General features: G+C 69.6%; 103 protein-coding genes and 6 pseudogenes (1 of these 109 running past the window's edge). 52 read left to right on the top strand and 57 right to left on the bottom strand.

The window, feature by feature from the left end; translation table 11 throughout:
• On the bottom strand, positions 1–648 hold the 5' portion of the coding sequence (gene hypB / locus ABT009_RS33165) for a hydrogenase nickel incorporation protein HypB (RefSeq protein ID WP_351303435.1). It extends 117 nt beyond the left edge of the window; only the first 648 of its 765 coding nucleotides appear in the window; the start codon lies at positions 646–648; the stop codon falls past the left edge of the window.
• A gap of 18 nt (positions 649–666) precedes the next feature.
• A complete protein-coding gene (gene hypA / locus ABT009_RS33160; RefSeq protein ID WP_351303433.1) occupies positions 667–1044 on the bottom strand; it encodes a hydrogenase maturation nickel metallochaperone HypA in 378 nt (125 codons plus the stop codon).
• Between the two features lie 228 nt (positions 1045–1272).
• On the opposite strand from hypA, the gene ABT009_RS33155 reads away from it, so the two are divergent.
• Together ABT009_RS33155 and ABT009_RS33150 are read left to right on the top strand one after the other, a co-directional pair.
• Positions 1273–2946 (top strand): hydrogenase maturation protein, encoded by a 1674-nt coding sequence (locus ABT009_RS33155; RefSeq protein ID WP_351303430.1) that lies wholly within the window; start codon positions 1273–1275, stop codon positions 2944–2946.
• A 181-nt stretch (positions 2947–3127) separates the two neighbouring features.
• The gene (locus ABT009_RS33150; protein ID WP_351303427.1) at positions 3128–3259 is read left to right on the top strand and encodes a DUF6893 family small protein; all 132 of its coding nucleotides are present in this window, start codon (positions 3128–3130) and stop codon (positions 3257–3259) included.
• Positions 3260–3467: 208 nt separating this feature from the next.
• On the opposite strand, the gene ABT009_RS33145 is transcribed toward ABT009_RS33150, so the two are convergent.
• Positions 3468–4148, bottom strand: coding sequence for a lamin tail domain-containing protein (locus ABT009_RS33145; protein ID WP_351303424.1), 681 nt, complete (start codon positions 4146–4148; stop codon positions 3468–3470).
• A 443-nt stretch (positions 4149–4591) separates the two neighbouring features.
• Here ABT009_RS33145 and ABT009_RS33140 point away from each other — a divergent pair.
• A pseudogene (locus tag ABT009_RS33140) lies at positions 4592–5963 on the top strand (FAD-dependent oxidoreductase).
• A gap of 84 nt (positions 5964–6047) precedes the next feature.
• Here ABT009_RS33140 and ABT009_RS33135 read toward each other — a convergent pair.
• Positions 6048–6470: a PPOX class F420-dependent oxidoreductase gene (locus tag ABT009_RS33135; protein WP_351303422.1), complete on the bottom strand. Its 423-nt coding sequence runs from the start codon at positions 6468–6470 to the stop codon at positions 6048–6050.
• A 190-nt stretch (positions 6471–6660) separates the two neighbouring features.
• Entirely contained in the window at positions 6661–7320 is a 660-nt protein-coding gene (locus tag ABT009_RS33130; protein ID WP_351303420.1) for a class I SAM-dependent methyltransferase, read from the bottom strand.
• A gap of 86 nt (positions 7321–7406) precedes the next feature.
• Here ABT009_RS33130 and ABT009_RS33125 point away from each other — a divergent pair, with 86 nt between their 5' ends.
• The gene (locus ABT009_RS33125) at positions 7407–8189 is read left to right on the top strand and encodes a phosphotransferase enzyme family protein (RefSeq protein WP_351303417.1); all 783 of its coding nucleotides are present in this window, start codon (positions 7407–7409) and stop codon (positions 8187–8189) included.
• A 109-nt stretch (positions 8190–8298) separates the two neighbouring features.
• Here the strand turns inward: ABT009_RS33125 and ABT009_RS33120 are convergent, their stop codons facing one another.
• A complete protein-coding gene (locus ABT009_RS33120) occupies positions 8299–9288 on the bottom strand; it encodes an extracellular catalytic domain type 1 short-chain-length polyhydroxyalkanoate depolymerase (protein WP_351303414.1) in 990 nt (329 codons plus the stop codon).
• Between the two features lie 205 nt (positions 9289–9493).
• Here ABT009_RS33120 and ABT009_RS33115 point away from each other — a divergent pair.
• Positions 9494–10491, top strand: a pseudogene (locus tag ABT009_RS33115) (TauD/TfdA dioxygenase family protein).
• Positions 10492–10567: 76 nt separating this feature from the next.
• Here ABT009_RS33115 and ABT009_RS33110 read toward each other — a convergent pair.
• Positions 10568–11650, bottom strand: coding sequence for an alpha/beta fold hydrolase (locus tag ABT009_RS33110; RefSeq protein ID WP_351303411.1), 1083 nt, complete (start codon positions 11648–11650; stop codon positions 10568–10570).
• A gap of 106 nt (positions 11651–11756) precedes the next feature.
• Between ABT009_RS33110 and ABT009_RS33105 the strand changes: the two genes are divergently transcribed.
• Positions 11757–12515, top strand: a complete 759-nt coding sequence (locus ABT009_RS33105; protein WP_351303408.1) for a TetR/AcrR family transcriptional regulator — start codon at positions 11757–11759, stop codon at positions 12513–12515.
• 73 nt (positions 12516–12588) lie between these two features.
• Positions 12589–13347 (top strand): 2-phosphosulfolactate phosphatase, encoded by a 759-nt coding sequence (locus ABT009_RS33100; protein ID WP_351303405.1) that lies wholly within the window; start codon positions 12589–12591, stop codon positions 13345–13347.
• A gap of 203 nt (positions 13348–13550) precedes the next feature.
• On the opposite strand, the gene ABT009_RS33095 is transcribed toward ABT009_RS33100, so the two are convergent.
• The gene (locus ABT009_RS33095) at positions 13551–13985 is read right to left on the bottom strand and encodes an Lrp/AsnC family transcriptional regulator (RefSeq protein WP_351303526.1); all 435 of its coding nucleotides are present in this window, start codon (positions 13983–13985) and stop codon (positions 13551–13553) included.
• 97 nt (positions 13986–14082) lie between these two features.
• Between ABT009_RS33095 and ABT009_RS33090 the strand changes: the two genes are divergently transcribed.
• Both ABT009_RS33090 and nadE read left to right on the top strand, forming a co-directional pair.
• Positions 14083–15024, top strand: coding sequence for an SMP-30/gluconolactonase/LRE family protein (locus ABT009_RS33090; RefSeq protein WP_351303402.1), 942 nt, complete (start codon positions 14083–14085; stop codon positions 15022–15024).
• 55 nt (positions 15025–15079) lie between these two features.
• Positions 15080–15910 (top strand): NAD(+) synthase, encoded by an 831-nt coding sequence (gene nadE, locus ABT009_RS33085; protein ID WP_351303399.1) that lies wholly within the window; start codon positions 15080–15082, stop codon positions 15908–15910.
• 48 nt (positions 15911–15958) lie between these two features.
• On the opposite strand, the gene ABT009_RS33080 is transcribed toward nadE, so the two are convergent.
• Positions 15959–16306 (bottom strand): SCO4225 family membrane protein, encoded by a 348-nt coding sequence (locus tag ABT009_RS33080; protein ID WP_351303396.1) that lies wholly within the window; start codon positions 16304–16306, stop codon positions 15959–15961.
• 181 nt (positions 16307–16487) lie between these two features.
• Here ABT009_RS33080 and ABT009_RS33075 point away from each other — a divergent pair, with 181 nt between their 5' ends.
• Positions 16488–17267, top strand: a complete 780-nt coding sequence (locus ABT009_RS33075) for a hypothetical protein (protein WP_351303393.1) — start codon at positions 16488–16490, stop codon at positions 17265–17267.
• A 342-nt stretch (positions 17268–17609) separates the two neighbouring features.
• Here ABT009_RS33075 and ABT009_RS33070 read toward each other — a convergent pair whose 3' ends face one another.
• The 3 genes from ABT009_RS33070 to ABT009_RS33060 form a co-directional block, all read right to left on the bottom strand.
• On the bottom strand, positions 17610–18443 hold the full coding sequence (locus tag ABT009_RS33070) for a PaaX family transcriptional regulator (protein WP_502990015.1): 834 nt from the start codon (positions 18441–18443) through the stop codon (positions 17610–17612).
• 70 nt (positions 18444–18513) lie between these two features.
• Positions 18514–19914 (bottom strand): alpha/beta hydrolase family protein, encoded by a 1401-nt coding sequence (locus ABT009_RS33065; RefSeq protein ID WP_351303389.1) that lies wholly within the window; start codon positions 19912–19914, stop codon positions 18514–18516.
• Complete coding sequence (locus ABT009_RS33060; protein WP_351303386.1) at positions 19911–21263, bottom strand: MFS transporter; 1353 nt, start codon at positions 21261–21263, stop codon at positions 19911–19913. Before ABT009_RS33060 ends, ABT009_RS33065 begins: the two co-directional genes overlap by 4 nt.
• Before the next feature lie 77 nt (positions 21264–21340).
• Here ABT009_RS33060 and ABT009_RS33055 point away from each other — a divergent pair, with 77 nt between their 5' ends.
• Complete coding sequence (locus tag ABT009_RS33055) at positions 21341–22048, top strand: SDR family oxidoreductase (RefSeq protein ID WP_502990012.1); 708 nt, start codon at positions 21341–21343, stop codon at positions 22046–22048.
• Between the two features lie 276 nt (positions 22049–22324).
• The gene (locus ABT009_RS33050; RefSeq protein WP_351303381.1) at positions 22325–23776 is read left to right on the top strand and encodes a hypothetical protein; all 1452 of its coding nucleotides are present in this window, start codon (positions 22325–22327) and stop codon (positions 23774–23776) included.
• Positions 23777–23903: 127 nt separating this feature from the next.
• Here ABT009_RS33050 and ABT009_RS33045 read toward each other — a convergent pair whose 3' ends face one another.
• The 6 genes from ABT009_RS33045 to ABT009_RS33020 form a co-directional block, all read right to left on the bottom strand.
• Complete coding sequence (locus ABT009_RS33045; RefSeq protein WP_351303523.1) at positions 23904–24596, bottom strand: 2-phosphosulfolactate phosphatase; 693 nt, start codon at positions 24594–24596, stop codon at positions 23904–23906.
• A 49-nt stretch (positions 24597–24645) separates the two neighbouring features.
• Positions 24646–25161 (bottom strand): GNAT family N-acetyltransferase, encoded by a 516-nt coding sequence (locus tag ABT009_RS33040; RefSeq protein ID WP_351303378.1) that lies wholly within the window; start codon positions 25159–25161, stop codon positions 24646–24648.
• 27 nt (positions 25162–25188) lie between these two features.
• Positions 25189–26169, bottom strand: a complete 981-nt coding sequence (locus tag ABT009_RS33035; protein WP_351303520.1) for a phosphotransferase family protein — start codon at positions 26167–26169, stop codon at positions 25189–25191.
• Positions 26170–26303: 134 nt separating this feature from the next.
• Entirely contained in the window at positions 26304–26846 is a 543-nt protein-coding gene (locus ABT009_RS33030; RefSeq protein ID WP_351303375.1) for a hypothetical protein, read from the bottom strand.
• A 68-nt stretch (positions 26847–26914) separates the two neighbouring features.
• On the bottom strand, positions 26915–28894 hold the full coding sequence (locus ABT009_RS33025) for a primary-amine oxidase (protein WP_351303372.1): 1980 nt from the start codon (positions 28892–28894) through the stop codon (positions 26915–26917).
• Between the two features lie 69 nt (positions 28895–28963).
• A complete protein-coding gene (locus ABT009_RS33020; RefSeq protein ID WP_351303369.1) occupies positions 28964–30415 on the bottom strand; it encodes an APC family permease in 1452 nt (483 codons plus the stop codon).
• Between the two features lie 259 nt (positions 30416–30674).
• On the opposite strand from ABT009_RS33020, the gene ABT009_RS33015 reads away from it, so the two are divergent.
• Together ABT009_RS33015 and ABT009_RS33010 are read left to right on the top strand one after the other, a co-directional pair.
• Positions 30675–32276: an APC family permease gene (locus ABT009_RS33015; RefSeq protein ID WP_351303366.1), complete on the top strand. Its 1602-nt coding sequence runs from the start codon at positions 30675–30677 to the stop codon at positions 32274–32276.
• Positions 32273–33034, top strand: coding sequence for an IclR family transcriptional regulator (locus ABT009_RS33010; RefSeq protein WP_351303365.1), 762 nt, complete (start codon positions 32273–32275; stop codon positions 33032–33034). Before ABT009_RS33015 ends, ABT009_RS33010 begins: the two co-directional genes overlap by 4 nt.
• A gap of 40 nt (positions 33035–33074) precedes the next feature.
• Here the strand turns inward: ABT009_RS33010 and ABT009_RS33005 are convergent, their stop codons facing one another.
• The 7 genes from ABT009_RS33005 to ABT009_RS32975 all read right to left on the bottom strand — a co-directional run bounded on the left by ABT009_RS33005 (position 33075) and on the right by ABT009_RS32975 (position 38899).
• A complete protein-coding gene (locus ABT009_RS33005; RefSeq protein WP_351303364.1) occupies positions 33075–33482 on the bottom strand; it encodes a DUF6281 family protein in 408 nt (135 codons plus the stop codon).
• Positions 33483–33580: 98 nt separating this feature from the next.
• Complete coding sequence (locus ABT009_RS33000) at positions 33581–34255, bottom strand: HAD family hydrolase (RefSeq protein WP_351303363.1); 675 nt, start codon at positions 34253–34255, stop codon at positions 33581–33583.
• A gap of 40 nt (positions 34256–34295) precedes the next feature.
• Positions 34296–35333 (bottom strand): hypothetical protein, encoded by a 1038-nt coding sequence (locus ABT009_RS32995; protein ID WP_351303360.1) that lies wholly within the window; start codon positions 35331–35333, stop codon positions 34296–34298.
• Positions 35334–35464: 131 nt separating this feature from the next.
• On the bottom strand, positions 35465–36079 hold the full coding sequence (locus tag ABT009_RS32990; RefSeq protein WP_351303357.1) for an FMN reductase: 615 nt from the start codon (positions 36077–36079) through the stop codon (positions 35465–35467).
• Positions 36076–37173 carry an LLM class flavin-dependent oxidoreductase gene (locus ABT009_RS32985; protein ID WP_351303355.1) on the bottom strand — a complete coding sequence of 366 codons (1098 nt, stop codon included), beginning with the start codon at positions 37171–37173 and terminating at the stop codon, positions 36076–36078. The genes ABT009_RS32990 and ABT009_RS32985 overlap by 4 nt, the downstream gene beginning before the upstream one ends.
• A gap of 175 nt (positions 37174–37348) precedes the next feature.
• Positions 37349–38218, bottom strand: coding sequence for a LysR family transcriptional regulator (locus tag ABT009_RS32980; RefSeq protein WP_351303352.1), 870 nt, complete (start codon positions 38216–38218; stop codon positions 37349–37351).
• Between the two features lie 102 nt (positions 38219–38320).
• A complete protein-coding gene (locus ABT009_RS32975) occupies positions 38321–38899 on the bottom strand; it encodes a Dps family protein (protein ID WP_351303349.1) in 579 nt (192 codons plus the stop codon).
• A gap of 240 nt (positions 38900–39139) precedes the next feature.
• Between ABT009_RS32975 and ABT009_RS32970 the strand changes: the two genes are divergently transcribed.
• Both ABT009_RS32970 and ABT009_RS32965 read left to right on the top strand, forming a co-directional pair.
• Positions 39140–40507, top strand: coding sequence for a dihydrolipoyl dehydrogenase family protein (locus ABT009_RS32970; RefSeq protein ID WP_351303347.1), 1368 nt, complete (start codon positions 39140–39142; stop codon positions 40505–40507).
• 50 nt (positions 40508–40557) lie between these two features.
• Complete coding sequence (locus tag ABT009_RS32965; RefSeq protein WP_351303344.1) at positions 40558–41685, top strand: low temperature requirement protein A; 1128 nt, start codon at positions 40558–40560, stop codon at positions 41683–41685.
• A gap of 114 nt (positions 41686–41799) precedes the next feature.
• Here ABT009_RS32965 and ABT009_RS32960 read toward each other — a convergent pair whose 3' ends face one another.
• A complete protein-coding gene (locus ABT009_RS32960; protein ID WP_351303341.1) occupies positions 41800–42522 on the bottom strand; it encodes an alpha/beta fold hydrolase in 723 nt (240 codons plus the stop codon).
• 42 nt (positions 42523–42564) lie between these two features.
• Positions 42565–43536 carry an alpha/beta hydrolase gene (locus ABT009_RS32955; protein WP_351303338.1) on the bottom strand — a complete coding sequence of 324 codons (972 nt, stop codon included), beginning with the start codon at positions 43534–43536 and terminating at the stop codon, positions 42565–42567.
• Between the two features lie 444 nt (positions 43537–43980).
• Here ABT009_RS32955 and ABT009_RS32950 point away from each other — a divergent pair, with 444 nt between their 5' ends.
• The 4 genes from ABT009_RS32950 to ABT009_RS32935 all read left to right on the top strand — a co-directional run bounded on the left by ABT009_RS32950 (position 43981) and on the right by ABT009_RS32935 (position 47943).
• Complete coding sequence (locus tag ABT009_RS32950; protein ID WP_351303518.1) at positions 43981–45858, top strand: amidohydrolase; 1878 nt, start codon at positions 43981–43983, stop codon at positions 45856–45858.
• A 131-nt stretch (positions 45859–45989) separates the two neighbouring features.
• Positions 45990–46652, top strand: coding sequence for a hydrolase (locus ABT009_RS32945; RefSeq protein WP_351303515.1), 663 nt, complete (start codon positions 45990–45992; stop codon positions 46650–46652).
• Positions 46653–46700: 48 nt separating this feature from the next.
• Positions 46701–47225 carry a DoxX family protein gene (locus tag ABT009_RS32940; protein WP_351303335.1) on the top strand — a complete coding sequence of 175 codons (525 nt, stop codon included), beginning with the start codon at positions 46701–46703 and terminating at the stop codon, positions 47223–47225.
• Positions 47206–47943, top strand: coding sequence for a YoaK family protein (locus ABT009_RS32935; protein WP_351303332.1), 738 nt, complete (start codon positions 47206–47208; stop codon positions 47941–47943). The genes ABT009_RS32940 and ABT009_RS32935 overlap by 20 nt, the downstream gene beginning before the upstream one ends.
• A gap of 15 nt (positions 47944–47958) precedes the next feature.
• Here ABT009_RS32935 and ABT009_RS32930 read toward each other — a convergent pair whose 3' ends face one another.
• The 4 genes from ABT009_RS32930 to ABT009_RS32915 form a co-directional block, all read right to left on the bottom strand.
• Positions 47959–49014 (bottom strand): helix-turn-helix domain-containing protein, encoded by a 1056-nt coding sequence (locus ABT009_RS32930; protein WP_351303329.1) that lies wholly within the window; start codon positions 49012–49014, stop codon positions 47959–47961.
• A complete protein-coding gene (locus ABT009_RS32925) occupies positions 48993–50051 on the bottom strand; it encodes a helix-turn-helix domain-containing protein (RefSeq protein ID WP_351303326.1) in 1059 nt (352 codons plus the stop codon). The genes ABT009_RS32930 and ABT009_RS32925 overlap by 22 nt, the downstream gene beginning before the upstream one ends.
• Before the next feature lie 99 nt (positions 50052–50150).
• On the bottom strand, positions 50151–51137 hold the full coding sequence (locus ABT009_RS32920) for an alpha/beta hydrolase (protein ID WP_351303323.1): 987 nt from the start codon (positions 51135–51137) through the stop codon (positions 50151–50153).
• A 115-nt stretch (positions 51138–51252) separates the two neighbouring features.
• Positions 51253–54051 (bottom strand): helix-turn-helix transcriptional regulator, encoded by a 2799-nt coding sequence (locus tag ABT009_RS32915; RefSeq protein ID WP_351303320.1) that lies wholly within the window; start codon positions 54049–54051, stop codon positions 51253–51255.
• 314 nt (positions 54052–54365) lie between these two features.
• Here ABT009_RS32915 and ABT009_RS32910 point away from each other — a divergent pair, with 314 nt between their 5' ends.
• Positions 54366–57140, top strand: a complete 2775-nt coding sequence (locus tag ABT009_RS32910; RefSeq protein WP_351303317.1) for a helix-turn-helix transcriptional regulator — start codon at positions 54366–54368, stop codon at positions 57138–57140.
• A gap of 63 nt (positions 57141–57203) precedes the next feature.
• On the opposite strand, the gene ABT009_RS32905 is transcribed toward ABT009_RS32910, so the two are convergent.
• Both ABT009_RS32905 and ABT009_RS32900 read right to left on the bottom strand, forming a co-directional pair.
• Positions 57204–58367: an MFS transporter gene (locus ABT009_RS32905; RefSeq protein WP_502990014.1), complete on the bottom strand. Its 1164-nt coding sequence runs from the start codon at positions 58365–58367 to the stop codon at positions 57204–57206.
• 323 nt (positions 58368–58690) lie between these two features.
• The gene (locus ABT009_RS32900) at positions 58691–59179 is read right to left on the bottom strand and encodes a carboxymuconolactone decarboxylase family protein (protein WP_351303311.1); all 489 of its coding nucleotides are present in this window, start codon (positions 59177–59179) and stop codon (positions 58691–58693) included.
• A 126-nt stretch (positions 59180–59305) separates the two neighbouring features.
• Between ABT009_RS32900 and ABT009_RS32895 the strand changes: the two genes are divergently transcribed.
• The 4 genes from ABT009_RS32895 to ABT009_RS32880 all read left to right on the top strand — a co-directional run bounded on the left by ABT009_RS32895 (position 59306) and on the right by ABT009_RS32880 (position 62319).
• Positions 59306–60286, top strand: coding sequence for a pirin family protein (locus tag ABT009_RS32895; RefSeq protein ID WP_351303308.1), 981 nt, complete (start codon positions 59306–59308; stop codon positions 60284–60286).
• Between the two features lie 10 nt (positions 60287–60296).
• Positions 60297–60638: a GNAT family N-acetyltransferase gene (locus ABT009_RS32890; RefSeq protein ID WP_351303305.1), complete on the top strand. Its 342-nt coding sequence runs from the start codon at positions 60297–60299 to the stop codon at positions 60636–60638.
• Between the two features lie 110 nt (positions 60639–60748).
• Positions 60749–61900, top strand: coding sequence for a winged helix DNA-binding domain-containing protein (locus ABT009_RS32885; RefSeq protein WP_351303302.1), 1152 nt, complete (start codon positions 60749–60751; stop codon positions 61898–61900).
• Positions 61901–62115: 215 nt separating this feature from the next.
• The gene (locus tag ABT009_RS32880; RefSeq protein WP_351303299.1) at positions 62116–62319 is read left to right on the top strand and encodes a cold-shock protein; all 204 of its coding nucleotides are present in this window, start codon (positions 62116–62118) and stop codon (positions 62317–62319) included.
• A 532-nt stretch (positions 62320–62851) separates the two neighbouring features.
• On the opposite strand, the gene ABT009_RS32875 is transcribed toward ABT009_RS32880, so the two are convergent.
• Together ABT009_RS32875 and ABT009_RS32870 are read right to left on the bottom strand one after the other, a co-directional pair.
• Positions 62852–63877 carry an alcohol dehydrogenase gene (locus ABT009_RS32875; RefSeq protein WP_351303296.1) on the bottom strand — a complete coding sequence of 342 codons (1026 nt, stop codon included), beginning with the start codon at positions 63875–63877 and terminating at the stop codon, positions 62852–62854.
• A gap of 160 nt (positions 63878–64037) precedes the next feature.
• The gene (locus ABT009_RS32870) at positions 64038–64643 is read right to left on the bottom strand and encodes a GOLPH3/VPS74 family protein (protein WP_351303512.1); all 606 of its coding nucleotides are present in this window, start codon (positions 64641–64643) and stop codon (positions 64038–64040) included.
• A gap of 216 nt (positions 64644–64859) precedes the next feature.
• On the opposite strand from ABT009_RS32870, the gene ABT009_RS32865 reads away from it, so the two are divergent.
• A complete protein-coding gene (locus tag ABT009_RS32865; protein WP_351303294.1) occupies positions 64860–65225 on the top strand; it encodes a hypothetical protein in 366 nt (121 codons plus the stop codon).
• 253 nt (positions 65226–65478) lie between these two features.
• Here the strand turns inward: ABT009_RS32865 and ABT009_RS32860 are convergent, their stop codons facing one another.
• Positions 65479–65760: a hypothetical protein gene (locus ABT009_RS32860; protein WP_351303291.1), complete on the bottom strand. Its 282-nt coding sequence runs from the start codon at positions 65758–65760 to the stop codon at positions 65479–65481.
• A gap of 620 nt (positions 65761–66380) precedes the next feature.
• Here ABT009_RS32860 and ABT009_RS32855 point away from each other — a divergent pair.
• The 3 genes from ABT009_RS32855 (at position 66381) to ABT009_RS32845 (ending at position 70552) form a co-directional block, all read left to right on the top strand.
• Entirely contained in the window at positions 66381–67409 is a 1029-nt protein-coding gene (locus ABT009_RS32855) for a LacI family DNA-binding transcriptional regulator (RefSeq protein ID WP_351303288.1), read from the top strand.
• 564 nt (positions 67410–67973) lie between these two features.
• A complete protein-coding gene (locus ABT009_RS32850; protein WP_351303285.1) occupies positions 67974–69752 on the top strand; it encodes a histidinol-phosphate aminotransferase family protein in 1779 nt (592 codons plus the stop codon).
• Complete coding sequence (locus ABT009_RS32845; RefSeq protein ID WP_351303283.1) at positions 69749–70552, top strand: phosphatidate cytidylyltransferase; 804 nt, start codon at positions 69749–69751, stop codon at positions 70550–70552. Before ABT009_RS32850 ends, ABT009_RS32845 begins: the two co-directional genes overlap by 4 nt.
• Positions 70553–70603: 51 nt before the next feature.
• On the opposite strand, the gene ABT009_RS32840 is transcribed toward ABT009_RS32845, so the two are convergent.
• A complete protein-coding gene (locus tag ABT009_RS32840) occupies positions 70604–71032 on the bottom strand; it encodes a transposase family protein (protein ID WP_351303280.1) in 429 nt (142 codons plus the stop codon).
• Positions 71033–71427: 395 nt separating this feature from the next.
• Between ABT009_RS32840 and ABT009_RS32835 the strand changes: the two genes are divergently transcribed.
• Positions 71428–72669 carry an MFS transporter gene (locus ABT009_RS32835; RefSeq protein ID WP_351303277.1) on the top strand — a complete coding sequence of 414 codons (1242 nt, stop codon included), beginning with the start codon at positions 71428–71430 and terminating at the stop codon, positions 72667–72669.
• A gap of 552 nt (positions 72670–73221) precedes the next feature.
• Here the strand turns inward: ABT009_RS32835 and ABT009_RS32830 are convergent.
• Positions 73222–73650: a PIG-L deacetylase family protein gene (locus ABT009_RS32830; RefSeq protein WP_502990011.1), complete on the bottom strand. Its 429-nt coding sequence runs from the start codon at positions 73648–73650 to the stop codon at positions 73222–73224.
• Positions 73651–73836: 186 nt separating this feature from the next.
• Positions 73837–74817, bottom strand: a complete 981-nt coding sequence (locus ABT009_RS32825) for a phosphotransferase enzyme family protein (RefSeq protein WP_351303274.1) — start codon at positions 74815–74817, stop codon at positions 73837–73839.
• Between the two features lie 72 nt (positions 74818–74889).
• Here ABT009_RS32825 and ABT009_RS32820 point away from each other — a divergent pair.
• Positions 74890–75161 (top strand): annotated as a pseudogene (locus ABT009_RS32820) (cysteine hydrolase family protein); the annotation flags it as partial.
• A 58-nt stretch (positions 75162–75219) separates the two neighbouring features.
• On the opposite strand, the gene ABT009_RS32815 reads toward ABT009_RS32820, so the two are convergent.
• The 3 genes from ABT009_RS32815 to ABT009_RS32805 all read right to left on the bottom strand — a co-directional run bounded on the left by ABT009_RS32815 (position 75220) and on the right by ABT009_RS32805 (position 78105).
• Entirely contained in the window at positions 75220–75789 is a 570-nt protein-coding gene (locus ABT009_RS32815) for a hypothetical protein (RefSeq protein ID WP_351303271.1), read from the bottom strand.
• A 155-nt stretch (positions 75790–75944) separates the two neighbouring features.
• Positions 75945–77027 (bottom strand): phosphotransferase, encoded by a 1083-nt coding sequence (locus ABT009_RS32810; RefSeq protein ID WP_351303268.1) that lies wholly within the window; start codon positions 77025–77027, stop codon positions 75945–75947.
• A gap of 184 nt (positions 77028–77211) precedes the next feature.
• On the bottom strand, positions 77212–78105 hold the full coding sequence (locus ABT009_RS32805) for a PhzF family phenazine biosynthesis isomerase (protein WP_351303265.1): 894 nt from the start codon (positions 78103–78105) through the stop codon (positions 77212–77214).
• An 84-nt stretch (positions 78106–78189) separates the two neighbouring features.
• Between ABT009_RS32805 and ABT009_RS32800 the strand changes: the two genes are divergently transcribed.
• On the top strand, positions 78190–79077 hold the full coding sequence (locus ABT009_RS32800; RefSeq protein WP_351303263.1) for a LysR family transcriptional regulator: 888 nt from the start codon (positions 78190–78192) through the stop codon (positions 79075–79077).
• Between the two features lie 199 nt (positions 79078–79276).
• On the opposite strand, the gene ABT009_RS32795 is transcribed toward ABT009_RS32800, so the two are convergent.
• Both ABT009_RS32795 and ABT009_RS32790 read right to left on the bottom strand, forming a co-directional pair.
• Positions 79277–79738 carry a MarR family winged helix-turn-helix transcriptional regulator gene (locus tag ABT009_RS32795; RefSeq protein ID WP_351303260.1) on the bottom strand — a complete coding sequence of 154 codons (462 nt, stop codon included), beginning with the start codon at positions 79736–79738 and terminating at the stop codon, positions 79277–79279.
• A gap of 67 nt (positions 79739–79805) precedes the next feature.
• Positions 79806–80159 (bottom strand): annotated as a pseudogene (locus ABT009_RS32790) (transposase); the annotation flags it as partial.
• 481 nt (positions 80160–80640) lie between these two features.
• On the opposite strand from ABT009_RS32790, the pseudogene ABT009_RS32785 reads away from it, so the two are divergent.
• The 3 genes and pseudogenes from ABT009_RS32785 to ABT009_RS32775 all read left to right on the top strand — a co-directional run.
• A pseudogene (locus ABT009_RS32785) lies at positions 80641–81363 on the top strand (IS110 family transposase); the annotation flags it as partial.
• Positions 81364–81427: 64 nt separating this feature from the next.
• Positions 81428–82366, top strand: coding sequence for an RNA polymerase subunit sigma-70 (locus tag ABT009_RS32780; RefSeq protein ID WP_351303257.1), 939 nt, complete (start codon positions 81428–81430; stop codon positions 82364–82366).
• A 56-nt stretch (positions 82367–82422) separates the two neighbouring features.
• Positions 82423–82980 (top strand): dihydrofolate reductase family protein, encoded by a 558-nt coding sequence (locus tag ABT009_RS32775; protein ID WP_351303254.1) that lies wholly within the window; start codon positions 82423–82425, stop codon positions 82978–82980.
• 83 nt (positions 82981–83063) lie between these two features.
• Here ABT009_RS32775 and ABT009_RS32770 read toward each other — a convergent pair whose 3' ends face one another.
• Positions 83064–83297: a hypothetical protein gene (locus ABT009_RS32770; protein ID WP_351303251.1), complete on the bottom strand. Its 234-nt coding sequence runs from the start codon at positions 83295–83297 to the stop codon at positions 83064–83066.
• A 470-nt stretch (positions 83298–83767) separates the two neighbouring features.
• Between ABT009_RS32770 and ABT009_RS32765 the strand changes: the two genes are divergently transcribed.
• The 3 genes from ABT009_RS32765 (at position 83768) to ABT009_RS32755 (ending at position 86355) form a co-directional block, all read left to right on the top strand.
• Positions 83768–84967, top strand: a complete 1200-nt coding sequence (locus tag ABT009_RS32765) for an NAD(P)/FAD-dependent oxidoreductase (RefSeq protein ID WP_351303509.1) — start codon at positions 83768–83770, stop codon at positions 84965–84967.
• Positions 84968–85217: 250 nt separating this feature from the next.
• A complete protein-coding gene (locus tag ABT009_RS32760; protein ID WP_351303248.1) occupies positions 85218–86114 on the top strand; it encodes an RNA polymerase sigma-70 factor in 897 nt (298 codons plus the stop codon).
• Entirely contained in the window at positions 86083–86355 is a 273-nt protein-coding gene (locus ABT009_RS32755; RefSeq protein WP_351303245.1) for a transposase family protein, read from the top strand. The genes ABT009_RS32760 and ABT009_RS32755 overlap by 32 nt, the downstream gene beginning before the upstream one ends.
• Positions 86356–86497: 142 nt before the next feature.
• Here the strand turns inward: ABT009_RS32755 and ABT009_RS32750 are convergent, their stop codons facing one another.
• Both ABT009_RS32750 and ABT009_RS32745 read right to left on the bottom strand, forming a co-directional pair.
• Positions 86498–87646: a Glu/Leu/Phe/Val family dehydrogenase gene (locus tag ABT009_RS32750; protein WP_351303242.1), complete on the bottom strand. Its 1149-nt coding sequence runs from the start codon at positions 87644–87646 to the stop codon at positions 86498–86500.
• Positions 87647–87719: 73 nt separating this feature from the next.
• Complete coding sequence (locus ABT009_RS32745) at positions 87720–90626, bottom strand: FAD-binding and (Fe-S)-binding domain-containing protein (protein ID WP_351303239.1); 2907 nt, start codon at positions 90624–90626, stop codon at positions 87720–87722.
• Positions 90627–90746: 120 nt separating this feature from the next.
• Between ABT009_RS32745 and ABT009_RS32740 the strand changes: the two genes are divergently transcribed.
• Positions 90747–91700 carry a LysR family transcriptional regulator gene (locus ABT009_RS32740; protein WP_351303236.1) on the top strand — a complete coding sequence of 318 codons (954 nt, stop codon included), beginning with the start codon at positions 90747–90749 and terminating at the stop codon, positions 91698–91700.
• A gap of 71 nt (positions 91701–91771) precedes the next feature.
• Here the strand turns inward: ABT009_RS32740 and ABT009_RS32735 are convergent, their stop codons facing one another.
• Both ABT009_RS32735 and ABT009_RS32730 read right to left on the bottom strand, forming a co-directional pair.
• Positions 91772–93181, bottom strand: a complete 1410-nt coding sequence (locus tag ABT009_RS32735; protein ID WP_351303507.1) for an amino acid permease — start codon at positions 93179–93181, stop codon at positions 91772–91774.
• 275 nt (positions 93182–93456) lie between these two features.
• Complete coding sequence (locus ABT009_RS32730; RefSeq protein WP_351303233.1) at positions 93457–94368, bottom strand: LysR family transcriptional regulator; 912 nt, start codon at positions 94366–94368, stop codon at positions 93457–93459.
• A gap of 174 nt (positions 94369–94542) precedes the next feature.
• Here ABT009_RS32730 and ABT009_RS32725 point away from each other — a divergent pair, with 174 nt between their 5' ends.
• Genes ABT009_RS32725 through amaB form a run of 3 tightly spaced genes read left to right on the top strand, consistent with a single transcriptional unit; the run spans position 94543 to position 98752 of the window.
• Positions 94543–95718, top strand: coding sequence for an NAD(P)/FAD-dependent oxidoreductase (locus tag ABT009_RS32725; protein WP_351303231.1), 1176 nt, complete (start codon positions 94543–94545; stop codon positions 95716–95718).
• Between the two features lie 28 nt (positions 95719–95746).
• Positions 95747–97177, top strand: a complete 1431-nt coding sequence (gene hglS / locus ABT009_RS32720) for a 2-oxoadipate dioxygenase/decarboxylase (protein ID WP_351303229.1) — start codon at positions 95747–95749, stop codon at positions 97175–97177.
• Positions 97178–97222: 45 nt separating this feature from the next.
• Positions 97223–98752, top strand: coding sequence for an L-piperidine-6-carboxylate dehydrogenase (gene amaB / locus ABT009_RS32715; protein ID WP_351303226.1), 1530 nt, complete (start codon positions 97223–97225; stop codon positions 98750–98752).
• Positions 98753–99418: 666 nt separating this feature from the next.
• On the opposite strand, the gene ABT009_RS32710 is transcribed toward amaB, so the two are convergent.
• Positions 99419–100468, bottom strand: a complete 1050-nt coding sequence (locus ABT009_RS32710) for a LacI family DNA-binding transcriptional regulator (RefSeq protein WP_351303223.1) — start codon at positions 100466–100468, stop codon at positions 99419–99421.
• 1019 nt (positions 100469–101487) lie between these two features.
• Here ABT009_RS32710 and ABT009_RS32705 point away from each other — a divergent pair.
• From ABT009_RS32705 to ABT009_RS32685, 5 genes are all read left to right on the top strand, one after another.
• On the top strand, positions 101488–101874 hold the full coding sequence (locus ABT009_RS32705; RefSeq protein WP_351303220.1) for an ATP-binding cassette domain-containing protein: 387 nt from the start codon (positions 101488–101490) through the stop codon (positions 101872–101874).
• Entirely contained in the window at positions 101793–102197 is a 405-nt protein-coding gene (locus ABT009_RS32700) for a hypothetical protein (protein ID WP_351303217.1), read from the top strand. Before ABT009_RS32705 ends, ABT009_RS32700 begins: the two co-directional genes overlap by 82 nt.
• Before the next feature lie 9 nt (positions 102198–102206).
• On the top strand, positions 102207–104282 hold the full coding sequence (locus ABT009_RS32695) for a beta-galactosidase (RefSeq protein WP_351303214.1): 2076 nt from the start codon (positions 102207–102209) through the stop codon (positions 104280–104282).
• A gap of 162 nt (positions 104283–104444) precedes the next feature.
• Positions 104445–106382: a hypothetical protein gene (locus ABT009_RS32690; RefSeq protein ID WP_351303211.1), complete on the top strand. Its 1938-nt coding sequence runs from the start codon at positions 104445–104447 to the stop codon at positions 106380–106382.
• A 297-nt stretch (positions 106383–106679) separates the two neighbouring features.
• A complete protein-coding gene (locus ABT009_RS32685; protein WP_351303208.1) occupies positions 106680–106919 on the top strand; it encodes a hypothetical protein in 240 nt (79 codons plus the stop codon).
• A gap of 132 nt (positions 106920–107051) precedes the next feature.
• On the opposite strand, the gene ABT009_RS32680 is transcribed toward ABT009_RS32685, so the two are convergent.
• Entirely contained in the window at positions 107052–107837 is a 786-nt protein-coding gene (locus ABT009_RS32680) for an AraC family transcriptional regulator (protein WP_351303206.1), read from the bottom strand.
• Positions 107838–107910: 73 nt separating this feature from the next.
• On the opposite strand from ABT009_RS32680, the gene ABT009_RS32675 reads away from it, so the two are divergent.
• The 3 genes from ABT009_RS32675 (at position 107911) to ABT009_RS32665 (ending at position 109489) form a co-directional block, all read left to right on the top strand.
• Positions 107911–108729, top strand: coding sequence for a phytanoyl-CoA dioxygenase family protein (locus ABT009_RS32675; protein WP_351303203.1), 819 nt, complete (start codon positions 107911–107913; stop codon positions 108727–108729).
• Complete coding sequence (locus tag ABT009_RS32670) at positions 108726–108983, top strand: hypothetical protein (RefSeq protein ID WP_351303200.1); 258 nt, start codon at positions 108726–108728, stop codon at positions 108981–108983. The genes ABT009_RS32675 and ABT009_RS32670 overlap by 4 nt, the downstream gene beginning before the upstream one ends.
• A gap of 362 nt (positions 108984–109345) precedes the next feature.
• Complete coding sequence (locus tag ABT009_RS32665) at positions 109346–109489, top strand: hypothetical protein (RefSeq protein ID WP_351303197.1); 144 nt, start codon at positions 109346–109348, stop codon at positions 109487–109489.
• A gap of 82 nt (positions 109490–109571) precedes the next feature.
• Here ABT009_RS32665 and ABT009_RS32660 read toward each other — a convergent pair whose 3' ends face one another.
• Positions 109572–110105, bottom strand: a complete 534-nt coding sequence (locus ABT009_RS32660; RefSeq protein WP_351303194.1) for a DUF4188 domain-containing protein — start codon at positions 110103–110105, stop codon at positions 109572–109574.
• Between the two features lie 90 nt (positions 110106–110195).
• Between ABT009_RS32660 and ABT009_RS32655 the strand changes: the two genes are divergently transcribed.
• The gene (locus tag ABT009_RS32655; RefSeq protein WP_351303191.1) at positions 110196–110840 is read left to right on the top strand and encodes a MerR family transcriptional regulator; all 645 of its coding nucleotides are present in this window, start codon (positions 110196–110198) and stop codon (positions 110838–110840) included.
• A 100-nt stretch (positions 110841–110940) separates the two neighbouring features.
• Here the strand turns inward: ABT009_RS32655 and ABT009_RS32650 are convergent, their stop codons facing one another.
• The 5 genes and pseudogenes from ABT009_RS32650 to ABT009_RS32630 form a co-directional block, all read right to left on the bottom strand.
• A complete protein-coding gene (locus ABT009_RS32650; protein WP_351303189.1) occupies positions 110941–111084 on the bottom strand; it encodes a hypothetical protein in 144 nt (47 codons plus the stop codon).
• Between the two features lie 18 nt (positions 111085–111102).
• Positions 111103–111432 carry a hypothetical protein gene (locus ABT009_RS32645; RefSeq protein ID WP_351303535.1) on the bottom strand — a complete coding sequence of 110 codons (330 nt, stop codon included), beginning with the start codon at positions 111430–111432 and terminating at the stop codon, positions 111103–111105.
• A gap of 19 nt (positions 111433–111451) precedes the next feature.
• Positions 111452–111919, bottom strand: a pseudogene (locus ABT009_RS32640) (enoyl-CoA hydratase/isomerase family protein); the annotation flags it as partial.
• A gap of 191 nt (positions 111920–112110) precedes the next feature.
• Positions 112111–112722 carry a flavin reductase family protein gene (locus tag ABT009_RS32635; protein WP_351303186.1) on the bottom strand — a complete coding sequence of 204 codons (612 nt, stop codon included), beginning with the start codon at positions 112720–112722 and terminating at the stop codon, positions 112111–112113.
• 113 nt (positions 112723–112835) lie between these two features.
• Positions 112836–113816, bottom strand: coding sequence for an ArsR family transcriptional regulator (locus tag ABT009_RS32630; RefSeq protein WP_351303183.1), 981 nt, complete (start codon positions 113814–113816; stop codon positions 112836–112838).
• A 56-nt stretch (positions 113817–113872) separates the two neighbouring features.
• Here ABT009_RS32630 and ABT009_RS32625 point away from each other — a divergent pair, with 56 nt between their 5' ends.
• On the top strand, positions 113873–115207 hold the full coding sequence (locus ABT009_RS32625) for an MFS transporter (protein WP_351303180.1): 1335 nt from the start codon (positions 113873–113875) through the stop codon (positions 115205–115207).
• Positions 115208–115343 lie beyond the last annotated feature (136 nt).

The raw sequence follows: 115343 nt of genomic DNA, 5'->3' as shown, positions 1-115343 counted from the left end.
GCAGACTGCGAGCACCCGATCCAGAAGTGACGCCACGCCCTGGCCACTGCGGGCGGAGGTGCGCAACACCTCGACACCGGGATTGACCTGCTCCACATGCGCGGTGAAGGCCGGGTCGTCGAATCCGACCGCTTCCGCGATGTCCGTCTTGGTGAGGACCACCAGGTTCGCCAGGCCGAACGCCGTGGGGTACTTGAGCGGCTTGTCCTCGCCCTCCGTCACCGACATCAGCACGACCCGGAGTGATTCGCCGAGATCGTAGGAGGCCGGGCAGACCAGATTGCCGACGTTCTCCACGAACAGCACCCGGGTGCCGTCCGGCAGCCAACCCTCCAGGTGGCCGCGCACCTGGCCCGCCTCCAGGTGGCACAACCCGCCGGTGAGCACCTGTTTCACCGGAGCCCCCGACGTGGCCAGCCGCTGCGCGTCGTTCTCGGTGGCGAGATCGGCGGTGATCGCGGCGACGGGGATGCCGCGCTCGACGGCCCGGCGCAGCACGAGCCCGAGGAGGGCTGTCTTGCCGCTGCCCGGGCTGGAGAGCAGATTGACGGCGGAGACTCCCCGGGCGCCCAGGTCGGCGCGCAGTTCCGCCGCCAGCCCGTCGTTCTTCGCCAGAACGGCCTGCCGCACATTGACGATTCGGCACATAGCGGGCTCGCTTTCCTGTCACGCTTCCCTGAGGGCCGCACACACACGGGACTGCGAGAGCTGCACGTCGGCCAGTTCCAGCTCGCGTCCCGTGAGCAGTTCCACCGCGGCTCGCGCGCACGTCGGGCACTGCATCAGGGGAGGGGAACCCACGGTGAACTCCGACTCACAGCCGCCGCAGCGAGCGACGGCGCGCACCTCGTCGATCAGCAGTTCGGCCCCGGACAGTACGGTGCCGTCCGCGACGAGCTCGAACGAGAACCGCAGCGCATCCGGCACCACGCCCGCCAGTTCGCCGACACGCAACCGCACCGACTCCACCGAGGCGGCCCCGTGCTCCAGGGCGACGGCCTCGGCGGCCTCGACGACGGCAGCCGCCAGCGACAGTTCGTGCATGGCTCGCCACGCTAGGCATCCGCCGGGTACGCCCCTGGGACGTGACCACGCGAGGGACCCGATTTCCCTCGGGCGGCGCAAGCACCGGAGGACACCGGCGCGCCACGGTCCTCGCACTCCGCCCCTCGTAGAGCATCACAGACCGTTCAGCAACCAGGTGGGGCGCCAGCACGCCGGCGCAGTGGCCGCGTCGGCGAACGACCAACAGGCACCGGCTCAGGAGGCGTGATGCACATCCTGCTCATTGCGAGCGCGTTCAACAGTCTGACGCAGCGGGTCTTCGCCGAACTGACGGACCGCCGGTACAGGCTCGCGGTGGAGCCGGTGCGCGACGACGCATCCGTACGGGAGGCCGTACGACGACATCATCCGGAACTGGTCATCGCCCCCATGCTGACCACCGCGATTCCCGAAGACGTGTGGTCCGCTTACACATGCCTGATCGTGCACCCGGGACCGCCCGGCGACCGAGGTCCGTCCTCTCTGGACTGGGCACTCCAGGAAGGCCATCGGCGATGGGGCGTGACGGTGCTGCAGGCCGAGGCCGAAATGGACGGGGGCCCCGTCTGGGCCTCCGTGCCCTTCCCGGTTCCGCAGGTCGGCAAGAGCGACCTGTACCGCGGGGAGGCCGCCGACGCCGCCGTCGAAGCGGTCCTTCTCGCCGTGGACCGCTTCGCCTCGCGCACCTTCGCCCCATGGACGCAGAGCGCGGACGTCCGCCTCGAGCACGGCGCACGTCCGTACCTGCGCCAGGACCTCCGGCGCATCGACTGGTCGTCGGACTCGACCGAAACCGTGCTGCGCAAACTGCGCGCGGCCGATTCACAGCCGGGAGTCCTGGACACGTTCCTGGGCGGCGAGTGGTACCTCCACGGCGGATATCCCGAGGACCGGCTGCGCGGCCGGCCCGGTGACGTCCTCGCCACCCGCGACGGTGCGATCTGCCGCGCCACCGTCGACGGCGCGGTGTGGATCCCGCAGGTACGCCCGAAGCGTCGGCCGGGAGGCCCGAAGACGTTCAAGCTCCCGGCCGTCCACGCGCTGGGCGACCGGCAGACACACATCCCTGAGCTGCCGTTTCCCCTCTGGCCGCCCGCCCGGCACCGCACCTGGGCCGAGATCCGTTACGACGAGGACGGGACCGTCGGGTTTCTGCGCTTCACCTTTCCCGGCGGCGCGATGAGCACGGACCAGTGCCGACGGCTGCTGGCGGCGTACCGTTTCGCCTGCTCCCGCCCGACGGACCTGCTCGTACTCGGCGGCACCAGAGATTTTTTCTCCAACGGCATCCATCTCGGCGTGATCGAGGCCGCCGCCGACCCCGCAGCGGAGTCGTGGGCGAACATCCAGGCCATGGACGACCTGGTGGAGGCCATCCTGACGACCACCGACCGGCTGGTCGTCTCCGCTCTCGGCGGCAACGCCGCGGCCGGTGGGCTGATGCTGGCGCTGGCGGCGGACGAGGTGTGGTGCAGAGCGGGTAGCGTCCTCAATCCGCACTACCGGCTCATGGGGCTGTACGGATCCGAGTACTGGACCTACACCCTGCCGCGCCGGGTCGGCGCGGCGGAGGCGGAGCGGCTGACCGGAGAGGCACTGCCGGTGAGCGCGGCATGTGCCCAGCGGATTGGACTCGTCGACCACGTGCTCAGCTGTGGCCCGGAGGACTTCGGCGACGAGGTCGCCCGGAGGGCCGCGCGGCTCGCCTCATCGGCGCGCCTGCACGCGCGCGTGGGGGAGAAGAAGGCGACACGGGGCCGCGACGAGGCCGCGAAGCCCCTTCGCGCCTACCGGGAAGAAGAATTGGCGCGGATGTGGCGGACGTTCTTCAGTCCCGAAGCGTCGTACCACGCGCTGAGGACGGCTTTCGTGCGGAAGGAACGGGTCGGGGGCACGCCATGATCGGGGCCCTGACGGGTCCCGAACGGAACGTCCTGTTTTGCAGCCCGTCGTCACCCGTGTCAGCCTGCACTGAAGGTATACATCGCGCGTTCCCACGGGTCCTGGCGGGCAACCGGGCCGGGGCGTGCCCACGGGCGTCCCCGCTGTTCCGCCGGCGTTCGAGAGACGAGGTGAGTCCGAGATGAGGAACGGCATTTTCATTCCGGCGACTGTGGTGCGTATCGCTGCGGGAGTCGTGGCCGCGGCGGTGGTGGCCCTCGTCGTCGCGGAGGCACCCGAGGCCTGGCGGTACATCAAGATGGAGACGATGTAGCGGCCGCCCGGATCGCCGCCGACTCCATTCGGGGCGGCGCAGACCGGCCTCCTGCCGGTCGGTGCGACGTCGGCCCGCGCCGACCGTGGCGTATGCATGCGGCCTCCAGGACCACGACAGGTCCTGGAGGCCGATGTCACGCACAGCCCGCATGTGCCCGGGGCTTTCCCGTGGGCGCGGGCCCTACGTCTCTGTGCCCCGCCGCGGGTCAGCGGCGGCGGCCCCACGACTCGATGTCGACGAGACGCCCTGCGTTGTCGTACAGGGCCGCGGTGTCGGAGCGGTTGTCCCACACGTAGTTACGGCGGTCCTGGTAGACGTCGAAGCGGGTGTCACGGCCGATGCCGGTGTGGACGCGGACGGTGGAGCCTGCCGCCAGGCGCAGGTAGCCGAAGCGGTAGCGGTAACCGTCCTCGTTGCGCAGCGTCCAGCCGTAGAGGTCGACGCTCCGGCGAGAGGTGTTGGCGATCTCGATCCACTCGCCGTTCAGCGACCAGTTGGATCCGTCGTCGAAGCCCGGGCTGTCGGCCCGGACGTCTCTGATCACGACCGCGGAGTACGGCGTGCGGCCGGGGCGGCCGTTCGAGGGGAACGGGTCCCGGTGGTCACGGCCGTTCGAGGGGAACGGGTCGCGGTGGTCACGGCCGTTCGAGGGGAACGGGTCGCGGTGGTCACGGCCGTTCGAGGGGAACGGGTCGCGGTGGTCACGACCGTCGGAGGGGAACGGGTCCCGGTGGTCACGGCCGCGGTTGTCGTCGGACGAGTGCGGCGCGCGGTCGTGACGGCCCGTGTCGTCGTCGGCGGCGGCGGAGACCGTGGCGGCGCCGACCAGGCAGCCGGCGGCGAGCGCGGCGGCCGTGAACCGGCGGGCGATGACAGAAGCAGACAAGTGATGCTCCCTCAGGTCGTGCAGGCCGGACCCGTTCGTGAGTCGGCCGTGCGGTTTGGCGTCTCGACCCCCGTGGGTCGATGACCATCACTGTGGAGCCGCGCCCCTGCTGAACACCGGAATGACGTTTCATGTTTCTAAAAGCGGACATTTCCGTAACCGTCTGTTTCATAGGGCACGTAGGTGCTGCCGCGTGGCCTTGACAATCACTGATCGCTACACCGACCGGTGCGGGGACGACAGCAAGGCCTTACCGGCGGCGACATGCACACATCCAGGCGCACGGCGCACGCCTTCCCGCGCCGGTCCCGGCCCTGTAACAGCGGCGCCAGGCCGGCGTTCGTACGCATGCTCAACAGGGCGGCAGGTGCTCGAGACCGGTGGGAGTGCGGAGACGGCCGGACGGTAGGCTCACCCCGCAACACGACGCGAAGGGAAGTTCGGTGGCGCGGGTTGCGGTGATCGGCGGGGGCATCAGCGGGCTGGGAACGGCGCTCATGCTCGGCCGGCGGGGCCACACGGTCACGGTGTTCGAGCAGGACTCGCGGCAGGCCGGGGAGCGCCTGGACCAGGACTTCTTCGACTGGCGCCGTCCCCGGGTCCCGCAGGCGATCCAGCCCCACTCGCTGCTTGCGCCCGTCCGCACCGTGTTGCGCACCGAGACCCCCGATGTATACGCGGACCTGCTGGCCCGGGGCGCCTGCGAGTACCACGAGTTCGACTGGTTCGACGAGCATCCGCCGCACCGAGTCGGCTGAGGACCTGGTGACCGTGCGCACCCGCCGCATCGTGCTGGAAGCCGCCCTGACGGCGGCAGCGCGGCGGGAGACCGCGGTCGAGGTGCGGCGGAACTGCCGGGTGCGCGGCCTCACCATCCAGGACGGGCACACTGCCCGGGTCACCGGCGTACAGGCGGGCGCGGACACGTACCGGGCGGACCTCGTCGTCGACGCGTCCGGCCGTCGCTCACCGGTGCCCGCCTGGCTGAGCGCGTCCGGCTGCCGCCCGCCCGTGATCGACAGCCACCGCACCGGGATCGCCTACCTGTGCCGCTGGTACCGCCTGCGCGCCGACGGCCCGCGCCACCCCGGCCAGGTGAAGACCGGCTCGGCCGCACCGTTCGCACTTGCCGGCGTCTTCCCTTCCGACAACGACACCTTCGCGGTGCACCTCGTGCTGTCCACCGGTGATCCGACCCGCGCCGCACTCATCGAACCCTCTGTGTTCGAGACTGCCGCCCGCCGCTTCCCCGCCCCCGCCGCCTGGCTCGACCTGGACCCCGAACCGCGGTCCGCCGTCTTGGCGATGGCAGGCCTGGACAACCGCTGGACCGCCCTCGCCGACGATGACGGACCCATTGTGACCGGCCTGGTCAACGTCGGAGACAGCATCATTCACACCAACCCCACCATGGGCCAGGGCGTGGCGCTCGGTCTGCGCGCCGCCCAGCACCTCGCCACCCACGCCGACCAGATCGCCGCGGACCCCACCGGCTACCACGCCTGGACCGCACAAGCCCTTCGCCCATGGTTCGACATACAGGTGACGGCTGACCGTACCAACGAGCAACGCCTTTCCGACGGCTCACCGCCCACAGACCGGCGGGCCGCCGCCCTGGCCGCCTGCGCCTTCGACGATCCCGTCGTCATGCGGGCCCGAGCACAGGTACGCCACCTCGTGCGCCCGGCCCACGACGCCTACGCCACCGACGAGGTGCACCGACACGTCACCGCCTGGCTGGCTGCCCACCCGGACTTCACGCCCCGACACGACGGCCCGACCCGGGACCAGTGGGAAGCGCTCATACCCAGCTGAGCGCCTGCCTGGCGTCGCACACTCCGGCGCTGAAGTGCCGGCAAGCGACGGCTGAGTTGACCGCGATCGCGCCGCGGACGCCGATCAGACGGCGGCTTGGCCGCTGTCCTTCATGGCGCCCCATCCGTGCCACCGGTCGATCTCGATCCACGCGCTGACGCGACCGCGGACGCGGTCCGGGTAGGGCTTGCCGGTGTACTGCCGGGCCAGGCGGTCGATGTCGGTCAGCTCCTTGTCGTCGTACATCTCGGCGACGTGACCGATCAGGCTGACGTGCGTGTACCAGTCGTCCTTGTCGAGGACGGTCAGGGTCACACGCGGGTCATTGCGCAGATGCGTCAAGCGCCGGCGCCCCTCGTCCATGTTGACCAGCACGCGCCCCTCGTCCCACAGGTACCAGGTGGGCGTGGAGACGGGCGCCCCGTCCGAGCGCAGCGTGGCGATCACGCAGGGGTTGGGGCGGCGCAGCATGGCGACCGCCTCGGACGGCAGCGGCGGCTTGGACACTCGTACTCCTCGCGGTGGACGGCGGGCGCGGCGTGCTGCCGCCCCCGGCGGGGACGGCGCCCACGCTACGGCCGACCTGCCGGAGGACGGAATCCGCGGCCGAGCGGTGAGGGCACGTTCCACCAGATGGAGGTATGAGGGCCTGCCAGGCCGCCAGACCGGGCGGCAACGGGTGCGTGCCTGCGCGTACCTACGACCGTTCGGGCTTGCGAGCCAGAAAGGTAGCGATCGTTCTCTTCATCCCCTCCTCCGGCTCCTGAACCAGTCGTGCGGTGATGGCGAGTCCGGCTTGGCGCAGCAATTCGGCGATCCGGTCTGCAGGCAGCAGGTACGACTCGTACGACACGGGATGGCCGCCATACGCCTGTGAGGGCCGCAGCCGCTCGCCGTCTCCCACATAGCCGGCCAGCATCAGGCAGCCGCCGGGCGCGAGCGTCCGCTGGAACTCGGCGTACACGACGGGCAGCAACTCCGGCGGTGTGTGGTGAGTGGAGTAGTAGGCCAGGATGCCGCCGAGTGTGTCGTCCCCGATCTCCAGCGCGGTGATCGACCCCACGGTGAAGCTCAGGCCCGGATGGGCCTGCCGGGCCAGCTCGATCATCTTCGGGGACAGGTCGACACCGAACGCGGACAACCCCAACTCGGCCAGGTGCGCGGTCACCAGACCGGGTCCGCACCCCAGGTCCGCCACCGGCCCACGGTCGGACGCCAGCACGACCTCGGCGAACGCGCCCAGCATCGCGCGTGACAACGGATCAAGCTCCGCCGGGGTCTTGACCCGTTTCAGGTAGTCGACAGCGACGGTGTCGTAGGACTCACGGACCGCAGCGAGGTAGGAGAGCTCAGTCATCCGCGCGACTCTAGCGGAGGCCAACAGGCGGCGGCCTCGGACTAATTGGGGTGATCACCAGGGGCCCGGTAGGCCATCCTGGCCCGATGCAGCACATTGAAGAGCAGCCGCTGTCCGGAGGAAACGTCAGCGACGGCGTCGTCCGCGTCGGGGATACCGTCCGACGCCCGGCAGGACCATGGACTCCAGCCGTGCACGCACTGCTCACGCATCTCCACGAGGCGGGCTTCCGCGCGGCCCCTCGCCCCCTCGGCATCGACGATCAGGGGCGGGAGGTACTGACCTTCATGCCGGGCGACGTGGTCTGGCCCGACCGATTCGCCCTGCTGGAGCCCGCACACGGGCTGGCTCGCGTCGCACGTCTGATCAGGGACTTCCACGATGCCGTGCAGGACTTCACGCCACCGCCCGACGCCCGCTGGCAGGTGCTCGTCCCCGCCGAGAGGGCCGACATCATCGCCCATCAGGACCTGGCCCCGTGGAACCTCGTGGCCGGCGGCGAGGACGAGTGGGCCTTCATCGACTGGGACACGGCCGCGCCTGGTACCCGCCTGTGGGATGTCGCCTATGCCATGCACGGCTTCATCCCGCTGTCCGCGCATCCACACTGGCAGCGCACCGATGCAGGCGACCGCCTGCGGATCTTCGCCGACGCCTACGGGCTCGACGAGGCCGAACGGCGTGACCTGGTGCCCCTGCTGGGCCGCCGTACGCGCGCCATGTACGACTTCCTGCGAGACCAGGCCGCCCAAGGCAACCAGCCCTGGGCGACCCATTGGGCGGAGGGCCACGGCGACGCCTGGCGAAGCGACGCCGAATATACCGAGCAGCGCGAAGATCAGTGGCTGCGTGCTCTGCTCGCCGCCTGAGCCTGGTCGTCACTCGTCATCCGGAGTCGTTCGAGCCTCGGCGCGTGCGCGCGGCCTCGCGACCGGGGTACGCGCGGCCTCACGACCAGGTGCGCGCGTGCCGCGTGCCTCAGCTGAGGCTCCACGTGTGGCCCAGCCAGTAGGCCGCGCACATGTTGACATCGAGGATGTACGCGCCTGCGGTGCCGCACTGCTGTGAACCGCTGCCCGGATCGACGGGCTGTCCGTGGCCCATGCCGGTGATGCTGTACGTCTCCACGACAGCCTTGCCGGCCGGGTCCCGGAAGACCTGGTGCGGGTAGCCCGCTACGGTGTCACTGAGGTCCGCGGTCTGGTCCGCTCCCTGCACATTGGTCCACTGCTTCATCAGATCCGTCATGTTGACCGGTTTCACCGTGTAGTCGGCCGTCCCCTGGAAGACCGTCAGAGTGGGCCAGGGGCCGGTGTACCCCGGCCGCGCGGCCCGTACCCGATCGCCCCACTGCTGGGCGGTCTGCGTCGCGCCGACATACATGCACACGTACGGGGATCCGGCGGCCTGCGCGCATCCGTACGGCAGTCCGGCGACGACGCCGCCCGCGGTGAACTTCTCCGGGTACGTCGCCATCATCACGGCCGTCATGCCTCCGCCCGCGGAGAGGCCGGTGACGTAGACACGGGAGGCGTCGCCCGAGACGTCGGAGAGCTGCCGGTCGACCATCTGCGCGATCGAGGCGGCTTCCCCCTGACCGCGCTGCATGTCGCCGCTCTGGAACCAGTTGAAGCAGGACGACGCGTTGTTGGCGCTCTGCTGCTGCGGCAGGACGACCGAGAAGCCCCAGCGGTCGGCGAGCTCGGTCCAGCCGCTCCCGGTGCCGTATCCGGCGGCGTTCTGCGTGCAGCCGTGCAGGGCGACGACGACGGGCCGGCCGGCGGGCAGCCCGTCGGGGACATAGCGGAACATCTTCAGCGCACCGGGGTTGGTGCCGAAGCCGGTTACCTCCGCGACGGACGCGGCGGAGGCATGCGGCGCAGGGAGGAAGAGGACGCAGAGGAGGGCGGCCAGCACGGCCACCAGTCCTCCGCGGGAACGGGGTGTTGCGGCTCTGGTGGGGGTCATGCCGCGGGACTGTAGGAGCTGGACCGGGGCGCCGACATGGACCCGGACACCACAACGCGCCTCGCCGGCCTGTGGTTCACGCGATGTCTGCCGTCGGGTCGACACGCGGCACGCGGCACGCGGAGGCGAGGCGCTGTCGCGGTGTCCGGCGAAGGCTGTCAGGCTCTCTCAGGAGCAGGCGGCAGGCAACGAGATCGGAGCGCGCATGACGACGGACGGGGGTACGGCGAGCGAGGCGTCACCGGCCGCCACGGGGGAGACGACGCGGGTGGCCGGGGTCGAGGTGAAGCCGGTCGCGGGCCATATCGGAGCGGAGATCACGGAGTCGACCTGGCGGATCATCTGGATGAGGCGGTCGTCGCGGTGATCCGGGCGGCGGTGCTGCGCTGGAAGGTCGTCTTCTTTCGCGGACAGCGTCTGGATCACACCGCGCATGTGGCGTTCGCGCGCCGGTTCGGTGAACCCGTCGTCCTCGGGAAGCGCGGCAGTGCGTCGCCGCCGGACGTTCCCGAGGTCGAGACGACGGCCGACCGGCTGGAGCTGGGCGGGCGTTACGGCATGGAGCACTCCGAGTGGCTGCAGCGGCGCCGCCACATCCCGCTGCGCGGTTGGCACTGCGACCACGGAGCCCGTATCGACCCGCCGGCCGCCACGATCCTGCGTGCCGAGACCGTCCCCCCGTACGGTGGTGACACGACCTGGTCGAATCTGGCGGCCGCGTATGAGGGGCTGTCCAGGCCGGTACGCGAGTTCGTGGACGGCCTGCGGGCCGAACACCGGCTGGGCGTCGGGTATCAGGCGCGGCCGGGTGACGATGCCTATGTGCGTCATCTGCTCGACCATCAGGTGGCGTCGGTGCATCCGCTGGTGCGGGTGCACCCGGAGACGGGCGAGCGGGTGCTGTTCGTCAACGGCTACTACCTGGAGCAGATCCAGGACGTCTCGCGTGCGGAGAGCCGGCTGCTGCTCGAGATGCTGCTGGAGCAGGCGACCCGGCCCGAGTACACGGTTCGCTTCCGTTGGGAGCCGGGCAGTGTGGCCTTCTGGGACAACCGGTCCACCATGCACTTGGCCCCCGGCGACACCGCCCACCTGGATCATCCGCGGGTGATGCACCGGGTGATGCTGGCCGGGGACGTGCCGGTCGGGGTCGACGGGAAGCCTTCGGAGGCGATCGTCGGCAGTGAGCCGCAGCGCTGGTGACGAGCAGCGTCTGACGCCGCCGAGCCGTGTGTGCTGCGGCTTCCTCAGCGTGGCCCGGCTCGGAGACCTCGCGTCTCTACCGGGTGATCGGCTCGCCGGTGATCACCGGGCGGACCTTGGCGAGCATCAGGTCGAGGAACTGGTCGGGGTGCCGGAAGGACGCGAAGTGGCTGGCGCCTTCGATGAGCGCGAAATCCTTGGCCGGGGCGGTCGCAGCGTCGAAGAAGGACCTGGCCGGCTCGGGCGGGGTGAGTACGTCGCTGTCGCCCTGGAAGACGAAGAACGGGATCTGGAACGCGGTGCCTTCGGCCCACTCGTCGATGGTCATGGCCTCAGGTCCGATCTGCTCCGAGAAGTTCATGCCCTTCAGGTAGTGTCGCAGTTCGCGAAGCGTGTGCAGGGGTGAGAACCACAGCGAGCGGATCACCACGGCCTTCATGGTGTCGTAGGTGAGCGGGTCGGAGGTGACGGCGAGCTTGTTGAACTCCGACCACTGGTGCGTGCTCCAGGCCGAGGCGTCGCGGCCCATCGCGGTGACGGCGGCGAGCTCCTTGCGCCTGCCCGCCTTCTGGAGGCGGGCAACCAGGGCGTCGTAGGCCGAGCGGTCGCGTCCGCCCGCGATGATGTTCTGGTCGGTGCCGACGTACGCGGAGTACAGCTCGGGGTGGCTGCGGGCCAGACGGAGGCCGAGCACGGTGCCGAGGGAGTTGGCCACCAGCAGGACCTTGTCGACGCCGAGCCGGGCGCGGACGTGCTCGGTCACTTCGACGGCATCCCGGTGGAGTCGTTCGAGGGTCATCTCGCCCTGCCCGGCCGGGCCGCCGTGGCCGAAGGTCTTGCCGGCGCCGCGCATGTCCCAGCGCAAGATGGTGAAGTGCCGCTCCCAGGCGCGGGTGCGCGGGGCGAAGACCAGGTTGGATGCGCCGGGGCCGCCGTGGATCTCCAGGATCACCGGGTTGCTGAGGTCGTCCCCGCGGACCGAGATCCACTGGTCGATGCCGCCGATGCGGACGAGGCCGGACTCGTCGATGCCTCCCGTCGTCGTGATGCGCAGCTGCTTGGTGTGGGCCGCCCGCTTGAGCTGCCGGTAGCCCAGCAGGCCGGCGGCTGGGCCGGCGAGGAGGGTCGTGGCTGTGGCGGTGACGATAGTGCCGATCATGGAATCCCCCTAAACTGTTTACGCCATAAGCGGTATCGCTTACGGTATATACAGTTGGGGTGGGCGTCAACAGGCCCTCGCAGACCGCTGCCGATAGGGGACCGACATGGCCAAGGACGCCAAGGCCAACAAGGCCAAGGAGAAGACACGCGATCTGCGGGGAACCCTCGCGCTGTTGTGGGGCGAACAGGACCAGCCGACCCGCGGCCCCAAGCCCAGCCTCACCCCTCACCGCATCGCCTCGGCCGCCGTGGCCCTCGCAGACGCCGAGGGACTGGACGCCGTCTCGATGAACAAGGTCGCCGCCGAGTTCGGCGTCTCGGCGATGGCGCTGTACCGCTACGTGCCCGGCAAATCCGAACTCGTCGACCTCATGGTCGAGTCCGTCCTCGCCGAAGCCCCCGACCTGTCCTCTGCAGGAAGCGATTGGCGGGACCAAGTACGGGAATGGGCCCACCAGTGCTGGAAGGTCTATCAGGCCCACCCCTGGGGTCTGGCGGCCACCGCGATGCGCCGCCAGGTCATGGGCCCCAACCAGCTCGCCTGGCTGGACGCGGCACTCGCAGCCCTGGAACCGACCGGCCTGACGGCGGCCCAGCGGCACCAGGTCTTCCTCCTCGTCGTCGGGCTGGTACGCAACCTCGCCCAGCAGCTGCTCGACTTCGACGAGGACCACAGTCGGGAGTGGAACCGCCTCACCGACGAACTGCTCGACCGGCACGCCGACCGCTTCCCCGCGCTGACCCGTGCCATCGCCGACGGCGCCTTCGCCCCCGCCGCGATCGACCCGCTCGAGTTCGGCCTCGACCGGATCCTCGACGGCGTCCAGGCGCTGATCGCCCGTACCGACGGGGTCTCGTCCTGAAGTGACCGGCTCGGTTGACGCAGGCAGGTGGTCGCCGGCTCGGCTTCATCAGCTGCTGGGATGATCGTTGGCCATGGGCGACAACTGGTTTCTGCAAGCAGGACATGGGACGCGTTTTGAATGGGGTCCCGTCGGCGCGGAACGCCTCGCACCAGAAGTCGCGTGCCTGGTGGTCGTCGATGTGCTCTCGTTCACCACCGCGGTGACGGTCGCGGCCGAGTCCGGGATACGGGTCTTCCCGTACCGCTGGCGTGATGAGACCGCTGCGGCGTTCGCCGACCGGATGGACGCCGTCTTGGCCGTGGGGCGCCGAAAGGCCACCCCGGTATCACCGTGGTCGCTGTCTCCGGCCGCTTTGCGACGCGCTCCCTTCACTCCACGGCTCGTACTGCCGTCGCCCAATGGATCAGCCATAGCAGCGGTGGCCCGTGGGTCCGTCGTGGTCGCGGCCTCGTTGCGGAACGGAACCGCCGTCGGCCGGTGGCTCGCCAATAACGGATATGGGACCGCGGAGCACCCTGTCGGGGTGATCGCCGCGGGGGAGCGTTGGCCCGACGGCAGCCTGCGCCCCGCGCTTGAGGACCTGCTCGGTGCGGGAGCGGTGATCACCTCGCTGCGGGAGCACGGGGCCGGCACTCTCTCCCCGGAGGCCGCCATGGCGGCCGGGGCCTTTGCCGGGACTCCCGATGTGAGTGCGGCGGTCACGGCCAGTTCCTCTGGTCGGGAACTTGCTGAGGGAGGTTTTGCCGAGGATGTTGCCGTCGCGACTGAGATGGACGCCTGCACGGTGGTTCCCGTACTCACCGGCGGAGCCTTCGCAGCCGCTGGATGACGTATGAGCAAGGGGAGGCAACCGGCCGCAACCTGCAGCCAGCAGCATGCGGTCCAGCCGCCCGCGCGCGATGAACGCACCACACCTCGTCGCCTTGGTCTGTGCCGGAGCCCGCTTCGAATGCGGCATACGCCTGAAGCGTCACGAGCCGGCCGCGTAATGAGCCTGCGGGACCACGGGTGCCGTTTCCGCCCGGCCGGGTGCTACGGAGTAACAGGGCGCTCGAAGAAGGTCTCGAGCACAACGGTGGCCTGAGTGCCGCTGACTCCTTCGATTGCGTAGATACGGCGCAGTACGTCCTGGAGTTGCTCCGTCGTCGAGGTCCTGACCTTGACCAGGACCGAAGCGCTGCCGGCGATGACGTGGGCTTCCTGGATCTCCGGAATGGCCGCGAACTGGTCACCGGAGTCACCGACCCACTTCGTCGAGTCCACCATGACGAAGGCGAGCACACCCCGTCCGATCGCTTCGGGATCGACATCGATGGCTGTCCGGCGGATGACGCCTCGCTCACGTAGCTTGCGCACCCGTTCATGTGTTGCCCCTGCGGACAGTCCAACGGCCTGCCCCAGCACCGCATACGGCTTCAAAGCGTCCTGCTGGAGGAGGACAAGCAACTGTCGATCGACGTCGTCCAACGGATCTCCTTCGGAGAAGAGCTTGATCTGTCGAATCTCATTCTGCATAGTTTGGGTTTGTTGGCTCAACATTCGGTTCGATGGTGAGGGTGGCAACATGCTCGGCGAGCGACCGCAGTTGTACGAGATCCTCGATGAGCGGTTCCGCACGGGCAGGTGCAACGCGGGCGACTCGAAGCTGGAGACCCTTTTTGAGGGCTGCCGCTGGGCCGAGGGTCCCGTCTACGTCCCCGCTGGGCGGTACCTGGTGTGGAGCGACATCCCCAACGACCGCTTGCTCCGCTGGGACGAGACCACCGGGACGGTCGGCGTCTTCCGCTCACCCGCCGGTCACCCCAACGGCAACACCCTGGACAGCGAGGGCCGCCTGATCACCTGTGAGCAGGGCAACCGCCGCGTCACCCGCACCGAACACGACGGCTCGATCACCGTGATCGCCGACCGCTTCCAGGGCAAGCGGTTCAACAGCCCGAACGACGCCGCCGTGAAGTCCGACGGCTCGATCTGGTTCTCCGACCCCGACTTCGGGATCACCAGCGACTACGAGGGCCACCGTGCCGAGAGCGAGATCGGCGCCTGCAACGTCTATCGCGTAGATCCCAGCAGCGGCGAAGTGCGGCTGGTCGCCGACGGCTTCCGCGGCCCCAACGGCCTCGTCTTCTCCCTCGACGAGCGCCGGCTGTACGTCTCGGACAGCCGGGCCAACCACATCCGCGTCTTCACCGTCCACGAGAACGGCACCCTCACCGGCGGCGAGATCTTCACCGAGTGCGCGATCGGCAACTTCGACAACATCCGCTTCGACGACGACGGCCGGCTCTGGGCCGCCGCCATGGACGGCGGCGTGCACTGCTACGACCCGGACGGCACACTCCTCGGCCGCCTCCTGGTCCCCGACGTCGTCGCCAACATCCGCTTCGGCGGCGCCAAACGAAACCGCATGTTCATCGCTGCCGACACCACGCTCTACTCCGTCGTCATGTCTGTCACCGGCACCCCACCGCTGCCGACCGCCCGCCAGAACCAAGCCTGCCCGTAAATCACGAGAACAAGATCGACACCCGAGGCCCAGACAGCCCGACCGAGGAGCAACCGTGACCGACCTGGCGTCCATATCCCTGCAGCAGGAGATCGCCCGGGATCTCCAGGTGAGCGCGTCCTTCGACGTACGGCAGGAGATCGAGCGCCGGGTGGCCTTCCTCGCCGACCAGCTGACCTCCACGGGCCTGCGCTCGTTGGTGCTGGGCATCAGCGGCGGTGTGGACTCCATGACCGCGGGCCGGCTGTGCCAGCTCGCGGTCGAGCGCGTCCGTGCCGCCGGGAGTGAATCGACGTTCTTCGCGATGCGGCTACCGTACGGCGCCCAGGCTGACGAGAAGGACGCGCAGCTGGCGCTGGAGTTCATCCGGCCCGACCAGATCCTGACCGTCGATGTGAAGCCCGCCAGCGACGCCGCGCTGGAGGCGGTGCTGGCCGGCGGCACGGTCTTCCGCGACGCGCACCACCAGGACTTCGTGCACGGCAACATCAAGGCCCGGCAGCGCATGATCGCTCAGTACGCGGTAGCGGGCGCGAACGATGGCCTGGTTGTGGGCACCGACCACGCTGCCGAGGCGGTCTCCGGCTTCTTCACCAAGTTCGGCGACGGCACGGCCGATGTGGTTCCGCTCACCGGCCTCACCAAGCGGCGTGTACGGACCATGGCGCAGGCTCTGGGTGCGCCGTCCGCGCTGATTCAGAAGACCCCGACCGCAGACCTGGAGACACTGAACCCGGGCAGGCCCGACGAGGAGGCGCTCGGCGTCACCTACGACGACATCGACGACCTGCTGGAAGGCAAGCCGGTCGATGAGGCCGCCTTCGTGGCTGTCGTCCGCCGCTACCGGCTCACGGAACACAAGCGACAGCTGCCGATCGCCCCCTGAACGCGGCGTCGTCGTGGGTCTGCATCGAAGATCGCGCGCCGGAGCGGTTCAGCCGCCGTAAGGACGGGTGGGCCGTCGGCGCCAGCCGCGAAGGGCCTTCAGGCACACCCCGAGGGCCAGGGACTGGACCAGGGCGGAAATGATGATCCCGCCGATGAAGAACCACGCAGGCGCTTCCGTGCCCCACACCGCCTCGCCGATCGGTAGGACGAAGAAGAAGGCGGGGCAGGTGAAGAGCGCCGGCCACACCCAGATCAACGAGTCGCCCCCGTTCTCCGACCACAGCGGTTCGGTCGCGGAGATCCCGACGGCGGCGCCGACCAGTCCGAGGTAGACCGCCGAGGCGGGGTTGCCGAACATCAGGCGTACGAGGGTGCGTGTCGGGCGACCATTCATCGGTTCTCCCCTTGGGGCGTCGTGTGTCCCCATCGTCGGGCGGAACCATGGCAGTGTCGTGAGTACCCGTACTCAGCTCAGCCCGGCCGGCCGCGGCGCCCTGCTCGAGACGCCATCAAATGACCAGCCACCGTGTAACAAAGGCTCCGTCGGACACTGATCACGGGGCTAGGCTGGTCGAGTGGCGGGGGACGCGGGCTTCGACATCCTGTTGGCGCGGTTGTCAGATCGCAGGAAGCTGGGCATCGCGGCCCTGGCCGGGCTGGCCGAAGTCGCCGAGTCGGAGCTGCAGATGGTGCTTCGCGGCGGGGTGCCGAGCCCGTCGTTACTCCGGCAGCTTGCGCCCGCACTGCGTCTGCATGCGGCAGACCTCTTTGCGATCGCGGGGGGCGCGGTACCCGACGATCTTGCCCCCGTAGACACGGCGGCCGGAAAATGTGTTCCCCGCCTCGTACGGCATGCCATGCTCCTGCCGACGCAAAAGCGGAGCGACTTGCGCCGGCTCGTGGCGTCGCTGCCGCAGGCGGAGCGTGCGCAGCCTCCTCCCAGGCCGCCGGTACATGAGCAGTACCCGGCGGGCCCCGGCGCCCTGCTGCTGCGCATGCTCAGGAATCGGAACCTTGGCTGGACAGGCATAGCTCAGACATTCCTACTCGTCACTGGGCGGTATTGGTCCGCTTCCACATACGGGATGGTGGGCCACGGCCGCACACCGTTGACGCCTGAGCTCCTGGTCGACTTCTCCACCGTGCTGGGTATCCCCGCCAACGACTTGGTCGCTCTGACCGGCGTCGCACTTTCCGGCGGGCCCCCGGCGCCGGAGCCGGTAGCGGCGGGCGTGGCCGAGCTGATCTGGGACGTACGACGCCTGACCGCTCATCAACTCCGGCGCGCCAGCGCCGTCGCGGAATCCATGTGGCAGCAGTTGCCGGACAGACAGAGCGATGGACCCGCTTCGTGACCCATCACGACAAGGCGGATCCTTCCCCAGAGCGACACCGGGCAGTATCGAGCGTCTCTGAATGGCTTAGCGATCCCATGGGTTACACAGGACCAGAGCGTGTAAAACCGCCCCATGTCGCCAATCGTCTTCGTGCCCTGGTGCCGATGGGCAAAGCCGTCGGCCCGCGTGACACGTCCCTCCGGACGCTGGCCGGTCAGGCCGGTAAGACCTGGCCGGGGAGGGTGCCCGACGTCGCCTGGGCGCCGGGCGTGCGCGTCACACCCTGCCACAGCATCACTACGGTTGGCTAATCCAACTGGTGAGCCTGTGCCGGCCAGGCATCCGACGATGTATCCAGCCTTACCGCAGCCGGGCGGTCTCCAGCAGTTCGCGGGCCATTCGCTGTGCGGGCTTCGCGGTCTGTTCGGCGACGCGCCGGAAGGTCTCTTGGGCGGGGCGGGCCGGCCAGTCGGGGGGAAGGTGCCGGGCGGGGAGCCGGGGGTCGGTGCGGATGGTCCCGAGCCATTCGCTGACCAGGCGTAGGCGCGTCCCGATCGGGTCGTCTCCGGATCCCGCGCCCAGGTGGGCGGTCCAGCGCTTGTCGAAGGTGACGTAGCGGGCGGCGATGCTCTCCAGGTCCCAGGTGTCGCGGATCATCAGCTCGATGTCGGTGGCCTCGTCCGCCTGGGCGTGGAAGATCTTGACGTGGGCGGACAGTCCGAGTTCGGATGCGACGGCGGCGACGTCGATATTTCCGGGGGCGATCCACAGTCCGCTGTACAGCGCGCCGAATCCGGACCAGGCGAGCCGCGAGCGCAGGTCGTGGCGCTGGCGCTTCCAGGAGTCGGGGAGGGAGAAGCCCAGCAGCGTCCAGGAGCCGTCCCAGTCGTCGTTGACGGCACCCTGCTGCCAGATACGGGTGCGGCCGTCCTGTAGGACGCGCGTCGCCTGCGGGGTCAGGCCGAAGTACATCCTGCGGCCCTCCCGTTGGCGCCGCAGCAGGCCCCGGTTGACCATGCGGGTCAGCGTGGAGCGTACGGCCTGTTCACCCACCCCGACGCGGCCGAGCACGTCGATGATGCTGCCCGAGTAGACGCACAGGTCGCCCTCTTCCAGGACGTGGTTGCCGAAGAAGGCGAGCATGAGCGACTGCGGGCGCGGCTGCGGGCCGTCAGGGGTGTCCGTGGCGTTCATGATGTCGTCGTCTTCCACGGTGGCTAGCGTACGGCCGCCAGTCGTCGGTGCGGCGGGCGGCCGTACGGCGTCACTGGCCGTCGGTGGGGTGGGCAAGGTCGTACGGCCGCAGGTACGGGGTGGGGCGGTAGGGGACGTAGCGGGCCGGGGTCGAGGGATCGGCTGCCGCGGCACGGGAGTTGAGGGCCTCGGGGTCGGTGCCGTGCCAGCTGCCGGTGGTGAGGCGGTCCTCCAGGGTGTGCAGGGCGGCGAGCTGTTCGGCGGGGCTGAAGGTGCAGTGTCCGGCGTTGTCGACGTACGCCTGACGGAGGAGAGGCGCGGAACCGGCGGCGGTGACCGCCCGGCGCAGGGCGCTCTCGGTCTGGACAGGGACGAGGGCGTCGCCGATGGTGTGGATGTCGAACTGCGGTCTGGTCAGCCTGCCGGAGAAGGAGCTGGTGCGGCTCATCCACGCGACGGCGGCCGGATCGGCGCTGGTGCGCGGAGCGCGGTTCAGGGTGGCCAGGTCGGCACGCAGGGAGAGCCCGGCCTTCTCGTACAGCTCGGTGACCTCCTTGCGTACGGAGGACTGGCCGAGCAGCTTCGCGTAGTCGACTCCGGTGTTCCAGGACATGTTGCCGCCCGCCCGGACCTCGGCCTCCTGCCGCCGGTTGAAGGCGGCGATCTTCAGCAGGCCCTTGACGGCCTCGTACTGGTTGGCCTGCTGTCCGTCCCAGTCGGTCGCGGCGGGCCGGGTCTGCGTCGGCTGGTTCCAGACCGGGATGTTGTGCAGGGCCGCGGCCAGGGCGATCCGGGCCCGCCCGGCGGCCGTCGACTGCGCCGAGTCGACCACGGCCGTCAGGGCGTTCGCCGCGCTGGTGGCGGCCGCCTGGTCGGGCAGATCGGTCAGGGGGACGTCGGAGTCGGGTGCGAGGAGCGTCTTGAGGGCGAAGACGGGGTCGAGAGTGTTGTTCCAGTTGGCGACGCCGCCGTGGACGAGGCCGCACATGGACACCGAACCGTCGATCCGGTCCGGATGGCGTTCGGCGATGGCGGTGGTGACCAGTCCGCCGTACGACCTGCCCCAGGCGATGGTGCGGCGGGCGGTGCCGAAGCGGTCGGTGAAGGCGGAGAGGGTGGCGAGCTGATCGGGTACCGCGTCCGTCACCGCCCAGCCTGTGGTGGCGTACGAGGAGCCGATGAGCGCGTAGCCCTTCTCGAGCAGGAGGGCCTTCGTGGCGTCGTCCGGGGCGTCCTGGGCGGGGTTGGGCGCGCCAGCCTGGGTGTAGCCGTGGCTGTAGAGCAGGACGGTGCCGTTCCACCCGTCGGGCACATCCATCATGTACGTCGCGCCGGAGGGCAGTTGGCCCTCCACGTGGGCCGTGTCCGCCGTGGCCGCCGCGGCCGACGGGGGTGAAGCAGTGACGGCGAGCAGGAGGGCTGCCGCGCAGGCGGTACGACGTGCGGTGCGGGCACGGGTGCCGGTCGTCATGCAGAGATCTCTTCCGTGTGGGGGGCGGTGGCGCGTTCGGCGGTGTCGGCAAGGGACGTCCGGCTGGTCTCGCGCACGAACCAGACGGTCAGCGCGGTGACGAGGGAGCCCCCGCAGATCAGCAGGGCGACGGGGGTGCCGCCCCCGCTCCCCGCCACCAGGCTTCCCGCGATCATGGGGGAGAAGCCGGCGCCGACGAGGGTGGCGCCCTGGTAGCCGAGGGAGGCGCCGGTGTAGCGGACCCGGGTGCCGAACATCTCGGTGAGCAGGGCGCCCAGCGGGCCGTACATCATGGACTGGGCGATGCCGTGTCCGAGGACGACGGCGAGGATCAGCAGCCCGGGCGACTTCGAGTCGACCAGCGCGAGGACGGGGAAGGCGAGCGCCGCCGAGGCGAGGGCTCCGGCGAGGACGACCGGGCGGCGGCCGATCCGGTCGGAGAGCGCGGAGGCGCAGGGCAGTACGACGAGGGCGACGGACGCGGAGACGGTCAGCGCGGTGAGGACCTGCGGGCGTGCGTAGCCGATGCCGGTGGCGTACGCGATCATGTAGCTGGTCAGCAGTGACTGGGCGGTGAAGGCTCCGATGCCGACGCAGCAGGCCAGCAGCACGGGACGCGGGTGCCGCAGCACGTCGAGGATCGGTAGCCGCGACTCGGCGCGGTCCTTCTTCACCTCGGCGAAGAGCGGGCTCTCCACGACCTTGAGCCGTACGAAGAGTCCGACGCCGAGCAGCACCACGCTCAGCAGGAACGGTACGCGCCAGCCCCAGGCCGCGAACTCGTCCTTGGGCAGGGTGACGACGAACGTGACGACGGCGGTGGAGAGCAGGGAGCCGAGCGGGGCTCCCATCTGCGTGAAGCTGGACCACAGGCCGCGGCGCCGCTCCCCGGCGTGCTCGACGACCATCAGGGTGGCACCGCCCCATTCACCGCCGATGGCGATGCCCTGCACGACGCGCAGGGTGATCAGCAGGACCGGCGCCCACACGCCGATCGTGTCGTATGTGGGCAGCAGGCCGATGAGGAAGCTGGCGCCGCCCATCAGGCCCATGGTGAGCAGCAGCATGGACTTGCGGCCGAGCCGGTCGCCGAAGTGCCCGAAGAGGATGCCGCCGAGCGGGCGGGCGACATAGCCGGCGGCGAAGGTGCCGAACGCGGCGATGGTGCCTACGGCGGGATCGGCGCCGGGGAAGAACAGTTCGCCGAAGACGAGGGCGGCGACGGTTCCGTAGACGAGGAAGTCGTAGAACTCGACGGCGGTGCCGAGGAGTCCGGAGAGAGCGACCCGGCGCAGTTGCCGGGTTCGTTCGGGGGTTGTGGACGGTGATGCGACGGGGGACGTGGGCATCGCGGTCTCCCTTGACCGGGGGAAGGACACCGCGAACTTAGGCTCCTGCGTCACCATCGTCAATAAAGTGCACAACATTGCCTCCTGTGGGCGGTAGCTCCGGCATCGGTGAGGCCTCGGCCGCACGCTTCGCGGCGGACGGCGCAGAGGTGGTCATCACCGGACGCCACCAGGACCGACTGGACAAGGCCGTCGAGCGGATCGGCGGCCACGTGACGGCGCACCGCATGGACGGCTCCGTACCGGCGGACGTCGACGCCTTCTTCGAGGGCTCAGGCCCGGTGGACCACCTCGTACTGGCACTGAGCGGCTCCGCGGGCGGCGGACCGCTCGCCGAGCTGGATTTGAAGGACCTGGCAGCCGGGTTCGACGGCAAGTTCTGGCCGTACGTGCGCATCCTGCAGGCCGCCCTGCCGCGGCTGCGCGAGGACGCGTCCGTGACGCTCGTGACCGCCGCCTCCGCCCGCGCGGCCTTCCCCGGCACGGCCGGACTCGCCGCTGTCAACGGCGCGCTGGAGGCGATGGTTGCACCCCTCGCCGCAGAACTGGCGCCGCTGCGGGTCAATGCCGTGTCGCCGGGCGTCGTCGACACCGCGTGGTGGGACCACGTGCCCGCCGAACAGCGCCGCGCACTCTTCGACGGGCTGGCCGCCGTCACCCCTGTGGGCCGCGTCGGCCGGCCCGACGACATAGCCCAGGCCGTGCACGCCCTGGCCGCCAACGCCTTCATGACGGGCGTCGTCCTGGACTGCACCGGCGGGGCAAACCTCTCCATGGGCCGATAGTTCGCTCGGCCACGCCACACGGGACGTACCCGCGTGGCACGGGAACGTTCCATGGCGCCAGGCGGCCACCATCGGCCACTTCGTGGCCGCGGCCGGCGCGGGAACCGACAGCACGACCCCCGCCACCGGGCCGAGAAGCTGGTGGCGCCGGCCGGTTACGTAAGCCGTCGCCCGGCGGTACCCACGGCCTGTGCGAGGCGACGGCACACCGCACCGGCCCACCGGTTGCGGAAACGGCCCATCGGATAACCGGGACATGACGCATAATCGGCCCGCATGAGGTCGATCAGAGCGGCAGTCATAGGCGCCGCGCTCGTGCTCACCGTGTCCGCCTGCGGTACCGGCGGCGATACGGGAAGTGCTGGCGCCGGGTGCACCTCGGGTACCGCCGACTCACCTAAACCCTCGAAGAGTTGGGACCGCCCGGCGGACTTCGACAACGACGGCTATCCCGACGCAATTGGAGTGGTGCGCGGCGACCCGGCCACCGTCAAGGGCACCCCGCCCGTCGTGCTGAGCCGAGGCGCCATCGGTCCGCTCGCGGTCTTCATGGGCGGCAAGGGCGGACTGCGTCCCACCGGCCGCCCACTCACCGACGGCGTACTCCCGCCGGGCTCCCGTAGTAAATGGAAGGAGGGGTTCGTCCACACCTACGTCGCCGACCTGGACGCCGACGGCTATACCGATGTGCTCGCCGAGCAGCGCATCCCGGAGAACGAGTACGGCGACAAGTACACCCGCTCGATGGTCCTCTTCCGGGGCGGCCCGAACGGGCTCGGCACCAAGCCGATCGCCGTCCCGTACCCGGACGGGACGCCGCACACGGAGTCCGATCCCACCGCGATCGGTGACTTCAACGGCGACGACCGGGCCGATGTGCTCGCCCCGATCCCGGACACGGCAGCGGGATCGATCGGCCAGATCCTCTACGGCCCGTTCGGCCCCGACGGCCGCCCCGCCTCGACCCGCACCATCACCGTGAGTCCCACTCCTGACCTCAGCTACTACTCCTCGCTGCAGCCCGCCGACATCGACGGCGACGGCCGCACCGACCTGCTCCTCGCCACCGAGACAGACGACCCCGAGGACGAGGACGAGGGCGGCATCCTCCACCCTCTGCGCTGGTTCCGCGGCACCCCCGAGGACGGCATGGTCGAGGCCGAGTCGCCCTCCGGCACGTACAGCGCGAACGTCGAGACCGGAACGGACTACGACGCGGACGGCTACGCGGACACTCTGCTTTCCGCCTCGACCTCGGAGGGCGGTTCCAGGCGGATGCTGCGCGGCGGCCCGGACGGCTTCCGCCCCGGGCTCCACAGACTGCGCTTCGACCGCATGGGCGACTCCATGGTCACCGGCGACATCACCGGTGACGGACGGGCCGAGGCCGTGTCCACCCTCGGGACCGGCAGGTTCGGCACCACGCGGCAGATCCTGGTGTCGACGATCAAGGCGACGCAGGACGGCGCGAGAATGCGCTCCCTGCAGCGCATCTCGTACAACGACGAGAACCTCCGAGGCGCGGCCGACAGGACCAGGTTCGGGGCCGACCTGCAGCTCCTCGACGGCGAACGGGACGGCTGCATGGACCTGCTGACCGGCGCCACGTTCAACGGCTCGAGCTACCAACGCGGCGGTTTCTGGGTGTTCCGAGGCGGCGCGGACGGATTGCGCACCGACGGCATCCGCCACTACAGGCTGCGGGAGCTGGGTCTGCTGAGGAAGTGAACGTCGGTGCGCGGAAAGGCCGGGGTGCCCGGTATTCGTGGCGCATCGCCGGGTCCCCGGAATTGTGACTTGGCACGATGTCACCGGCGGAGTTCGACGTGATGACGGCGTGCTGATGGGCCCCTGCTCAGTGACCGGTCACGGCAATGGAACGCAGCACCGTCAGATTCTCCTCCCGGCTTGCCACCATCGCGAAGGAGAACCTGTCGGCCTCCAGGCAGAGCTCGACGTCGTCCGCATGAATTCCCTGATATCCACGCCGCAGTCCCTCGGCCAGATTCGCTGCCGCCTGGGAAGCCCTTGCACGGCGGAGATACGGGGCTACCTCGACGCCATTTCCCGCGGTACGTCGGCTGATGTACTGGGCGCACGCCAGGTCCTCCTCGGCCCGTCCGTCCTCGCCCGTGACAACGAACGTCACCGAACCAGTACCTCTGGTTCGAAGGAACCGCGCTGTCGCGCCCGCCACCACGAAACTCGCGCACAGGACCAGCGGCGCGCTCGCGACAGCCAGGGCACCCACAGTCCCCGCCCCGGTCTTCTGAACCACCGTGCGACCGGCCAGATCGGCGGACGCGATCAGCCCGGGTGAGTTGACCGCGTCGAAGCCGTCGGCCAGAGGACCGTCCTTCAAGGCGAGCCAGCCCGAATGTCCCTGCTTCAGGGCCAGGGCCTCGCTCTCCGACGAGGCCAGGACAATTCTCTCGGCGCCGCGCGCGAAGGCCCAGGCGGCCACGGTGAAAGCGCGCATCACGTCGATCACGATTGCCACACGGGGGGTCTCCGTCAACTCTCCGATACCAACGAAGTGATGCTTCATCTCGCCCCCATGTCCTGCTGGGCCTTGGGTGGGCTGAATGGGACTCGCCTCAGAAGGTCGCATCAACGAATCCCATCCTCCGGTTCATGGCTATGGCGCTCGCGTTCGCCGGGTGATGGAACGTCCGGACCTTGCTCGCTCCACACTCCTTGGCGAATCCCATCCCGAACGTCTTCATGGCGATCGAAATGCCACGGCCTCGGTGACCGGCTCGTACTCCGGTCATCTCGTTGAATACGAAGTCCCCGTGATTCGACGTTGCCGCCATACCGATCCAGGCCTCGCCATCCAATGCGATCACAACCCCGCGAGGATCGTAGGAAGCGATCGCAAAGCGCCGCTCCGCATACTCGTCGAAGGAGTAGAACTCCCCCCGTTCCGGGATGTCGGCAGAGCACTCCTTGTTCAGCTCGTACAACGCGCGACGATGTTCCGGCGTGTCCCTCAAATCGGCAAGAGTGGTGAGGCGAATACCCTCGGCCCGACACCTCGTCACATACTTCTCAAAGTGCTGCGCATCAAAGGTGGCGACATCGAGTTCGAGCCTCACCCAGCGATCAGCCATGGTTCCCCTCCAGTCGGCCCGGAGGCCCTAAACCGCCGCGACCAGCGCCAGCGCCTCGTTCAGATTGTGCTCGGCGACCGCCTGCATGAAAGCCCGGTCGGGGAAGTCCCCGTCGAGCAGCCGCAGCGGACCCGCCGTCAGGGACAGCCGCTGGGCGAGCATGTAGAGGGCGAGCCGGTCCTCGTTGAGTCCGCTCACCGCCAGCCGCCGGTAGTCGCTGTCGTGATGGCGGATCCGCAGGAACACGTGCTCCCACTCGACGTCGAAGTACATCAGGTCCTCGATGTCGATCAAGACGGGGTTGCCGTGCGCGTCCACCAGCACGTGGTCCAGCCCCAGTTCGCCGTGGACGACCGAGTACTCGGCACGTGGCCGCACCGCTGCCGCGAGCTCGTGCAGCCGCTCTTCCAGCCGGTCGCGGGCGTCCGCGATCCGCTGGTCGCGTGAGGCAGCCTCCGCGAGGTTGCGCAGTGCGAAGCCGAGCACGGCTGCCTCACACGACGTCCCCCGCGACGTCCCTCCTCCGTCGATCAGGGCGACCTTGCCGTAGGCGGGCGCCTGGTGATGCCGCATCGCCTCCAGGGCGTCGGCCAGGCGCGCCATCGTCGGCTCCGCGGCGTGCGGGTCGCGGGCGAGCAGATCCATCAGGTTCTCGCCGGGGAAGTCCTCGACGATGGCGAGGTCGGCCGGGTAGTGGGTGCGGTCGCGGTCGACCAGGTGGACCGCAGGGACCCGGAGGCCGAGCGCGGCCAGCCGGGCGTGCGCGGCCTCGAAGAGATCGAGCCCGACACCGGGCGAGAACGGATCGGCGATGTCGTCGTCACCCTCGGCCGCCGGCCAGTAGTTCTCGGATGCCTCCCACAGATAGGCGATCGCCGTCGTGGCGTCGTCCATCGTGAGACGGTATACGCCCTTCCTGGTTCCGCCCGCGATCCGCTCGACCGCCTCCAGCCGTCGCCCGCCACCCAGCGCGGCCCGCGCCGCGCCCGCCAACTGGTCCCGCGTCACTTTCTTGGGCGCCACGTCCACAACCTGCCTCTTCCAGCCTGACGACTGGGGCACCCTACGCGATCCTCCGCTCAACTCCGAACCATTTATTCCGAATTGAAGCCGCTCGGTACGCAGGACTCCGGGGCGCCGTTTCAGGCCGTCAGCACCATCACGCCCATCAGGGGCACCATGAAAGGGCCGCCCAGCCGGGTGAGCCGTGCTCCCAGTGGGTCGCGGTCTGGCGTACGGGGCGGCAGGGTGCCTGCGAAGAGGGCCGCGCGTGCGCCCGCCCAGGCCAGCGTGACAGCGACGGTGACCGGTACGGCCGCACCGGGAAGGGTGGTGTGGCCTGCCGGGCCGGCGGGTGCGGATGCAGCCCAGGCGGTCAGGGTGAGCAGCACAGCGCACGCCACCAGGTCGGTGCAGGTGTACCAGCTGAGGGTGGCCGGGCGGGTGGCCGGCCGCGCCGACCACACCGCCACCGCGGCCAGCGCCGCCGCGCCCGTCCAGGGCACGACGGCACCGGCGTTCGGCAGGCAGACAGCGGCCATGACGGCCCCCATCACAAGATGGGGCAGCCAGCACCGGGCGGCGCTGCCGCGCCGCCCGGACCACAGCGCGGCCAGGGCGCAGACCGCACCCAGTACGGCCATGACCGCCATCAGCGCGGTGTGCAGCGCTGATCCGTGCAGCACGGATCCATGTAGCACCGGTCCGTGCGCCGCCGAACCGTGACCCGCTGCGCCGTGCACCGCCGTGTGCGTCAGTGGCACGTCGACGCCTGCTCATCGCCGTGGCAGTGCCCACCGTTGCTGCTGCGCGGCACGTCGAGGGTGGGGTTGCGGTCGAAGAAGCCGACCGGCTTGAGGGCGAAGCCCGTGTAGTCGACCGGCATGACCGGCCAGTCCTCGGGACGCGGGAAGTGGGTGAGGCCGAAGGTGTGCCACAGCACGATGTCCTCGCCGTCGACGCTCCGGTCGGCGGCCGTCCAGGCGGGCAGTCCCGCGCCGCCCGGGTGCTGGTTGACCAGGTCGCCCGCCGGGTAGCGCTCGTCGTCTGCGTGGCGGGTGACCCACAGGTGGCGGGTGGCGAAGGCCGCCCGGGAGGTGACGGACGCCGAGTCGTCCGCGAGCAGTGTCGGCAGTCCCTCGGGGACAAGGGCGTAACCGACGGACTGCCCGAGCCGGTTGGTGACCTCCGGGTTGACCACATGCCAGACCCTGCCCCGGCTGCCGTCGGCCTGCCGCTGCGCCGCCTGCTCGCTGCGCAGGCGGGTGACCTGCCGTCCGAAGGCGTTGCCGTGCGGGTTCTTGTCGCTCACGGGCACGCGTACGGCGTCGATCTCGTCGACGGCGTTGAACTGCCCGTCGACGGCCATGTCCAGCCGGGCGGAGAAGAGGTGCTGGTGGAAGGGTGCGCCCAGGCCGGGGGCGATCTCGGTCGCGAACTCCCGCCCCTGCTCCGGGTACCCGGACGTGAAGACGACGCCGGTGGCCTTGGACTCGCACTCGATGGTGCCGTCCAGGTAGAGGTACCAGTAGAAGCCGTAGTCGTAGTTCCCGACGGTGGTGAAGAACGAGATCACCAGGCGGCGCTGGCGGCGGGTCTCGTTCGAGCCCGCGAAGAGGTCGGAGTGCTTCCACAGCACGCCGTAGTCCTCCTCGTGCATGCAGATCGCGTTGCGGATGGTCCGCGGCTCGCCGTGCTCGTCGGCGACGACGACGTCCGTGTAGTGGATCTCACCGAGGCAGTCGCAGCCGAGCTCCAGGGAGTTGGTGTAGCGGCCGAAGAGGTATTCGCCCTGGTCGAAGTAGTTCTGCCAGAACCGCACCGGGGACGGATCGGCGTACGGGACGACCATTTCCGCGATCGAGGCACGGTGCACGACGGACCGGTCGCGGCCCTTTTCACGGTCGTGGAAACTGATCTGGTGGAGGGTCAGGCCTTCGCGGACGTTGAAGCCGAGCCGCAGAGTCCAGTTCTCCCAGCGGACGACCCCGTCCTCGACGGTGAAGCTGACGCCCTCGGGCTGGGTGATCTCGATGGGCTTGAGGGTGCTGCGGGCCGGTCCGGTGTACGCGGGGTCCTGGAAGTTGCCTGGCTCCTCGGGCACCGGGACCAGCTCGTCGTCGATGACCTGCACGACGGTGCGTGCGGTCAGGTCGACGTAAGCGACCAGGCCGTCGACCGGGTGGGCCCAGGGGTGGTCCTGCTCGTGGTCCTGGTGGAATCCGAAGCTGCGGACGATACGGCGGCCTGCCTCGCCCTCGTACCCGTAGTGGCCGGCGGAGAGCGGGACCGCTCGCACGGTCGAGGCATCCAGGCCCCGGCGGGCCAGCGCCTTCCTCCAGGAGGCGTCCGCGTCGAGGATCTCCTGAACGGTCTCGAACTCCTCGTCGAGGATGGGAAGTTGACCGGACACCGCGGTGTCGATCTTCTCGAAGCGGTCCACGGTGCCGCGCGTGACGGAGACGATCGTGTCGTACGAGGCGCCGTTCGCCCGGTCGAGGAGCAGGATCCGCAGTCGCCGGTCCACCAGGCCGCCGGGGGAAAAGGCGAGCAGCTCGGCCTTGGCCGGCTCCTCGGGCACCACGGAGACGAAGCGCACGCCGTCGCCGAGGTGCCCGGCCGCGTCCAGGACGGCGCGGGCGGCGTGTATCTCGTCGGCGGTGAGCATGGCGAGGGGGTGCGCGGGCGGGGGCACGGTGAGGGCCCCGGTGGCAGCGGTGTCGGTCACGGTCATGGAATGCTCCTGGATCTCTGGATGTGCGGGTGGTCAGGGGTCGGGACGGTGGGGGGAGGACCCCCGGACTCAGGCGGGGACGGGAACCTCGCCGGTGGGGCGCCGCCGTTCTCGTACGACACCGACCACGAAGGAAGCGGCCGGCACGCCGAGCAGCGCTGCGGCCAGGGTGGTGGAACCGCCGATCAGCAGCGGGAAGTTGAGGACCGTCAGGGTCAGCAGCGCGGCCAGGCCCAGGCCGCCGAGAGCGGGCGCCCAGCGGGTGTGCCAGGGACGGGTGTCGCTTCCCGTGCGGTGGAAGAACACCAGCACCGCGACACACGTGAGCAGCATCAGGACGTCGACGCCCGCGGTGGCCACGCCCGCCATCCACGTGAAGATCTGGGTGATGGGATCCATCCCGGCGAGGGTGAACACGGCGATCAGCGCTGCGGCGCTCGCCGTCTGCACCAGGGACGCCGTGTACGGCGAGTGGTGGCGCGGGTGGGCGCGGCCGAGCCGTGAGGGCAGGGCCTCGCGTTCGGCGAGCGAGTGCAGATAGCGGGCGATGACGTGGTGGAAGGACAGCACGCAGGCGAAGAGGCTCGTCACGAACAGGGCCTGGGCGAGGTGTTCGGCGAACGGCCCGAGGTAGCGGCTCACGGTCGCCATCAGCATGCCCTCGGGGTCGCGGCCGGCGGCTGCCACCGCCTGCTCATCGCCCCACGCGGACACCAGAGCCCAGCTGGAGAGCGTGTAGAAGCCGCCCACGAGCGCGAGGGCCAGATATGTGGCGCGCGGAATGGTCCGGTCGGGGTCGCGGGCCTCGCTGCGGAAGACGGCCGTGGCCTCGAAGCCGATGAACGCGGCGATGGCGAAGGTGACCGCGACGCCCGGCGATCCGGAGGTGAGCTGCGAGGGAGTGACCAGCGCGGTGGACAGACCGTGGTCGCCGCCGGTGGCCACGACGGCTGCGTCCAGCGCGAGGACGATGCCGACCTCGCCGATCAGCAGTGCGCCGAGCACCTTGCCGCTGAGGTCGACATGCCGGTAGCCGAGCACCCCTACCAGGGCGATCATGGCACCGGTCCATACCCACCACGGGATGTGCGGCCCGCCGTAGGACTGGACGAGGCCGTCGAGGGCGACACCGATGTACCCGTACACCGACACCTGGATCGCCGTGTAGGTGACCAGGGCGAGGAACGCGGAGCCGAGTCCGGCGCGCCGGCCGAGACCCTTGTCGACGTACGCGTAGAACGCGCCGGCCTGGCGCACGTGTTGCGCCATCGCGCAGAAACCGACCGCGAAGAGCAGCAGCACCACGCAGCAGACGGCGAAAGCGGCCGGATACGCGGAGCCGTTGCCCAGGGCGATGCCCAGGGGGACGGCTCCGCCCACGACGGTCAGCGGTGCGGCGGCCGCCAGGACCATCAGCACGATCGAAGCGGTGCCGAGAGAGCCGCGCAGCCCGGGGCGCGCCGCGATGCTGTCGTCGGTCGCGGCGGCTGCGGGGGGTGGTGGACTCGCCGTACTGCTCACGGTGCCTCCAGGGTGATCGGCGGGAGTTGGCCTGCGCGGCAGTCTCAACGCCTCCGATTGCCGGTCCGTCACACCTCCGTCACGGTCCGCGGCATGCCGAACGGGAAGGTCAGGCGCAGGTTTTCCCGTTCGGGGAACACACCCTCGCGACGCGTTGATCACTTGGCTGAAACATGCCGCCCCTACCGTGCCGGTCGGCACCACCGGCACCAGATCTTGTCCGAGCGATCCGGGCCGGACAGGATCCAGGAGGACGGCGATGAGCGCCACCAGTACAGCCGCACAGGCCTCGTCGCCCCCGCCGCTGCGCGACAACTCTCCCGTCGCGGGCCTCGACCGGCGCTCTCTCGGGCCGCTGCCCGTGCTCGCCCAGTCCGTCTCGGCCGTCGCCCCGGCCGCCGCGATGGCCACAACTCCCGCCCTCGTGACCGCTCAGGCGGGCACCTCTGCGGTGTGGTCGGTGGCGCTCGCCGCGCTCCTCGCGCTGCTGGTCACCGCGTGCGTACGCACTTTCTCGATCCGGATGGCCGCACCCGGCGCCCTGTACAGCTTCACGGCGAAAGGCCTGGGCCCGGCCGCGGCCTTCGCCTGCGGATGCGCCCTGCTGATCGGCTACGGCGTGCTGACGATGGCCGCCCTGACCGGCGCCGGACTGTATGCAGGGCAGCTGTTCGCCCGGCTGGGCCTGACGGCCTGGCCGCCCCAACTACCGGTCGCGCTCGCACTCTTGGCGGCGGGCACCGTCACCGCGTACTTCCTCGTACGAGGAGTGCGGTTGTCCGCCGGCCTTGCGCTCTGCCTGGAGGCCGCATCGATCGTCCTGGCCCTGGCGTTCTTCACCGTGCTGCTCATACGCCACGGCCTGCATCCCGACATGCGGCAACTGGCGCCGCCCTCATCGAGCCCGGTGGCACTCGGCTCGGTCGTCGCGGGGGCACTGCCCGCGTTCGGCGCGTTCATCGGGTTCGAGAGCGCGACCGTGCTCGGCGCGGAGGCCCGCCGGCCGTTTCTCGTCGTGGGACGCGCCGTGCGGTGGACCGTCGTGTGCTCCGCCGCTCTGTATCTGCTGGCGACCTACACACAGGTGCTGGCAGGGGTGGGGGACGGCGTGCTGTCCCCGCTCGACGACTCCGGCCGCCGCGCCGCGATGCGGCTGCCCGTCCTGCTCGACCTGGGCATCGCCATCTCGTTCTTCGCCTGCGCCATGGCCGCGGGCACCGCCCTGGTACGCCTGCTGTTCTCCATGGGGCGCGAACGCATGACACCGCGCCGACTGGGCAGCACGCACCCCACTCACGGAACCCCGCACATCGCAGTCCTCCTGGTGCTGCCCGTCCTGGTCCTGGTGCCTCTCGGTCTGCTCGCCACCGGCCTGGAACTGCGCACCGTCTTCGCCCTGATGCTGAACCTGTGCACCTACGGGTTCCTCGCGGCCTACGCCCTGGTGTGCCTGGCCGCACCCGTCTTTCTGCACCGCATAGGCGAGCTCACCCGCGGACCCGTGGCCGCGACCGCGGTCTGCGTCCCGTCCTTGCTGCTGGTCCTCGGCGCCCACACCCAGCGAAACGTGTCCGCGGGCAATGCGCTGGTGCCGGGCCTCTTCGCCCTGCTGATGGGTGCGGGATGGGTCTGGTTCCTGCTGGCCCGCCGACGTGACCCGGAGCGGGTCGGGGCGATCGGTGTGTACGACGAGACGAGCGCGGCCGACGTCCTGCACAGGTCGGGTGACGTCCTCGACGTGCGCGGCCTTGCCGCGTACGCACGGACCGTCGCACGACACCTGCCGGCCGACGCACCGCACCCGCCCCCTCATACCGCGAATACCGGGCCTGCGCCCTCCGACGGCCGGCAGGCACGGTGAGCGGTGACACGATCGCCCTGAGCGGGCGCCAGCCACGCGCCATACGCAGTGCACTGGCCGTGCTGCAGCACGTGGCGGCAACCGGTCCCGGCGTCACCGCCAAAGAGATCTCCGCCGCCCTGCGGCTGGCATCCGCGACGACGTACCGGCTCCTCAATCTCCTGGTCGAGGAGGAATATCTCGTACGGATGCCCGACCTGCGTGGCTTCGCGCTCGGACGCAAGGTCGCCGAGCTCGCACCGCCGCGTCCGGTGCCCGCGGTGCCGGCCGCCGCGCATGCCGTGGTCTCCAGGCTGCGTGACCACGTACGGTTCGGCGTCCATCTCGCCGGATACGCGGACGGCCGCATCGACTTCACCGATCCTGACCCGGATCATCCGCCCACCGATGCCGCCCTCCTCACCCGCCACCCACACGCTTCGGCTCTCGGCAAACTGCTCCTCGCCGACGCACACGCCGTGCCCGCCCAACTGCCCGCGCTGACACGGCACACCATCACCACGCCCGAGGCCCTCGCCGCCGAACTCGTCCGCGTCCGCAGCGACGGTGTCGCCATGCAGCAGTGCGAGCTCGACCCGCTCCATGCCTGCCTGGCCGTGCCCGTCCACAGCGAGACCACGGGCCGCCTGGCAGCAGGGCTCGCGGTGTGCGGCACTCCCGATCGGATCGGCGCACTCGCCCGGCCCGGAGAGCCGGGCGCTGCGCTGGTCGATCGGCTACGGGACTGCGCTCGGCAGCTCGCGGCATTGGTGATCTGAGGTAGCGAGCCACCTCCGCAGTGGCGCCTCGCACTCGGCGTCAAGAGCCGTTGATCAGTTTTTTGACCTCGGGAGGCAGCGTCTTGTTGGCCTTGACGGCGACGAAGCGGGCATCACCGGGTACGTCTCCCACCGCGATGGCGATGCTGGGGTCCAGTCCCTCGACCGCATAGGCGGTCGTCAAGGTCGCTGGCGCCCCGTCGTCATCGTCGTTTGGTGTGTCGTCGCACGGCGGAAGGGTTGCAGTACCGAGCTTGTCGCCGACTGAGAAGTCGACGTTGGCCACGTCCGAGTACGTGCGGTTCCTGTACTCGACCAGGAACTCACAGGACGACGCGGAATCACCGCCACCGCTCGACGACGTGCAGGCGGCGGACACCGCGACGGTAGCTGCCGCCAGCAGTATCCACACGGATCCGCTCTGGCCGACTCGGAATACGGCTTTCATCGATACGCCTCCTCTGTGTCAGGTTTCATGACACCGACGGAGTAGATGCCGTTTTCGTTCGGACAGGTGCACGTGAACAAGGGCACCGTTTCATAACGTCAGCCCTGGCTAGGAGCGTTGACGAGGCAGTTCACCGCGGAAGCAACGTCGTAAGCGACATGGTTGGGCCGGTAAGCGTGCTGCGCCCAGAGCCGGCCGTCCGAGACCCACACGCTTCGAAGGCCGAGTGCGTTCGCGCCGGCGATGTCGGCATGCGGCGAATCGCCGATGACCCAGGCGCCAGGAAGGGACCCTCCCACGGCATGCGCGGCCGCACGGAAGATCTCCGGTTCGGGCTTCTTATGGCCGACTGCCTCGGAGATCACCCAGCCGTGGACCAGCCGGTCGAGTCCGGTGTTGTGGATCTTCGCTTCCTGCTGGGCGATACGGCCGTTGGTGACGATCACACAGGTCCAGCCGCCGGCCCGTGCTCGGTGCAGGGCCTCGCGTGCGGAGGACGCCAGCACGACGCGATCGGCGGCACCAGTGTCCAGAAGGGCGCCGATCGCGGTGGTGGACACCACAGCTCCGTACCGGTCGGCCATGGCCGCGGCCACATCATGGCGGGCGGTATAGCCGCTCGCGTCGACGGTCATCACCCACGCAAGGTCGGTGTCAGGCAGACCGTGGTCCGCCAGGAACGCCCCGACGGCGGCCCGGAACGCCGCATCGCGGTCGACCAGAGTGTTGTCGAGGTCCAGCATCAGCAACGGCATACCACCGGAGTAGATCACGCGCGAACGGGCGACGCGCCAACAAGCCCGCACTGCTATGTCAGCGCGCGCCGGTGAAGCTCACCCGCACCGCGACAACGGCGCCCGACGCATCAAGGTCGGCGAACACTGGGAAGTACCCGTCGCCCCAACTCGTCATCGCGCAGAGCAGCCGGGCGTCGCCGATGTCCACGGTTCCGGCCTCGACTTCGGAGGCGCGGATCTGGCGCATGACCTGCCAGTGATGGGAATGCGGCCGGAAGTCCACGGCCATGCGGCGTCCGGTGTCTTCCTTCCACCTCAGCAGAGCATGGGCCTTGTCGATCGCATCCGGTATCGCCAACCCGGTCCACCCGCGTATGCCGTCCTCCCCGGGCTCGCCCAGTTCAGGTGCCGCGAACGTCGCGGCGGCTTCGTCCGCCGCAGCACCCCAGAACGCGACGTCGGCCAAGCCGTCCACAGGCTCGTCATGCTGCCAGGCGTTCAGTGCATCTGCATCACCGAAGAGCACCCGCGCCCAGTCGACGCCGATGTCACCCAGCGGCACTGATGACTCCACCGGGGCATCTCTCACCCGAATCGACATCTCAGACCAGCGCGCCCCCAGACCGTCGCCATAGTCGACCCGGGAAGCCAGCACCGGCAGGTGGCGGTCGCGGGGCACGCCGCCCACGGCGACGACGGGAATGCCGAACATCAGAAAACTGCCGCCGCCTTCGCCGGAAGTCCGGCGCACCCGTTGGGCATGTGGTTCCCGACCCGGCAAGGCCTCCAGACGGGCGTCGAAGCCTGCGGTTCGGCAATGCTCCGCGAACATCGCCTCGACTTCTGCGGCCTTGGAAGCCGGGATGTCGTGGAGCATGGCGCCTGGCTGCCGTCCGAAGCTGCGGACCGCTGCCGAAGCGTTCGGCCCGACCACCGCGAAGTCGACGGCTTCGAGGACATCGGCAGCCATCGTCGGGTCGTCAATGCCCAGTGAAGTCGGATCGATCTCCGCGGGCGACCGCTCTCCGCTCCACAACCCCAGGTGCCCGCCGTCGATGACGACGAGGTTCCCGGACGGGCAGCTGATCTCGCCGAGCCTGAAGATCTCTTCCATGACGCGCGAGTCTACGGCCGCCCATCGAGCCGTCCAGCAAGCGCATCGGGAGGCTGATCCGCATGATCGGTGGGCCCGGACTTGAGAGCCCACTCGGCGGTCGCGGCCCCAGAGGGGCCTTTGTTCCCGGCTCAGCTGAAGCGCAGATCCGAAAGCTGCCTCTGGAACGAGGTGCTGTCGTCATCGGGCGCTTCATCGGTTGCCCTGGCGGTCATGAGTGAGGCCATCTCCCCGCCTGCCCGCCGTATGCGTGCGGACAGGCCCTGCGTGTGCGCGTCGCTGCCGGATCCCCAGTCCTCGGACGCGGCGTAGACCGCGGTGGGGACGGCGACGGCGCGCAGGTAGGCGAAGAGGGGGCGCAGCGCGTGTTCCAGGACCAGTGAGTGCCGGGCTGTGCCGCCGGTCGCGGCGATCAGGACCGGCTTGCCGGTGAGGGCGTCCGGATCGATCAGGTCGAAGAAGGACTTGAACAGTCCGCTGTACGACGCGGAGAACACCGGCGTCACGGCGATCAGGCCGTCGGCGCCCGTGACCGTTTCGATCGTGGTGGCCAGCTGTGGTGGCGGGAAACCGGTCACGAGGTTGTTGGCGATGGCGACGGCCAGGGCGCGCAACTCGATGACGTCGACGTCCACCTTGTGGTCCTGATCCGCGAGCTTTTCGCGGACCGCGTCGGTGAGCCGGTCGGCGAGCAGCCGTGTGGAGGACGGGACGCTCAGCCCCGCCGAGACGACGACGAGCTTCATGCGGCGGACACCTCTTCCGATTCCGATGCGGCTGCGAGCAGGGAGTGGTGGGTCGGCGCGTCCGGCACCCCGGCCGCCCGCCCTGCGGCGAACTCCTTGCGCAGCACCGGTACGACCTCCTCGCCGAGGATGTCGAGTTGTTCGAGGACGGTTTTGAGTGGCAGCCCGGCGTGGTCCATCAGGAAGAGCTGGCGTTGGTAGTCGCCGGCGTACTGGCGGAAGGACAGGGTCCGCTCGATGACCTGCTGCGGGGAGCCGACGGTCAGCGGGGTCTGCTCGGTGAAGTCCTCGAGCGAGGGGCCGTGGCCGTAGACGGGCGCGTTGTCGAAGTACGGCCGGAACTCGCGTACCGCGTCCTGTGAGTTCTTGCGCATGAACACCTGGCCGCCGAGGCCGACGATGGCCTGCTCGGGGGTGCCGTGGCCGTGGTGCGCGTACCTCTCCCGGTACAGCTCGACCATCCGTTTGGTGTGGTCGGGCGGCCAGAAGATGTTGTTGTGGAAGAAGCCGTCGCCGTAGTACGCGGCCTGCTCGGCGATCTCCGGGGAGCGGATCGAGCCGTGCCAGACGAACGGCGGTACGCCGTCCAGTGGGCGGGGCGTGGACGTGAACCCCTGCAGCGGCGTACGGAACTTGCCCTCCCAGTTGACGACGTCCTCGCGCCACAGCCGGTGCAGCAGGCCGTAGTTCTCGATGGCGAGGTTGATGCCTTCGCGTATGTCCTGTCCGAACCATGGGTAGACGGGCCCGGTGTTGCCGCGCCCCATGATGAGATCCACGCGCCCGTCGGCCAGGTGCTGGAGCATCGCGTAGTCCTCGGCGATCTTCACCGGGTCGTTGGTGGTGATGAGGGTGGTGGCGGTGGAGAGGATGAGCCTCTCGGTCCGTGCGGCGATGTAAGCGAGCATGGTGGTCGGCGACGAGGGGACGAACGGCGGGTTGTGGTGCTCGCCGGTCGCGAAGACGTCCAGGCCGACCTCCTCGGCCTTCAGCGCGATGGCGATTATGGCCTTGATGCGCTCGTGCTCGGTCGGCGTACGGCCCGTGGTCGGATCCGGTGTGACGTCGCCGACGCTGAAGATCCCGAACTGCAAGGTCCCTCCATTCATGAGGTGATCGAGTCCATGCATGACGTGATCGAGTTCATGCATGAGGTGAACGTGTGGTCCTCGAACGGTAGGAGGCCACCGCATGGTCGGGATGACTGTCCGTGCACGGCAAGGGGCCCCACAGCGCCCGTTCTCGCTGCCGGGCTTCGACGGCAGGCCGTCAGGTGATGTGCCGCAGCAGCGCCGCGACCGCCGGGGGTGCATCGCCGGGAGGCCGGACCACCATGATCTTCCAGCTCGGCGCGTGCCGGCCGAACCGGTACTGGGGCAGGTCGGGGAAGCGGGCGGCGATCGACGTGGGCATGATGCAGACGCCCAAGTCGTTGCGGACCAGTTCGGCTGCCGCGACGATGTCGTTCACCTCGAAGGTCGTGCTGCGGTCGACGCCCGCGGCACGGAAGGCCCGGTCGACCGCATAGCGGATGGCCCAGCCGGGCGTGAAGTCCACCAAGGGCAGCTGGGCGACGTCCGCGAGTTGGACCGCGCCGTTCGGAGTCGTGCCGGCGATGACCCGCCGGGACGACGCCAACAGGACCATCTCCTCGCGGGACAGCAGCCGGGTCGTCAGCCCGCGCTGCTGCTGGCGGTCGAGCGCCACCACGGCCAGGTCCACTGTGCCCTCGCGCAGTGCCTGCCGGATGTCGGCCACCGCCGCCTGCCGCAGCTGGACCACCACGCCCGGGTGCTCCGCTCGCAGCGCGGCCAGGGCGTGGTGGAGTCCCGCCCAGACGCCCTGCATCGTGCCGACCGTCACGCGCCCGCGCAGCTGCCCCTGGACGGCGTCGACCGCCTCCCGTGCCAGTTCGGCGGCGCGGAGCGTCGCGCGTGCGGCGGGGACGAACGCCTCGCCGGCCGGCGTGAGGGCGACGCGGTGCGTGGTGCGGTCGAACAAGGGAGTGCCCAGTTCGCGTTCGAGGGCCCGTACCGTGCTCGACACGGCGGACTGGACCACGTGCAGCCGCCTTGCCGCCGCTGTGAAACCGCCCGCGTCCGCCACCGCGACGACGACTTCCATCTGCCGCAGATCCATGATCCGCTCCCAGTCAAGCAACGCCCGTCCGACGACCTTTGATCTGCGCCGCATCGTATGCGGGCGCAGGGGCGTGCCGTGGGCGCCGCCCCCGACGCTCCGTCAGGCGCGGACCAGCGGGGTGTCGACCAGATGCTCGGCCAGGAACCACGCCTGCAGTTCCCCGGTCCTGATCACCTGTGAGACCAGCAGATCGTTGGTGCCGTCGTCACCCAGCTCACCGGTCCGGGAGGCCGCGTCGTGGGCGTCGATGAGGATGGTCTCGTGGGCCTCCAGCAGCCGCGACAGCATCGCCGGCACTTCCTCCACGCCGTCCGGAGGCCGAGGAATCGACGTGATCTCCGCGACGTGTCTGGGGTCGCCCACCGCGACGCCGCCCAGGGACTGGACGCGTTCGGCGATGGTGTCGACGAGTTCGAGCTGTTCCCCCGCGTGCTTGTCCAGGACCAGGTGCAGTTGGTAGAAGGTGGCGCCGCGCATCAGCCAGTGATGCTTCTTGTAGAGGCCGTAGAGGATCTGCGTGTCCGCCAGGACGTTGTTCAGGCGCTGGCAGGAGTACATGCGCGCCTCGTAGGACAGGCCGATCGGGAACTGCTTGACGGTGCCGAACTCCTGGATCACCTTGCCCTTCTGGTGCAGCCACGGCTGACTGCTGCTCACGGGCCTGGAACTGGTGGTCATGGTCCGCCTCCTGCGGTGTCGTGCGGTGCGTACCCGAGTGACGCTAGGTGCCCGGCCCCGGGACGGTTTGCCCAGCAGTGCACGCAGTGGTGCTCACCAGCGCACTGTGCGGGGCTCCCGTACCCGTCGTTCGCTCTCGGGCAAGCATCCGTGCGCTGACGGGCACGGGCCTTCGCCCGGCCGATCTAGCCTCGGCGGGGCAGCACGCCCGTGGAGCCCGAGGAACGAGGAGAAGCAGGCATGAGCGCGAACGAGCAGGCGGATGTGGTGGTCGTCGGGCTGGGGCCGGGTGGCGAGTACGTCGCGGGCACGCTGGCCGAGGCCGGACTCGACGTGGTGGGGGTCGAGGCGGAACTCGTCGGAGGCGAGTGTCCGTACTGGGGGTGCGTGCCCAGCAAGATGATGATCCGGGCCGGAAACCTGCTCGCCGAGGCGCGCCGGATGCCCGCCCTCGCCGGCGAAGCGGTAGTGACTCCGGACTGGGGCCGGATCGCCAGGCGTATACGTGACGAGGCCACCGATGACTGGAACGACCAGGTGGCCGCCGATCGTCTCGCGGCCAAGGGCGGAAGGCTCGTCCGGGGAACGGGACGCCTCTCCGGCGTGCGTCAAGTGACGGTCGGTGACCGCACGTTCGAGGCGCGACGCGGTGTCGTACTGGCCACGGGCACCCGGCCCAGGATCCCTCCGGTACCGGGGCTCGAGGAAACTCCGTACTGGACCAACCGGGACGCCATGGCGGCGAAGGAACTGCCGGTGTCGATGGTCGTTCTCGGCGGGGGCGCCATCGGCGTCGAACTCGCCCAGGTCTTCGCCCGCTTCAAGTGCGCGGTCACGGTGATCGAGGGGCAGGACCGGCTGCTGTCCCAGGAGGAACCGGAAGCCGGGGAACTGGCCGCAGAGGTTCTTCAGGCGGACGGAGTCACCGTCCTCACGGGCGCCCGGGCCCGGCAGGTCAGTCATGACGGTGCCGAGTTCACCGTACAGCTGGAGGGGGACGCGGAGCCGTTGCGTGCCGAACGGCTCCTCGTCGCCACCGGGCGCCGCGCCGACCTGGCCGCGCTGGCGGTCGATACGGTCGGCCTCGATCCGACGGCGGGGTCCGTGCACACGGACGGGCAGATGCGGGCCGGGGACGGGCTGTGGGCGGTCGGCGACATCACCGGCCGCGGCGCCTTCACCCATGTGTCGATGTACCAGGCGCAGATCGCCGTCCAGGACATCCTCGGGCAGCCCGGTCCCGACGCCGACTACCGCGCGCTGCCCCGCGTCACGTTCACCGATCCGGAGATCGGAGCCGTGGGCCTGACGGAGCGCCAGGCCCACGAGCAGGGGCTGCGGGTGCGCACCAGCGTGCTGACCATCGCATCCTCCACGCGTGGCTGGATCCACGGGCCGGGCAACGAGGGGTTCATCAAGCTCGTCGAGGACGCCGACCGGGGCGTACTGATCGGCGCGACCTCGGCGGGGCCGGCGGGAGGCGAGGTGCTCTACGGGCTGAACGTGGCCGTCCACGCCGAGGTGCCCGTCCACCGGCTCCGGCACATGATCTACACCTACCCGACCTTCCACCGGACGGTCGAGGCCGCGCTCGGAGCCCTCCGCTGAGCCGCCTCCCGATCGCCCATGCGGTCCCGGCGCCCAGGCGATGGCGCACCATGCCGGGCCGCGACCCCGGTGAGCCGCACAGGTCGGCCACCTCGCTGGAACTTCTCTTCGACCTGTGTTTCGTCATCGCGGTGGCGCAGGCGTCCGGGAGCCTGCGCGCGGCGCTGACCGACGGGGACTACGCGACCGGTGTCCTGCGGTTCGCGCTGGTCTTCTTCACCATCTGGTGGGCGTGGATGAACTTCACCTGGTTCGCCTCCGCCTACGACCCCGACGACGTCCCGTACCGGTTGACGGTGCTGGTGCAGATCACGGGGTCGCTCGTGCTCGCCGCCGGCGTTCCCCGCGCGTTCGAAGAGGGGGATCTGCGGGTCATCACCATCGGATACGTCGTGCTGCGCACGGCGTTGGCCGCACTGTGGCTGCGCGCCGCACGGTCCGACCCCGCTCGGCGGGCGACAACGCTGCGTTTCGCCGCCGGAGTGACGGTGTGTCAGGTCTGCTGGGTCGGGCTGCTCTGGCTCCCGGCCTCGGCGCGGCTACCGGGCATCGTCGTGATGATCGTCGCCGAGGTTGCCGTCCCGGTGTGGGCGCAGTCCGCCGGGATGACCCCATGGCATCCGCGCCACATCGCCGAGCGCTACGAACTGTTCACCCTCATCGTCCTCGGAGAGTCCGTCGCAGCCGCGACCATCGCCGTGCGGGGCGCCTTCGACCGGCACCACGGCACCGGTTCGCTGTACGCGGTGGCGGCCGGCGGCCTGCTCATCGTCTACGCCATGTGGTGGCTGTACTTCGCCAAGCCCGCACACACCCTGCTCGCCACGACCCACCAGGCCCACCGCAAGAGATTCACCTGGGCCTACGGCCACTACCTGGTCTTCGCCTCGGCGGCCGCCGAGGGAGCCGGACTGGCCGCATACGCCGATCACGTCACGCGCGCGACGGACGCCTCGCCGATGGCTGCCGGCGCGGCGGTCACCGTCCCCGCGGCCGTCTTCCTGATCACGGTCTGGGCCATACACCTCCGGCCTCACCAGACCACCGCGGCCGAGCGGATTCCGTATCCCGTCGCCGCGGCCGGCATCCTGCTGGCCGCCGCCTCCCCGGCACCTGCCCTGGCCGCCGGTGTGCTGCTGGCGGTGCTGGTCGTGGTGGTCACGGCGCCGCGTCGGTGAGGAGGCCCCCGCGCCGGATCTCACCTCTGCCTACAGCAAAGGGGCCGCGCGGACGGACACCATATCCGGAGCCCGTCCGCGCGGCCGCCCGTGCCGCCTGGTCCCAGCGCCTCGTCAGCCCGTGGCCCGCACCGCGTCACGGATCAGATCGGCGACCTGCTTGGGCTGGGACACGGCGACGGCGTGTGAGGCGCCCGCGAGCTCGACGATCGTCGCCCCTGCCCGCTTCGCACCGAAACGCTGGACCTCGGGGTTGATCGCCTGGTCCGCGGCGGCCACGAGGGCCCAGGAGGGTTTGGTCTTCCACGCGGCGGCCGAGGCCGTCTCCGTGAACGCGCCGGCGGCCAGCGGACGCTGCGCCACCGCCAGCATCTTGGTGATGGCGGCCGGGACGTCCGCGGCGAAGATCTCCGGGAACGCCTCGGCCGTGATGGTGACCTCGACCGCGGGCTCCGCATCCTCCACGGGGTACGTCGCCTCCTTCAGGTTGCTGACGAGCGGCGAGAGCGGGAAGCGGCCCTGCAACTCGCCCAGGCTCTCACCCTCTTCGGTGACATAGGCCGCGACGTAGACCAGCCCGACGACGTTCTCCGTGGTGCCGGCCACGGAGATGAGCGCACCGCCGTAGGAGTGCCCGACAAGCACCACCGGACCGTCGATCTGAGCAGCCACCGAGGCGATGTACGCGGCGTCGGCCGCCAGGCCGCGCAGCGGGTTGGGCGGCGCCACCACGGGGATGCCGTCGTTCTGCAGTTCCGCGATGACCCCGGACCAGCTGGATGCGTCCGCGAACGCCCCGTGCACGAGGACAACTGTGGGAGTGGTGCTGGTGGCCATGTCTGGGTTCCTCCTTGGTGTCGGTGAGTACGGGGTGCCGGGTCAGTGACCGTGGAGCGCGGTGCGCAGAGTGCCGGTGGCCAGCGTGATGGCGGCCTCGGCGGCGTGGGTCCCGCGCAGGGCGTTGAGCATGACGAAGTCGTGGATGACGCCCTGGAAGCGGACGGCGGTGACAGGGACACCGGCCTCCCGCAGCTTGTTGGCGTAGGCCTCGCCCTCGTCGCGCAGCACGTCGGCCTCGCCGGTGATGACCAGCGCCGGCGGCAGCCCGGTGAGCTGCTCGGTGGTGGCGCGCAGCGGGGATGCGGTGATCTGGGCGCGTTCGGCCTCGTCGGTGGTGTACTGGTCCCAGAACCACTGCATGCCGTCGCGGCGCAGGAAGTAGCCGGTGGCGAACTGGTGGTAGGAGCCGGTGTCGAAGTTGGCGTCGGTGACGGGGTAGAAGAGCACCTGCTGGACCAGCGGTACGTCGCCGCGTTCCTTGGCCATCAGCGTGAGCGCGGCGGTCATGTTGCCGCCGACGGAGTCACCGGCGACCGCGATGCGGGTGGCGTCGAGGTTCTTGGAGGCGCCCTGCTGGACGACCCACTGGGCGACCGCGTAGTTCTGCTCGATGGCGACGGGGTAGCGGACCTCGGGGGAGAGGTCGTACTCGGGGAAGACCACGGCGGCGTTCGCGCCGACGGCGAGTTCGCGTACCAGGCGGTCGTGGGTGTGGGCGTTGCCGAACACCCAGCCCGCGCCGTGGATGTAGAGGATGACCGGCAGTGTGCCCTCGGCGTCGGCGGGCTTGACGATGCGTGCCCGGACACTGCCGGTCGGACCGCCGGAGACGGTGATCCACTCCTCGTCGGTCTCCGGCTTGTCGATCTCGCCGGACTGCACTTCGTCGACGGCCTTGCGCCCTTCGGCGGGCGGCAGGTCGAAGAGGTAGGGCGGGTTGGCGGTCGCTTCGGCGAAGGCGGCTGCCGCCGGCTCCAGGACGGGCTGAACCGGCTCGACGGCATCGGACACGTGATTCTCCTGAGTTTCAAGTGATGCGCCGGTTTCTCCGGCGAGGTGAGGCGGCTCTGGTCCGACACAGAGGTCTGCCGGGGTCGCCGGTCACCACGCTAAAACCGCGAAGGCGGCGGCGATTGACCACCAGCGCACCGCCGCTGACCCCACAGCGCACGGAAATGGAGCTGCAGTGCACTGTCAGAACGAATCCAGTGCACTGCCAGGACACACAGACGCTTCGGCTCGAAATAGCCTGGCGGCCCAGCAGTTGCGGACTGCCGGGGTCCGGGCCCGTGCGTCGCACGGAAATCCCACTCAGAACTCAGTTCGGTTGAGCGTGGGCGCAGTGATTGCGAGTTCCCCGGTCACCCCCGCCCGCAAATGCCGCCCAGTTGGAAGTCGATGCAGATAGAAATCGACGCTGTTCACGCCGCAGGAGGTTGTCGAAAGGTGTCCACGATGCCGGTCGGTGGGCTGGTTCCCAGCGCCACCGACAACGCCGCGGACCTCGTGGTCCGCAACGCGAAGATCCACACCGGAGACCCGGGCCGCCCGGGGGCCGAGGCGATCGCCATACGCGACGGTGTCATCACGGTCGTCGGCGACGACAAGGACGTGGCTCCGCATATCGGCCCGGCCACGAAGGTGGTCGACGCGCTCGGCCGCCGGATGGTCCCCGGCCTCAACGACTCTCACCTGCATGTGATTCGGGGCGGGCTCAACTACGTGCTGGAGCTGCGGTGGGACGGCGTCCCCACGCTGCGCCAGGGCCTGGCGATGCTGCGTGAGCAGGCGGCCCGTACCCCGAAGGGCCAGTGGGTGCGGGTGGTGGGCGGATGGTCGGCCGAGCAGTTCGCCGAACGGCGGCTGCCGACCGTCGCCGAGCTGAACGCCGCCGCGCCGGACACCCCGGTGTTCGTCCTGCACCTGTACCAGTCGGCGGTGCTCAACCGCGCGGCGCTCAAGGCCGCCGGGTTTACTCGGGACACCCCCGACCCCAAGGGCGGTCAGATAGTACGGGGTCGGGACGGGGAGCCGACGGGCATGCTGCTGGCCGCCCCGAGCGCCCTGATCCTCTACTCGACCCTGGCCAAGGCCCCGGTTCTGGAGGGTGAGGACAAGAAGACCTCGACCCGTCATTTCCTGCGGGAGTTGAACAGGTTCGGGCTCACGTCGGCGATCGACGCGGCCGGGGGATTCCAGAACTTCCCCGACAACTACAGCACGGTCGTCGAACTGGCCAAGGCCGGTCAGCTGTCGCTGCGCATCGCCTATCATCTCTTCCCGCAGACCGCAGGTCAGGAAATCGACGACCTCGCTCGCTGGATCGAAATGGCCCGCCCCGAGGACGGGGACGAATGGCTGCGCCTGAACGGAGCGGGGGAGAACCTCACCTGGGCGGCGGCCGATTTCGAGAACTTCACCCAGCCGCGCCCGGAACTCGGCGATTATGAGGCGGAATTCGAGAAGGCCGTGCGACTCCTCATGGAGAACGGCTGGGGATTCCGGCTGCACGCCACGTATGACGAGACCATTCGCCGGGACCTCGCGGTCTTCGAGAAGCTCGCTGCGGAAGGACTTTTCCCGGCCGGGAACCGGTGGCTGTTCGACCATGCGGAGACCGTCTCCGCGGACAGCCTCGACCGTATCGCCGCCCTCGGCGGCGCCATGTCCGTGCAGAACCGCTTGTCCTTCCAGGGCGAGGCGTTCGTACGCCGCTACGGCCCCGGCGCGGCCGCGGACGCCCCGCCGATCCGGGCCATGCTGGAGCGCGGACTGACCGTCGGCGCCGGCACCGACGCCACCCGCGTCTCCACCTACAACCCGTGGATCGCCCTGCACTGGCTCGTCAGCGGCCGCACCGTCGGCGACCTGGTCGTCCGCCCGCCGCACAACCGAGTCGACCGGCCAACCGCGCTCGCGATGTTCACCGAGTCGGGTGCCGCGCTGACCGGCGAGGAGGGCGTCAAGGGCGTTCTGCGCCCGGGCTGTTACGGCGATCTGGCGGTTCTGTCCGAGGACTACTTCACGGTGCCCGAGCCGGACATCGCTCACATCGAATCCCTGCTGACGGTCGTCGGCGGCCGGATCGTCTATGCCGCCGCCGAGTACGAGGGCCTCGACGAGGAACTGCCGCCGGTCAGCCCCGCGTGGAGCCCGGTCGCGCACTTCGGCGGCTACCAGGCCACGCCCCGAACCGGCCTGTCGGGCGCCCGCCAGGCCGAGTTGCTCGGCCAGGCCGTCGCCGAGTCGGAGCAGCACCGGCAGTGGCGCGCCCGACGCGGCCTCGCCCCGGAAACCGAGAGCACGGTCTTCGACCCCTGCTTCTCGCTCTGATCTCCCGGGAGGGGCCCGGCCACGAGCCGCCCCTCCCGGGACACCACCCCCCAACTCGCACCGCCCAATCGGCGGTTGCTCTCAACAGCGGACGCCCGTCCGCGATCACATAACCGATGAAAGGCTCTGTCATGGTCAACATCTCCGACGTCACCGCGGCCCCCAGCCCCGACCTGCTGACCCCCGACAACTGCGCCGTGCTGTTCGTGGACCACCAGCCGCAGATGTTCTTCGGCACCGGCAGCGGCGACCGCACCGCGATCATCAACTCGACCGTGGGCCTGGCGAAGGCCGCCAAGGTCTTCGACGTCCCGGTCGTGCTGAGCACCGTGGCCGCCGAGTCCTTCTCGGGACCGATCATGCCGCAGCTGGCCGATGTCTTCCCCGACCAGAAGATCATCGACCGGACCACGATGAACGCCTGGGAGGACATCGACTTCGTCGAGGCCGTCAAGGCGACCGGCCGCAAGAAGCTCGTCATCGCCGGCCTGTGGACCGAGGTCTGCGTCGTCCTGCCCACGCTGTCCGCCATCGCCCAGGGCTACGAGGTCTACGTGGTCACCGACGCGTCCGGCGGTGTCAGCCCGCAGGCGCACGAGCACGCCGTCCAGCGCATGGTCCAGGGCGGCGCGATTCCGGTGACCTGGGTGCAGGTGCTGCTCGAGCTCCAGCGCGACTGGGCGCGTACGGAGACGTATGTCCCCGTCACGGAGGTGGTGAAGGAGCACGGCGGCGCCTATGGCCTCGGGCTCGTCTACGCACAGGCGGTCATCGGCGGCCACGCGGCCGGCTGACCTCTTCAAACGGTCATCAACGGAACGTCAGGAACAGGCAGGAACGCAATGGACACCGGACTGTTGGTCCTCCGGCTGGTGGCGGGTCTCCTCATCGCCGGGCACGGAGTGCAGAAGGTCAGTTTCCGGCTGGGCGGCAACGGTTTGGCAGGCGGTACCGAGGAGTTCCGGCATGACGGCTTCCGCGGCGGCCGGCTCACCGCGCTCGCCGCGGGCGGCAGTCAGATCGGTGCCGGCCTGTTCCTGGCGGCCGGACTGCTCACTCCCATGGCGGCGATGGCCGCCATGGGAGTGATGACGGTCGCCGGCACCGTCAAATGGCACAACGGGCTCTGGGTCCAGAACGACGGCTACGAGTACCCGATGGTCCTCGTCATCGCCTCCGCGGTGCTGGCGCTCACCGGCCCCGGCCGTTGGTCGGCCGACCACGTCATCGGGCTGACCCCCTGGCCGCTGTGGGTCTGCCTCGCGGCCATCGTCATCGGCCCGGCCAGCGGACTGCTCACCCGTGCGGTGCTGCGACGTCCGCCCGCTCCAGGCAGGAGAACTCCGCATGTACAAGCTGCTGACTGACGCGGCCCGCACGTTGGCCCCGCCGAGGGGGGACCGGCACGGTCCGCTGCCGCCGCTGATGCTGACGCTGACCGTGGTGACCGGACTGGTCGACGCCGTGAGCTATCTGTCGCTCGGGCACGTCTTCGTCGCCAACATGACGGGCAACGTCGTCTTCCTCGGCTTCGCTCTGGCGGGCGCCGAGGGCCTGTCCGCGCTCGCCTCCGTCATATCGATGGCCGCGTTCCTCGCCGGCGCGCTGGCGGGAGGCCGGTTCGGCACCCGGTTCGCGGCACACCGCGGGCGGCTGCTGACCATCGCAACGGCGCTCGAGGCGGTGCTGGTCGCCGCGGCCGTCATCACGACCGCGGCCTCGCACGGCGAGGTGACCACCACGGTCCGGTATGCCCTGATCGTGCTCCTCGGCCTCGCCATGGGGCTGCAGAACGCGGTCGCCCGCCGCCTCGGCGTCCCGGATCTGACGACGACAGTGCTGACCCTGACCCTGACGGGACTGGCCGCGGACTCCACCCCGGCCGGCGGGGCGGCACCCCGACCCGGACGGCGAATCCTGTCCGTGCTGGCCATGTTCCTCGGAGCCCTCGCCGGCGCCGCGCTCCTGCTGCACACCGAACTCGCCCTCACCCTGGGCCTGGCGCTGGTGCTCCTGGCGGTGACGTCCGTGGCCACCTATCGCCTCTCGGCCTCGGACGCTGTCTGGATCAGGCCCACGGCGTGAACACCCGGCGGCCGGTCACCCGACCTGCCGCCGCTCCCTGCCCGCGGTACTGCGCCACTGCGCCGGAGACACCCCGTAGGCCTTGCGGAAGGCGTGGCTGAAGTGGGAGGCGCTGATGAATCCCCATCGGGCGGCCACCGCGGCGATGGCCCGACCGGCCGCCTCCGGACGGGCCAGTTCGGCCCTGCACGCGTCGAGCCGCCGTTCGCGCACCCAGCGGCCGACCGTGGTGCCCTGCTCCTGGAAGAGCTTGTGCAGGTAGCGCAGGGAGATGCCGTGCTCGTCGGCGAGCATCTGGGGCGAGAGCCCGGGCTCGCCGAGGCGGGTCTCGATGGAGGCCTTGATCCGGTCCAGCATCGTTGCCGGCCCTGTCCCGGCACAGGGCGGCCCATCAGCGGCCAACTGGTTTTCGGCCAAGGTGGCGAGGAGGTCGGCGGCGGTGCGGGCGAGTCTCTCGCGCACGAGCGGCGAGGCCGAGCCGATCTCCTGGACCACTCCGGACAGAAGCGGGAGAAGCAGAGCGGCCAGACCGTCGGGCGCGTCGCCGATGGCCGTCGCGGTGACCCGGCGTATCTCCGCGTCGCTCAGCCTCAGCATCGGGCGGGGAACCATCAGGACACGGGCCCGGTGGCGCTCCGGCAGGACAAGACTGAACGGCCGGCTCGCGTCGTAGAAGGCCAGGACTCCCGGATGCACCTGCGTGGAGCGGCCGTCCTGGCACAGGAGGGCCCGTCCCTCCAGCTGCAGGCGGGCGAAGATGTATGCGTGGCCGTCCGCCGCCGCGCCCTGCGGGGTCCGAACGAGCTTCACGGGGTCGGACTCCTCGGTCGCGACCTGTAGCGATCCCAGCCGGTCCGCCCTGAGGGAGCCCGTCCAGGACCCTGGGTCTTCTCGGACGACCAGCTCGAGATCGACGTAGGTCCTCGACAGGACCTGCTTCCAGGACAGCATGTCGTCCGAGGGCCCGGCTGTGTCCGTATCCGTGCCCGTTTCCGTGTCCGTGCCCGTTTCCGTGTCCGTGGACAGGACCGTGTGCGGCGTGCCCACCATCAGCAGCTCACTGCCTGGCACCGGTCCTCCTCGATGGAGCGCCAGGCGCGTTCGAATCGCAGCCACTCGGTCGGGGACATTCCGTGCTCCCGGCGAAAGGCTCGCCCGAAATGGGCAGTGCCGGTGAATCCCCAGCGACGGGCGACGCTTCCTACGCTCCCGCCCTGCGCGTCGAAGGCCGCCAACTCCCTGCGGCACTCGTCCAGTCGGAGCTCGAGGATCCAACGGCCGACCGTTGTGCCCTCCTGTTCGAACAGCCGGTGCAGATACCGCACCGAGATGCCATGCGCCCGTGCAATGACCCCCGGGGTGAGGCCCGGTTCTGCCAAGTGCCAGCGAATGAACCTCTGGACGCGCAGCAGCAGGACCCGGTCGGCGCCGGGCAGGCTCGTCTGCTCCACGCCGAGTTGCTCCGCCACGGTGGCGGCCAGCAGGTCCACGGCGCTGCCGGCCAGCCGCTCGGCGACCGGCCCGGAGTAGGACTCGGACGTGTCCGCCAGGCGCGACATGAACGGTGACAGCACGGCTGCAAGCCCGGTCACCGGCCGCAGGGGGCGCGCCGTTATCCGGCTCAGGACCGCCTCCGGCTGGCCGAGGAGGCCTCGCGGCACGGCGAAGATCTTCAACTGGAACTGCTGCGAAAAGCGCGAGCGAAAGGGGCGAACGGTCTCGAAGAACGCGACATCGCCCGGCCCCAGCTCCGCGTACCGGTCGTCCTGCTCGATCTGGGCGACGCCCCTGCTCATGACGGCGACGAACACCTGCTTGCCGTCGCCGCGGGCGATGAAGCGCGGGGCCCGGTAGGCCTCTCCCGGATCGCAGTCGACCGTGGTGATCTGAAGGTCGCCGAGGTGGTCCGTACGCATCGTGGCGTCGTACGTGCCGCCCTCCGCGGAGATGTCCATCCCGACGAGCGTCGCGAGCACGGCGTCATGCCAGAACTCCAGACTCTCGCGAGCAGGCACAGAACTCGTGGTGAGCACCTGACCACGTCGCCTCGCGGTGGAGTCGTGGCCGAGGCCGCCGTCCCCCGTGCGGGAACCAAAGAACGCTGACATGCCGACCAGCGTGCCTTCGATGGATGACCGATGCATCAGTCGGCCGACTGGTCTGCGCACTTCGCCACGGCGGGCCTGACAGCCCGACCTGGCAGCCCGTCAGCTCAGCAGTCCGCGCAGGTAAGCGCCGCCCTGCCGCAAGGCCGCCCGCGTCGGCGGACTGTCGCGCAACGCGGTCAGGGACACGAAGTCATGGACCGTTCCCAGGAAACGGGCCGCGGTCACCTCAACTCCCGCACGCCGCAGTCGACTCGCGTACTCCTCTCCCTCGTCCCGCGTCACATCGGCCTCCGCCGTGATCACCAGCGCCGGCGGCAGCCCCGCAAGCTCCGCCAGACTCGCGCGCAACGGGGACGCGGTCGGCTCGGCCTGCCGCCGGGGATCGTCGCTGTACTGCTGCCAGTACCAGCGCAGGGCCTCCCGGGTGAGGAGATATCCCGTGGCGAACTGCCGCTGGGATGGGCTGTCGCACTGTGCGTCGGTGATCGGGTAGTACAGCAGCTGGGCGCGGATCCTCGGGCCGCCGCGCGACTTCGCCATCATGGTCAGCGCCGTGGCCATGGTGGCGCCGGCGCAGTCCCCGGCGGCCACCAACCGGTCCGGGTCGAGCCCGAGTTCCCCGGCATGCCGGACCGCCCAGGTCATCAGCGCGTAGCACTCCTCGATGGCCACGGGATAGCGGGCCTCGGGAGTGCGGCTGTACTCGGGGACGACGGCGGCCACGCCTGCGCTGAGCACGAGCTCGCTGATGAGCCGGGCGTGGGTCTGCGCGTCTCCCAGCATCCACCGGCCCCCGTGGACGTAGAGCATGGCGGGGAGCGGGCCTGTTACGCGCGGCGGTCTGAAGATCCAGAAGCCCACCAGCCCGGACGGTCCCACGGGTGCCAGCTGGAAGGTGGCGTCCACGTCGAAGTCCTCGATCAGGTGGACCTGGGACTCCCTCAGCGCCTGCCGGCCGTCGACCGGCGGCAGTTCGTGCAGATACGGCGGGGCTGAGGACGCGTCTACGAGCCATTGCACCAGCGGATCGAGAGTCACGGCGGAGGGACACTTCCCGCCTGCGTCCTCCCCGGGGTCCGACTGCATCCGGTACACCTCTCGCTCGCCTCTGGGCTCTGGTTCGTCGCTCAGCGGCCAAGGAGGACGAACGCCGGTGCACCAGCTCGTCGGTCTCTGACACCGGTCTGCTGCCGCGCGTACGTCACCTGTCGTGCAAGAGGATGTCGCGCAGCTGGTGGCGGCTGCTGATGCCGAGCTTGGGATAGACGTTGTACAGGTGCGAGCCCACAGTACGCGGCGAGAGGAAGAGCTGTTCGCCGATCTCCCGGTTCGACAGGCCGTTCGCGGCCAACCGTACGATCTGCTGTTGCTGGGCGGTCAGTTCGGTCAGCGGATCTGCCGAGGTGGGAGCGTGGGCGACCCCGCTGGCGCGCAGCTCGCCGCGAGCTGATGTGGCAAGGTGCTGGGCTCCGATGCGGGTCGCTTCCTCGAGGACGACGGTCAGCTGCTCGCGCGCTTCCAGAGGCCTTCTGCGCCTGCGCAGCCAGATCGCGTAGTGGAGGCGGGCCTGGGCCCGTTCCAGGGGCCACCTGGCTGCCTGCGGATTGACCACGGCGAGCCGGAAGTGGTGCTCGGAATCCGCATCCTCGTCGACGAGGGCCGCCGCATGGTGCATGAGCAGAGTCATCCGGGTCGTCGGCCGGGCGCCCTGGCGTCGTCGGACCTCCAGGAGGATGCGCGCCGCCTCCAGCCGCCGGCCGGTGCGCTGGGCGGCGGCGGCGAGTTCGGCGATGCAGCGGGGGGAGAGGAAGGGGTCGAGGGGGGAGCCGTCGTCCGCGAACAGGGCCCGCAGGTGCCGGAAGGCACTGTCTCCGTCGCCGAGGGCCATCGCCGTCAGACCGCATGCCCGCAGCATCCGTGCATGTGTGGCCCGGTTCTCGTCCAGACTGACGGAGCGCCAGTTCGGGCCGGTGAACTGCACACCCGGTACGCTCTCGCCGCGAAGTGCGCGCAGGGTCGCTCGTAGGGCTTCCAAGTCCATCTCGATGCGAGTCCATCCATGGACGGCGGCGTGGGAGAGGCCCTCCTCGATCAGTGTCTCGGCTTCCGCCCACCGCCCGATGCTCAGGAGTGTGTCCACCTGGGCCGCGAGGGTCCACGCGCGAGGGCCCAGGGCTCCCTGCGAGCGCAGCAGCTCGCCTGCCTGCCGGTACTGCTCTGCGCACAGGTCGGCCTCGTCGGCGTGGTAGGCGACCGAGGCGGTCGTCATCAGCCGGGTCAGCCGGCCCGGGCCGTCGAGGGTGCCGGGAAGCGGGATCGTCAGCCTTCGCAGCGTGCTGTCGGCATGGGCGGCCGGATCGATTCCGGACTTCACGAGGGCCTCCAGGGACGCGAGGACCTCAGGCTCGGCGTGTTCGGGAAAGGACCGGCCGTTCTGCCCGGACCGGGCTTCCTTCGTCTGCGCTGCCCGTACCGCCTGGTCGAGCAGGCGTGGCAGCTGCAGCCGGTGCTCGGGAAGTCCGGACTGGCAGGCGATGATCGTGGCGGCTGCCGCCAGGGCGAAGGCGGTTGTGGCGCTGCCGGGCGGTGTGTGCTGCGACACCCCGAGCAGGAGGTCGAAGGCCTCCCGCTGGAAGGAGAGCAGTGACAGTGCCCCACTCATGACGCAGGCCGCGACGCACATCAGTTCCGGGTCGCGGTTCACTCGGGTCAGCATCGCGTACAGGTCGCGCACCCATCCCGGGTCTCCGACCTGGCTTGCGGCGGTCAGTGCCTTGGCGAGACGGCGGGCCCGGTCGTGGTCGAGGGGACTGAAACGCGCGGCCTGTTCCAGTGCCTTCGCCGCGGCGAAGCAATCTGCGCCCTGCTCAGCCGGGGCGGCACCGTGGGCGCCGGCGGCTTCCTCCAGAGCCGCGGCCACGGACTCGTCCGGACCGATGGCCGCCGCGGACAGATGCCAAGCCTGGTACGCGGGGTGGCGGCCGCGTACGGCGGCCAGATCCCGGTGGGCCTGCTGACGCAGCTTCGCGGGCTGCCTGTGGTAGGCCGATGTGCGCATCAGCGGGTTGTGGAAAGCGAGACGGCCGTCGGCGATGGTGATCAGCCCGGCTTCCTCCGCCGGAACCCACACCTTCAGATCATGGGTACCCAACGCGGCCATGACCGAAGTGAGTTGCTCCTGCTGCCCAGCGGCCGCCGCGTACAGCAGTGCGCGCTGTGTCCCTTCCGGCAGCGCACCCAGTCGTACGGCGAACATCTGCTGGATATGCGAGGTCTGCCGCAGCTCCCCACCCGCCCGTGACCCCCCGGTTCCGCTGCGTGCGGCCCGGCTCAGTTCGATGATCGCCAGCGGATTCCCCTTCGCTTGCTGAAGCAGGTCCAGCCTGGTCCTTCCGGTGGGTGCACCAGGCTGCGCGTCCAGAAGCCGAGCCGCCGCCCGCCGTGACAGCGGTCCGAGACACAGGACGGCAAGATCCGCAGGAACCCAGGCCGGGGGAGCCTCTCCGCGTGCAGTGAACAGCACCGTCACGGCCTGGTCGGTCAGGCGTCGCGACACGAAGAAGAGGACCTCCATGGAGTCGCGGTCGCAGTCCTGGATGTCGTCCACGGTCAGCAGGACCGGGCTTGCCTGCGCGAGGTGACCCAGCAGTGTCAGGACCGCGACGCGCAGGACCATTCCCTCCGGCGGGCCGGCGTCCGGCGCCGGCCCGAAGACGGCGCGCAGCGCCAGCCGCTGGTCTTCCGGCAGCGCATCGAGCTCGCCCACCACCGGGAGGAGGAGCTGGTGCAGGGATGCGAACGACTGCTGCGCCTCCGAGTCGCAGCCCTGCGCCGACAAGACCAAGGCTCGGCGTCCTCTGGCCTTCTCCTCGGCGACCCGGACCAACCGGGTCTTGCCCGTGCCCGCCTCCCCGAGAACGAGCAGGACGTGTGGCGAACCACTGCGCCCGTCGACGGACCGCAGGAGCCGGTCGACCTCCGCCTCACGGCCGATCGGCAATGTGCCACTCAGCCCTGAGCTGTCAGGGCCGTCTCCCTTATCGGCGGCCACTGCGCCCGTCACCTCGAATCCCCCCACCGCACTCCGATCAGCCGATACCGCGGACGAGATCGCCCTCGGCATGCCGATTCGGATGCTGTCAGGGATGCGCAGAGGCACGCTTCTGTCATGTGACCAGTCATGTGTGCTGTCCGCGGAACGAACTCCACGACGGTCCCTGCAGGGGGACTGGCAGGATGCAGTCAGAGCGATGAGCACGTTCGTCGCCTGCATGCCCGCTTTGCCAGGCGGTCGGTTGGAGGAAAAGGGACAGCATGGAGTTCGGCACGGAGCGGGCACCCGAGCTGGAGATCCTGGGCAGGGATCATGAAATGCCCCGGATCGGCCAGTTGGTCGACGCCACGGAGGGAAGCGGCCCGAAGGTGCTCGTGCTGACCGGCGAGCCGGGCGCAGGCAAGAGCACCCTGGTGGACTGGGCCGCCTCGCAGGCGCTGTCCCGCGGTCGACGTGTGCTCCGGGTGCGAGGCTGCGAAGGCGAGATGGACCTTGGTTTCGCTGGGGTGCACCAACTCCTGCGTCCGGTCCTCACCGGTGTCGATCGGCTTCCGTCGCGGCAGCGCGACGCCCTGCGCTGCGCATTCGGCATGGACCAGACCGACGGATCGCAGGCGCCGGACCCGCTGTTGATCAGGGTCGGCGTGCTGACGCTGCTCTCGGACACGGCGACGGAACGCCCATTGCTGATCATCGTCGACGACGCTCAGTGGCTCGACGTCGGCTCGCTGGACGTGCTCGCGTTCGTCGCCCGGCGCCTTGAAGGTGAACCCGCCGCCATGCTGCTCGCCGCCCGCGACGAAGCGGTGCCAGTGCGCTTCGACCGCGACTTCCCGCATCTGACGGCCGGCCCCCTCAACCGAGCCGCGGCCGGGCTCCTGCTGGACGCGCAGCCGCATCCGCCTCGGGGCAGGGTCCGGTCCCAGATCCTCCAGCAGGCCGCCGGGAACCCGCTGGCCCTCATCGAGCTCACGCGAGCCTTCGCCAAGGGTCCGGGCAGCCGCGAGATCGGCTCGAGCGGCTCACTCCCGCTGACCGCCCGGCTGGAGCAGATCTTCGCCGCCGACCTGCCGACCCTGCCGCACACCACAAGGCGGGCCCTGCTCTTGGCGGCGGCCGCCGGCACCGCGCAACTCTCGGACGTTCTCCAGGCCGCCCCGGGCATGGACGGGCCGGAGGTCTGGCTGCCCGCCGAGCAGGCAGGGCTGGTGCGCGTCGAGGGCGGCCACGTGCGTCTGCGCCACCCGCTGGTCCGCTCCGCGATCTACCAGGCCGCCTCGTTCACCGAACGCCGCGAGGCCCACCTGGCGCTCGCCGCCGCGCTCGCACACGAACCCGATCGTCGCGCCTGGCATCTCGCCGCAGCCGCACTCGGCCCGGACGAACAGGTCGCCGACGCCTTGGCGGAGAGCGCAGAACGCTCCCAGCACCGCGGCGGACACGCGGCCGCGGCCGCCGCCCTGGAACGCGCCGCCGAACTCACCCCGGACCCGCAGCAGCGTGCCCGCCGCCTGCTCGCCGCAGCCACGTCGGCCATGTTCGCGGGGCATCCGCAGTGGGTCGGTGAGATCGCGGCCCAGGTCGACGCTCTGACGGACGACCCGCAACTCCTCGCCGAGGCATCCCTCCGCGCCGGGTGGTCACTGGCCGTCACCCTGCGGCACGACGACTCTCTGGCCTTCCTGCTGCCCGTGGCCGAGTCCATGGCCACACCGGCACCCGCTCTCGCGCTGAGCGCTCTGGGAACGGCCGCGACCCCGGCGTACAACTCCGGCGATCCTTCCTACCGGAACGAAATCGAGCGCATCAGCGCCCTCATCCCGCCGCAGCCGGATGAGACCGACCGCGTCTGGACACATGCGGCCGGCCGGCCGTTCACGGACCGGCAGCAGACTCTGAAGAGCCTGACCCACGCAGTGGACGCCATGCCGGACGACGCCCTGTCCGCCCTCGTCCAGCTCGGCGCCTCGGCCTGGATACTGGACGAGACCGACGAGGCCGTACGCCTGCTGGGCCAGGCAATGGACCAGCTGCGACGTGCCGCGACGGCCGGCACCAACTGCACCGTCGCGCAAGCGCTCGCCCTCGCACTGTTCGAGACCGGAGCCTGGACCGCGGCCCAGTCGGCCGCCGAGGACGCCTTTGGCATGGCGACAGAGGCGGGCGCGGACAACGTCACCGTGGGATCGCCGATTCTCCAGGCAACGCTGCGCGCCGCCCGAGGGGACCACGCGGGCGCCCGTGCGCAGGTGGACGACGCCGTCCGCGGACTCGACCTGCGCAAGTCTCGCAGTCTGTATGTGCGTTACCGCCACGCGCTCGGCATGGCAGCCCTCGCGGAGGGCGACCACACGACGGCGTACGAGCAACTCCGCCGCGCCTTCACCCCCGACTCCCACCCCGCACCCGTGCACTACCACGCCTCCCTCTACCACCTCGCCGATCTTGCCGCCGCCGCCGTGCGCGCCGGACAGACGGACGACGCCCGCACCGTGCTCCGCGCCGCCGAGAAGACCCTCGACGAGTCCCGGTCCGCTCGCCTGGACGCGGTCATACATCGCGCCTCGGCCCTGCTCAGCGATCCTGACGACGCGGAGCCACATTTCCGTGCGGCGCTCGGCGACCCGGCCAACGCCCGGTGGCCTTTCGAGTACGCCCTCGCCCACCTGGACTTCGCCGAATGGCTGCGGCGCCGCCGGCGGACCGCCGAGGCGCGTCCCCTGCTCGGCACCGCCCTGGACGTCTTCGAGCGTCTGGACGCACGCCCCTGGATCGAGCGCACCACTGCCGAACTCCGGGCGGCAGGTGTGGCCGTGACTTCCGCAGCGCCAGAAGCCGTGGCCGGCCTGACGCCGCAAGAGCTGCAGATCGCTCAACTGGCCGCAGAAGGCCTGACCAACCGGGATATCGGTGCCCGGCTCTACCTGTCTCCGCGCACGATCGGCTTCCACTTGCACAAGATCTTCCCCAAGCTGGGCATCACCGCCCGCACCCAACTGCGCGACGCTCTCGGCCACATGCCGCGGCCGGACTGACTCCGCGTGCGGGACCTCTGCCGGGCGATGCTGCCGACGGCTTGGCGCCGCGGGTCTCGGTGGTCAGCTCTGCCCAGCCCGCTGCCGGCGTTCGGTGGTCCAGTACAGGAGGGCCAGCAAGGGGAGGGCCGCGCCCAGAACGGTGAGAGCCGTCCAGCCTCCGGCGTGATAGACGACGGAGCCGAGCTGGGAACCGGCCGCGCCGCCGACGAAGAACGTGGCGATGAAGGCGCTGTTGAGGCGGGCGCGGGCGGCGGGGTCGAGCTGGTAGACGGTGTGCTGGCCGAGGATGAGCGTCGTCTGCACGGCCATGTCGATCAGGATGGCGGCCAGGGCGATCAGTACGATGCTGTGTCCGCCGAGGCCCGCGAGTGCGAAGGCCAGCGCGGCGACCACGAAGGCGGCACCGGTCATCGGACGTACGAGCCCCCGGTCGGCCCAGTGCCCGGCGAACGGAGCGATGGCCGCGCCGGCCGCGCCGACGAGGGCGAAGACGCCGACCCCCACCGGCGAGTAGTGGAAGCGGGGACCGGTCAGGACGAAGGAGACGGTGGTCCAGAAGGCGCTGAAGGCCCCGAACATCGCCGCCTGGTACAGGCCGCGGCGCAGCAGCGCCGGGTGCGTGCGCACCAGCCGGACGGTGGAGCGCAGCACGTGGTGGTACGGAATGGTCGTGGTCGGGGCGTGCTGCGGCAGAGCCGCACGCAGGGCCACCGCGAGTACGGCCATCAGGGCGGCGGAGCCGAGGAAGACGACGCGCCAGCCGGCGAGGTCGGAGACCAGGCTGCTCAGCGTCCGCGAGAGCAGGATGCCGGTGAGCAGGCCGCTCATCACCCGCCCGACTATGCGGCCCCTGGCGTGGTCGGGGGCGAGGCTCGCGGCGAACGGCACCAGGATCTGGGCGACGACCGAGGTGGCGCCGCTGACCAGCGAGGCGATAAGCAGCATGGGGAAACTGGTGGCGAGTCCGGCGGCCACCAGGGCAAGGGTCGTGACCGCCAGCAGGGCGGTGATCAGGTTGCGCTTCTCCAGCCGGTCGCCGAGAGGGACCAGGAAGAGCATGCCGAGGACGTAGCCGACCTGGGTGAGTGTGATCAGTGCGCCGGCGGTGGCCGTGCTGGTGTGGAAGACGCTGCTCAGCGAGGACAGCAGAGGCTGGGCGTAGTACAGGTTGGCGACCGTCATACCGGACGCGACGGCCAGGAACGCGACCAGCCAGCCCGGCACGCCGTGGGTGGCCTGTGCGGTCGCGGAGCGGCGTGGGGTCTGGAGGTCGGATGATGCGGACATGTGCACCTTCTCGAGGGGCGGGCCGGGCATCCCGGCTCGGGCGGAAGCGCTGTGCGGTGCCGGCAGCTTCATCGATGCCGTCACGCAGGCTTAAGCGCCGGCCCGCCCCTCGTGCTTCCTCACCTGATGCGATGGTTCGGGATGTCAGTCATCTCGATCCGAGATGACCGCTCGACCCGAGATGAGCTCGTTCGGCGATGAGCCTCGGAGATGAGCCCCCCCGACCGGGGACTCGGCTCCCGGCAATGCATGAAACCGGATCACTGCTGAGGGATCGCGCGCACGGGATGCTTGCTCATGACCGAGACCCGGTTGAACGCGTTGATGGTGATCGCCACCCAGATCACCGCGGAGATCTCATCGTCGCTGAGGAGCCGGCGAGCCGCGTCATAAGCGCTCTCCTGCAGGACGGCGTTCGCGGGTTCGGTGGTCGCCTCAGCCAGGGTGAGTGCCGCGCGTTCCCGTGCCGTGAACACTTCGGTGTCGCGCCAGGCGGCCAACACTCCCAGGCGCTGGGTGGTCTCGCCCGCGCGCAGTGCGGCCCGAGTATGCACGTTGAGGCAGTAGGCGCAGCCGTTGATCTGTGACACGCGGAGGTTGATCAGTTCCACGAGCATGCGGTCCAGACCCGCGTCGGCGGCAGTCGCGCGAACCGCCTCGGCTGTCTCGACCAACGCGTGGTAGGCCTTCGGGCTCTGCTTGTCGACGAAGACCCGCTCACCCACGGGGCCTGCTGCCGTGTCACTCAACCTGGACTCCTTCACGGGCCGCTCCGGGCCCTCGCTTGCCTTGACGTGCACCGACAGGGCACGCTCCGATTATCATCGGCCATGAATGTTGAACATAAAACCATCCTCGGGTGAGAGAGGCGTGCGATGAGCAACGTCGAGAAAGATCCCACCGAACTGCGCTGCGCGGCCTCGGACCATGGCCGGCCATTGCCGCAGGTCGACGTCCTCTCCGCGCGAGACGTCCCCCTGGGCGGCCCGAGGGCTATGACGGTACGGCGCACACTGCCGCAGCGGGCACGGACGCTGATCGGAGCCTGGTGCTTCATCGACCACTACGGCCCCGACGACATCGCCGACACGGGCGGCATGGACGTCGCCCCCCATCCGCACACCGGTCTGCAGACGGTGAGCTGGCTGTTCAACGGGGAGATCGAGCACCGCGACAGCCTGGGCAGCCACGCCTTCGTACGGCCAGGTGAGTTGAACCTCATGACGGGCGGGCACGGCATCAGCCACTCGGAAGTCTCCACCACCCGCACCACGATCCTCCACGGCGTCCAGCTGTGGGTGGCGCTTCCCGAAGAACACCGGCACACCGCCCGGGACTTCCAGCACTACGTCCCGAGCCCGGCCCGGACGGACGGAGCCGATATCAGAGTGTTCCTGGGATCCCTAGCCGGTGACACCTCTCCGGTGCGGACCTTCACGCCCTTGCTCGGCGCCGAACTCATCCTCGAGCCGCGCTCGACGACCACGCTCACTATTGACCCCGAGTTCGAGCACGGCCTTCTCGTCGACCACGGGGATGTCCGCATGGCCGGAACGCTCCTGCACGCGGCCGAGTTGGGCTACCTCGGCACGGGGAACGACACGCTGACACTGACGAACGAGACGGACACCGCCGCCCGGACCGTCCTGCTCGGCGGGACACCGTTCGAGGAACAGATCGTCATGTGGTGGAATTTCATCGGTCGGAGCCACGAAGACATCGTCGAAGCCAGGGAAGCGTGGCAGAACGCGTCCGACCGCTTCGGCAAGGTCGATGGTTACGACGGCGACCGTCTTCCCGCGCCCGCCCTGCCGAACGCCACCATCGCGCCGCGCAAGAACCCGACGCGCCACTGAAAGGCACACCATGACGCAGCCCGCCGCCGCTCCGACCGTCCAGCGAGTGGACCCCCGGCACCGTTACGAAATCCTGGTCGACGGAAAGACCGCAGGCCTCACCGCGTACCGCGACCGCGACGACCAGCGCGTCTTCTTCCACACGGAAATCGACGACGCCTTCGCCGGGCAGGGCCTGGCCTCGATACTCGTACAGCAGGCGCTGACCGACGTACGCGACTCAGGGAAGCGGATCGTGCCGGTCTGCCCCTACGTGGCCAAGTTCCTCAAGAAGCATGAGGAGTTCGCCGACATCACCGACCCGGTCACTCCCGAGATCCTGGAGTGGCTGGAGACCGTGCTGCCGCACTGACCGCCCGCGCGCAACGTCCCCGACGCCGCCGAAAGCCGGGACCGGCCGTACCGCCATATAACTGGAGGGCGCTGGCGGCCGGGGGCCGGCCCACGGCACAATCCTCGGTCGTGGAGATCACCGCGCGCGAACTCAACCGGGCCACGCTCAGCCGCCAACTGTTGCTGCGGCGGGAGCCGTTGAGCGCCATCGACGGAGTGCACCGTGTGGTCGCGCTGCAGGCGCAGCACGCCGCCTCGCCGTATCTCGCGTTGTGGAACCGGCTCACCGGCTTCGCTCCGGCCGATCTGGCCGCCGCCTTCACCAGCCGCGCGGTCGTCAAGGCGACTCTGATGCGGATCACGCCACACGTGGTCCACGCCGACGACTACCAGGTCTTCCGTGAGGCTATGCAGCCGACGCTGTATGGCTCACGGCTCGGCTCCCGCTTCGCGGCGGCAGGGCTCACCCCCGCAGACGCCGGTGAACTGGTACCGGAGCTGCTGAAGTTCGCCGACCAGCCGAGGGCGGCCACGGAGATGGAGACGTGGCTCGAACAGCGCCTCGGGGCCGGACATAAGGCCGGTGCGTGGTGGGGGCTGCGGTCGTACGCGCCGCTGCTGCACGTACCGGTCGGCGGGCCGTGGTCCTTCGCCACACCGCCGTCGTACGTCGCGGCGCAGACCGGGCCCGTACCCACGGGCCGGGAGACGAAGCCGGAGGCGCTGCAAACCCTCATCCTGCGCTACCTGGAAGGGTTCGGGCCGGCGTCCGTGGCGGACGTGGCGCAGTTCGCCATGGTCCAGCGGGCACCGGTCCGCGAGGCGCTGCGAGCGCTCAACGGCGTCGTCGAACAGATACACGGTACCGACGGCACGACGCTGTTCGACATCCCCGGCGCCCTGCGCCCGCCTGAAGACACTCCGGCCCCGCCTCGGCTGATGGCGATGTGGGACAGCATCCTGCTGGCATACGCCGACCGGGCCCGCGTAATCCCCCCGGACTACCGCCCGCTGGTGACCCGCAACAACGGCGACGTACTGCCGACCCTGCTGGTCGACGGCTACGTCGCCGGCGTGTGGCGCCCGGTCGACGGCGGCATCGAGGCGACGGCCTTCCACGACCTGTCACCCGAGACCTGGGACGGACTCGCCGCCGAGGCCCAGTCCCTGACGATGCTGCTGACCGATCGCGATCCCAAGGTCTACAGCCGATACGACCACTGGTGGGCCAAGCTCCCCGACGCTCAGGTATCTCAGGTACGGATACTCCCGCAGAAGTAATCCAGGCCCCATACCGGACCACCACTGGAGTAACAGGGGGCCGCGGCCATCACACCTCAGGGACTGGTCCAACCGGCTGCCGCCACACCGGGCGACTTGGGCGGTGCGTTCACCGGTGAAAGCCCGACGGAGATGGCATGGTTCAGAAGCGGCAGCCGACACGGGGCTGCGAGGCGCGGCGAGGCCGCGCCCCGGTATGAGACGAGGATGGACTGATGGCAACAGGCACTGTGAAGTGGTTCAACGCCGACAAGGGCTTCGGCTTCATCCAACCGGACGACGAGGGCCCGGACGTGTTCGTGCACTTCTCCGCCATCCAGTCCACAGGCTTTAGGGAGCTGCAGGAGGGTGACAAGGTCGAATACGACGTCACCCAGGGGCCCAAGGGACCACAGGCGGAGAACGTCTACCGCAAGTAGGCAGCTTCTCCGCCGCTCTCTGGCAAGAGCCGTCGCACCTATCGGATTGTCGACCTTGGCGATGAATGCGACCGACTGGAGCGGCTGGGACTCGTCCGCCGGGAACGCGAACTGATTCCGTGGTGATCCCTACGAGCGTCGTGGTCCTCGCCGCAGCCCTGGCCGCCGCCGTACTTCGCATCGGCTTCCCACACCGGATGGCGGTCGTACGGCATGCCGCGCCAGGGCGATCACAATCGTTCAAAGGGGGCGAACGAGTGGCGGAACGAGGTCACCCGGTACAGGCTCACGCCTTTCCTATGGCATCGGTAGTGACTCCTTGCGGGTACGCCACGACCAGGTCGGCACGGGATACGGAGTCCTTCACGAACCCGTCCTTGAAGCGATGAAGACGGCCGTGACCACAGAGGGCATCGTCCCTGTTCGGACATACGGAGACGGTGCACCGCTCCGTCACAACATTGCGGTCCCAAAAGCCCGTTTAGGGCAAAGGCAACGGGCCGCCGAATCGCGGCGCTCTTCCAGAGGGCGTTCAGCGCATGGTGAGCACCATGCGGAAACGTGGCGTGCCGGAGAGCATCTTCCGGTACGCCTCATCGGCCTGCTCCAGCGGCATGATCTCAGTCATCGGGCGGATCCCGTGCAGCGCGCTGAACGCCATGGTGTCCTGCACGTCCAGCGCCGTTCCGGACGGGTGGCCGCGCACGATCCTGCCCTGCATGATCAGCTGGACCGGGTTGATTCCCAGCGGCTCGAAGTCCGCACCGATGACCACCAGCTCGCCGCGGTGGGCCAGCCCGTCAACGGTCGCCGTGATGGCGGCGGAGTTGGCGGCGGTGGCCAGGACCACTTTGGCGCCGCCGAGGGACTGCAGCGCGTCAGCGACGGTGGTGTCCGCCGTACTGTCGATGTAGTGGTGCGCGCCGAGCTGCTTTGCAAAGTCGGCCTTGTCGGACCCGCGGGCGATGGCCACGGTCTCGAAGCCCATCGCGGCCGCATACCTCACTCCCAGGTGGCCGAGGCCCCCGATGCCGAGTACGGCGACCAGATCGCCCGGCCGTGCGGAGCTGCGCCGAAGCCCGTTGTACGTGGTCACCCCCGCGCAGGCCAGGGGCGCCGCATCGGTCGCCGCCAGCGCTTCGGGCATCCGCGCCAGGGCGTCGACCGGCGCGATCACCATGTCGGCGTAACCCCCGTCGTACGCCCATCCGGGAACCTTCAGGTTCTCGCACACGACGAAGTCGCCCTGTCGGCAGGGCGTGCAGTAGCCGCAGCTGCCGCCGAACCAGCCCACCGCCACCCGGTCGCCCATCTGCCAGCCGCGGTTCTGCGCGCCCTCGCCGAGCTCTTCGATGCGACCGGCGATCTCATGGCCGGGGACCAGCGGAAACCGGATGCCCGGAAACGCGGCGTCGACCATTCCGGCGTCGCTGTGGCAGATCCCGCAGGCGTCCACGGCGATCCGAACGTGGCCGGGCCCTGGCTTCGGTACATCACGCTCGATGATCTCGAACGGCCCGCCGGCGGCGGCCACCTGAGCAGCTCGATACGGGCTCATTCGGACCTCTCCCGGGTATGGCTGGGAACTGCCCCCGAATCCATCAGACCATGGCCGGTCCTGTCGCGCGCGTGGGCTGGGTCGTCAGGTTCTGCCAGGGTCTTGCTGAGCTGCGCGTGCCAGAGGCGGTACGGGCCCCCCGCAGGCCGGTGTGCCGTAGTCAGTCGCCTCGCCAGATGTTGTCGAAGGCCGCCTCCTCGATGGCCCGCCGCTGCCGTACGGCCTCCAGTTCCCTCAACGCGTCATGGACCGCGGCCACCACTGTCGCCACCGCGTCGTCGACCACACTTGGAGAGTCCTCCGGCCGCTTGCCGCCGATGCCGATGGCCGCCCCAAGAGCGGCGAGGACGGGCTCGTCCGACGTCCAGCGGTTCGCCGCCAGGCGGCGAGCGGGCGAATCGGCCAGCACCTTCTGGGTGGTCCCGAAGGGCACCCAGCGGCGGCGCTGCCGAGTGACCTGCCCCTCCGCTTCAAGGGCGGCCAGATAGGCCGAGGACAGGCCGCGGCCTCTACGCCACAGCCAGTCATCGACCGATTCGTACGGCGCTTCTCGGACAAGCGACGACGCGGCCTCGTCCAACAGACGATCAGCGATTGCCGGCCGGTAGCCCGGCACGATGTGATCGTCGTCCAGGCTGACGGCTTGCGCTCCCAGCAGGTCGATCACCTCGGCTCCCGCGAGCGCAAGCGATAGGTCACCTTGCTCCAGGGGGCGATCGGGCGCCGTGTCCATGGCAACGATCAAAAGGTCCCGCGCTGTGGTCATGAGCGGCTCCACGTCAGGAAGCATCAGTGGCGATGCGTCGCTGAGCAGATCATCCGGCAACCATCCATACATGAGCTTACGGAGCAAGCACGGCGGCTGCATCCCACGTCGGACCGCGGCGGGTGCCCCTTCGCGATCGCCGCTGGTCAGAACCACGCCCCTGACCAGCGGCGATCGCGTACTGCCACTGGCGTACTAACAGCCCATGGCCCACACATGCGAGTCGCCGCGATCGTTGGCGGTGGCGTTGTGGCGGACGTGTACGAGTGGGCTCCTGGCGGGTTCTTCATCGTCCATTCGGCACACGGGCGCATCGGAGAGTTCGGTGTCGGCGGCGTGGAGATCATCGGGTGCGACGAGACGAGTGGCGACTACAGGTCACACTTCTTCGACAGTCAAGGCAACCTGACCGTCAGCAGCCTGGTTGCGCGTGGCGACACGTGGACCTACCAAGGCGACACCACTCGTTCCACCGTGGAGTTCAGCGACAACCACCGCGTCCAGACCGTCTTGCACGAGCGCACCGATGACGGAACGACCTACAGACCATCCATGAAGGTCACTCTCATCAAAGTCGCATGAGGACACGTGACCATCTGAGCGTGGAGCTACGGGTGTGGTCCCGTAGTCGGTCCTCGGCTCGTCGGGCGCCCAACAGGTCCAGTCGGGCACCGCCCGAGCGGACGGCGAAGAAGGCAGCCCGACATCAACACGGTGTTCCCACCAGGAGTGTGGATGTGAGCCAGGCCGCGCCCCCGCAGCCCGCTGAGCACGAAGGTGGGCATGGCAAGAGCCAGCATCATGCTCGACATCGCGTAGACGGTGTTGATGCCGGTCAGTCCGAGGAACGCGTGGTCCCGGAGCTATCCCGAAGAGTCGGGGAGTGGCGCGCCGTACCGGGGCCGGGGGCCCGTACGAACAGGGCGATGGTGATGGCAGCGGCCGGGAAGCAGGCGGCGTAGGCGATCGTGCGGTAGACGGCCTCGAAGCCTTCGGCGGTGGCGAGTCGACGACGAGAGCCCCGATCAGGGCGGCACCGCCGCGGCTCTTCCTCCGCGGCGCAGCAGTCGCTGTGCCCGTTACCGGTCCCGACAGCGCCCTCCATCACCCCTCGCATCTACGTCTGCGTCGGGATACGTGCGGGCGCTCCGGACAACCTCGCGGAGCGTCTCTGATTGGCTTAGCGATCCCATGGGTTGCACAGGATCAGAGCGCTGAAACCCGCTCCATGCCGCCAATCGCCTTCGTGCCCTGGTGCCGATGGGCAAAGCCGTCGGCCCGCGTGACACGTCCCTCCGGACGCTGGCCGGTCAGGCAGGTACAACACCTGGCCGGGGAGGGTGCCCGACGTCGCCTGGGCGCCGGGCGTGCGCGTCACACTCTGCCACAGCATCACTACGGTTGGCTAATCCAACTGGTGAGCCTACGCGGATGCTGCCAACGCTTTACGGGGTGCGGCGCGGCCTCCTGCTCGGCAGGGCTCGTCACGACCGATTCGCCGACGACGAGTGAGGAGCTGCACCGCCATATCGCGTCAATCAACGGTCGGTCAGGGAGGCCTATGACGAGCCACGAATCCGCTTCGCCCTTGGCCCGACGGGCCCGCAGGTCGCCGGGAGCACGTCCCCGCGCGGCCGTTCTATCCTCGGGTAACTGCTCACCCCGTTCGGGTGCAGCACCGGAGCCCGGGGGAGTGTGGGCTCACTGGCGGGACGGCAGAAGGGTTGAGGCGGCGGCATGGCCAGTGGCACCGGAACGTCGGGGGCGGAGAAGAAGCGGGCCACGATCTGGGAGGTCGCGCGGCTGGCCGGAGTGTCGCATCAGACCGTGTCGCGCTACCTGAAGAACAACGGCGGCATGAAGCCGTCGACGCGGGCGAAGATCGAACGGGCCGTCGCCGAGCTGAACTACCGTCCGAACCTCATCGCGCGCTCGATGCGGACCCAGCGGTCCAACCGGATCACGATCGTGCTGCCTGAACTGACGAATTTCGTACCCGTCCCGATGCTGAAGGGAGCCTCTGCCGCGGCGCACGAGGCCGGCTACACCACCGACGTCGTCGGCCTGGAGGGCGGCGAGTCAGGGCGCGCCGAAGGCGTGCTGTCGCTGCTGGAGACCGAGCAGGCCGAGGGCGTGCTGTCGTTCGCGCCACTGGCGGACCTGGCCGACCGCCCGGAGGTCGGACACAAACCGATCGTGGTCTTCGGCGAGTACGACGACAACTTGCACGCCAGGGGAGAGCTGGCCGACGGCCGACCGGCCGAGCAGATCATCCGCCACCTCGCGGATCTGGGTCACCGCCGGTTCCTGCATGTGGCCGGCGCACAGGACTGGGTGTCAGCGCGCAACCGGCGGACCGTGTATGTGGAGGCCATCGCGCAACTGGGCCTGGAGTCCTACGGGATCGTCGACGGGGACTGGACGATGCGCTCCGGTTACGAGGCGGCTCGGGATCTCCCGGCGGACTCCGGGGTGACGGCGGTGCTGGCGGCGAACGACTACGTTGCCATGGGCGTGATCCGCGGCTTCCAGGACCGCGGGGTGCGGGTGCCGGAGGATGTGAGCGTCTTCGGCTGGGACAACGAGGAGGTCAGCCGGTACTGCCTCCCGACGATCTCGACGGTTCACACCGACCGGGAGGCCCTGGGCCGCCAGGGGATGCTGTCGCTGCTCGCCCTGATCCGCGGTGAGCCTCAGCCGGACGTTAACAAAAGCATTCTCTTCGAGGTTATTCCTCGAGGGTCGAGCGGTCCTGTCGCTCGGTAAGTAGGGCCCAGGGGCCGAACTCTGACCCGCTGGCCACCCGGAATCGTCGCTGCCGGAGTGCTGAGCGTCGTGCGCGTCCTCGGCTCGTTCGAGCTGACCTTCTTCGTCTCCAGTGCCAAGACCCAGACACTGGTGGTCACCATCTTCGGTGCCATGTCCTATCCCGAATAGGCTCCATGGCCACCCCCGCCAGGGTGGCGCCCGCAGGTCCTGCCAGTTCGCGCCTCGCCCGACACGGCAAGACGGTCTGGGCCGAGCTGAACGCGTCTGCCGGGCAGGGCCGTGCGTTCTCAGTTTGCAAGGTCGAGAAGGGTGGCGATGTGGTCGGTGCGTGACCGGTAGTGGTCGGTTGAGGCGGCGATGTTCGCCCAGTCGATGACCTGGACAACCAAGATCATCTCCGGTAATCGCCTGCCACCAACCTCCGTGGACGGAGCACGTGGAGGACGACTGCGCCTGAGTACGCGTACTCAGGTCGATTGTGTCGCTTGGCTCTGACGCGGCCGGTCTGCGTTCCCCACGATGAGTTGGCCCCCACCCCCCCCCGCGTCGAAAGAGGTGCTGATGGGCCGTGACCTGCAGCTGCGCGCTGCCACTCCGGAGGATCTTGAGTGGATCTACGAACTACGTCACCGGGTGTACGCACAGGAGTTGGGCCAGCATGTGCCGGATCCTGCCGGACGGCTTCGCGACGGGCTGGACGGCGACAACGTCTACCTGGTCGCGGCGCGAGGCGCGGTCCGAATCGGCTTTGTCAGCCTGACTCCGCCCTGGTTGGGGCGGTACGCGCTGGACAAGTACCTGACCCGCGACGAGCTGCCGCTGCTGACCGAGGGCGATCTGTTCGAGGTGCGCATCCTCACCGTTGAGCCGCGCTGGCGGGCCACCGCAGCGGCACCGCTGCTGATGTACGCGGCGCTGCGCTGGATCGCCGCCCGGGGCGGTCGCCGGGTGGTGGCGATGGGGCGCACCGAGTTGCTCAACATGTACCTGGCCGCCGGCCTGCGCCCGGTCGGCCGTACCGTCCACAGCGGTGCGTTGACGTTCGAGGTGCTGACCGGCAGCGTGACCGAGTTGACGAAGGTCGTGATGGACCGTTATCGCACCACGTTGGAGCGTCTGCGGTCCGAAGTGGACTGGCAGTTGGACGTGGCGTTCGCACCCCGGCCGGACGGCTGCGAGCACGGTGGCGCCTCGTTCGCCGCCATCGGCACGGACTTCCGTGCCCTGCACCGGCGCCATCAGGTAGTCGCGGCCGACGTGCTGGACGCCTGGTTCCCGCCGGCCCCCGGGGTGCGCGCGGCGCTCGCGGAGGATCCGGCCTGGGCCGCCCGGACCTCGCCGCCGACCGGCGCCGAGGGCCTGCTGGCGGAAATAGCCACGGCTCGGGCGCTGCCGGCGGAGACGCTCGCGGTCGGCGCCGGTTCATCTGACTTGATCTTCAGGGCGTTCGGCCAGTGGCTGACCCCGGAGAGCAGGGTGCTTCTGGCGGACCCGGGCTACGGCGAGTACGCCCACGTCACAGAGAGGGTGATCGGGTGCCGGGTGGACCGCTTCCGGTTGCGCCGCGAAGATGGCTGGCGGATCGATCCGGCCCGGCTGTCTGCTGCCGTCAGGTCCGGACGCTACGACCTCGTGGTGGTGGTCAACCCGAACAACCCGACGGGACGCCACGCGCCGGCCGCTGAGTTGCGCTCGGTGATCGCCGCCGCGCCGGCCCGAACCCGTTGGTGGATCGACGAGGCGTACCTGGGCTATGTCGACCTGACCGAGTCGCTCGCCGGCCTCGCCGCGATGGACCCGCGGGTAGTGGTCTGCAGCTCGTTGTCCAAGATGTATGCGCTGTCCGGTATGCGGGCGGCGTACCTGGTGGCCGAGCCGGTCACAGCGGCGCAGCTACGCCGATGGACGCCGCCCTGGTCGGTCAGCCTCCCGGCGCAGCTGGCCGCAGTGGCAGCCCTGCGCGACCCGGCGTACTACAGCGACTGCTGGCTTCGCACACACGCGCTGCGGCGGCAGCTGGCCGCCGACCTGGCCGGGTTGGACGAGGCCGTGGTGGTTGAAGAGGCCGTGGCGAACTTCCTCACCGTGACCCTGCCGTCCGGCGGGCCGAGTGCTGCACAACTGGTGAACGAGTGCCGCCGCCGCGACGTATACCTGCGCGACCTGTCGCCGTTGTCGTCGGAGTACCAGGGGCGCACCGTGCGTATCGCGGTCAAGGACACCGCCGAGAATGCGCGCATTGTGGCCGCCTGTCAGGCCGCTCTGGACGTACTGCGGCCGCGTTCGGCCTCGCTCGTTTCGATGACTGAGGGCGTTCCCGCCGCCGGATCCGCTCGATGATCACCGTGGCCTCCCTGGCGCCCTACCTCGGTGGGGCGCTGGCGCTGGGCGGCATTGCGGTGGCGGCGTCCGGGCGCAGGGAGCTGCTGATCCGGTGGTGCGCCTGGGCGGTCGGAGTGCCACTGGTCACCGGTGCGTTCTGGTTGGGCCGCCCGGGCTCCGCGGCAATCGCCATCGCGGTGGGGGTGATTGCGGTGATGGAGTTCGGCGGGCTGATGCGGCTGGGCTGGGTGGACCGGGTGGTGCTGGCTGCGGCGGTGGCAGGCGTGGTGCTGGCCGCCTGGTTGGCGCCCGGACAGGTGCTTCGGGTGGTCGCGATCGGGGCGCTGGCGATTGCCGTGGTGCCGCTCCTGGCCGGCGACGCCGACGATGGCCTGCGCCGGCTCGGTGCCGGCCTGCTCGGGCTGGCCTGGCTGAGTGTGCTGGCCGCGCTGGTGGTGCTCGGGGCGAGCGCGCTTGCGGTGTTCGTAGCGGTCTCGATCGCCGACATCGTGGCGTACTTTGCCGGCCGAGGGCTGGGCGGGCCGCGGCTGTCGCCACTGTCGCCGGCCAAGCGGTGGAGCGGGACCCTGGCCGGGGCCGCGGCCGGCCTCGGCGTGCTCGCCGTGCTGTCCGCGCTGAGCTGGCCTATGGCGGTGGCGGTGGCGGTCGGCGGCCCGGCCGGCGACCTTCTCGAATCCATGGTCAAAAGAGGTGCACAGGCGAAGGACGCCGGCCGCTGGCTGCCCGGCTCCGGCGGCCTGCTGGACCGGATCGACTCGCTGCTCATCGCGCTGGCCGTCCTGCTTGTCCTGCGCTGAGCCTCATCGGCCCTGGCCGGGCAGCGAACACGGTGACGAAGGACTGACGCCTCACCGTCTTGCCAGGGCCAGCCCCATCAGTGCCGCTGCGGGCTCGTCGACGCGGTCGGTGGACAGGCGCTGGAGCCAAGCGCCCGAGACGTCGTCGAGAGCGTCACCGTCCAGGCGGGCCGGGAACCGGCCCAGGGTGGTGGCGGCCGGCGTGCGTGCCGGGAGCCCGAGGCGTCCGCGCAGGTCCGGGCCGCTGTCGGCGGCGAAGCGTGCAATGGAAGCCAGCGAGGTCGCGCCGCTGAGCACGGCGACCAGGCACAGGGTGAGCAGGACGCCGAGGCGATAGCGGCGGCCCCGGACGCGGCGGGGGTCCGGAACTTGGTCCAACACTTCGGCCAGAGTGCGCAGTTCCGGTAGCTCCGCAGGCGGGCGCCGCAGGATGAGGTCCTCGCAGCGGCGCGCGAGGACATCGATCGGGGAGGATGGCACGCGAACACGACCCCTGTTCGTGATCTTCGGCTTCGACAACCTTGATCATCCGCAGTCGCGTTCGCCGTTTCGAGTCGGGCGAATCGGCCTGATCGACTACACCAGGGTGAACCGCTCATCTCGCCACCTGAGAACGCATCGGCCCCGGTCCGGTCTGCCGGGTTCCCGACATGGGCCAGGGAACCGTCAGGGGACGTGGTCGGTTACAGAGGCGCTAGACCCAAGGCCTCCGTTGGACCAGTCGCGCGGAGCTCGCAGGTGTGCTCGGATGTCGAGCCACGTGGCCGAGCATCCGCTTCCTCAAGTAGTTGAAGTCCAGGACTTCGCTGACGGTGAGCGGATGAAGTCGAATATGCGGCGCACGCAGCACGGCTGACGATTGGAGACGGCACAGCATGACATCTCATGAGCCTGCCCGTGGCGTGTTGCGACGGGCACGCATCGCCACGTCCCTCCTCTTCTTACTCTTCGGGACAGCCCTGGGGGCGTGGACGAGTCGTATACCCGGTGTGAAGAGCCATCTAGGGTTGAGCGACGGTCTGTTGAGTCTCGCGCTGCTCGCCTTCGCTGTGGGAGCCATCACGGGCATGGCGGGGCTGGGCCGACTCGTCGACCGGTACGGCAGCACGGGCGTCATGGTGCCGACGGCATTGCTGGAAGGCTTGCTGCTGATGCCGACGGCGTATGCGCCGACCCTCGCCACGCTGGTGCTGGCCCTCTTCCTCTTCGGCCTGGCGCACGGAACCCTGAACATCGCCATGAACGCCAACGCGCTTGTGCTGCAGCGGGTTTGGGGCAGGCCGATCATGTCGTCGTTTCATGCCGTCTACAGCATCGGCGGCTTCCTGGGAGCGGCCGCCGGAGGACTGTGCGCCCGAGCGGACGTGAGCGTGGGTACGACGTTCGTTTCGGTGGGTGGCATCGTCGTGCTCATGGCCCTGTGGGCGGCGAGGTGGGCCCTGCCTGCCGCGATGATGCCTGCCGTCGAGCGTGAGACGTCCGCCGGCGCCCCGGCAAAGAGGGTCACCCGCTCGTTCGATCTGTGGTTCCTCGGGATCCTGGCGATGTGTGCGCTGGTGGGAGAGGGAACCGCCGCGGACTGGAGCGCCGTGTATCTGCACGAGAGCCTGGGGAGCACGCCCGGTTTCGCCGCGGGGGCATTCGCCGCGTTCTCCGTGGCGATGACCGTCGGACGCCTGCTGGGCGACCGTCTCGCGGCACGGTTCGGACCCGTGAACCTCGTGCGCTTCTGCGGCGTACTGGCTTCGGTCGGCATGGCAACCGCCCTGCTGATCGGCCGACCGGTGGCAGGCATCATCGGGTTCGCCTGTCTGGGGGCGGGTATGTCCTGCATCGCCCCGCAGGTCTACTCCGCGGCGGGCCAGCGCGATCCGGCCCACGCGGGTGCCGCACTGTCCCTGGTGGTCAGCCTGGGGTATGTCGGCTTCCTCGTCGGCCCCATCGTCATCGGCAGCGTCAGCACCTTCACAGGGCTGCCCGCCGCTTTGGGTATCCCCGCGCTGCTCGTGCTCGTCGTGGCGCTGAGTGCCTCCGCGCTGAGGCCCCCGGGGCACCGCGGGACGAGAACCTCACTGGACTCCGACCGGCCGAGGCTCGTTCCCGACGCCGACGGCTGAGCGCGCTCCGCCTCTCTCCCGCCGAGCGGGGTCAACCTCCGGATGCCGGCTACGCGGAGCCGGTGGCGAGCAGCGCGATGAGGTCCGGCGTGGTGCGCACATCGCCGAAGGAGCGATAAACGGTGCGCAGGCTCACCAGTTGGATTAGCCAACCGTAGTGATGCCGTGGCAGATGTGACGCGCACGTCCGGCGCCCAGGCGACGTCGGGCACCCTCCCCGGCCAGGTCTTACCGGCCTGCCCGGCCAGCGTCCGGAGGGACGTGTCACGCGGGCCGACGGCTTTGCCCATCGGCACCAGGGCACGAAGACGATTGGCGACATGGGGCGGTTTTACACGCTCTGGTCCTGTGTAATCCATGGGATCGCTAAGCCATTCAGAGACGCTCGCGTTGTGGGCGTGGTCGGTACCCGTGGCCGTGGCGTCGGCGACGAGGATGACGCGGTAGCCGAGCGTGAAGGCGTCGCGGGCGCTGGACTTGCAAGGTTGGGTGCGACAGGGCGCCGAGTCCGGCGTCACCCGCCCGACGGTCGACTGCGACCGGCCCGCATGCTCAGGCGGTCAGTTCCGTCTGGGCTGCCGCCGCAGAAACAGGAGCGTGGCGGATGTACCACTCGGTGGAGAACAGTCGCACTCGAGCGTCCGGCGGAAGGCCGGCGATGAGGCCCGGTACGGCTCCCCGCTCAAGCCCGGCAGCCTGGGCTGCGAGCATGATGGTCACCCGGTGGGTGTGCACGTGTTCCGGATGGCCGGGCAGTCCACCATAGGGGTCATGGGTGACTATGATCTTCGGGCGGAACTCCCGGATATGCGCCACCAATCGCCGCACCGCCTCGTCGAGCGGCGCATCGCAGACCGCGCGGAGTCCGGGGCCGACTGTGGTACGCGCGCGTCGGCGTAGCCGAGCATCCGCGGTTTGCCGGCGCCGAGGAGCCGCAGCGCTTCGGCCAATTCCGCGGCGCGCGGGGTGTCCGCGGCCCAAGTCGCCGTGACGACGGCGGTACGCGCGCCCGCAGCCGCGTGACGGACGAGCACTCCGCCCGGCCGACAACGACTCGTCGTCCGGGAGGTCGGATCATGGGCCGGCGCCCGGTTCGCGCTTGTCCCGGGACCCAACGCCGTGCCGAGGGGACCACTGAATTCCCTGGACGACGGGAGTCGCGGCCGATCACCACTCGGCCTCAAGAGCTTCCGTCAATCGGGATACGGAGGTCAGATCTGGAAAGCTCCGTAGAGAAGCGACGACCTGATTGCTCGCGAACTCGCGCTGCGCAGCGGTCACGGTCGGATCGACTGCGCACTCGGCCTGCACGTAAACGAAGTTCAAGGCCGTTGCGAAAAGCATCGAGAACGATTCCAGGTTCTTGATGGCTGCTCGGCCCCCGGCGCCCAGATACGCGCGTGCCAATCGCCGGGCGGAATCGGTATTGAAGTGGTTCCCGCCTGCCCATACGTATACGGCACGTGCGAGCTCGCGTTCCGCCGATATCGATCCGGCATTGTCCCAGTCGAGGAGAACCGGCCCGTTCGGACCGACCAGGACATTTTGAGGCTGCACATCGAGATGTGACGTCACCACATCACCTGGTGCGGACGGAGTGACGTAGTGCGCTACCTCTGCCGCTGAAGTGGCGATGAACCGGCCCAACGCGTCCGACCACGGCATGCCGACGCGGCGAACCTCCTCGTGCAGTTCTGCCCACTCGGCCTTCTGGGGGCACTGTTCATACCAGGAGTCCGGTGTCTCGCTCGCGCCTTCACCGGCCATGTGGAGGATGGCCAGGGTCCGGCCGCACCAACTCAGGATTTCCGGATCAGAATCGTCTACACCAGTTCCGTCGACCCAATCGTAGAGCTTCACATAGGACCCGCCCCGCGAGGGGGTGAGCTGTGAGACGTATGTGCCGTTGCGATTCGGGATGAGCCGTGGCGACGAGATCCCCAGCTTCTCCGTGGCGTTCCGCAGCGCGGATTCCCGGTCGACCTGCCGCTCGTCACAGCCGAAGAGGAGCTCCTTCACCGCCCACGAGGAGCCATTCCCGGATAACTTCCAGATCTGCCCCAGCGCGCCACGGGTGACGGGCGTCATCGTCCACGATGCGGTCCCGAGCGCATAGGTCTCCGCAATGAAGTCGGCTGTGCTCTGCATGCAGGTGCCTCTCGGGCTGCTTTGTTGATGGCCACCACTGTGCGGCTCAACTATAGGAATACGTCCAGGGCCCTGAGCGGCATCGGCCGACCCGAAGGACCGGACTTACCTCTGCCGCGCCTGCGCAGGGCGATCGACGGTGCCTGCGCGGCGGGCATCCCCGTGATCTACGGGGTCATCGGGTTACGGCCGGGCCATCCAGAAGTGAGTACGCGCAACAGGGTGCTCACCCGGCCAGCCTGTTCACCGAGGGCGACCCCGGCACCGAGATCCACCGCGACGTCGCGTCCCAGCCCGGCGACGTCGTGGTCACCAAGAGGCGGGGAGCGCGTTCTTCTGGATCGACCACGCCGCCACCCGACACCCCAAGGCCTCTCGGGCAGCGACCTCGACGTGGCGGCCTCAGGCGCCCTGCTGCTGCCTGGCCCGGTTTGCCGAGGCCGCCGAGTAGCGAGCGGTGAAGACCGCTGGGATCAAGAAGCTGGCGATCTTGATGGCGATGGTTGCGGTGGTGGCGTGCGGAGCCGCCTTCAACAGGGCGTACAGCGCCACGGCGGCGACGGTGAATGCCACCGCCCACGCCAGTGTGATCACCGCGTTGACCCGGTAGAAGCGCGGGGTCGTCCACACGTGCTCCGGCACCATCCGGCGGGCGACGCCCATCGTGAAGGGCCGACGGATCATCAGCGAGCCCCAGGCGGTGAGCGCGAGCCATGCGTTGACCAGCGCCGGACCGTATCTGACCAGTGAGGAGTCGGGCGAGGCGAAGGATATGCAGCTGATCCCCGCAAAGAACACGGCGGCGCTGCACTCGATGACCATCTCGTCCCACGCCTTACCGCTCCAGCGGTCGTACACGATGATGACCAGGGCGATGCCAAGTCCTAACAGGGCACCACTGCGCCACTCGTCGCTGGTGGCGACGCACGCGTAGGCGATCCAGGGGAGGAAACTGATGAGGTAGCGGTACATGGGCAGCTCCTTTCGGGACCCCATCCGAGCAGATGGAATCCCGTACCGGAGCATCTTTGATCACCTTTGAAGGACTATTGATCCCGAGCCGCTTCGGTGTGGGTCAACGGCGGCCGCTGTGGCCGCTGTTGGCGGGACCCGATAGCCGAAGCATGTCAGTGGCCCGCGGTGTCCACGCCCGCTGTGGGCGCCCAAGCCAGGGCGCGCAGACATCCCGAACGGATGTCATCGAGGTGCGAGGCGAGTTGCCCTGGGGCGTCGCCGAGGAAGCCCTGTCGTACCGCCGTCAGGCCAGGGCCCAGTCGTAGGTGTAGTCCCCAGGTCAGGTGGGCGGTGGCGAAGCCCAGGGCGGCGGAGTGGCGTAGATCGGTGTCGGCGAGGTCGCTGAGGGCTTGGCCGTAGACGTCGAGGAGGGCTCGTTCGTCCAGCTCTCCTCGGCCGCCGAAGGCGCGGTAGAGGGAGACGAAGGTGCCCAGGTCGAAGCCTACGGGGCCGATGCCGACGTGCTCCCAGTCGATGAGGACGAGGGCATTGTCGCGGTCCACGCCGGCGTTGCGCGGGGTGAGGTCGCCGTGGACGAGAGTGGTGGGCAGCTTTGCGGCGCGTGAGATCAGCTCCTCAGCCGCGTCCAGGCAGGTGTGCAGGCCGTGGAGCTGCTCGGGAGTGAACAGCGCCTTGAGTTGCGGATCGTGGGTCAGGGCGTCGAGGTTGTCGTGGCCGGCCGGAATGTGATGGGTGTAGGCGGCGTACCCTCCGCGTTCCAGCCAAGGAGTGTCGAGCAGGTCGGGGTGCAAGGCTCCTGGGACATACAGCAGCGCTGTTCGTAGGGCGGTTGTCGTGGCCGCGCCGGGGGTCCACGGCTGGTGCAAGGCGGTGCCGATGTCGCGCATGACGATCCAGGCGAGGCCGTTGTGGCTGACGACGGTCGCGTCCGGTGGCGTTGCCAGGCCGCGGGGCAGCAGGCGGGGAATGTTGCCGGCGAAGAAGTGGGCTTCGCGGCGGTCCAGTTGGCTGTCGCGGGAGTCGAGTAGGGACCGATGGCCCCAACTTGGGATCTTGACGATCCACTGGGACAGGCGGCCGTCCGGCGCGGTGGTGCCCACCCCAAGGACTGCTGCCTGTCCCAGTCCGGGCGACAGGTCCCGCACCGACAGCACTCGCATGCCGGCTCCCCATGCGCCCTCATGGGATGCGAGGACGGCCTCGATCGTCCCGGCACCGGGCAGGACACGGTCCATCGTCTGTTTCCTTCAGGGCGGCAGTCCACGAGTGGGGTCTTGGACGAAGAGCATCCGACCACAGGTGCGACGCGAGCGGCATGGTGTTTTCGCGCTTCCGCGGTTCGCGTTGTCCACGGCATGTGCTTGCGGGCACCGGGCGAGACTTGCGGACACCGGGGGTGACGTGCCGCCTGGGGCATTCCTAGCCGATCGGCACCGCCTGCCCTGTGACCCGCGTGCGAGTGTCCAGCGGGTCCACGTCGATCAGCAGGTCACTGGCGCGGCCCATGTCCTCTCCTTGGCGGATCGCGATCGTGGCCGGCCCGGTGACCAGACCCACCGTACGAAGGTATCCGCCGAAGGCCGCAGCGGCCGCTCCCGTCGCCGGATCCTCCACGACACCACCGACAGGGAACGGGTCGCGGGCGTGGAAGCGCTCCGGCGACTCGCGCCACACCAGGTGGACGGTCGTCCATCCGTGACGCCGCATCACCTCGGCGAGACCGTCGAAGTCGTAGTCCAGGTCCGCCAATCGCTCCCGGGAGGCGGTGGCCAGCACCAGGTGGTCGTTGCCGCCGAACGCCACGTGCGGGGGCAGTGCCGGGTCGAGGTCGCCGGGAGCCCAGCCCAGTGTCTTCAGGGCAGCGTCCAGCTCGGCGGTCGCGGCGGGACGAGAATGGGTGGATACGCTGGTGAGCGTGGCCAGCACCGCGCCCTTGCCGTCCACCATGGTGGCCACGGGGATCTCGCCCGCAAGCGTGTCGAGGACGATCTCGCCGGTGCCCAACCGCTCGCCGAGGGCGACGGCCAGCGCAACCGTCGCGTGCCCGCAGAAGGCGACCTCGGCGAGCGGGCTGAAGTAGCGAACCCGGAACCGGCGCGAAGCTTCGTCGCGGCCGGTGACGAAGGCCGTCTCGGAGTACCCCACCTCGGCGGCGATCGTGAGCATCGCCGCGTCGTCGAGCCCGGAGGCGTCGAGCACGACCCCGGCCGGGTTGCCGCCCGCCGGATCATGGGTGAAGGCCGAGTAGCGCAGGATCTCGGCCGGCGGACTGAGGCGGTTCACGGGGCTCGACCCGTTCGCGTCGATCGTCATGGCTCCACGCTGCCAGCCCGCACCGATTGAGTCCAACGATAGCTTTCGATTCAATCCATCGACATAACGCATAGCATGAACTGTGTGGACACGCGACTGCTGCACACCTTCACCACCCTCGCCCGAACAGGCAGCTTCACCGCCGCTGCCGCCGAGCTGCACCTCGCCCAGTCCACGGTCACCGTGCACATCCGCGCGCTGGAACGGGAGCTCGGCACCCGGCTCTTCGACCGCCTGCCCACGGGCGCGCTGCTCACCGAGTCCGGCCGGCGGATGCTGCAAGGAGCCGAGGACGTACTCGACGCGGTGGCGCGGCTGCGAGCCGACAGCCAGGGCGACGGTGCCGTGGCGGGACGAGTGGTGGTAGGCACCCCCGAGTCGCTGTGCGCCACCCGGTTGCCGGGCGTGATCGCCGCCCTGCGCACCAGCCATCCCGAGGTGGACGTCCACCTGTACGCGGCCGGCACGGGGGAGTGCGTCGAGGGGCTGCGGTCCGGGCGACTCGACCTCGCGCTGCTGTTGGAGGAAGAGGCCGACTTCCCCGATGTGACGACCGAGCCGATCGCCCACGAGCTGCTCGCCTTCGTCTGCGCTCCCAGCCACCCGCTGGCCGCGCGTGCCCGGGCAGCGACCTGGGCGGAACTGGCAGCGGAGAGCTTCTTCCTGCTGGAACAGGGCTGTTCCTACAGTGATGAGCTGGAGCGACGCCTGCTCGCCGTGCCCGGCGCCCGACCGCGGCTGACCCGGTTCGGGAGCGTGGACGCGGCGCGTTCCTGCGTCGCCGCCGGACTGGGACTGACCCTGCTGCCGCTGACGACCGTGGAGGAGCAGCTGCGCCAGGGACGGCTGGCGCAGCTCCGCGGACCGCGAATCGCTGAGGTTCCGGTGCGGCTGGCCCGGCACCGCAGGCGGTGGACGGCACCGGCTGCGCAGGCGTTCGCGCAGGAGCTCGTGCGGCAGTTGTCCGGCTGACGCAGCACGGGGAGACGTCCTGTGGGCTTGGTGGATTTGCTCCAGCCGGAGATATGCGCACCTTCGCCGGGTGCCGGGTGCCGGGTGCCGGGTGCGGGATGTCGGGTGCCGGATGCCCAGATAGAGGGCGCCCGTGGGCGAGCACGCTGGGCGTGGTCTCTGACTAGTGGGTGATCGCCGCCGTCACCGGTGCTCCCGTCTAGGGGGTGAAGTCGGTGTTGCCCCCGACATTGCCGATCATCCGGCGCAGCACCTTGATGGTGAGCACGAACTCCTCATCGCTCACGCCTTCGCGTACCCGCGCCAGCGCCCCGGGAATGACGTCGTCCCGGATCTGCGCCAGGGCAGCGGACCCGGCATCGGTGAGCGTCAGCCGCCCATCGATGTCTGCTTCGAGCCTGCCCCGTTCGATGAGTTCGTCGATGGCGGAGTCCAGGACCGAGGCATCAACGTACGGCCGTACCTCGACGATCTTCTTCGCCACCTCCACGCGGGTGAGCCTGTGGTCGCTCTCGCTCACCCGGTACAGGGCCCACCAGTGGCGTTGTGCGATGCCCAGTTCTTCCAGGGAGGTGTTGATGTGCCCGACGATGGCTTGGTTTGCCGCTCCGGTCCAGTAGCCCATCGGCTGGGTGAGCAGTTCCGCGTCGGTGAATTCCATCCTCTGAAACCTCCAGTGCCTAGATTCGTCTGACGGGCAGACGCTAAGACCTCAATCGAGGTTTAGGTCAACAGGGCGCCCCCGGAACGACCACCGTATGCAGGAGGTGATCGCCCGTGGTGCTCACCATCGCGGCTAGGCCGTGTCGTAGCCAGGTGATCACCCCCGCTAACACGGCTGCAGAGCGGTAGACGATCGCGAGCTTGTCGTAGCGTGTGGCCAGGCCCCGCCACTGTTTGAGCAGGCTGAAGGACCGTTCTACGACGTTCCTACGTTTGTAGGTTTCGGTGTCCAGGGTGCGGGTCCTGCCGCCGTCACGGCCCTTTCTCTTGCGGTTTGCCTGCTGGTCGGTGCGTTCGGGGATGACAGCGCGGATGCCGCGGCACGCGAGGTCTGCGCGGATCTGTTTGGAGGAGTACGCCTAATGGCACGCGAAGGACAGTAATCGAGTCCTGTTCCCCGCCTTTCGGAGTCACGGCGAGGGCGGGCTGGAGCTGACCTTCAGGGCGCGGGCCGAGCCTTTGAGTATGCCCGGACCGCAGAGTCCTTTGACAAGACGAGGTTGGCTCCGCGCCCATCGTGAGACATCGAGACAACCGAGTTGGGACACGACCTCGTCGGCAGAAGGCCCAGGCGGTCGCGATGGTGCAAGTGGAGGCGTCTGCCGTCGTGGCCAGATCTGCCAGGCCGTGATGCGGTTCGCTGTCCGCAGTCCGAGCCGGTTGTGCGGATCACCTCTCTCCACTGCCTGAGCCCCAGCTCTGAAGCAGACCGAGGGCCGCACCACCTGCTGGGGTTGCGAACGGCTGGTGGGATGACGTGCCTTGAGCACTTCCAATAGGGAGCACGCGCACCCCGCACAGGCTCCGACCTGGCAAAGGACCGCAAAGGAGGAAGGCTGTATGGAGATCACTGGGTTACCAACGCCCGTCTTTTGCGGGGTGGACTGGGCCGAAGACCACCACGACATCGCGCTGGTGGACGCCAGCGGAAAGCAACTGGCCCGACAGCGGATCAGCGACAATGCCGCCGGGTTTGCCCAGCTCACCGCCCTGCTGATCGAGCACGGTGACCGCGCAGATGCTCCGGTCCCCGTTGCGATCGAGACCTCACGCGGGCTCCTCGTCGCCTGTCTGCGGGCCACCGGCCGCCCCGTCTACGCGATCAATCCGCTGGCAGTCTCCCGCTACAGGGACCGGCACTCCGTCGCCCGGAAGAAGTCCGACGCCGTCGACGCCGCGGCACTGGCGAACATCCTGCGGACCGACATGGCCGCCCACCGGCCTCTTCCTGCAGATTCCGAGCTCGTGCAAGCGATCGCCGTGCTCGCCCGGGCACAGCAGGACGCCGTCTGGGACCGCGGCCAGGCCCACAACAAGCTCCGCTCCCAGCTACGGGAGTTCTACCCGGCGATCCTGGAGGCCTTCGCCGATCACAAGCACGGCCTGTGTGCACAGGAGGCCCGTACGATCCTGGCCGCGGCCCCGACGCCGACCGCGGCCACAAGGCTGACGCGACGGCGGCTGCAGTCCCTGCTCAAGCAGGCCGGCCGGGTCCGCGGCATCCAGGCCGAAGCCGACAGGCTCCACGCAGTCTTCCAGCGCGACTACCTCCACCAGCGCCCGCAGGGGGCTGTTCGTAAGGGGATCGCGGGCCGTCCGGAGCCGCCGCGTACGCCATGATGGGCCGGTGGACTTCGAACCTTACCGGGGTGAGCTGGTGGCGTACTGCTACCGGATGCTGGGCTCGTTTCACGAGGCCGAGGACCTGGTGCAGGAGACGATGCTGCGCGCGTGGAAGGCCCGCGACCGGTACGACCGCACGCGCGCGTCCGTACGGACCTGGCTGTACCGGATCGCGACCAACGCGTGCCTGACCGCGCTGGAGGGGCGTGCGCGGCGGCCGTTGCCGTCCGGCCTTGCCGCGCCGAGCGACGATCCCGGGGCACCGCTCACGCCGGCGTTCGACATCCCCTGGCTACAGCCGTTCCCCGACGCGCGGTTCGACACGGGGGTGCGGGCCGACATGCGGCTCGCGCTGGTGGCGGCGATGCAGGTCCTGCCGCCGCGGCAGCGGGCCGTGCTCGTGCTCCGCGAGGTACTGGAGTTCAGCGCCGCCGAGGTCGCCGCGCAGCTCGGGACCACGGTCCCGGCCGTCAATAGCGCTCTGCAGCGGGCCCGCGCCGCTCTCGCGGACGTGGGCGACGTGGGGGAGGTCGCCGAGCCGGACGATCCCGAGGTACTCGCGGTGATCCAACGGTATGTGCGGGCGTTCGAGGCGGCCGACGTCCCTGCGCTCGTGCGGCTCCTCACGGACGAGGCGGTCTTGGAGATGCCGCCGGTGCCGCTGTGGTACCGGGGCAGCCGCGACTACGGCCTGTTCATGCGCCGTGTGTTCGAGACGCGCGGAACGGGCTGGGGCATGAGGCACCTCACCGCCAACGGACAGCCCGCGCTCGCCGCGTACGCGCCGGAGCCCGGCGGCGGGCTTCGGCTGCACACGCTCCAGGTCTTCACGGTCACCGGCGGCCGGGTCGCGCACAACGTCGTGTTCGCCGATCCACGCGTGTTCGAGGCGATCGACCTGCCCCAGCAGATTTCTTTCGACGAGTTTCGCCAGACGCGATGAGTCCGGCCGGTGCCGCCGGTACGTACGGGTGAGCATCGGTCGAAGGGACACCCATCGTGAGCGTCATCGTCATTGAGTTCATCACCCTGGACGGGATCGTGTCCGACCCGGACGGGTCCGGGAACACGCCGACCGGCGGCTGGGCGTTCCGGCACGGCCCCGAGACGGTCGCCGGGGACAAGTTCCGGCTCGGGAGTGCGCTGGACGACGGGGTCATGCTGCTGGGGCGCACCACCTGGCAGTTGTTCTCGCGGCTCTGGCCGGGACGCGACGACCCGTTCTCCGCGCGGATGAACGCCGTGCCGAAACTGGTCGCCTCCCGGGCGCTGACTGACGTGTCGGCATGGGCGAACTCACAGGTCATCGACGGCGACCTCGTCGACGCCGTCAAGCGCGAGCGGGGCGATGTGATCATCACCGGCAGCCTGAGCGTCGTGCACGCACTGATGGCCGAGGACCTGATCGATGAGTACCGGCTCCTGACCTTCCCCACGATCCTCGGCACCGGCGATCGGCTCTTCCCCGCCGGCGGCCCGCCCGCGTACCTGGAGTGCCTGTCGGCCGAGCAGGCCGGCGCCGCCGTCCTCGCACGGTACGGGAGGGCAGCACGATGACGGTTCGATTCCTCGCCCTGTACGAGACGCCGGCCGACCCCGAGGTGTTTGATCGGCACTACCGCGAGGTCCACGCGGCGGGATCAGCAGCATGCCGCCCGCCCGGGCGCCGTGGTGACGCGCTCCAGCTCCGCGTCCATGACGGCATCGTCCGCCTCGCCCGCGCGTTTGGCCTCGATGAAGTGGCCGATCACCACCTCTGCCGCCTCCGGCCGGGCCACCTCGGCCTCGGTCTCCGCCAGCTCCTTGCGCAGTTGTTCCACGCGCTCGGCCAGCACGATGCGCCGCTGCATCACCCACGTCAGCACCTCGGCCACCAGCAGATTCCTCCCGCCCGCGAACTCCCCGTGTCCTGCGGACAGTAGGTGCCGACGACGGCCAGGGCGCGCGGTTCCGGCAAACCGGCCCACGGCAGACGATCACCTGCTACCGATCACACCACCGACCAGCACGAGCAGCCCATACCGAACCCATACCAGCCCCGTGACCAGCAACTTCAAGAGGAATCAGCTCAATGCTCGTCAGCCGCCCACTGGTCGTCCGGATGTCGCCCGCGCGGCCACCACCGAGCCGTGTCAGGCCGAATACAGCGGGCTGGGCCCCACTCGCCTGCTACCGCGAGACTCCCCAGCCCCTGCCCGACTCATCAGGGCCGCGTCACGCCACTCGCGGCGGAAGAGGCAGCGTTTCCGCCGCGCCCGATGTGGGCTACGTCTCATCCGCGAGCTGTCACACCGGATGCGCGGCTGGTGTCTCAATGCCGAGTCCACAACGCGAGGGAGACATGATGAACGGGAACGTCGAGGTAGTCGTGATCGGCGGAGGGTACGGGGGCGTGACGGCGGCCAACAGCCTGGCTCGGCGCGATGGCATGTCGGTGACCCTGGTCAATCCGCGTCCCAACTTCGTCTCGCGGATCCGCCTGCACCAGCTCGTGACCGGCTCCGATGACGCGGTCGAGGGCTTCGATGAGGTTCTGGGCGGGAACGTCCGGCTGGTGGTCGACACCGCGACCCGGATCGACGCTGCCGAGCGCCGGGTGTCGTTGGCGGGCGGTGGCACGGTCTCATACGACTACCTCGTCTACGCGGTGGGCAGCGGCGCCGCCGATCCCGGCGTGCCCGGAGCGGCAGAGTTCGTACATTGGGTGTCGGACCTCGAGGGGGCGGAACGACTGCGGTCGGCGCTGACCGCGACGCCCACGTCGGCTCCGGTGACCGTGGTCGGGGCCGGCCCGACCGGCCTGGAGACCGCCGCCGAGCTGGCGGAAGCGGGTCACAAGGTCACCCTGGTCTGCGGCGACGTGCTCGGCCCCTCCCTGCATGCCCGGGTCCGCCGCCCGGTCGCCCGCCGGCTCGCCAAGCTGGGTGTGACCGTCCTCGAAGGTCCCCGCGCGCGGGTGACGGAAGTGACACGCGATGGCGTACAGCTCGACGACGGCCGCGAGCTGCCCAGCGCGGTGACGATCTGGACCGCGGGATTCCGCGTCCCGGACCTGGCCGCCCGCAGCGGGCTGCGCACCGACACCGAAGGCCGCCTGGTCACCGACGCGACGCTGACCAGTGTGGACGACGTGCGCATCGTCGCCGCTGGGGACGCGGCGGTGATGACGGACCGGCCGTTCCGGATGAGCTGCCAGGCCGCCGTACAGCTGGGCCCGGCAGCCGCCGCCACGATCCTGCGCCGGATCGCGGGGAAAAAAGCCGCTCCCGTCCGGATGTTCTTCGCCGGGCAGTGCCTCAGTCTCGGCCGAAACGAGGGCGTCACCCAGTTCTCCTACCTGAACGACAAGGTGAACGCGCTCCGCATCAGCGGGGGGCTCGGTGCCGGCGTCAAGGAGATCGCCTGCCGGTTCACCCTCAATAAGTTGGTGTCCGGGGCACGCAAGGCCAGTTCCCGCGCATCCCACGGCGACAGCACCGACCGCCTGGAATCGCCGCAATCGGAAGACCGCACGACGCCGTCCGGCACCCGACGCGTGGCTTAGCCGCCAAGTCCCCTCCTTGGGCCGGACCGACCGGTCCGGCCCAAGGAGGACCGAGCCGGAGTGACAAGCACACAACGCCGCGGCCTCGTATGCCGTGGCCCGGCGCCGGGGCGCCATTCCCACCAGCCCGCCCCACGCGGCCTGATCAGTGGGGAGGCTGCTGCCGACGACCCCGTCATCAGACTGGGTACATGGTCCACGGCCTGCTTCCCGCCCATGGGGCCGACCACGAGAGAGTGAAGCGCACGACATGAACGACCACGTCACCGACCCCGCGACGGAGGCCTTCGTCGCCCACCGCGACCTGCTGTTCACCGTCGCCTACGAGATGCTCGGATCGGCGGCGGACGCCGAGGACGTCCTCCAGGAGGCCTGGCTGCGATGGGTCAAGGTCGACCTGGCGCAGGTGCGGGACCAGTGCGCCTACCTGGTACGGATCACGACCCGGCAAGCGCTCAACCGGCTGCGCACCCTCAAACGGCGCAAGGAGGCCTACGTCGGCCCCTGGCTGCCCGAGCCCCTGCTCACCGCGCCGGACGTGGCCGAGGACGTCGAACTGTCCGAGAACCTGTCGCTGGCAATCATGTTCATCCTCGAAACCCTCTCACCGACCGAACGCGCCGTCTTCGTGCTGCGCGAGGTCTTCGACTTTGGCTACGACGACATCGCGGCCGCGATCGACAAGAGCCCCGCCGCCGCACGCCAGATCGCCCGCCGCGCCCGCCGGCACGTCGACGCCCGCCGGCCGCGCACACCGGTTTCCCCGGAAGAAACCCGGGCAACGCTGAATTCGTTCCAGCGCGCGCTCGCGACCGGGGACCTGCAGGGCCTGCTCGACGTACTCGCCCCGGACGTTATTTTCGTCAGCGACGGCGGCGGCCTCAAGCTGGCGGCCCTGCGGCCGGTCGTCGGCGCCGACAAGGTGCTCCGTTACATGGCCGGCAGTGTCGAAAAGGCCGGCGGCTCCTTCACCAGTGAGCCCACGACGGTCAACGGCAACCCCGGACTCATCCTGCGCGTGGACGGCGTGATCGACGGCGTGCTGGCCTTCCGCGTGGAGAACGCCCGCGTCACGGGCCTCTACTACGTCCGCAACCCCGAAAAACTCACCCGCGTTGAGTCCGAAACGCCCCTCACCTCCCGCTGACCGTCCCCCGCGACACGGCCGACCGAGGTGCGCGGTAGCGCAGGCGTCGCGGAACAAGCCGCTGACCGCCGCCGAGAAGCAAGCGAACCGGCTGGTCAGCCGGGAACGCGCGGCGAACGAGCACGGCTTCGCCGACCTGAAGAACTGGCGCGTACTCACCAAGCTCCGTCTGAACGCGAAGCACGCCACCACCCTCCTGCGCGCCCTCCTCGTCCTGACGAACGCGGAGATGAGCCGCTGACTCGACGCGGCAGACGATCACCCCAGCACGATCAGTCGGACAACCAGCACGAGCACCCCATCCCCGGCTCACACCAGCCCCACTGACCAGCGCTTTTCAAGATGGCAACGTCTCAATGGGCCCGTATGGAGTCCCCGCGTGGTCAGTTGAGGGGGATGCGTCCCTTGCTGTGCATCGCGGTGCGGACGCGTTCTTCGGCGAGACCGCGGCCGGCGGCGTGCGGGGTGACGTCTCTCCGCTCGGCTTCGTCGAGGACAGTGACCGTATTGGCCCGCAGCCTGGTCGAAATGGTCTTGAAGATCGTGGCGGTGTCCGGCCGGAACCCGGAGTAGCGGGCGTCCATCGCGAAGGCGGCGGCGACGACGCCTCCGGCGTTGGCGATGAAGTCGGGTATCACGGTGATGCCGCGCTGGGCGAGGATGGCCTGGGCGTCCGCGGACGTGGGCAGGTTGGCGCCTTCCACGACGAGCTTGGCTTTGATCTCGTGCGCGGTGGTGTGGTCGATGACGTCCTGGAGCGCGGCGGGCACCAGGACATCGCAGTCCACGGTGAGTTCCGCGCCGGAAGGGAGCGTGGTGCCCCGGCTCAGGCGGGTGACGAAGTGGTCGCCGTGCTCCTGGCGGGCGGCGAGGAGGTCTTCGATGTCGAGGCCGCTGGGGTCGTGCAGGGCACCGTGCGCGGTGGAGACCGCGACGACGGTGGCGCCGAGCTCGGCAAAGCGCTGGGCGGCCGCGCTGCCGACGGCGCCGAAGCCCTGGATGGCGATGCGGGATCCGGTCAGGGGCAGCCCTTGGCGCTGGGCTGCGGCATCGGCTGCCTCGGCGACCCCGTAGCCGGTGACGCCGAGTTTGTCGTACGCCACGCCGCCGAGGTGTTCGGGTGTGCCGACGGCGGCTCCGCGGTCGCCCAGCTCGTCCTGGATGATCGCGGCGTCGCTCTCGGTCAGCCCCATGTCCAGCCCCATCACGTACTCGCGGGGCACCTCGTTGGACAGCGCCCGCGCGAACGCACGCAGGATCGCCTCCTTGTCGCGGCAGGCGGGGTCGGCGACGATGCCGGCCTTGGCGCCGCCGTAGAAGAGGTCGACACTGGCCCACTTCCACGTCATGACCCGGGCGAGGCGGGCTACTTCGCTGACGGTCACGTGGGGGCTCATGCGGGTTCCGCCCTTGCCTATGCCTCGGGCGGTGTTGTCGATGACCAGGACGCCTTTCATGCCGGTGCGTCGGTGGGAGACGACGACGATCTTCTCGGGGCCCCAGTCGTCGACGAGGGAGAGTGCGTCAGTCACAGCGTGTTCCTTTTCGGTGTCGGTGTCGGTGTCGGTGTCGGTGTCGGTGTCGGTGGAGGAGGTGTGGTGCGGGTCAGGCGGAGGTGTCGGCCGGGGGCAGTGCGCGGGCGATGAGCTGCGCGAGGTGGGTTCCGGTGCGGTCGGTCTGCTGGGCGATCTGGGTGCGGCAGCTGAAACCGTCGGCGAGGACGTGCGTGTCGAGGGCCGCTTCCCGTACGGCGGGTAGCAGGACCTGTTCGCCTGCGGCGACGGAGACGTCGTAGTGGCCGCGTTCGAAGCCGAAGTTGCCGGCCAGGCCGCAGCAACCGGAATCGAGCGTGGTGTTGTCGACGCCCATGCGGCGCAGCAGTGCACTGTCGGCGCTGAAGCCGGAGGTGGCGTGCTGGTGGCAGTGGGTCTGGCTGATCGATCGGGCGTCGATGCGCGGGGGCTGCCAGTCGGGTGCGTGATGGACGAGTAGTTCGGCGAGGGTGACGGTGGCCTGGGCGAGGGCGCGGGCGTTGTCGTTGCCGTCAAGGAGTTCGGGCAGGTCGCTCCTGAGCGCTGTGGTGCAGCTGGGTTCCAGGCCGACGACCGGCATGCCCGACTCGACGGCGGGGGCGAGAGCGGCTGCGGTGCGCTGGGCGATGCGGCGGGCGATGCCCAGCTGCCCGGTGGTGATCCAGGTCAGTCCGCAGCACTGGGTCCCGTCCGGGACCTGGACGCGGAAGCCGGCGCTCTCCAGCACGGCGACCCCGGCCTTGAGGACCTCGGGCGTGAAGTGGTTGTTGAAGGAGTCGACCCACAGCATGACCGGGCCGCGATGCCCGTCGCCCGCAGGGATGCGGGCGCGGAACCAGGCGAGGAAGGTCTCGTGCGCGAAGCGTGGGATATCGCGCTGGACGGCGATGCCGCCGAGCCGCTTGATGAGCGGGGCCAGCCGGGAGGAGGTGAGCGCGTTGACCAGCCGTGGCATCCGGGCGGCCAACCGGGACAGGAGCGGAAGCCAGCCCATGGTGTAGTGCGAGGCGGGCCGGACACGGCCCTTGTAGTGGTGGTACAGGAACTCCGACTTGTACGTGGCGACGTCCACGCCGACCGGGCAGTCGGCACTGCACCCCTTGCAGGACAGGCACAGGTCGAGGGCGTCGCGGACTTCGGTGGAACGCCAGCCGTCGGTGATCACTTCGCCCTGGGTCATCTCGTACAGCAGGCGTGCGCGGCCACGGGTGGAGTCCTTCTCGTCCAGTGTCACGCGGTAGCTGGGGCACATGACGTCGCCGCGGTGACTGGCGGAGCGGCATTTGCCGACGCCGACGCAGCGGCGGGTGGCCTTGGCGAAGTCGCCGTCGTCGGCGTGGAACGGAAAGACCGTGGTGAGGGGCAGCGGGGTGCGGTGCGGGCTGACCCGGAGGTTGCCGTCGACCGGCAGCGGCCGCACGATCATGCCGGGGTTGAGACCGTTGTCCGGATCCCAGATGTTCTTGAACTCCTCGAACAGGGCGATGATGTCGGGCCCGTACATCAGGGGCAGCAGTTCGGAGCGGGCCTGGCCGTCGCCGTGTTCGCCGGAAAGGGAACCGCCGTGCGTGGAGACCAGTTTGGCGGCGTCGATGACGAAGGCACGGAAGACAGCGGTGCCCTGCTCTGTGGTGAAGTCGAAGTTGATGCGGACGTGCAGGCAGCCTTCGCCGAAGTGCCCGTAGACCGCGCCCTGCAGATCGTGCTGCTTCAGTAGACGGGTGAACTGGCGCAGGTAGGAGCCCAGTTGGTCGGGTGGGACGGCGGCGTCCTCCCAGCCGGGCCAAGCCTCGGAGCCGTCGGGCAGACGCGTGGCCAGGCCTGCTCCGTCCTCGCGGATCCGCCACAGCCGCCGGGCACGCGCGGGATCGATGATGACCTCACTGCCGGTGAATCCCGCGGCCTGCCGTGCGGTCTCGGAAAGAGCTGTGGCCCGGAGGGGCAGCTCGTCAGCGGTGCCTCCGAGTTCGGCGAACAGCCAGGCCTGGGCAGCGGGCAGGGTGTCGATCGCGGCGCGCGTCTCCGGCCGCGTGACGATGTCGGTCAGCGCTTGGTCGAGTCCTTCAAGGGCCAGCAGTCGGTGCTTCAGCAGGGCGGGTACCGCATCTGCCGCGGCGCAGGCATCACGGAAGCCGAGGACGACCAATGCCCGTGCCGGGGGCGGGGAGATGAGGCGGACGGTCGCCGAGAGGATGACGGCCAGAGTGCCCTCACTGCCGACGAGGGCCCGAGCGAGGTTGAAGCGCCGCTCGGGCAGCAGGTGCTCCAGGGCGTAGCCCGAGACCTGCCGCGGGAACTGCCCCAGCTTGGTGCGCAGTACCGCCAGGTTGTTCTGGGCGAGGCGGTACAGGGACGCGATGAGCTGTGCGCGGTCGTCGCCCGCGGCCATGGCGTCGTCGATCTCGTCTTTGGTCATCTCGCCGAGGTGCACCACGGTGCCCCGGTAGGTGACCACCTCGAGTTCCAGGACGTTGTCCGCGGTGCGGCCCCAGGCGACGGAATGGGTCCCGCAGGCGTTGTTGCCGATCATGCCGCCCAGCGTGCAGCGGCTGTGGGTGGACGGATCGGCGCCGAACAGCAGGCCGTGCCCGGAAGCGGCCGTTTGCAGATCGTCCAGGACGATGCCGGGCTCCACCGTCGCTGTCCGTGCCTGCGGGTCCAGAGCCAGCAGCCGGTTGAAGTAGCGGGAGAAGTCGAGCACCACACCCGATCCGACCGCCTGCCCGGATGTGCTGGTGCCCGCTCCACGCGATGTGATCGGCACACCCAGACGTCGGCAGACGGAGATCGCGTTGAGGACGTGCTGCCGCTCGCGGGGGAACACCACCGCCAGCGGGACCTGACGGTAGTTCGAGGCATCGGCCGAGTACTGTGCCCGGCGGCCGGCGTCCCCGGCGACCTCGCCGCAGTCCCCTTGGACGAGAGCTGCGGCCACAGCCGTCGCATCGAGGCTGCCGCTGCCCTGAACTGTCGTGGTCACTGTGCTTGCTCCTTCATTGCTCACCAGTCACGTTCGACCAGGTCCTCCCCACGATGTGGGTCGGGCAGGGCGGCCCACAAGGCCCAGCAGCGCGAAAGAATTGACCTGCCAGGGCAATAGATGCTTATGCTCGCCGTCGAGCTCTCCAAGGAGTCCACGTTGCTGAAGCCCCTGCACCTGCTCACGCTGAAGGCCGTCGTCCGCAGCGGGTCGTTCGCCATCGCGGCCCGCGACCTCGGCTACACCGCGTCTGCCATCTCCCAGCAGATCTCCGCCCTGGAGAAGGAGAGTGGGCTGGTCCTGTTCGAGCGGGAGGCCCATGGGATCCGTCCGACAGCCGCGGCGCACCGCCTGGTCGACCTCGGCGCTCGCGTGCTGGCCGCCCTGGACGATCTGGACTACGAGGTGCAGGAGCTCGCCAGCGGCGCCACCGGCCGGCTGAGGCTCGGCAGCTTCCCGACCGCCGGCGTCCGGCTCGTGCCCTCCGCCCTGTCGGCGCTCGTGGAAACCCATCCGCGCGCGCAGATACAGCTCGAGGAGGGCGAGCCCGAAGAGCTCATCGCCGCACTCAGCAATGGCGACTTGGATGTCGCACTGGTCTACGAGTACGGGCTGAGCCCGCGGCAGTGGCCCGACGGCCTGACCCGCCACCTGCTCCTGCGTGAAGACCTTGTCCTGCTGCGTGCCCGCGACAGCAGCTTGAGCGCGAAGCTCCCGAACCTGGTGCACGCCCGCTGGATCACCAGCCGGGAGGGCACCGCCGGGGCCCTGTCGCTCAACAGGCTGTGCGCGGCTGCCGGGTACGATCCCGCGGTCGCCTTCCGCAGCAACAACTACGACGTGGTGCGGGAGCTGGTCTCTGCGGGGTTCGGAGTGGCGGTGGTCCCGGCGCTCGGCCACGCGCCGAGCGAAGGCATCGAGGCCACCGGGCTCACCCAGCGTTCCGCACATCGCGAGGTGATGGCCCTGCATCGGAGCGAGAACAGTAATCCGCTGCTTGCCACCGTGCTGGACGCCCTGCGTCGGGCGGTGCCCGCCGATGAGCCGTTTTTGCATCCGGCCGAGTCGGCGTGACCACTTCGGCGGTACCTCCCCGGTGTCCCGGGCCAGGGAGGACCGCCGTACCAGCGTCGACAGCCCGACGGCTACGGGGCCGGTACGGGTTCGGGCCGAGGCTCCGGCTCGTCGGAGTCGGACATCTCGTCAAGGGCGTCGAGATCCACCGAGCCGCCGGGCATGACCTTGCGGGTGCGGCGATAGCCGTAGGCGGCGTAGATGACCAGGCCCACGACCAGCCAGCCTCCCAGCCGCACCCAGGTCTCCCACTCCAGGAACGACATGAGCCAAACCGAGAAGACCATGCCGAGGACGGGCACGACCGGCATGCCCGGACAGCGGAAGCCGCGCTTGAGGTGGGGCTTCTTGTAGCGCAGGATCAGCACGGAAGCGGAGACCACCACGAAGGCCAGCAGCACCCCGATATTGGTGAGTTCGGCAACGGCGTTGATCGGCAGCACCCCCGCCAGCAGAGCGGACACGACGCCGATGACCCAGGTGGCGCGGTGGGGGACCTTGCGCTTGGGGTGGATGGCGCCGAACCATGCGGGCATCAGCCCGTCCCGGCTCAGGGCGTACCACAGGCGGGAGGCGCCCATCATGAAGGAGAAGGTCACGGTGACGATGCCGATGACCGCGCCGACCGCGATGACGTTGGCCAGCCCGCTCAGCCCGACGCTTGCGAAGGCGCTGGAGATGCCGCTGCCCGGGTTCAGTTCGGTGTAGTGCTGCATGCCGGTGAGCACGATGCAGACCAGGACATAGAGGGCCATGGAGATCGCCAGCGAGAGCAGCATGGCCTTGGGCAGCTTGCGTTGTGCCTCCACCGACTCCTCCGCGGCCGTGCTGAGTGCGTCGTAGCCGAACACGGCGAAGAAGACCGTCGCAGCGCCGGTGAAGGCCCCGCCGAGGCCGAACGGCGCGAAGGGGTGCAGGTTGTCGGCGTTGACCTTGGTGAAGCCGACCACGATCACCAGCAGCACGATGGCGATCTTGATAATGGTCAGCACCGTCTCCACGCGGGCCGACGTGCGGGTGCCGCGGGTCAGCAGCCAGGCCACCGCGAGACAGATCACGACAGCGAGTAGGTCGATCTTGTGTCCGGCCCCTGTGCCGGGGGCACCCAGGGCCCAGGTGGGCAGGTGGATGCCGACGGCGTCCAGCAGAAACCCCAGATAGCCCGACATGCCGATCGCGACGACGGCGACGATGGCGGTGTACTCCAGCAGCAGGTCCCAGCCCACGATCCAGCCGACGATCTCCCCGAGGACGGCGGCGCAGTAGGTGTAGGACGAGCCGGCCTTCGGAACCATGCCGGCGAATTCGGCGTAGGCGAAGGCCGCACACAGCGACGCGGCCCCGGCCACCAGGAACGAGATCAGAACGGCGGGACCGGCGACGTCCCGGGCCACGGCCGCGGCCAGACTGAAGATGCCCGCCCCGATGATGGCGCCGATGCCGATCATCGTCAGCTGGGTGAGACCGAGCGTGCGCACCATGCGCTCACCGGTGGGCTGCTCGGAGGGAAGTGTTCGCCTGAAGACTCCCTGCGGTCCTCTTCCCAGCAAGGCGGGAAGCCCGGACTTCGGGGTGTGGTTGGGGGACATCGCTCGCTCCCTGTGAGGCAACGGCGGCACGACCGGCCGCCGTCGTGGCGGGGGTCACCACTGGCCCGAAACCATCACGCACAGGTCTCCGTCAGCAGAAGAGGGTTGAGCCCGACAGCTTCCGTCCCTGAGGGCAAGCAACACTGATGCGCACAGGTCGCGCGGCTCTACCTCGGTGGATCGCGCCGGGCTCCGGCCACCGCCCGCAGGACGTCGACCAGCGCGGCCACCGTGGGGCGGCGCTCTGCGGAGGAGCGGAACACCACGACGATGTGCCGCTCGACGCTCTCGCGCAGCCGCACCACGTCGAACCGCGAGGCGCGCAGCCTGAGCATCAGATTCGTCACGGTGCTGACCCCGATACCAGCCTCGACCAGCGCCAGGGTGGCCGCGGTGTCCGTCACCTCGTGCTGGACATCGGGTTCGATGCCCGCCCGTCGGCAGGCGGTGCGCACCGCGCGGCCGTAGTAGCTGTCGGCGGACGGCAGGATCCATACCAGGTTCTGGGTGTCGGCCAAGGAGATCTCTTCGCCGTCCATCCACCCGGTGGGCACCGCGAGGGAGAACCGCTCCCCGTACAGCTGCATCACTCGCAGGGCCGGATCGCGGGGGATGGGTACATCGGGATAGTCCAGGCCGAGCGCCAGGTCCACGGCGCCGGAGGCGACAGCGTCGTACACCTCGTCCACGTCCATGTCGCGGCTGTGCACGGCGAGTCCCGGGTGGGCCTCGCGTACCCGCTGCAGGGCCAGCGGCAGGATCTCGGCGGCGGCCGTGGCGAACAGACCGACCAGCAGCACCCCGGAGATCTCGCCCCGGCTGCGCTCCAGGGCCTCGACGGCTTCGGCCTCCGTGGACAGGATCCGCTCGGCATGACGGGCCAGCGTCATCCCGGCGTCGGTCAGTTCCACCCGGCGCCCCACCCGCTGCAGCAGCTCCATGCCCGTGGCCTTCTCCAGCGCGGCGATCTGCTGGGAGACCCCGCCGGGGGTGTAGCCCAGGGCCTGGGCCACCGCGGTGATGGTTCCGCGCCTGGTCAGCTCCACCAGGGAACGCAGCTGGGAACTCGTCCAGTCCATATAGAGACCCTAATAGATCAGATGCACTAACTGTTCATAGACGTCAACGGTTGGGTTGCGCCACGATGACGGGCAGATAGCTGATCAGCGTCTCTCCACCCACTGACAGCCCAAGCCACGCCCCGAACTGATCCCTCTTCAGCTCTGGCGTCGGCCTCTGGAAGGGACGGCCTCTTGTCCACGTCATCCACCTTCCGCACCGTTCCCCCGACCGCCGATGTCGTGATCATCGGCGGTGGCGTGATGGGTGCAAGCACCGCGTTCCACCTCGCCGAAGCGGGGGTGAAAAACATCGTTCTGGTCGAGCGCGGCGACCTGTGCTTCGGCAGTTCCGGCAAGCCGATCGGCGGCGTGCGCGCCCAGTTCTCCGACCCGCTCAACATCGAACTGGGCAGCAGGAGCCTGCGGGCCTTCCAGGACTTCCCGCACCGCCCCGGCGCCGACATCCGCCTCGACAGCGTCGGCTACCTCTTCCTGCTCACGACCGACCGGCAGGCCGCGGAGTTCGAGGTGAGCGTCAAGACGCAGAACGATCTGGGCGTCCCCAGCCGCATGGTCAACCCGGACGAGGCCCGCGAGCTGTGTCCCTATATCAGCACCGACGGACTCGTAGCCGCCGTCTACTCGCCCACCGACGGCCACGCCCGCCCCGGCCTGGTCGTCCGTGGATACGCCGACGCCGCGGCCCGGGCCGGTGTCACCTTCGCCACGCATACCAACGTGACCGGCATCGACACCGCCGGCGACCGGGTCACCGCCGTCCACACCGATCGCGGCCGCATCGCCTGCTCCACCGTCATCTGTACGGCGGGCGCCTGGTCGGGGCAGATCGGCGACATGGTCGGCATCAGCCTGCCGGTGCGGCCGGTACGCCGCCAGCTCGCCTTCACCAAGCCGCTCACGCCCCCCGCACCCCGCATTCCCTTCACCATCGACTTCGCGTCGTCGGCCTATTTCCACAACAGCGACGACGGCCTGCTGTTCGGCCTGGCCGACCCCGACCAGCCGGACGGCTTCGACACCACCTGGACCCCGGAGTGGCTCGAGCTCTTCAGGGACGTCGCACGCCACCGGGCACCCGAACTGGCCGACATGGAGGTAGCCGACGGCTGGGCCGGACTGTACGAGGTCACCCCCGACCACAACGCCCTGATCGGCCGCTCGAGCGAGCTCGGCAACTTCCTGTACGCCGCAGGGTTCTCCGGCCACGGCTTCCTGCAGGGACCCGCTGTCGGCGAGATCATGCGCGACCTCTACCTGGACCGTGAACCGTTCGTCGACATCTCCCCCCTCAGCGCCGACCGCTTCCGGACCGGGGCCGAGACCCGCCCCGAAGCCCACGTGGTGTGAACCCCCTGTTCGAAAGGCAGACCCTTCCATGATCAGCCAGTGGCAGCTGCGAGCGGCCTTCGCCGCCCGGCTCTCGGACATGTACGGGCGGGAGGTTCCCGCCTACACCACGCTCGTGGACGTCTCGCGCGAGGTCAACGAGGACGTCCTGCGGGCGCAGGGTGCCGACGCCGAACGACTCGGCTCCATCAGCCGCGTGACCGCGGAACGCCACGGCGCCATCCGCGTCGGCACCCCCGGTGAACTGCAGCAGGTCGCCCGGGTCTTCGGCGCCCTGGGCATGCACCCGGTCGGCTTCTACGACCTGCGTGAAGCCGCCTCCAGCGCGGTGCCCGTCGTGTCGACCGCGTTCCGTCCCGTCGACGGCGACGAGCTTGCACGCAACCCCTTCCGCGTTTTTACGTCCATGCTCACCCCCGCGGACCCCCGGTTCTTCGACGCCGATCTGCGCTCCCGCCTGGAGACCTTCCTCGCCGGCCGCGAGCTGTTCCCGTCGGAGCTGCTCGCCCTGGCCGACCGGGCCGAGGCCGACAAGGAACTGCCGGACGCCGACGCCGAACGCTTCCTCCAACTCGCCGTCCAGGCCTTTGAGTTGTCCACCGAGCCGATCGACAAGGCCTGGTACGAGACCCTGGAGAAGGTCTCCGCCGTCGCCGCGGACATCGGCGGCGTGCGCAGCACCCACATCAACCACCTCACCCCGCGCGTCCTGGACATCGACGAGCTCTACCGGCGCATGACCGAGCGCGGCATCGAGATGATCGACACCATTCAGGGACCCCCCAACTGGAAGGGTCCCGACGTGCTGCTGCGCCAGACGTCCTTCCGGGCGCTGGCCGAACCCCGTGCCCTGCGCACCCCGGACGGCAACGTGATCAGCGGCGCCCTGCGCGTGCGGTTCGGCGAGGTCGAAGCCCGCGGCATCGCCCTCACCCGCGACGGCCGGACCCTCTACGACCACCTGCTCGCCCTCGTCGACGAGCAGGCAGCCCTTCACCCCGATGGGGGTCCCCCCTGCTCGAGCGAAGCCGAGAGCTTGGGGGAGGACCGGACCGAACTCTCCCGGGCCCTGTGGGCCGAGCACGTCCCCGGCAGCGAGCACGAACTCGCCACCCAGGGGCTGGCGTACTTCACCTACCAGGTCGCGCCCGGCCGGCCGCGGGACGGACGCCACCCGCCCACCGGCCTCGGCGAGCTTCTCGAACAGGGCTGGGTGCGAGCCGAACCCGTCGTCTACGAGGACTTCCTGCCCCGCTCCGCGGCCGGCATCTTCCAGTCCAACCTCAGCGGTGAGGGCTCCAGGGACAACGACCAGGAAGGTGCCGCCTACGACAGCGCATGGCTCTCCGGCGCCATCGACCGCGAAGTCCTCGACCCCTTCGCCCTCTACGAGCAGCAGCAGAACCACTCCCTCGCCCAGGTGGCCCGGGAGCTGGACCTCGACGGCGCGCTCGGATGACCCGCCGATCCGCCCTCCTCACCCCTCAACCCCCAAGGGAGCATCATGACCAGCACCACGCTGTCCACCACCGAGGACCTGCGCGCCCGTGCCCGCGCCGGCCTGGAGCGCATCGGCGTCACCGTCCAGGAAGGCACCGACTTCCACGCCCGCACGCCCCTCACCGGCGAGAACCTCTTCGGCCTGACGGCCGCGACCGTCGCGGACACCGAGGAGGCCGTCAGCGCCACCCGCGAGGCCTTCCTCACCTGGCGCACCACACCGGCCCCTCAGCGCGGCGAACTCGTCCGCCGCCTGGGCGAGTTGCTGCGCGAGCACAAGAACGACCTGGCCGACCTCATCACCATCGAAGCGGGCAAGATCCGCTCGGAGGCGCTCGGCGAGGTCCAGGAGATGATCGACATCTGTGATTTCGCGGTGGGCCTGTCCCGCCAGCTCTACGGCCGAACCATCGCCTCCGAGCGCCCTGGCCACCGCCTCGCCGAGACCTGGCACCCGCTCGGTGTCGTCGGCGTCATCTCCGCGTTCAACTTCCCCGCCGCCGTATGGTCGTGGAACACCGCCGTGGCCCTGGCCTGCGGCGACACCGTGATCTGGAAGCCTTCCGAACTCACCCCGCTCATCTCCCTGGCCTGTGACCGGCTACTGGCGCAGGCCGCAGAAGAGGTCGGCGCGCCCCGCGACGTACACCGTCTCCTCCTCGGCGACCGCATCATCGGCGAGAAGCTCGTGGACGACCCGCGCGTCGCGCTCATCAGCGCGACCGGCTCCACGCGCATGGGCCGCGAGGTCGGCCCCCGCGTCGCGGCCCGCTTCGGGCGCAGCCTGCTGGAGCTCGGCGGCAACAACGCCGCCGTCGTCGCACCCTCCGCCGACCTCGACCTCGCCGTACAGGGCATCGTCTTCGCCGCCGCCGGCACGGCAGGACAGCGCTGTACGACCTTGCGCCGCCTGATCGTCCACCGCGACATCGCCGACACCTTGATCGCGCGCCTGACGGCCGCGTACGCCAAGCTCCCCATCGGCGACCCCTTCGACGAGAACACCCTCGTCGGACCGCTCATCTCCACCAAGGCCCTCGACGGCATGCACGACGCCCTCACCCGAGCACAGGCGCAGGGCGGCAAGATCCTCGCGGGCGGCAACCGGCGCCTGGCCGACGCAGCGCCCCACGCCGCCTATGTCGAGCCGGCCATCGTCCGCGTCGACGAGCAGACCGACGTCGTACGGGAAGAGACCTTCGCCCCGATCCTCTACGTGCTGACGTACGACACGTTCGACGAGGCCATCGCCCTGCACAACGACGTCCCGCAGGGCCTGTCCTCGAGCATCTTCACCCGCGACCAGCAGGAAGCCGAACTCTTCCTGTCCGCGGAAGGCTCCGACTGCGGCATCGCCAACGTCAACATCGGCACCTCCGGCGCCGAGATCGGCGGCGCCTTCGGCGGCGAGAAGGAGACCGGCGGCGGCCGCGAGTCCGGCTCCGACGCCTGGCGCGCCTACATGCGCTCGGCCACCAACACCATCAACTACTCGAGCCGCCTCGCCCTCGCCCAGAATGTCAACTTCCTCTAGACGCGCACCCTCACCCGCTCTGCGGAACCGACCGCCCCGCCCCGGACCTGAGCTTGTTCTGTACCTTCCAGGGACGAACGAGTCTCGAACTTGAGAGCCCTGTTCACCGGGTATCTAAGCGGCCTTCGCACGATCCTGCGCCGTGCTGAGTCAGGCATGGGGACGGGGACCGTGCGAAGGCCGTGGGTGTGAGTGGGCTCTTATCAGGCGGACCAGTGGACAGCTGGCGCGGGGCGCCGCCGCGAGCCAGGCTCGTTCGAGGGAGTCGTCGATGGTTGGGCATGAGGGATCATCCCCCTCATGGACAGAGTCGTTGATCTCGACGAGGCGGCTGCCGTGGTGGCTGAGCGGACTGCCCGCTGGCTGTTGGCCGGCCTCAAGGTAGGGCCGGTGACCTGGAGGGACGCAGCCACTTCGTGGCCTCAGCCGCTGGAGACGGACAGAGCGCAGGTGCATGACCCGGAAGCGATCGGTGTGCTCATCTCCGGTCCGGCGGAGGCCGAGTTGTCCGTGGTCTTGTTCCGGGGCGGCTGGGCTGACGTCGACTTCGTCGCCGGCCTTGACGACGCCGGCGCGCTTTCGGCCTCTGAAATCGCTTCAGCGGCGGACTTCGGCGCCCGGCTCGATCAATGGGTGCCGCGCGTCTTCAGAGTGCTGAAACCCTGTTCAGACGACGCGCTTGGGAGCGGGCCCCGTGGAGTCGCGCAGGATGATGCGGTTGAGTTCGGCTGCCTCCAGCGGCCTGACGGGGGGCTCACCGTTCAGCAGGGCCAGTAGCCGGCGCACGGCCTCGCGTCCCTGGCGTTCGCGGTCCACGGCGACGGTGGTGAGGGTCGGCCGGAAGCAGCGGCTCAGCTGATCGTCGTCCCAGCCGAACACGCTGACGTCACGCGGCACTTTGATGCCCAGGCTCTGCAGGCCGAAGATGACGCCGAACGCCACCGGGTCGGAGGCGGCGAACACGGCCGTCGCCCCGGAGCCCGCGATGACCTGGGTCGCCGCCTTCCAGCCGGACTGCGGGGTCCAGTCGCCCTCGACCACCGCACAGGACTCGAGCCCGAGGTCGGCGATCGTCGCCTCGTACACCGCCCGCCGGGCCTGTGCCGAGGCCCACTCGGGGTGACCGGCGACGTGCACGAAGCGGCGGTGGCCGCGGTCGGCCAGATGCCGCAGGAGGTCAGCGGCCATCGACGCGTCGGCGAACGCACCGGTCGAGCGCAGATTGTCGTCGTACACGCCGTCGACGACGATCGGCACCGGGAAGTCCGCCAGCGCCGGACCGCCGGCGCTCTCCGCCAGCGACGTGAAGGACACGATGCCGTCGGTGCTGTCCAGCTGCAGCAGCGCCTCCAGCCGGGCGGCGCGGGCGGCGGCGTCGCCTTCGAGGCCGACCACGTCGAGCAGGTAACCGGCTTCGCGTGCCGCCGCGGCGGCGCCGTTGAGGAGGCCCAGCGGGAAGCGGTCTGCGGAGGTGGGGATGATGACGGCGATCCGGTTCGACCGGCGGGTGCGCATCGTCCTGGCCGCGAGGTTGGGCCGGTAGCCGAGTTCGGCGACGGCCTTGGCGACTTTGCGGGCCGTGTCCGGCCGGATCGTCGGGTCCTTGCGCAGGAAGCGGGACACGGTCTGGTGCGATACCCCGGCAAGCCGGGCTACCTCGTAGATCGTCGGGCGTTTCCCTTGGGCTCGCGGGGGTGCCGAGGGCTTCTCGACCATGTGCGCAACCCCTCGTATGCACGTTCCGATCCGTCGCTGACCAGTCTATGGGCCGGAAGGCCACTGGCATTCGCCGAGTGCCGGCTTCCCCAACGGGCGCCGGCTCGGCGCCGGTGCGCGAGGTGGACGCCGGGTGACCGCCGGGCCGCCCGACGCGGCGTCCAGGAGACGGCCGCCGGCTGCGCCGCGGCATCGGCCGGTGGCAGGGCGTGATCGTCACGCTGTCTCCTCGGGCAACTCGGCGGACCGGAACCCAAAGCACACAGGGCCGAGTTGTGCGGCGCGGGTGGTGGGGAGGCCGGAGGCGGGGTGTGGACCCCGTCTTCGTCGCGGTGGCCGCACAGGTGGGTCTGCTCCACAGTGGCCCCCGCGCGTCAGCGCGGAAGGAGAAGGCATCGCGGAAGCTCCTCGGGACGTGGTGCGTCAGACTGTAGAAGGCAAGTTATCGATCACACAAGGCTCTTGGGTCCCGGTTCGACCCGCGACGGCCGGACGGTCGGCTGCCGTGGATCTGCTCAAGATGGAAAATCCCAGGTCATCGGCCACAATCCCGCCGCCCCTGGGAGGATGCCTCGCCGGACGCGCCGAAGTGCTGGGATGTGTGACCGGCATGGGGCGGACACCTGGAACCCCCAAATCCGAACCCTCGTGGATCGGGTCCCGCACACATTCACACAGAAAATTACGCTCAGGGGATTGACGAGCCCAGGGGCGAGAGCAACGCTGTTCAGCGCTCGCCCCAGCCGCGTGGGCCAGGGAGTTGGCCCACCTGCGCATGCGGACCACCGCGAGTGTGGCCGACGGTGTACCGGCGATCCGCCGCACGGGCACCGCTGCTCACCCCGGACAGCGAGCGAAATTTTCGTGTTTGTCATAGATCTTCCTGATTGGGCCGGGCGCTGCGTACCTTGCCGCCCAGAGCTCGATCGTCCCCGTACGACGGAGGTTTCGGATGCCTGGTCTTGAGGTGCGTGACCTGGTCAAGCGGCTGGGTGACAGTGCGCCGCGACATCCTCGCGATGCACCGCGACAAGGGGAAACCGACCGTCTACGTCACCCATGACCAGACGGAGGCGTTCGCGATGGGCGACCGGGTCGCGGTCATCGCGCGCGGGCAGGTGCAGCAGATCGGTCCCGCGACCGAACTCGCCGAGAATCCGGCCAACATGTTCGTGGCCTCGTTCATCGGCTCGCCCCCCATGAACCTGCTGCCCGGGCGCATACGCGAGAACGGCCCGATCTTCTCGGTGGAGATCGAGGACACCCTGGTCGAACTGCCGGAACACTGGCGGGCCTCGCTCGCCGGGCTGGAGGGCGGCCAGGGGTGGTCGGACCGCCGCCGGGATCGTTCCGGATCAGCGCCGGCGACGGACTCAAGGGCGAGATCACCGACGTCGAGGCGCTGATCGGCGAGACCGTGGTGCGGCTGCGGACACCAGGCTTCAGCAGGGTGGACTTGCCGCAGCCCGAGGAGCCGACGGCAACCTTCCTCGTCCTCGGCATCACCCCTGCACCTGTTCCCCTCACCAGGTTCTCGACGGCTATCGCAGTCATCAATGGGTCTCCGTCGTGTGTCAGCAGTCGTGGCTGCTGGACCAAGTCCACCGACACCCTCTCCGGAGGGCAGCAGCAGCGCGTCGCCATCGCCCGCTGCGCTGATCATCCGACCGGCCGCCAACCCATCCCGTGCTTCGCGCTCGATGTACGTACCAACCTGAAGGACTTGTAAGGAGCATCCATGTCCCGTCCCGATCTCGCCGACGAACGCCTGGCCGGCCTGCGGCAACGACTGCAGGGCCTGGCGTACGGCGGCGACTACAACCCCGAGCAGTGGTCGGCCGACACCTGGCGGGAAGACATCCGTCTGATGCGCGAGGCCGGGGTGAACCTCGTCACCGTGGGCGTGTTCTCCTGGGGCCTGCTGGAGCCCAGGCCCGGTGTCTTCGAGTTCGGCTGGCTGGACGAGGTGATGGACCTGCTGGCCGAGGCGGGAGTGAGCGTCGATCTGGCCACGCCCACCGCGGCGCCGCCGTCCTGGCTGGCCCATGAGCATCCCGAGACGCTGCCGGTGGATGGCGAGGGCCGCAGGGTCGCCTTCGGTGCCCGTTGCCACTATTGCCAGTCCTCACCAGTCTTCCGGCACTACGCGGCGCGGATCACCGAACGGCTGGCCGAGCGCTACGCCTCCCACCCCGCACTGGCCATGTGGCATGTCGGCAACGAGTACATCGGGTTCGGCTGTCACTGCCCGGTCTCCGTCGCGCATTTCCGTCGCTGGCTAGCCCACCGCTACGGCACCATCGACGCCCTCAACGACGCATGGGGCACCGCCTTCTGGGGCCAGCGCTACGACTCCTTCGACCACGTCGCCACCCCCGCTCCCCGGAGTCGTCTGGTGTCGGGTCCCAACCCCGGCCAGGTGCTGGACTTCCACCGCTTCTCCCACGCGGCATCGCTGGAGTGTTACACCGCCGAACGCGACATCATCCGCCGCCACACCCCCCACCTGCCCATCACCACCAACTTCATGGGGTCCTTCAAGAACCTGGACTACTGGCGCTGGGCCGCTGAGGAAGACGTCGTCTCGATCGACATCTACGCCAAGCCATGGGACCCAGAAGGCCAGCTGCTGGCGGCCTACAACTTCGACCTCATGCGCTCACTGCGCGGGGGCAAGCCGTGGCTGATGCTTGAGTCGGCCACCGGCAACAACCTCACCGGCGGCCGCAACTCGCCCCGCCCCGCGGGACAGCTGCGGGTGCGCTCGCTGCAGGCGGTGGCCCGGGGCGCGGACTCGGTGATGTTCTTCCAGTGGCGCGCCTCCCGGGCCGGCGCCGAGCGGTTCCACTCGGCCATGGTCCCGCACGGCGGCACCCGCACCCGCACCTGGCGCGAGGTGGTCGCCCTGGGCCAGGACGTGGCGCAACTGGTAGAGCTGAGCGGGGGGACCTGCGACCCGGCGGAGGTGGCCGTGGTGTGGGACTACGACAACTGGTGGGCACTGGAAGGCCCCGACCACCCCTCCAGCGACGTGCGCTTCACCGCCCGGGTCCTGGATCATTACCGGCCGCTGTGGGGCGCCAACGTCCCCGTCGACTTCGTCCACCCGCACGCCGACCTCAGCCGCTACCGGCTGGTCGTCGTGCCCAACCTCTACCTGGTGGACGACGCCGGCGCCGACAACATCACCGCGTACGTGCGGGCCGGTGGGCATCTGCTGATGTCGTACTTCTCCGGCATCGTCGACGAGTACGACCGGGTACGGCCCGGCGCCCATCCCGGCGCCTTCCGTGACCTGCTCGGCATCACCATCGACGAGTTCAACCCCCTGCAGCCGGGGGCAATCCACGGCCTGCAGCACGCCGGACACACCGGCACCGCCACCGACTGGCAGGACGTCATCGAAGTCGACGGCGCCGAGCCACTGGCCGTCTACACCGAGGGCGAACTCAAGGGCCGCCCGGCCGCCACCCGGCACCGCTTCGGCACCGGCACCGCCACCTACCTCGGCACCTCACCCGACCAGCAGACCATGCGCCGCATCGTCCTCGACTGCGTCACCGGCGCTGGCGTCGCCCCCGTCATGGACACCCCTGACGGCGTCGAAGCCGTCCGGCGCCGCGCCGCCGACGGCACCGACCACCTCTTCCTGCTCAACCACACCACCGACGAGGTGACCATCGACCTCGGCCCCACCACGTCGAGGCCGGTCGACGTCCTGGATCCCGACGCCCCCGCAGCCGTCGACGGCCGCCTGCCCCTGCCACCGTTCGGCGCGGCGGTCCTGCGCGACGGCCTCCACAGTGAGCCATGAGCTTCCCAGTGCCTCGTCCCGCCACTTTGCCGCAGTAGCCCCTGTGAACGGCTACGGCGTACTGAAAGGTCCATTCCGTTGCTGCCTGTTGATGTTCATGTTCCGGATGTTCTCGTTTTTGGTTCCGGGTATGCGGCGCTCGACCCGGTTACGGGCGCCCCCGTGCAGTTCGTGGATGAGCAGGACCGGGCCCGCCGGTTCCTGCTCGACACTGATGTCACCGTGTGGCACTCGGTGGAGCACCAGTGGGGTTCGGGGCACCTGGCCACGGACCGGGGCGGCGCCCGCTGGCACACCCCCGCCGAACTGCGGGTGGCGAAGGGGGTGATAGAGGCGGTGCACACGCCGCTTGCGGGGGTTCGCGTCGAGGTGCGGCGCTCCGTGCACGCGGACGTGATGCGTGAGCGGTACACGGTCGTGAACAGTGCGCAGGAGCCGCTGACGATCACAGGGCTGGGTGTTCAGACTCCCTTCGCCGACCTCTACGACACGGCCGAGAAGTCCCTGGACCAGGCGGTGCACGCGCACCTGTTCACCGGCGGAACGTGGGCGTGGGCGCTGGCCCAGCCGATGTCCGGGCAAGGCCGGTGTCTGGGCCTGATCGTGCGGGAGGGGGCCGTGCGGGCGTACTCGGTGGAGTCGCGCAACCAGAGGTCGAATTCCCATGTCCGCGGTCACCTGGTCCTGCTGGTCACCGACCAGGCGCGCAATCCTGAAGCGTTTGGCGGCCAGCCAGTGCTCCACCTGGGGCCGGGGGAGTCGACGACTCTGGAGTGGGAGCTCGGCTGGTACGCGTCGGTCGAGGACTTCACCGCCGCGACCACGGCGCCGGCTGTGTTCTCCGCCTACGCCGCCGAGCTGAGGGAGCCGATCGTCATCGAGGCGCCCTCGGTGAGCAGCCCGGACTCCGGTGTGAAGGTGGAGGTCGAGGCCGATGGCCGGTACCGGGTGCAGGCCTCCCGCCACGGCAGCTACACGCTGGACATCGGGGACGGCGCCCGCACCGAGGTCCTGTTCCACCTGCCGCTGGAGGAGATGGTACGGCGCCGGGTCGCGTACATCGCGCAGCATCAACTGGCCCGTGAGCGGCCTGGCCTGCTCGCCCACGCCTTCGTACCGGTGGACACCCGGACCGGCCTGACCCAGACCACCAACGGCTGGCAGGACTGGACGGACGGCTCCGAGCGGCTCGCGATGCCGCTGCTGCTCCAGGCCGCCGCCGCCCGCGGCCTCGCGGACCCGGACGAGACCGACCCGCTGCTGGAGGGCTGGTCCCAGTTCGCCTGCCGTTATCTGCTCGACGAGAGCAACGCCCCGCGACGCGGCTCCCAGGAGCACCAACTCCGGTTGTACGACACGCCGTGGCTGGCCCAGTTCTTCCACGACCGGCACCGCGCCCACGGCAGGGAAGAGGACCTCGACCGCGCCGCCCGCATCATCGAGCGCAGTTTCGAACTCGGCGGTGCCAAGCACCTGTCCATCCGCCTCTCCCCGACGACACTGGCCATCTGCGACAGCCTGGACGCCACCGGAAAGACCGACCGGGCCCAAGCCCTACGGGACCAACTACTCGACGGCGCCCGGCAGTTCGTACGAATGGGCAAGCAGCTGCCCGCACACGAGGTCAACTACGAGCAGTCCATCGTCGCCCCCCTGCTGGACCTCCTCAGCGACGCCCACACCTTGACCGGCGACCCCGTCTTCCACGACGCCATCGCCGAGCGGCTGCCCTGGCTGCTGGCCTTCGGCGGCCCGCAGCCCCACGCCCGCCTCCACGGTGTCGCGATCCGGCACTGGGACGGCTTCTGGTTCGGCACCGACCGGCTGTGGGGAGACGTCTTCCCCCACTACTGGAGCACTCTGACCGCCACCACCCTCCTACGCCTGCCGGCCACGCTGCGCACCCCGCACACCGACCATCTCGCGGAGGCGATCCTGCGCGCCAACATGGCCAACTACCGCGAGGACGGCTCCGCCACCTGCGCGTTCGTCATGCCCTCCGCCGTCGACGGCAGGGCCGCGCACACCGCCGACCCCCTCGCCAACGACCAGGACTGGCACCTTCTCCTGTGGCTGCAGGCCCAGGAACAAGCCGCATAGACCAAGAGCCGAATCGGCCAAGAGCGGCGTGCAGACCGCTGCAGCCGTGTCCAAGGCGACGCCCGAGGTGGCCGGCAGCCAGCTTCCCGTCGACGGCCAGATGATGGGCATCTGGCTGCGCCAGCACGGCGAGGACTGGTTTGCCAAGGACGGCAGCGCCATCGGCGTCACCGCGCAGACGGCCGCAAAGTACTGGGAGTTCGTCCGCAAGCTGCGCGACAGCGGCGGCACGCCGAGCGTCGAGGCTGCGATCGAGGACGCCTCCGCCGGCGCCGCCATCGAGCAGTCTCCGCTCCCGTGCACAAGGCCGGCCTCGGGGTCATCTCGGTCAACCAGCTCGACGCGCTCGAAAAGTTCGACCGTGGCGTGCCCGCCAACGCCGACGTACTCACCGCGATCGAGCCGGAGCTGTCGCCGACCGAGAAGCGTGTAGCCGAGTACTACCGCCGGGTCAACGACCTCAAGCCGCAGCCGATCCAGAAGCCCAACGCGAACGCCGGCACGGCCATGGTCGAAATCTTCGACTGTCTCAATTAGGACGTGCTCTTCGACCGGCTGACGCCGCAGCGGGCACGCGGTCGTCGGTTCCCTCCGAGCATTCCAGTACCGTACGGCCGCGCCGAGACCCGAAGCGGCGCCCTGCGATGCTGCCGTGGTGAGGCGGTGCGTTCATCCCCGCGCCACCCGGACGCCGGCGGCGCGGACGGCGCGCGGTCCCGCGCCCAGTTCGCGGCGGCAGGCCTTGTTGAACGCCTGCAGATCGGCGATGCCCACCGCGGCGGCGACGGCGGGGATGGGCAGGGTGGAGGCCTGCAGGAGATGGCGGGCGCGCTCCAGCCGCCGACGGCGGACATAGGCGACGACCGTAAGGCTGGTTTCGGCGCGGAACAGGCGGGTCAGATGCGTATGCGAGACCCCGGCCGCGCGAGCGATGCCGGGAACGGAAAGCGGAGCGGCCAGATGCTCCTCGATGTACGCCTGGGCCGCGGCCACGACGGGGTGCTGCCGCCCAGGCTGTTCGGCAGCGGTCAGCTGGGTGATGTGCCAGAGCACCGCCCAGACCTCGGCGGAGGCTCGTGTCGGCGACACCGGCATGGCGGCGACCGCGTGCCTGAGCAGGCCGGCCAGCAACGCCCCCTCGGCCGCGGCATCCTGCATCAGCGGCACGGTGTGCGGCGCGCCGGAGCCGGGCAGGCGCAGATGGGCGTACAGGTGCTCCGACCTGCCGCGGTAGTGGAACCGCACCTCGGTGTCCGGCGGGACGAGGCTGATATGACCGGGCCGGATGGCGTGGACGGCGTCCCCGACGGAAAGCTCGCCCACGTAGCTGTACAGGTGTAGTTGCCACAGGTCGGGCAGCCGGAAGACCTCATACGCGGTGGAGACGCCGTGGACGCCGACACCGGCGTTCACCACCTCGGGCGGTTCGTCCAGCAGCAGGGACACACTCTTCATAGCGGCGGAAATTTACCAGTAGTCGGCGATTGCAACCCACGACTGCAAAGGGCCGGCGCTCTACGTTTGCCGCATGCCAACCACCAAACAGCTGCTCACGTCGGTCCAGGTGGCGCGCTTGGTGGCGCAGGGCTTCCTGCGTCTGGACGGGGTCGTGCCGCAGGAGCTGAACGACGACGCCATCGCGACCCTGTCCACGGGGATACCCGCGGTGCCGTACGGCACTCCGCTGGCCAAGGCGTTCCAAGGGGACACCTTCATCCACCGCCTGCTCGCCCTCCCCGCCGTGGCCGGGGCCCTGGAGAGCCTGGTCGGCCCGGATCCGACGGTCGATCACCACGCGGTGCACGTACGCGAGCCGCGCGAGGGCAGCGCCCAGGATCTCCACGGGGACGCGATCATCGACGTACGGCCCGACGCCTTCGACGTCCAACTCATGTACTACCCCCGCGAAGTGACCCCCGACATGGGTGGCACCCTCAGCGTGCCGGGGAGCCATCTGCGCCGCATCAACGAGACCGACGTCGGGCGCGTCCAGAACCTGCGCGGGCAGACCCGGCTGACCTGCCCGGCCGGCACCGTCGTCCTGGTGCACCACGGGATCTGGCACAGCGGGCGCCGCAACGACACCGGACGACGGCGCTACATGTACAAGATCCGCTTCAACCCGACCGTGCCCCAGGTCCGTCTCTGGGACACATCCGACCTGCACGACCCCGCCGTCACAGCGGAGCTCAACACGTACTTCCCGTGGTACGAGCACGCCACCGCCCGGCTGGAGATCCACAACCGGGTGCTGCTGTGGCGTGCGCTCACCGGAGACGACACGTTCGACATCGACTACTGGGTCACTCGCGTCAACAACCGGCCCGCCCTCAGGAGCCACGCATGAACCAGCAGGTCCTGGTGCTGTACCTCGCCTCTTCGGCACTCGACTCCGACGTGGTGGGCTGGTCCCGCTACGACGGCACCGGCAACACGCACCCGACGACCGGCGACGGCGATGAGCCGCCGTACAAGACGGGCCTCGCCGCGCTGCAGGACGGCTGGCGCCTGTTCCAGGCCTCTCAGCTGATCCCGCCTCACCCTGGCCACGAGTACGACACCTCCTTCCTCAAGCACGAGTTCTTCTTCGAGAAGCTGTAGCCGAAACCACCGGCGGCCGGGCTGGCCGCCGGGGTACGGCTCCGGCCGGGGGGCGCCGAAGGCGTCTCACACCCGTTCATCTACACACCCTTCGGCAACGCCACCCCCGACACCAACCCCACCCTCGTCCTCAACCACGGCAAGGCCGACATCCAGGCCAACAAGGCAGGCTGGCGCGAGGGCCTGCGGTACATCAAGTCCCTCTACGACGAGGGCCTCATCGACAGCAGCGTCTTCACCCAGAACGCGGACGCCCTGAAGCGGCAGGGGGACAGCGCGGGCAAGGCGATCCTGGGCTCGGCCAGGTCGAGCCGGCGCAGGCACGCGAACTCGCGACACCCCAAACGAACATCGGCACGTTCGTGCAACAGAGCGCCGTGCAGTTCATCACCGGGAAGAAGCCACTGGACTCCGACTGGGACTCGTACGTCAGCCAGCTCGACCAGCTAGGACTGAAGCGCTTCCTCCAGATCTACCAGGACGCCTACGACAAGTCCCACAAGTAGCCCGGCCGACCGGGTGCAGCCGTACGAGGAGGGCCTGCCTCAATGCCCTGGCAGGCCCTCCTCGTTCCCCCCGATTCCCCCGTCACCTGGCCTTTTCAGCCGCCCCGGACGAGCGCGACCCGGACGAGCGGTGCGCGAACCTGTCCGCGGCCCGCCGTCCGCGGCTCTCGACCGGCAGCACCCCCGTGGCCGCCGCGAGGCCGAATGGCGGCATGTCGAAGTAGATCGACTCGTACGAGCCCTCGGGCACGACATAGGCCTCGCGCCACAGCCCCACGTGCTGCCGCACCTTGCCCGCACGCTCCATGCGGTTGGTGATCGCCCACACCTTGTGGTGGAACATGTCGGGCGAGGCCGCGTACGCGTAGAGCTTCTCCTTGGACTCCCAGTACTGGACCACGTAGTACGTCCGCGGCGAGGCGGTGAGCAGGATCCGCCCCAGCAGCCCCCGGCTGCTGTCTTTGGCAAGCTCCCCAAGCATGCGAAACATCGACAGCATGACCGGCAGCCACTGGTGCACCGCCCAGAAGTGGTTGATACGCATGCCGATCAGCAGGACCACCGCATCACCTTCTGCTGCGGCGGTGGTGCGGCCCGGAATCGGCTTCGCGAACATCGGCGACCCCCGGATCTCCTGATCGGATAGCGGCACTATCCTTCTGTGCGGTGCTTGGATAGTGGCACTTCCCAAGAAGGGGCGCAAGAGATGCGGCTGGCCGAGTTGAGCGAGCGCAGTGGCGTGTCCATCGCGACGATCAAGTACTACCTGCGCGAAGGGCTGTTGGTGCCCGGCCGCCAAGTCAACGCGACCACTGCCGAGTACGACGAGGACCATCTGCGCCGACTGCGTCTGGTGCGCGCGATGATCCAGGTCGGCCGCGTGCCGGTGGCGACGGTCCGGGAAGTGCTCGGGCACGTCGACGACGACTCCCTCGGCCGTACGATCCGGCTCGGCGCGGCCCTGTGGGCGTTGCCCCAGGTCCCCGAACCGGACGCGGAGGACGAGTACGTGCAGGCCGCCCGCCGCGCGGTGGACCGGCTGCTGGAGACGCTGGGCTGGTCGAACGCCCGGGCCCTGATCACCATCTCTCCCGCCTACCGGTCGCTGGTGGTGGCGGTCGCCACGTTCCGACGGCTCGGCTACGACTGGGATGCCGAACTACTGGTGTCCTACGCCCGATTGATGCACCGGGCGGCTGTCCTCGACCTGGACTTCGTGGAGACCCACCCGTCGGAGGCCGAGAAGGTCGAGGCCGCGGTCCTGGGAGCGATCCTCGTCGAGCCGATGCTCCAGGCCCTCCACCGGCTGGCCCAAGAGGAGGAGTCGGCGCGGCGGTACGGCTTCGAGTGAGCCGGGCCTGGCGCCCGCCAGGGCGTCTTACCGGTCCGCCCCTGAACGTCCTGCGGCTCCAACGCGGATGTTCAGGGAGCTCAGGAACCTCAGGTGCGCGTCACCGCTTGACTGCCGTCTTGAGGTGCGTGTCGAACCAGCCGATCGCCACCGACGAGGAGAATTCGAACTGCTCCCACGCAGGCGGGTCGAGTTCGAGTACCGGATCCGGATGGAGCCCGCACGGATGCCGTGGGTCAGGCATGGTGCCGGTCGTCGGTGGTCAGGACACCTCGTCGTGCGACCGGCCAGCGGGAAGGGTGGCCATCACCTCGCCGAGATCGAGCTCCGTCTTGCCGCGCGTCTGGAGTCCCCGCTGGAACAGCAGCGCGGTGCGCCGGCCCACGGCTCCCTCGCGCACGAAGTGCTGGAAGACGACCGCGGCGGCGCGGAGCTCCTCGTCGGCGGGCGCGGTCGCGTGCGCGACGGCAGCCTTCGTCGCGGTGACGGCGTCCGCCGGGAAGCCCGCGACGCGGTGGGCGAACCGGTCGACGAAGGCGTCGAGTTCGGCGTCGGGTGGCGCCGAGGAGTACCTCGAGCGCGCGACCGACACCCATCAGCCGGGCCAGCCGCTGGACCCCACCGGCGCCGGGCGAAGCGCCGAAACCCACCTCGGGCTGGCCCAGGACGGCGCGCTCGCGCGAGGCGAAGCGCACGTCGCAGGCGAGCAGGAACTCGCTGCCCGCTCCTCGCGCCCGGCCGCGCAGTTTGCCGATGGTGACCACCGGCAGCCGGCTCAGCCGCTGGAACAGCATGCCCAGTGATGCGTCTCCGGGGCCGCCGGCCTTCGCAGCCTCCGCGGTGTACTCGGCGACCTTCGTCAGATCCACATGCGGCAGGAAGAAGTCCGGATCAGCGCTGTCGAACACCACTGCCCCGAAGTCGGAGGGGGCATCCAGCGCCCGGATCAACTCCACCAGGTCCCGTACCAGCTCCGGGCCGATGAGGTTGAGGGGCGGCGCGTCGAACGTCGCGTACAGTACACCGCGGTCGGCGCGCGTGCGAATGGTCTCCAAGCCTGTAGGTGCGTGTACTGACATGTCACTCCTCCGCTGCGCGAGGCCCTGCTGTGGCCTTCGTCGGCGCCATCGTGAACGCGCGTGGTTCAAAAGTGCGACCAAGACTCGCGTCCTGCGCCCCAACGGGCGAGTGGATGCCAATACCTCTGGTTCGCCCACGGTCCTGGCCGGGGTGATGGAGCGTAACTCAAGGGCGTGGGGCGGCCGCCGGGTCAGCTGCCGTTCTGCTGCCACACGGTGTACGGGACGCGCGCGATCTCCTTGATCTGGCCCATGGTGCCCCACTCGTTCCTGCCCAGGCGCGAGAGCGGACGCAGCAACTCGATATCGGGGTGGCCGTCCACGATGACGTCCTCGCTCAGCACGGCGTGGACCACGCGTCCGAATACGACCGTCGAGTCGCCCAGGCACAGCGTGCTGTGCAGGCGGCACTCCAGCGCCACCGGCGATGCCGCCACCCGCGGCGGCTTGACCCGCAGGCTGGGCTCCTGCTCGATGCCGACCGCCTCGAACTCCCCGAGATCGGCGGGGAAGTCGGTGCCCGTGGCATTGACCTGCTCGAACAGCGGCTCGGAGCAGAAGTTGACGACGAACTCCCCGGTCTCCTCCACGTTCCGCAACGAGTCCTTGCGCCCCACCGACGTGAACTGCACGATCGGCGGCTTGGTGCAGGCGACGGTGAAGAAGGAGTGCGGCGCGAGATTCGGTACGGAGTCCTTCGAGATCGTGGACACCCACGCGATCGGCCGCGGTACCACCACCGCGGTGAGCAGCCGGTAGAAGCGGTTGGGGCCCATGGCCTCGGGATCGAAGTCGACGCGCATGATCGCCAGTATCCAGGACCGGTTCGTGCGGCGTCACGCCGTCCGACGGTCTCACGCAGCCGGGAACCCAGGGCTGGCTGAGGACGTGCATCGGTACGCCGACACCCGGCGGCTCATCGGCACAGCGCGTCGCCCAGTGCCGTGCGCGCGTATCGCACGATCCGTCCGCTGCGGGTACGGCTGAGCAGGCCCGCGTCGTAGAGCACGGCGAGATGCTGGCTGACCGCGCCGGGTGTCACGCCCAGCCGGTGGGCCAGCTCGGTGGTGGACGCCGGCTCCGTGAGCAGGAGCAGCAGGCGTGCGCGGGCCTGGCCGAGCAGACGGGTCAGGGCGCGGTCGGTGACCGGCGGCGGTTCCTCGGAGATCGTGCCGCGGCCATGGGCCGGGTAGTGTAGTAGCGGCGGCAGCGTGAGATCGATGGAGGTCGTCGCGCCGCGGGCGAAGAGTGTCGGGACGAGCACCATGCCGCGGCCCGCGACTTGGACGTCCGCCTCCGGCCAGTCACGGGCGGTCGGATGGATCAGTCGCAGGGTGTCCCCGGTCCAGGACAGGCGCGAGGCGAGGCTCTTGAAGAGACCGGCGGCGCCCTGTTCCGCGAGGACCTTCGACCGGTGGGCGAGGTCGGCCTCGAGTACCGGCTGCGCCCTGGGCCACCAGTCCGGAGCGAGGCAGTCGCTCCAGTAGGCGCTGAGCGCGGCGGCTATGCGCTCCAGCAGCGCCTCCGGCCGGGCGAGGCCCCGGACAATGACGGGCGGCACTGCGTCCTTACGCGCGTAGGCCCGCTCGAATTCGGGACCGACGGCTTCGGCAGGCGTGGCGCGAAGCTGCTCGAGTCCCTCGGCGAAGGACACCCTGGTGCGGGCCGGGCGCGGCGTGAGGAAGTCCGGGATCCAGCTGCGCGCCGTCACCAACGCACCCAGAACCTCCGTGTCCTGCCGTTCGTACGCGGGGCGCAGCCGCCGCAACCAGGGGCGGTGGTGCGGGAACCGGTGCGGGTCCGCCCAGCTGCGCAACGAGAACACCGCCTCATTGAGGGGCGAGTACGCGAACAAGGTGGTGGCCAGATCCCCAACGCCGAATCGGAACTCAATCATTGAGCGCCACGCTAAATGATTGTCCCGGCCGACGGGGCAGCGGGTTGGCTGACCGCATGACGACGAGTACCGCCACTTCCGGCACCGGTGACGCCAAGGGCGAGGACACCGGCAGGCCACCGACCCGTGCGGGCGGGCTGCTGCCCACCGGACCCGTACTGCCCCGACTGTCCCTGCTCACCTTCCTCAACGCCTTCGGCAACGGACTGTACTTCCCGTTGGGCGTTCTGTACTTCACCCGCATCGTCGGCCTCGACACGACCGCGGTCGGCATCGGCATGACCGTCGCCGGTCTGGTCGGCGTGGCGGCCGGCGTGCCCGCGGGACGGGCGTCCGACCGGTGGGGCAGCACGCGCGTGGCATCGCTGCTGTGGGGCGGGTGCGGGCTGGCCACGGCGGCGTACACGGTCGTGGGTTCGTATCCGGCCTTTCTGATCGCGGTGGTGTTCGCCACCGGGCTGATACAGGCGAGCCGGAGCGTCATGGGCGCGGTGTTCGCGGACGCGCTGCCGGCCGCCAGCCGCGTCGAGTCCCGCGCCTATCTGCGGATGGTCACCAATGTGGCCATGGGCGTGGGCGGCGCGTTCGGTGCGGTGGCACTGCAGCTGGACTCGCGGGCCGCGTATGTGACGGTGATTCTGGTGAACGCCCTGACGTTCGCGGCACCCGCGCTGCTGGTGGCGCGACTGCCGGTAGAGGCGCGCCACGCGGACGGGACCTCCTTGGACGGGCCGGCCGCTGGCGACGACAGCGCGGCTGAGAGCCGCTGGCGGGCGGTTCGGGATCTTCCCTTCCTGGCGGTGACGATTCTGAACGCGGTACTGGTCGTGCAGTACACGCTCTCCGAAGTCGGCCTGCCGCTGTGGATCGTCGAGCGGACGGACGCACCGCGCTGGACGGCGGCGCTGTTGATGATCGTCAACTGCGTGCTGGTGGCGCTGCTCCAGGTGCGGGCGGCCCGCAGAACGACCCAAGTGCAGGGCGCAGTAAAGGCGATGGGCCTTGCGGGGCTGCTCCTGGCCGCCGCATGCGCGGTGTACGCGATGTCGGCGGGCCTGTCTCCGGTCTGGGCGGTGGTCGCGCTGACCGCAGGCGCGGTGATCCAGGTACTGGCGGAGGTCCTGTCCGCGGCAGGAGGCTGGACGCTGGGCTACGAACTCGCCGACGCGCGGGCACACGGCGTGTACCAGGGGGTGTTCGGCTCCGGCCAGGCCGTGGGCATGATGACGGGTCCGGCACTGGTGACGCTGACAGCAGTCCAGCACGGTACGGCGGGGTGGGCGCTGCTCGCGGTCCTGTTCGCGGCGGCGGGGCTCGCGGTGCGGCCTGCGGTGCGGTGGGCGCATCGGGACGGGGAGTGGCGGGGGGAGTTTGAGAAGCCGGTGGGGTGAGTAGGGGCTTTCGGGCGGCCCGGCTCCCAACGCTGAGCAACGCTTAGAAGCCGTTGCTCTATCGATCGAGGTGAGTATTGGTTCGAGTGTGGCGACTCGGTGGGGTGATCTTCGCTCGGGACGTGCATGAGGGTAG

This window comes from Streptomyces sp. NPDC002896 (assembly GCF_040295225.1).
In the GTDB taxonomy this organism is placed as follows: Bacteria; Actinomycetota; Actinomycetes; order Streptomycetales; family Streptomycetaceae; genus Streptomyces.
The sequence above is the reverse complement of the archived record's forward strand: the minus strand, read 5'-3'. Positions and strand labels throughout refer to the sequence as shown.

Coding starts and splice junctions, on each gene's coding strand:
- hypA (WP_351303433.1), bottom strand. CDS start 1,044: ATGCACGAACTGTCGCTGGCGGCTGCCGTCGTCGAGGCCGCCGAGGCC.
- ABT009_RS33155 (WP_351303430.1), top strand. CDS start 1,273: ATGCACATCCTGCTCATTGCGAGCGCGTTCAACAGTCTGACGCAGCGG.
- ABT009_RS33150 (WP_351303427.1), top strand. CDS start 3,128: ATGAGGAACGGCATTTTCATTCCGGCGACTGTGGTGCGTATCGCTGCG.
- ABT009_RS33130 (WP_351303420.1), bottom strand. CDS start 7,320: ATGACTGAGCTCTCCTACCTCGCTGCGGTCCGTGAGTCCTACGACACC.
- ABT009_RS33125 (WP_351303417.1), top strand. CDS start 7,407: ATGCAGCACATTGAAGAGCAGCCGCTGTCCGGAGGAAACGTCAGCGAC.
- ABT009_RS33120 (WP_351303414.1), bottom strand. CDS start 9,288: ATGACCCCCACCAGAGCCGCAACACCCCGTTCCCGCGGAGGACTGGTG.
- ABT009_RS33110 (WP_351303411.1), bottom strand. CDS start 11,650: ATGATCGGCACTATCGTCACCGCCACAGCCACGACCCTCCTCGCCGGC.
- ABT009_RS33105 (WP_351303408.1), top strand. CDS start 11,757: ATGGCCAAGGACGCCAAGGCCAACAAGGCCAAGGAGAAGACACGCGAT.
- ABT009_RS33100 (WP_351303405.1), top strand. CDS start 12,589: ATGGGCGACAACTGGTTTCTGCAAGCAGGACATGGGACGCGTTTTGAA.
- ABT009_RS33090 (WP_351303402.1), top strand. CDS start 14,083: ATGCTCGGCGAGCGACCGCAGTTGTACGAGATCCTCGATGAGCGGTTC.
- ABT009_RS33080 (WP_351303396.1), bottom strand. CDS start 16,306: ATGAATGGTCGCCCGACACGCACCCTCGTACGCCTGATGTTCGGCAAC.
- ABT009_RS33070 (WP_502990015.1), bottom strand. CDS start 18,443: ATGAACGCCACGGACACCCCTGACGGCCCGCAGCCGCGCCCGCAGTCG.
- ABT009_RS33065 (WP_351303389.1), bottom strand. CDS start 19,914: ATGACGACCGGCACCCGTGCCCGCACCGCACGTCGTACCGCCTGCGCG.
- ABT009_RS33060 (WP_351303386.1), bottom strand. CDS start 21,263: ATGCCCACGTCCCCCGTCGCATCACCGTCCACAACCCCCGAACGAACC.
- ABT009_RS33050 (WP_351303381.1), top strand. CDS start 22,325: ATGAGGTCGATCAGAGCGGCAGTCATAGGCGCCGCGCTCGTGCTCACC.
- ABT009_RS33045 (WP_351303523.1), bottom strand. CDS start 24,596: ATGAAGCATCACTTCGTTGGTATCGGAGAGTTGACGGAGACCCCCCGT.
- ABT009_RS33040 (WP_351303378.1), bottom strand. CDS start 25,161: ATGGCTGATCGCTGGGTGAGGCTCGAACTCGATGTCGCCACCTTTGAT.
- ABT009_RS33025 (WP_351303372.1), bottom strand. CDS start 28,894: ATGACCGTGACCGACACCGCTGCCACCGGGGCCCTCACCGTGCCCCCG.
- ABT009_RS33015 (WP_351303366.1), top strand. CDS start 30,675: ATGAGCGCCACCAGTACAGCCGCACAGGCCTCGTCGCCCCCGCCGCTG.
- ABT009_RS33005 (WP_351303364.1), bottom strand. CDS start 33,482: ATGAAAGCCGTATTCCGAGTCGGCCAGAGCGGATCCGTGTGGATACTG.
- ABT009_RS32995 (WP_351303360.1), bottom strand. CDS start 35,333: ATGGAAGAGATCTTCAGGCTCGGCGAGATCAGCTGCCCGTCCGGGAAC.
- ABT009_RS32990 (WP_351303357.1), bottom strand. CDS start 36,079: ATGAAGCTCGTCGTCGTCTCGGCGGGGCTGAGCGTCCCGTCCTCCACA.
- ABT009_RS32980 (WP_351303352.1), bottom strand. CDS start 38,218: ATGGATCTGCGGCAGATGGAAGTCGTCGTCGCGGTGGCGGACGCGGGC.
- ABT009_RS32975 (WP_351303349.1), bottom strand. CDS start 38,899: ATGACCACCAGTTCCAGGCCCGTGAGCAGCAGTCAGCCGTGGCTGCAC.
- ABT009_RS32970 (WP_351303347.1), top strand. CDS start 39,140: ATGAGCGCGAACGAGCAGGCGGATGTGGTGGTCGTCGGGCTGGGGCCG.
- ABT009_RS32965 (WP_351303344.1), top strand. CDS start 40,558: ATGCCGGGCCGCGACCCCGGTGAGCCGCACAGGTCGGCCACCTCGCTG.
- ABT009_RS32960 (WP_351303341.1), bottom strand. CDS start 42,522: ATGGCCACCAGCACCACTCCCACAGTTGTCCTCGTGCACGGGGCGTTC.
- ABT009_RS32950 (WP_351303518.1), top strand. CDS start 43,981: ATGCCGGTCGGTGGGCTGGTTCCCAGCGCCACCGACAACGCCGCGGAC.
- ABT009_RS32945 (WP_351303515.1), top strand. CDS start 45,990: ATGGTCAACATCTCCGACGTCACCGCGGCCCCCAGCCCCGACCTGCTG.
- ABT009_RS32940 (WP_351303335.1), top strand. CDS start 46,701: ATGGACACCGGACTGTTGGTCCTCCGGCTGGTGGCGGGTCTCCTCATC.
- ABT009_RS32935 (WP_351303332.1), top strand. CDS start 47,206: ATGTACAAGCTGCTGACTGACGCGGCCCGCACGTTGGCCCCGCCGAGG.
- ABT009_RS32925 (WP_351303326.1), bottom strand. CDS start 50,051: ATGTCAGCGTTCTTTGGTTCCCGCACGGGGGACGGCGGCCTCGGCCAC.
- ABT009_RS32920 (WP_351303323.1), bottom strand. CDS start 51,137: ATGCAGTCGGACCCCGGGGAGGACGCAGGCGGGAAGTGTCCCTCCGCC.
- ABT009_RS32910 (WP_351303317.1), top strand. CDS start 54,366: ATGGAGTTCGGCACGGAGCGGGCACCCGAGCTGGAGATCCTGGGCAGG.
- ABT009_RS32895 (WP_351303308.1), top strand. CDS start 59,306: ATGAGCAACGTCGAGAAAGATCCCACCGAACTGCGCTGCGCGGCCTCG.
- ABT009_RS32890 (WP_351303305.1), top strand. CDS start 60,297: ATGACGCAGCCCGCCGCCGCTCCGACCGTCCAGCGAGTGGACCCCCGG.
- ABT009_RS32880 (WP_351303299.1), top strand. CDS start 62,116: ATGGCAACAGGCACTGTGAAGTGGTTCAACGCCGACAAGGGCTTCGGC.
- ABT009_RS32875 (WP_351303296.1), bottom strand. CDS start 63,877: ATGAGCCCGTATCGAGCTGCTCAGGTGGCCGCCGCCGGCGGGCCGTTC.
- ABT009_RS32870 (WP_351303512.1), bottom strand. CDS start 64,643: ATGACCACAGCGCGGGACCTTTTGATCGTTGCCATGGACACGGCGCCC.
- ABT009_RS32865 (WP_351303294.1), top strand. CDS start 64,860: ATGCGAGTCGCCGCGATCGTTGGCGGTGGCGTTGTGGCGGACGTGTAC.
- ABT009_RS32860 (WP_351303291.1), bottom strand. CDS start 65,760: ATGCGAGGGGTGATGGAGGGCGCTGTCGGGACCGGTAACGGGCACAGC.
- ABT009_RS32855 (WP_351303288.1), top strand. CDS start 66,381: ATGGCCAGTGGCACCGGAACGTCGGGGGCGGAGAAGAAGCGGGCCACG.
- ABT009_RS32850 (WP_351303285.1), top strand. CDS start 67,974: ATGGGCCGTGACCTGCAGCTGCGCGCTGCCACTCCGGAGGATCTTGAG.
- ABT009_RS32845 (WP_351303283.1), top strand. CDS start 69,749: ATGATCACCGTGGCCTCCCTGGCGCCCTACCTCGGTGGGGCGCTGGCG.
- ABT009_RS32835 (WP_351303277.1), top strand. CDS start 71,428: ATGACATCTCATGAGCCTGCCCGTGGCGTGTTGCGACGGGCACGCATC.
- ABT009_RS32825 (WP_351303274.1), bottom strand. CDS start 74,817: ATGCAGAGCACAGCCGACTTCATTGCGGAGACCTATGCGCTCGGGACC.
- ABT009_RS32815 (WP_351303271.1), bottom strand. CDS start 75,789: ATGTACCGCTACCTCATCAGTTTCCTCCCCTGGATCGCCTACGCGTGC.
- ABT009_RS32810 (WP_351303268.1), bottom strand. CDS start 77,027: ATGGACCGTGTCCTGCCCGGTGCCGGGACGATCGAGGCCGTCCTCGCA.
- ABT009_RS32805 (WP_351303265.1), bottom strand. CDS start 78,105: ATGACGATCGACGCGAACGGGTCGAGCCCCGTGAACCGCCTCAGTCCG.
- ABT009_RS32795 (WP_351303260.1), bottom strand. CDS start 79,738: ATGGAATTCACCGACGCGGAACTGCTCACCCAGCCGATGGGCTACTGG.
- ABT009_RS32765 (WP_351303509.1), top strand. CDS start 83,768: ATGAACGGGAACGTCGAGGTAGTCGTGATCGGCGGAGGGTACGGGGGC.
- ABT009_RS32760 (WP_351303248.1), top strand. CDS start 85,218: ATGAACGACCACGTCACCGACCCCGCGACGGAGGCCTTCGTCGCCCAC.
- ABT009_RS32740 (WP_351303236.1), top strand. CDS start 90,747: ATGCTTATGCTCGCCGTCGAGCTCTCCAAGGAGTCCACGTTGCTGAAG.
- ABT009_RS32735 (WP_351303507.1), bottom strand. CDS start 93,181: ATGGTGCGCACGCTCGGTCTCACCCAGCTGACGATGATCGGCATCGGC.
- ABT009_RS32730 (WP_351303233.1), bottom strand. CDS start 94,368: ATGGACTGGACGAGTTCCCAGCTGCGTTCCCTGGTGGAGCTGACCAGG.
- hglS (WP_351303229.1), top strand. CDS start 95,747: ATGATCAGCCAGTGGCAGCTGCGAGCGGCCTTCGCCGCCCGGCTCTCG.
- amaB (WP_351303226.1), top strand. CDS start 97,223: ATGACCAGCACCACGCTGTCCACCACCGAGGACCTGCGCGCCCGTGCC.
- ABT009_RS32710 (WP_351303223.1), bottom strand. CDS start 100,468: ATGGTCGAGAAGCCCTCGGCACCCCCGCGAGCCCAAGGGAAACGCCCG.
- ABT009_RS32705 (WP_351303220.1), top strand. CDS start 101,488: ATGCACCGCGACAAGGGGAAACCGACCGTCTACGTCACCCATGACCAG.
- ABT009_RS32695 (WP_351303214.1), top strand. CDS start 102,207: ATGTCCCGTCCCGATCTCGCCGACGAACGCCTGGCCGGCCTGCGGCAA.
- ABT009_RS32680 (WP_351303206.1), bottom strand. CDS start 107,837: ATGAAGAGTGTGTCCCTGCTGCTGGACGAACCGCCCGAGGTGGTGAAC.
- ABT009_RS32675 (WP_351303203.1), top strand. CDS start 107,911: ATGCCAACCACCAAACAGCTGCTCACGTCGGTCCAGGTGGCGCGCTTG.
- ABT009_RS32670 (WP_351303200.1), top strand. CDS start 108,726: ATGAACCAGCAGGTCCTGGTGCTGTACCTCGCCTCTTCGGCACTCGAC.
- ABT009_RS32660 (WP_351303194.1), bottom strand. CDS start 110,105: ATGTTCGCGAAGCCGATTCCGGGCCGCACCACCGCCGCAGCAGAAGGT.
- ABT009_RS32655 (WP_351303191.1), top strand. CDS start 110,196: ATGCGGCTGGCCGAGTTGAGCGAGCGCAGTGGCGTGTCCATCGCGACG.
- ABT009_RS32650 (WP_351303189.1), bottom strand. CDS start 111,084: ATGCCTGACCCACGGCATCCGTGCGGGCTCCATCCGGATCCGGTACTC.
- ABT009_RS32635 (WP_351303186.1), bottom strand. CDS start 112,722: ATGCGCGTCGACTTCGATCCCGAGGCCATGGGCCCCAACCGCTTCTAC.
- ABT009_RS32630 (WP_351303183.1), bottom strand. CDS start 113,816: ATGATTGAGTTCCGATTCGGCGTTGGGGATCTGGCCACCACCTTGTTC.
- ABT009_RS32625 (WP_351303180.1), top strand. CDS start 113,873: ATGACGACGAGTACCGCCACTTCCGGCACCGGTGACGCCAAGGGCGAG.